Source organism: Actinophytocola oryzae (assembly GCF_004364325.1).
Lineage (GTDB): Bacteria > Actinomycetota > Actinomycetes > Mycobacteriales > Pseudonocardiaceae > Actinophytocola > Actinophytocola oryzae.
The window spans coordinates 113,905-219,520 of record NZ_SOCP01000019.1 but is presented as its reverse complement, the minus strand read 5'-3'; the positions used below and the strand labels follow the sequence as shown (position 1 = coordinate 219,520).

Below are 105,616 nucleotides of genomic sequence, written 5' to 3'. Positions count from 1 at the left end.
AGGCGGCGTTCGCGGGTCTTCGTCTCGAGGGTGACGAGGCCACTGGTGCGCAGATCGTCAAGGTCGCCGTCGAGGCGCCCCTGAAGCAGATCGCCATCAACGCTGGCCACGAGGGTGGTGTCGTGGTGGAGAAGGTCAAGGGCCTGCCGCAGGGCCACGGCCTGAACGCCGCGACCGGTGCCTACGAGGACCTGCTCGCCGCGGGCGTGCCGGACCCGACCAAGGTCACCCGCTCGGCGCTGCAGAACGCCGCGTCGATCGCCGCGCTGTTCCTGACGACCGAGGCCGTCGTCGCCGACAAGCCGGAGAAGGCCGCTGCCCCCGCTGGTGGTGGCGACCCGACCGGTGGCATGGACTTCTGAGTCCTGGCTTCCAACGGAACGGCCCCGGGTTCTCCCGGGGCCGTTCCGCGTTCAGGTGGGTTTCGCCTCCAGACGGCGGTCCACCACACACGTCAGGGCGCCGAGCAGGACCACGATCGCCGTCGCGGCCGGGAGACCTCGTGGGCCCAGGAACGTTGCCACGCCGGTGAGAGCGCTGCCCGCCGCCGCGGTCGCCACCTTCAGCGAGGACATCGAGACGAAGACCTGCGCTCGGGCGTCCGGCGGGGCGTACGTGGATCGGGCCGCGAAGGTGGCGGTCACGAACGGCGCGTTCGCGACACCGACCAGCGCGAAGGCCACCAGTGCCAGCGGATAGTTCGGTGCCAGCGCACACAGCGCGGCGGCCACGCCCAGCAGTGCGACATGGCGGGTCGTGAGGATGTCGGGACTTCCGTGTAGCGGGAACGCTGTCACCGCCAGTGAACCGGCGAGGCTGCCGACACCGAAGGCCGCGACCAGGGTCGCGCCTGCGCCTGCCTGGTCGGTCAGGTGTCCGGCCAACACCACCGCCACCACGGGCATACCGCCGAGGCTGAACGACGTCGCCAGTGTGCCCACGTTGACCCTCCGCAGAGGACCGTGCCGGACGAGCAGACGGAGGACTTCGCGTACTGACACGACTTCCCGCCGTTCGCGGCTCGCTTCACGAGGCAGGGTGAGAGTGATCGCGGCAGCCAGAACCGCCGCGGCAGCGAGTGCCAGTACCGCCGCCAGTGCACTCGTCACCGCGGCGAAACCCGCCACCGCGGCCGGGCCCAGCGTGCCGGACAGGCCGTAGCTGACCGAGTCCCACCCTTCCGCTCGCCGCTGCTCTCGCTCGCCCGGCCCCGCTATGCCTGCCACCCGGCTGGACAGGCCGCCCGTCAGCAGCGGCCCACACGCACCCGCGACGACCACCAGGAGCAGGACCACCGGTATGCCGACCCTGCCGACGGCCAGCCCCGCGGCGGCCAGTGCGACGCCGTAGCCGACGAACGAGGCGGCCAGGAACAGCCTGCCGTCGCGGGACTTGTCCAGGTGACGGGCCACCCACGGACCCAGTGCGTGCGGTGCGGTCAGACCGGCGGCGAGCAGGCCGCCGATCGCGATCGCGTGCGGACCGCGGATGGTTTCCGTGGCCAGCAGCAGGAGACCGATCGCGGCACCGCTGTTGGCGCCGCGCGCGAGGGTTGCTGCCAGCACGTACCGCGCCATCGCCGCCATGCGGCTGTGGTTGGTCAGTCCTCGGGATCGAGGCACGTCCGGTGGAAGTCCTCGCCGAACGGGGTCAGGTGGATGCTTCTGCGGATCGTCTTCGGGGCCCTGCCCGCCTTCGCCATGGCCTCCTGCACCTCCGGCTGGACCTCCACCACCTGGTAGCGCGACGGCTCGACCTCCTCGTGCGAGAACCAGATCAGGCCGAGGCGGAACAGGTTGTTCAGGTATGCGTTCGTCCGCCCCTGGTTGCGCACCCCGGCCTGTCGCCCGATCATCGACAGCCCCGCCTCGATCAGCTCCGAACCGATCCCCAGTGGACGGTTCGTCCGCACGTCCACTGTGGGCTGCGGCCCTTCGTCGTGCAGGAAGCGGATGATGCGGGCCTCGTCCGGGGTCAGCTCCTCCAGAATCCTTTCGTACGCCGGATGCGTGTCCTCCACGAAGCGTACGTCCGACGACTGGCGCAGCAGTTCCGCGCCTCGTGCCTTCAGCTCCGACACCGACGCATGACGCACAGGCGCCGGTGGCGCGGGCACACCCAACACCGACTGCGCGGCGGAACGCAGCTCCGCCCCGAGATCGCCGACGATCGACGCGGGGGACTCGCCTGCCGCCAGGCTCCTCGTCACCCTGGTTCCGGTTCGGACGGACGTGTCCACGATCCACTGAACCGTCGACAGGCCCGCGTTCGCGGCAATGCGCAGCAGGCCAAGGGAGTTCGAGGGCATGTCACACTCCGAAGATCGCCAGGTGGATCAGGCCGGCCCCGATGCCGAGGATCCCGCCGTGGACGAACAGCAGCCACTCGTCCTGCTTGATGGCCGACCTCAGCAGCTCGTTGAACTCGTCCGGTCGCAGCTGTCGCATCTGGCGGGCCACGAAGTCCCTGATCTTCACCGACTGCCTGCGGCCGAACTCCTGGTCACCGAACACCGTCGCGAACTCCACCGCCTCGTGCGCGACCGCGTCCCGGATCCGGTCGTACCGCTGCGGCCCCATGCCCACCCGCACCGCGCCGCGGACGAAGCCGACCGCGTCGTCGACCGCCGGGCGCAGCGAGGTCTCCAGCATGTGACGGGTCCTGTCCGAGCGCGGCCCGAACAGCAGCTCGTCACCGATGTTCTTCATGGTGATCACGTCCTCGGCGATGATCTTGGCCAACACGTCGCTCACCTCGGGCTGCCGCTTCAGGAACAGCCCCTGGACCACGAACGGTCCCACCTGGCGGGGGAACACCGGCTCGAAGATCAGTTTGATGCCGATCCAGTTGGCCACCCAGCCGATCACCGCGCCACCGAGCGGCAGCACCCACCACTGCGGGAACGCCTCCAGCACGAACACCAGCAGGATGCCCGCCGGGAAACCGAAGTAGAAGCCGAAGTTCCGCATGAACCGCAGCTCCTTGCGGCCCACCTCGCGGAGCATGTCGTTCATCAGCTCCGGGTGCTCCTCGAAGTGGCGGATCACGAGCAGCTTCGCGTCGATCAGCTGTTCTATGTACTCGCCGAGCTGGTCGGTCAGCCCCCGGACGATCACCGGCAGCCGCTGCTCGACCCGCGCGTGGACCGCCGACTTCAGCACCGGGGGCAGGTCGTGCCACAGCTTGGGGTGCTCGCGCGCCATGATCCGCTCGACGACCCCGCGGATCTCCGTCCTGGCGGTCGCCGCGATGTGGTCCGCGATCCGGTCCGGCTCGAACTCCCGGTAGAAGTCGCCGATGCTGCCCACCTTCAGCAGGGCCTTGTCCACCGAGATCGACGCCATCTTGGACACGCGCGAGGGGATGATGCCCTGCCAGCCGAACCTGCCGCCGTGCGTCAGCGCCGGGACGACCTGCACCCGGCGCGGCAGGTACGCGTACAGGAACCGCAGGCCGGGCACCCGCACCCCGTGGAACCGCATCGGCTGGAACAGCATGATCACGCCGGTCCAGTTGGTCACGAAGCCGATCACGCCGGTGAACAGCGGCACGGAGATCAGGTGCGTCAGGAGACGCGGGTCCGACCAGTCCATGCCCGCCCCCTCGCCAGCAGCCGAGAGTCCATCGTCAACTGTTGGCGATCTTCGCGCAATCCCCGCTAACCGGCGCCGAGCAGGATGAACGGGCGGCGCAGGGGGTCCTCCGCGGTCGCCTCGGCAAGGGCCCGCGCGGGGCTGACGCCGGAGGCCACCCTGCGGTGGTAGTCCGTCATGGTCTCGGCCAGATCCGCCGCGAGGTCGGCCACGGGCTGGTTCACGAGCCTGCGGTGGTAGTCGGTCATGGTCAGCGCCGCCGAGCGGTGCCCGACCCGGTTCACGGCCGCGACGACGGTCCGCGAGCCGCTCGCCAGCATCGCGCCCGCGAACCCCAACGGCTCGTCACCCGGCCGGATGTGGGACAGCGCCAGCTCACACGCCGCGAGCACGATGTGGGTCGGCGGGTTCCGCAGCCGGGCCACCTCGTGCGCCAGCAGCCCGCCGTCGTACAGCTCCAGCCGCGAGAACATCGCGTTGGCCGACTCGTGCGTGCCGTGCGCGGCGATGTGCACCAGCTTCGCGCCGTCCATCGCCGTCAGCACCGCGTCCGTGGTGGCCAGCGGCCCGTCCAGCACGACCGCGCCCGGGTACACCTCACGCAGCTGGTCCAGCTCGGTCGCCGACGCGGGCAGGTCCGGACCCCGCACCAGCACGACGCGGCCGTCGTTCTCCGGCACCTCCCCGGCACTCACCCACGCGGTCGCCGACGGCGCCACCGACACCGCCCGCCCACGCAGCGACGGCAGCGTCTCCCACGGCACCGAGTACAGCTCACCGAACGGCACCACGATCAGCTCCCGGTCACCGAGCAGCGCGGCGGGAATCCCGTTCGGGCCGAACAGCATGTCGTCGAGCGCCTGGATGCGCCGCCGCGCCGACTGCGACACGGCCGTCACCAGCTGCGCGATCAGCTCGTCGGGCGCGAGCGCGTCCAGGTCCGCGTGCAGCTGGCGTGCCGTCTCGAGCACGTCGTGCTTCGCCCCGAGGCGCACCAGCTTCGTCCGCCCGCCTGCCACGACCACCGCGGCCAGCTCGTTCTCCGGACCGGAGAAGCTGATCAGCGCGCGGTCGCCGAGGTGCTCGACCACCTCCTCCGGCGAGGACACCGGCCGCGGCTTGCCCCACTGCGACGTGTACCAGCCCAGCCGGTTGACCTCCCGCTGCAGCGTGACCGACCGCTGTTCGAGCTGGGTGACCGACCGGCCCTCCAGCCGGGCGTGCTGCATGGTCCGCAACACCGTGCGCAGCTCGGCGACCCGGCTGGCCAGCTCGGGGTCGTCGATCGCGGGCATCGGCTCGTACCGGTACACCTGCGCACGCGTGCGTTCCTGCCAGGCGAGCAGCCGCCGCGCGTCGGCATCGGTCCTCGCGTCGTCGAGCACGATCCCGACCGCGAGCCTGGCCAGCTCGAGACCGTGCACGGCCGTGCCGCACACGAGGTCCAGCCCACCCATCCGGTCGCGGGCCGCGCCGAGCTCGTCGAAGCCGGACTTGGCCTGCGCGAGCGCCGAACGGGTCTGGCCACGCGCCACCGCGAGCTCCGCACGGCACAGCCGCAGCATCATCCTGTGGTCGATCGGCGCGATCTTGCCCGGCACGGGCACCTGACTGAGCAGCGTCTCCGCGACGTCGACGGCACCACGCCGCAGTGCGAGCCGGACACCCAGCATCCTGGCCATCGCGGCCTCGTCGGTGAGCCCGGCCGCGGCGAGCCGCTCGGCGAGAACGGTCGCCTTCCTGCTGGTCGCGGACGTCGTCAGGCCCGCGAGGGTGGCGACGGCCTCGGTACGCAGCTTGGTCAGCGCGGCGACCTCGGCCCACGCCATGCTGCCGCGTCGGACGAACCTGCGGTGCGCGGATCCCGCGGACTGTTTGGCCAGCTCCCGGTCGCCGGCCAACAGAGCCGCGGCGGCTCTGGTGATCTCGGCCTCGGCGAGGTCCTGGCTGATCCGCTGGGCACGCAGGACGGGCAGCGCCTCGTCGAGCAGCCGGGCCGCCTCGTCGGCGAGCCCCGCGGTCAACAGCGCCCTGGCCTGGTCGACCTGGGTACGGGCGACCAGGTGCGGAGCCAGCGTGCGGAACAGGCGCACGGCCTCCGCGAAGTGCGCCAGCGCACCAGGGACGTCGCCGAGCAGCAGTTCCTGGTCACCGAGGGTGCTGATGGCCTTGGCCTTCATGATCGGTAGGTCGTGCTCGGTGGAGAGTTCGATGCAGCGGCGCAGGTCCTCCTCCGCCGGACCTGGCCGACCGACCAGTGTGTACGTGGTGCCGCGGTTGAGGAATGCCCTTGCGAGCATCTCGGGATCCCCGGCAGGGCTGTCCAGTGCCTTTTCCAGCAGCGGGATGGCTCGGCTGAACAGCTCGATGCCCTCCGGCGTGCGGCCGGCCCTGGTCAGCACGAGTGCGTGCTGCTGCTCGGCGAAGCCGAGGAGCGCGAGGCGGTCCGAGCCCTCGGGCAGGCCGGTGATCAGGTCGCGGGCCGTGCCGAGATGGGAGAGCCCGTCGGCGAGAGTGCTGGTCTCGGCCTGTACCCAGCCGAGGGAGAGAAGGACCCGTGCGCGAACGGCGACGACCTCCGCCGAGCCGGAAGCCACCGGCAGCATGTGCAGCGCCCGCTGCAGCATCTTGATGGCCTCGGCGGGCCGACCTGCCGAAGCCGCCGCCACCGCCCGCCGTCGCTGTTCGGCGGCCGCTCTGGAAGTGGCCTGAAATGCGTCATCGCGCCCCGATGCCCTGCCGGCCCCCACGATCACGGCAGTTGAGCGACATCGGGACGCGAATCATTTACAACGCACAATTTTCTCATCACGATCCGCGACGGCTGGAGGTGCTTTCTGTAATGCACCCTACCAACTCCCGCTCCAGGGGGACCGTGACGCGTGTCCTGTCCTGCCGGCTACACCGGTGCGCTACCGCCGTCGAAGTGGCCCGCCGGCATGGCGCCGCCGTCGAAGTGACCATCGGTCTTGACGGGGCTCCCGCCGTCGAAGTGGCCACTGGTGGTGTGGTCGTTCGACCTGCACACCGTGCATGGCTTCGTGTCGTCCCCAGGCTTCACGTCGGTGGTCGTGGTGTCGGTCATGACGCTTTGCTCCCCTCTTCGGCAGATTTCCGCATGCTCACCCAGACAAGAGAGGCGAGGCCACGGTGAGATACAACAATATCTGCCGAAAGAGTGACTTGGGAGCTATTCAGGCTACAAATCCACCGTAGGAGTGACCACGGTACGTGATTGTTCGGCATTCATCCGTACTAATAGCTGCGTAGTGCCCCTGGGCACCTCGGTCAGTACGAACCTGCCACCCTCGTCCGCGGTGGTAACAGTTGAGCCATGGTCGGCCACGCGGACCTCGACGCCGTGCGCACCCGCCGGTACGAGCCAGCCGTCGATGCGTTGGCGTTCGCCCGTACGGGTGACGTTGACCATCACGGTCAGGTCGCCGACGAAGAACGTGATCGTGCCGGGAAGTCCGCCGCGCACGCCGGCGAGTGGTTGCGTGTGCTTCCACTGCGCGACCTCGAGCTCGACCTCGCGGTCGATGTCCTCGAGCGCGACGGCGAACTGGGTTCTCTCCACCAGCCCTGGCGGCGGCGGGTCGAGCTCGTGCACAAGCCGTGCTACCTCGGCCATCAGCTCGTCGTCAGCCTGGTTCGTTCTCATGATCCACTGTCCCCGTTGTACAGCGAGCGCAGGCTGTTCAGGCAGCGCCCTCGTGTTGGTCCGATACTCCCGTGCGGCATGTGCAGGGCTTCGGCCACCGCACGGTATTCCGCACGCCCGGCCAGCACGGTCAACCGCAGCAGCTCCTGACAGCGCTGCGAAAGCTTGTGGAACGCGGACCACAGTGCGCGGTCGCGTTCGGTGCGGAGCACCTCGTGCTCCGGGGACGGATCGGTCGTCGGGGTCTGTTCGGCCACCTCGGGTGACAGCTCTATGTGCGCCGAGGCCCGGTGCTGTACCCGGTTGGCCTCCCGACGGGTGGTCGTGATCAGCCAGCCGGCGAGTGCCCTCGGCTCGGTGAGCCGGTGCAGGTGGCGTAACAGGGCGAGCCACACGGTCTGGACCACGTCCTCCGCCGTGGTTCGGTCCAGTCCGCTGCCGCGTGCGACGTGCCACACGAGGGGAGCGAGGTCGGCGATCAATACGTCGAACGCCTCCTTGTCGCCGTCCCGTGCGGCCAGCATGCACGCGGCGTGCCGGTCTCGTCCCTCGAGCGCCGCCCAGGGTCTGACCACACCCGCGGTCTGCAGTTCCGTCACCGCTTCACACCCCGCTTCGAGGGTTGTCGTCCTGCTCCTGGCACGGGTCCATCGTGCCAATCCGTCGAGTTCACGTCACCCCGAGCAGGGGTCTTACAGTCAAGAGCGCCGGTACGTGCCCCAGATACCGACCATTCGGGTGGTTCACGTCGGGTTGCCCGCGAGCTTCGAGATCAGCAGCAGCATGATCCCCAGGCCGACGACGACCCCGACGAGCAGTATCCCGCAACCGAGACCCACGACACCTCGAACGGAGCGCGCCCTGACGGTCAGCAGCGTGGCCACCACGGCGCTGACCAGCACGAAGGCCGCGAAGGTCGCCGTGGCGGGTGCGATCCTGGCGAAGAGGAAGACGCTGAGCAGGCAGAGGAGCAGCGCGCCTGCCGCCGCGAGCGCGGCGGCGAGCAGGACGAGCGCGCGTGCCGTGCCGGTTCGCGAGTAGTTCTGCCTGTCTCCCACATCGGTCGATGTTATTCCTCCGGCACGACCGCCCAGGCGATCACGTAGATGACGGCGCCGGCGCCGAAGCCGAGCACCGTCGCCGCGACCAGGAGGATCCTGACCAGGGCGGCGTCCATGTCGAGCATTCTGGCGAGGCCCCCGCACACCCCGGCGACCATGCGGTCGGAGCGGCTGCGGCGGAGCTTGATGGTGTCTGTGTTCATGCCTCCAGCCTCGCCTCGCGCCTCGCGTGTGCCATCGGGGAACACCCTGGCGTTTACCCTCGGGTTGTGCTGACTTCCCCTGAGGAACTGGCCCGGGCGCTCGAGTCGGTCGGCTACCTGCCGGACGAGGGCATCGCGACGGCCGCGTTCCTCGCCAACCGGATGGGCCGCCCGCTGTTCTGCGAGGGCGAGCCCGGCACGGGCAAGACGTCGCTGGCCGTCGCTCTGTCCCGGGCGCTGTCCGTGCCGCTGATCAAGCTGCAGTGCCACGAGGGCATCGACTTCTCGCAGGCGCTGTACGACTGGGACTTCCCGAGACAGCTGCTGCACCTGCGTGCGCTCGAGGCGGCCTCCGGTGGCGCGCTCGACTCGGATCTGGCGGAGAAGTCCTTGTACAGCAGGCGGTTCCTGCTCGCACGGCCACTGCTGCGGGCACTGGAGGAGTCGCCGTGCGTGCTGCTCGTCGACGAGGTGGACCGCGCCGACGACGAGTTCGAGGCGTTCCTGCTGGAGATGCTCGGCGAGAACGCCGTGACGGTGCCCGAGCTGGGTGAGGTGCGGGCGACCGTGCCGCCGCTCGTGGTCCTGACGTCGAACCGGACACGCGAGGTGCACGACGCGCTCAAGCGCCGGTGCCTCTACCACTGGCTCTCGCACCCGGACCTGCCACGCGAGGTGGAGATCCTGCGGCGCACACTGCCCGACCTGCCAGAACGACTGGCCACCCAGGTGGCCTCGGCCGTGCGCAGGCTCCGGGAGCTGGAGCTGATCAAGCCGCCAGGCGTCGCGGAGTCGCTGGACTGGGCGCAGGCGCTGACCGCGCTGGGCAGGACGGAGCTGGACGCCGCCGCCGCGGCGGCCACCCTCGGCGCGGTGCTGAAGTACCGGGAGGACACCCAGCGCGTGGTCGCGGCCGGCCTCGAACGGCTGCTCGCCGGCTGAATAAATCGGATGCGTCCGCCGTCGCCGTCGGCGATAGTTGTCTCCGGCGCGCCAAGCCGGAGGAGGACGACATGGGTACCGAACGCAGGGGGAGCGAGCGGTAGTCGTGTCACCTCCTTCCGGGTGGCCGCCCAGCGCGGTGTGAGCCAGTCGCGGTGCTCACACCGGACGCGGGCGGCCTGAGGTCCGGGCGGCCGTCCCCATCCGTTCCCACTGTCCGATGTGGACGGCCGCCCCTTCGAGCAAGTCCGGGTTCCCTGCGCCCGGCCCGCTACCTGGCCATGGTCGCGGCGGGGAACCACCTGGCGCCGGCCGTGCTCCGGCCGGCGCCAGGCACTCACGTGGCAGGCCGCTCCCGTGCCGCCGTGCCCTACGTCAGCACCGCCGTTTCGGGTCGGCGGCCGCCACGTGGGTACACAATGGCTTGGTGGACCCGGTACCAGGGCTGGTCGGTTTCGCCGCCGCGTTGCGGGCGGCGGGACTGCCTTGTGACGTCCAGCGCGTCCAGGCCTACCTCGGGGCGGTCGCGGAGCTCGACGTCGCCGAGCCGACCCAGCTGTACTGGGCCGGCCGTCTCACGCTGTGTGCCGAGCCGGACGACCTGCCGCGCTACGACGACGCGTTCGCGGCGTGGTTCGCGGCGAAACCTCCGCAGGCGCGGCAGAAAACCACGCAGCGGCCACGTGCGACGGTCACCATGGCCGCGCTCACCGAGGTCGGGTCGTCCTCCGGGGAGCGCGAGACCACCGAGTTGAAGGTCGCCGCCAGCGACACGGAGGTGTTGCGCCACCGGGACATCTCGCAGCTCACCGCCGCGGAGCGGGAGCAGCTGCGGGAGATGATGGCCACACTGCACCTCGCGCCGCCGCTGCGCCGGTCCATGCGCCTTCGCCCGCACCGCGCCGGGCGCCTCGACCCGGGCAGGATCCTGCGTGCCATGCGTGCCGCCGGTGGCGAGCCGGTGCGACTGGCCTACCGGGACCGCAGACAGCGGCCACGCCGGGTGGTCCTGCTGATCGACGTCTCCGGGTCGATGAGCCCCTACGCCGACGCGTTGCTGCGGTTCGGGCATGCCCTCGTGCGGTCGGCACCCGCCTCGACCGAGGTGTTCACCATCGGCACCAGGCTGACCCGGCTGTCCCGCCAGCTGCGGGCGCGGGACCCGAGGGAGGCACTCGTCGCGGCGTCACGCGCTGTGCCCGACTTCGCTGGCGGCACCCGTCTGGGAGAGACCATTCGGGTGTTTCTCGATCGCTGGGGGCAGCGCGGGCTCGCGCGCCGGGCGGTTGTCGTGTTGTTCTCCGACGGTTGGGAACGTGGCGACGCGTCCCTGCTCGGCGAGCAGCTCGCCCGGCTGTCGCGGTTGGCGCACCGCGTGCTGTGGGTGAACCCGCACGCAGGGCGGGACGGGTACGCGCCGGTGCAGTCGGGAATCGCGGCGGCACTGCCGCACGTTGACGCTTTGTTGGCCGGGCACAGCCTGGCCACGCTGGAGGACCTGATGCGGGAGGTACGCCGTGCGTGATGTGCTCGACGAGCTGATGCGCCGGTACTCGGCAGGGGAGAAGGTCGCGCTCGGCACGGTCGTGGCGACGTTCTCGTCGGCGCCGCGCGCGCCGGGTGCCGCGATGCTGGTCGCCGAGGACGGGACCGTGTCCGGCAGCGTGTCCGGCGGGTGCGTCGAGGGTGCCGTGTACGAGCTGGCACAGCAGGTCCTCGCCGACGGCATCCCGGTGCTGGAACGTTATGGCGTGAGCGACGACGACGCGTTCGCGGTGGGCCTGACCTGCGGCGGGATCATCGACATCTACACGGAGTCGTTCTCGGCCGCCGACTTCCCGGAGTTCGCCGAGCTGGCGAAGTCCGTCGAGACCGAGGAGCCGGTGGCGCTGGCCACGGTCGTCGCCCATCCCGACCAGTCCCGGATCGGGCGACACCTGGTGGTGTGGCCGACGAAGACAGCGGGCGACCTGGGCTCGCCCCGCGCGGAGGCCGCCATCGCCGACGACGCCAGGGGCCTGCTCGCGACCGGCCGCTCGGGGACGCTGCACTACGGCGAGGAGGGCCAGCGCCGGGGCGAGGGCATGTCGGTGTTCGTGAACGCGTTCGAGCCGCCGCCCCGGATGCTGGTCTTCGGCGCCATCGACTTCGCGACGGCCATGGCCCGCCTCGGGTCGTTCCTCGGCTACCGCGTGACCGTGTGCGACGCCAGGCCGATCTTCGCCACGAAGAGCCGCTTCCCCGACGCGGACGAGGTGGTCGTCAACTGGCCGCACCGGTACCTGGCCGCGGAGGTGGAGGCGGGCCGCGTCGACCGGCGCACGGTGATCGCGGTCCTCACCCACGACCCGAAGTTCGACGTGCCGGTCCTGGAGGTGGCCCTGCGCTGCGACGCGGGCTACATCGGCGCGATGGGCTCCCGCCGCACCCACGACGACCGCATGGCCCGGCTCCGCGAGGCAGGCATGAGCGAGGTGGAGCTGGACCGCCTGTCCTCCCCGATCGGCCTGGACCTGGGTGCCCGCACCCCGGAGGAGACGGCGGTCTCGATCGCCGCGGAGATCATCTCCATGCGCTGGGGCGGCGAGGGCAAACGCCTCACCGAGGTGGGCGGCCGAATCCACCGGGAGCCATAGCATCACCTGTATGAGCAATCGCCTGACCGACCAGGCCCTTGAGCAACGCTGCCAGCAGCTGGCGGCGATCTACGACGAGGTCCATGACGCCGAGGAGGCGTCCGCTCGGCGCCGCCGCTACGCGGCGCGAGTCGATCGACTGGTGCCCGAGTGACCGTCCTGGTGACGGGCATGTCCGGCACCGGAAAGTCGGCCGTGTTGGAGTGCCTCGCCCGCGAGGGGTTTCGTGTCGTGGACACCGATGCCGGCGGGTGGATCGAGGACGTGCCGCAACCCGGCGGGACGGTCGAGCCGCTCTGGCGGGAGGACCGGATCGACGCCCTGCTGGCCGAGCACGAGGCGTCCGGCGAGCCCTTGTTCATCGCGGGGACGGTGCGTAACCAGGGCCGGTTCTACCCGAGGTTCGCCGAGGTCGTGCTGCTCAGCGCGCCGATCGCCACCATGCTCGACCGTGTCGCGACCCGCGTGGACAACCACTTCGGCAGGTCGGCGGCGGAACAGGCGAAGATCATCGCCGATACCGAGGCGGTCGTCCCGCTTCTGCGCGCGGGCGCGACCGTGGAGATCGACACAGGTCGGCATGCCCTCACTGAGGTAGCGGCTCGGCTGCGGGCGCTCGCCTGCGGGTCGCGTCGAACGTCAGGATGACCAGGGCCAGCCACACGATCGCGAAGCCGAGCCAGCGCTGCGGCGGCATGTGCTCGTGGAACACCACCAGGCCGAACACGAACTGCAGGCTCGGCGTCATGTACTGCAGCAGCCCGATCGTCGCCAGTGGGATGCGCACGGCCGCCGCCGCGAACGCCAGCAGTGGCACCGTCGTCACGATCCCGCCGCCCACCAGCAGCAGGGTGTGGCCCGCCCCGAGCGACGTGAACGTGCCGGAGCCGCTCGCCTCCAGGAACACGACGTAGGCCACCGCGGGCAGCAGCGTCACCCCCGTCTCGACGGCCATCGACTCGACCGCTCCGACGCCTGCGAGCTTCTTGACCAGGCCGTACGTGGAGAAGCTGAACGCGAGCAGCAGCGCGATCCACGGGACCTGGCCGTAGCCGATCACCAGCACCACGATCGCCACGGCGCCCAGCGCCACCGCCGCCCACTGCGCGCGTCGCAGCCGCTCGCCGAGGCCGAACACGCCGAGCAGCACCGAGACCAGCGGCCCGATGAAGTACCCGAGCGCGGTCTCCACCACGTGCCCGTGCGTGACACCCCAGATGTAGCCGCCCCAGTTCAGCGAGATCAGCACCGCGGCACACGCCAGCAGCCCGAACCGGCGGCGGTCGCGCAGCACGGCACGGAACGACGCGACCCGCCGCGTCGCGAACAACACGCCGACGACCACGACCAGGGACCAGATCATCCGGTGCGCGAGCGTCTCCAGCGCCCCCGCCGACGAGAGCAGCGCCCAGTACAGCGGGAAGAGCCCCCACATCCCGTACGCGGTGACCCCGAACATCACCCCTCGGCGGCTCTCCGGGTACTGATCAACGCGTTGACCTGCCAGGGAGGGGGATGTCACCCACCGATCCTATGCATCGCGAACGACCCGATTCGAACGATTGAATGAGCATCACACCGCCTTTTTTCGCGAAAGGATCCACTCACGGGGCTCTGGACTTGTCCGATCGGGATGGCCGGGGTTGACTCGTGCTCTGTGAGGGCGCTCACGTGTTCCCGAGCCGGCAGGAGGCCCAATGCGCATCACCGTGACTGTTGACGGCACCAAGTTCGCCGATGACGTCGAACCTCGTCAGCTTCTCGTGCACTACCTGCGCGAACGGCTGGGCAAGGTCGGCACCGTCGTGGGCTGCGACACGAGCAACTGCGGCGCCTGCACCGTCCATCTCGACGGTCACAGCGTGAAGTCGTGCTCGGTGCTCGCCGTGCAGGCCGACGGCAGCGAGGTCACCACCGTCGAGGGCCTGGCCCGTGACGGCAAGCTGCACCCCGTGCAGCAGGCCTTCCACGACAACCACGCCCTCCAGTGCGGCTTCTGCACGCCGGGCATGATCATGCAGTCGATCGACCTCCTCGCCGACAACCCCGACCCCGACGAGCAGGCGGTACGTCACGGGTTAGAGGGCAACCTCTGCCGATGCACGGGCTACCAGAACATCGTCCGTGCGGTCCGCGACGCCGCCGCGCGCATGCAGGGCGGGGCGGGCCCCGAGGCCGAACGGGTCGCGGGCGCCGAGCTGGGTGCAGGAGGCGGGCAGTGACCGCGACCATCGAGCCGGAGGTCGGCAGGTCCCGCCTCCGCAAGGAGGACGCACGCCTGATCACCGGGCGCACCCGCTGGACCGACAACCTGACGCTGCCCGGCCTGCTGCACATGGCCGTCCTGCGCAGCCCCATGGCCCACGCGCGGATCACGTCGATCGACGCCTCCGGGGCCAGGGAGATGCCCGGCGTCATGGCCGTGTTCACGGGCGCCGACCTGGCCGACGTGCAGGGCAGCCTGCCGTGCGCGTGGCCGATCACCGACGACATGAAGTCGCCGAACGCGCCGTCCATCGCCGTCGACACGGTCAACTTCGCGGGCGAGATCGTCGCGATCGTCGTCGCGCGTTCCGCCTACGAGGCCGCCGACGCACTCGAGCGGATCGACGTCGACTACGACGAGCTGCCGGTCGTGCTCGACATGGCGGCCGCCGTCGAGGACGGTGCCGACCTCGTGCACGCCGACCTCGGCACGAACAAGAGCGCCACGTGGATCTTCGACTCCGGTGAGGCGGGCACGGGCGGCGACGTCGAGGCCGCCATCGGCGACGCCGAGGTCGTCATCGAGCGCACCTACCGCCAGCAGCGGCTGATCCCGGCCTTCATGGAGCCCCGCTCGGTCATGTGCGACCCGACCGGCGAGCAGACCACCCTGTGGTCGGCCACCCAGGTCCCGCACATCCTGCGGTTCCTGATCGCCGCGCAGCTGGGCGTGCCCGAGCACAAGGTGCGGGTGATCGCGCCGGACGTCGGCGGCGGGTTCGGCGGCAAGCTGCAGGTCACGCCGGAGGAGTTCCTGGTCTTCATCGTCGCGCGGCAGCTCGGCAGGCCGGTGAAGTACACCGAGTCCCGCAGCGAGAGCCTGCAGTCCGCCCACCACGGGCGCGACCAGATCCAGAAGCTGACGCTCTCCGCCCGCCGTGACGGCACCGTCACCGGCCTCAAGGTCGAGCTGCTCGCCGACATGGGCGCCTACCTGCGGCTCGTCACGCCGGGCGTGCCGATCCTCGGCGCGTTCATGTTTAACGCCATCTACAAGTTCCCGGCCTACCGGTTCGTGTGCACGAACGTGTTCACCAACAAGGTGCCGACCGACGCCTACCGGGGTGCCGGCCGGCCCGAGGCCACGTTCGCCATCGAGCGCCTGATGGACGAGCTGGCCGTCGAGGTCGGCATGGACCCCATGGCGGTCCGCGAGAAGAACTGGATCAGGCACGAGGAGTTCCCGTTCACCACGGTCTGCGGCCTGACCTACGACTCCGGCAACTACGAGGCCGCGACCGACAAGGCGAAGGAGCTGTTCGGCTACGACGCGCTGCGTGCCGAGCAGAAGGAGCGCCGCGACCGAGGTGACAGCGTGCAGCTCGGCATCGGCATCTCGACGTTCACCGAGATGTGCGGCCTCGCGCCGTCCCGCGTGCTCGGCTCGCTGTCCTACGGCGCGGGTGGCTGGGAGCACGCGGCCATCCGCATGCTGCCGACCGGCAAGGTCGAGGTCGTCACCGGCTCGTCGGCACACGGCCAGGGCCACGAGACGGCGTGGAGCCAGATCGTGGCCGACCAGCTCGGCGTGCCGTTCGAGGACATCGAGGTCCTCCACGGTGACACGCAGTCGTCGCACAAGGGCATGGACACCTACGGGTCGCGGTCGCTGACCGTCGGCGCCATGGCCGTGGTCAAGGCGACGGACAAGGTGAAGGAGAAGGCAGCGAAGGTCGCCGCCCACATGCTCGAGGCGGGCGAGGGCGACGTGGAGTTCTCGTCGGGCACCTTCCGGGTCCGAGGGGCTGGTGCCGACGCCAAGTCGGTCTCCATCCAGGACGTCGCGCTCGCCGTGTTCGCGGCGCACGACCTCCCGGACGGCGTGGAGCCGAACCTGGACTCCGAGGCCACGTTCGACCCGGAGAACTTCTCGTTCCCGCACGGCACCCACCTGTGCGCCACGGAGGTCGACACGGAGACCGGCCGGGTCACCATCCGCTCGTACGTGTGCGTCGACGACATCGGCAAGGTGGTCAACCCGCTGATCGTCGAGGGCCAGGTGCACGGCGGGCTCGCGCAGGGCATCGCGCAGGCGTTGTTCGAGGAGGCGGTGTACGACGAGAGCGGCACGCTCAGCACGGGCACCCTCGCCGACTACCTGGTGCCCTCCGCTGTCGACCTGCCCTCGTTCGTCACCGACCGGACCGAGACGCCCGCGACCTCGAACGTGCTGGGTGTCAAGGGCGTCGGCGAGGCGGGCACCATCGCGTCGACCCCGGCCGTGGTCAACGCGGTCGTGGACGCGGTGCGCCACCTCGGTGTCACGGACATCCAGATGCCGTGCACGCCGATGCGGGTGTGGCAGGCGATACAGACCGGCCAGCCCGACGCGGGTGGCCTCGGCAACGAGGCGGGCGGCGGCCTCGGCTCGATCGACGGAGGTGCCAAGTGATCCCCTCGGCATTCGACTACGTCGCGCCGACCACGCTGGACGACGCGGTGCGTGCGCTGTCCGAGGCAGGCGAGGACGCGAAGGTGATCGCGGGCGGCCAGAGCCTGCTGCCCGTGCTGCGCATGCGGCTCGCGGCGCCGTCCAAGCTGATCGACCTCGGCAGGGTGGCCGGGCTGTGCGGCGTCCGCGAGGAGGGCGACGTGCTGGTGATCGGCGCGATGACCACGCACTACGACGTGCAGCGGGACCCGCTCGTGGCCGAACACGCGGCGTTGCTGGCGGCGGCCACGAACACGGTCGCCGACCCGCAGGTCCGCCACCGCGGCACGTTCGGCGGCTCCATCGCCCACGCCGACCCGGCAGGCGACATCCTGGCGCCCGCACTGGCGCTCGACGCGGAGATGGTGATCCGGGGTGTCGACGGCACCCGGACCGTGCCCTCGGCCGAGTTCTTCACCGACTTCTTCACGACCACGCTGCTCCCCACGGAGATCCTCGTCGAGGTCAGGGTGCCGAAGAAGACCGGTTGGAGCGCCCACTACGAGAAGTTCAACCGGGTCGCCCAGGCGTGGTCGATGGTCGCCGTGGCGGCCGCGGTGCGCGTCGAGGGTGGCGCGATCGCCGAAGCAAGAGTTGGCTTGACGAACATGGCGACTGTTCCGGTCCGTGCGAGCGCGGTCGAGGAGGCACTGGTTGGCAGGCCGGCGACGGCCGAGACCATCCGTGCCGCCGCCGAACACGCGGCCGAGGGCACGTCGCCACCGTCGGACGGGAACGCGGACGCCGCCTACCGTCAGCACCTGGCCAGGGTGCTGACGTCACGGGCGGTGGCCGCCGCTGCCGGCGCCTAGTGTCCGTCCGGGCGGCGCCCCCTCGCGGGGCGCCGCCCGCTCTTGTATGGAGGAACCGTGAAGCTGGAGCACTCGTTCACCGTGCCGGCCGACCTCGACACCGTCTGGCAGGCGGTGCTCGACCCCGAGCGGGTGGCCCCGTGCATGCCGGGTGCGACGCTCACGGAAGTGGACGGGGACGCCTTCAAGGGTTCGGTGAAGGTGAAGCTCGGCCCGATCTCGCTGCTGTACAAGGGCTCCGGCGAGTTCCTGTCGAAGGACGAGGACACGAGGACCGTCGTGATCAAGGCCTCCGGCAAGGACGCCAGGGGCAACGGCACCGCGGCGGCGACCGTCACGGTGACGCTCACCGGCGAGGGCGACTCGACGGCGGGCACCGTGGTGACCGACCTGTCCATCACCGGGAAGCCCGCCCAGTTCGGCCGCGGCATGATCTCCGAGGTCGGCGGCAAGATCCTGGACACGTTCGCGACCTGCCTTGCGACCAAGCTCGCACCGGAGGAGGAGTCGCCCGCCCCCGCGCTCTCGGTGGTCAAGGAGGACAAACCGGTCGAGACGGCGGCGGCCCCGGTCGGGTCCGTTGCGGCGGCGCGTGCCGAGGCGGCGGAGACCGGCCGCCACGCCGCCAACGAGATGACCCGGACCGACCGCAAGCTCAGCGCGGCACCGACGCCTGCCGAACCGGAGACCGAGGCGATCGACCTGCTGGCCTACGCGGGGCCCTCGGTCGTGAAACGAGCGGTCCCCCTCCTGGCGGTGGTGGCCGCGGTCCTGGCGTTCATCACGCTGCGCCGCCGCAACCGCTGACCCGCACGGTAAGCAAGATCATCAACGAAGGCATTGCGGTCGGGGGAGGCGGCCGTGCAGGATGCTGCGGATGCGCCGGTTGCTGGGTCTGTGCTGCGTGGCCGTACTCGTGGCCGGCTGTTCGGGGGAGGACGGCTCGAACGGCGAGCCGGTGCCGCCGTTCCACCCGCGCACGGTCAGCACCCGGCCCTCGGACCCCGGCAAGCCCGCGGACAGCTTCACGGTCGTCGCGACCGGGGACGTGCTGATCCACCCCGCGCTCACCGAGCAGGCCGAGGAGGACGGCGGCGGCAAGCGTGACTACGCGCCGCTCCTGGCCGGGATCAAGCCCGTCATCGAGGCCGCCGACCTGGCCATCTGTCACATGGAGACCCCGCTCGCCACGGCCGACGGGCCGTTCGAGGGGTACCCGCTGTTCTACGCACCGCCGGAAGTGGCCACGGCCGTGGCGCAGACCGGCTACGACACCTGCTCCACCGCCTCCAACCACACCCTCGACCACGGCGCCGACGGCGTGCGCACCACCCTCGACACGCTCGACGCCGCGAAGATCGCCCACACCGGGTCGGCACGCACCGAGCAGGAGGCGGACACGCCGCTGGTCCGCGACGTCAGGGGCGTCAAGGTCGGCCAGGTGTCGTTCACGTTCGGGCTCAACCAGGGCACCGAGGCGCCGGAGCCGTGGATGGTCAACGAGCTGTCCGTGGACGCGGTGCTCGACGCGGCACGCAAGGCCCGCGCGGCAGGCGCGCAGGTCGTGATCGCCAGCATCCACTGGGGCATCGAGGACCAGCACGAGCCCACCGCCGACCAACGCGAGATGGCCCGGCAGATCCTCGCCGACCCGGCCGTCGACCTGATCGTCGGTCATCACGCGCACGTGGTGCAGCCGTTCGAGAAGATCGGCGACAAGTGGGTGGCCTACGGCCTGGGCAACTCGGTCGCGAAGCACGAGGAGCCACGCGGCACCACGGAGGAGGGCGTGATCGGCCGCTTCACCTTCATCAGGGAGGGAAACGGTTGGCACGTCGGCAAGGCCGAGTACGTCCCGACGCTCGTCGACCTCGGCCCGCCCATCCGGTTGAAGGACCTGACCACGGACGACACCGTCGACGCGGGCCGCAGGCAGGAGGCGTTGGACCGCACGGACGGTGTCGTCATGTCACTCGACGCGCCCGGACTCACCCGCCCGTGACCCCGTCGGTACGGTCGGTGCCATGGAGAGTGTGCGTGCGGTGTCCGACTGGCCGGTCGACAACGCGGCGGTGGCGGTCGTGTCGGCGAGCGGCGAGGTACTCGGTGAGGCAGGCCCGCAGGCACGCGAGTTCAGGCTCGCCTCGGTGACCAAGCTCCTCACGGCGTACGCGACGCTGATCGCCGTCGAGGAGGGCGCCGTCGAGTGGGACCAGCCCGCCGGACCGGAGGGCTCGACCGTGCGGCACCTGGTCGCGCACGTCTCCGGGCTCGCGTTCGACGAGCACAAGGTGATGGCCGCGCCCGGAACGCGCCGTATGTACTCGAACGCCGGTTTCGAGGTGCTGGCCGACGCGGTCCACGAGGCGTCCGGCATCCCGTTCGCCGAGTACCTGACCGAGGCCGTGCTCGCGCCGCTGGAGATGGAGTCCACGAGGCTCGCGGGCACCGCGGGCGCGGGCGCGGTGTCGACGTGCGCGGACCTGGCCCGCTTCGCCGCCGAGCTCCAGGCGCCGACCCTGGTCTCACCGTCCACTCTGGACGAGGCGACCTCGGTGGCGTTCCCGGGGATGTCCGGCGTGCTGCCGGGTTACGGCTACCAGGAGAACAACGACTGGGGCCTCGGCTTCGAGATCCGCGACCACAAGAGTCCACACTGGACGGGCGAGGCCAGCTCGCCGAGGACGTTCGGCCACTTCGGACAGTCCGGCACGTTCCTGTGGGTCGACCCGGACGCGGGCGCGGCGTGTGTCGCGCTGGCCGACCGGAACTTCGGCCAGTGGGCCGTCGAGACGTGGCCGGTGTTCACGGACGCGGTGCTCGCCGAACTCTGAGCGTGTCACCGGCCCGTGGGGCAGGATGGCGGCATGCACTTCATGGAGCGGGACGAGTGGCTCGCGTTCGCCATGCACGGCACGAGGACCGGCAAGCTGGCCACGGTGCGCAAGGACGGGTCGCCGCACGTGGCGCCGATCTGGTTCCTGATCGACACCGACGAGGCAGGCGACCACATCGTGTTCACGACCGGCGCCACCACGGTCAAGGGCCACGCCATCCGGCGTGACCCACGGCTGTCGATGTCCGTCGACCTCCAGGAGCCGAACTACTCGTTCGTCCAGTTCACCGCCGAGGCCACCGTCTCCGAGGACCTCGACGCGATGCTCGACTGGGCGGTCCGGCTCGGCACCCGGTACATGGGCCCCGAAGCCGGCCCGGCCTACGGCAGGCGCAACGCCGTAGCCGGCGAGCTGCTGGTCCGCGCCCGCATCACGAAGGTCTTCGCCCAGGCCGACCTCGCGGACTAGCTGATCGACGGCAGCTCGGGGCCGAGGAAGTCGTCCGCATCCCTGATCGTGTACGCGTAGCCCTGTTCGGCGAGGAAGCGCTGGCGGTGCGCGGCGTACTCGGTGTCCAGGGTGTCGCGGGAGACCACCGAGTAGAAGTGGGCCTGGCGGCCGTCCTCCTTGGGGCGCAACAACCTCCCCAGCCGCTGGGCCTCCTCCTGGCGGGAGCCGAACGTGCCGGACACCTGCACGGCGATCGACGCCTCCGGCAGGTCGATGGAGAAGTTGGCCACCTTCGACACCACGAGCGTGCGCAGCTCGCCGCGGCGGAACAGGTCGAACAGCCGCTCCCGTTCGGCGTTCCTCGTCGAGCCCTGGATGATCGGCGCCTCCAGCTCGGCACCCAGGATCTCCAGCTGGTCGAGGTAGGCCCCGATCACGAGCGTCGGCTCACCGGGGTGCTTCTGGAGGATCTTGCGCACCACCGGGATCTTGCTGTCCACTGTGGAGCAGAGCTTGTACCGCTCCTCCGGCTCGGCCGTCGCGTAGGAGAGGCGTTCCGCGTCCGTGAGCGTCACGCGGACCTCGACGCACTCGGCGGGCGCGATCCAGCCCTGTGCCTCGATGTCCCGCCACGGCACGTCGTACCGCTTCGGTCCGATCAGCGAGAACACGTCACCCTCGCGGCCGTCCTCGCGGACGAGCGTCGCGGTCAGGCCGAGGCGCCGCCTCGACTGCAGGTCCGCGGTCATGCGGAACACCGGCGCGGGCAGCAGGTGCACCTCGTCGTACACGACCAGGCCCCAGTCCCTGGAGTCGAACAGGTCCAGGTGCCGGTACTCGCCCTTCGACTTGCGGGTCATCACCTGGTAGGTCGCGATCGTGACCGGCCGGATCTCCTTGCGCTCGCCGGAGTACTCGCCGATCTCCTCCTCGGTCAGCGACGTGCGCGCGATCAGCTCACGCTTCCACTGCCGTCCGGCGACCGTGTTCGTCACCAGGATCAGCGTCGTGGCCTTGGCGTGTGCCATCGCGGCGGCGCCGACCAGCGTCTTGCCGGCACCACACGGCAGCACGACCACGCCGGAACCGCCCGCCCAGAACGTCTCCGCCGCCATGCGCTGGTAGTCGCGCAGGTGCCAGCCCTCCTCCACCAGCTCGATCGGGTGGGCCTCGCCGTCGACGTACCCGGCCAGGTCCTCGGCGGGCCAGCCCACCTTGAGCAGCGCCTGCTTGAGCCTGCCGCGCTCCGAGGGGTGCACGACGACCGTGTCGTCGTCGATGCGCGCACCGAGCATCGGCGAGATCTTCTTGTGCCGCAGCACTTCCTCGAGCACGGCGCGGTCGGTGGTGGTCATCACCAGGCCGTGCGCCGGGTGGTTGGCGAGCTGCAGGCGGCCGAACCGGCCCATGGTGTCGACGATGTCGATCAGCAGTGGCTGGGGGACCGGGTACCGGCTGAACACGGTGAGTGCGTCCACCACCTGCTCGGCGTCGTGACCGGCGGCGCGGGCGTTCCACAGCGCGAGCGGCGTGATCCGGTAGGTGTGCACGTGCTCCGGCGCGCGTTCCAACTCCGCGAACGGCGCGATCGCGATCCGTGCGTCGCCCGAACGCGGGTGGTCGACCTCGAGCAGCAGCGTTTTGTCAGACTGGACGATCAGTGGTCCATCAGTCACTTCTTGGCGTTCCCCTCGGCTTTGACATCGCAAATGTCACAACAACCGGTTGGTCCTGCACAATCCCGCAGCGCTAGATTGCGATTATGACGACGCCTCCCCACCAACCGGGACCGTACGGGCAGCCCAACCAGGAACCCTGGGGCCCGCAGTCGGGAGGCGGCTACGGCCAGTATGGCCAACCCAGACCGCCGGAGCAGCCCCAGTACGGCGGTCAGTGGGGCAACGACCAGACCCAGCAACTCGGTCCGCAGCCCCCGCTGCCCCCGCCGGGCCAGCAGCAGTACGGCGGTCAGTACGGGCAGACCCCACAGTACGGCGCGACGCAGCAGTTCGGGCAACAACCTCAGTACGGCCAGTTCGGCGGCGGTTTTCCGCCGGAACCGCCCAGGAGGCAGACCGGCAAGATCATCGCGATCGTCGTCGTCGCGCTGCTCGTCCTCGGCGGCGCCGGGTTCGGGATCTACCTCGCCACCAAAGGCGACGACAACAACACGGCCGGTGGTGGTACGACCACCAGCAGCACACCGGACAAGACGTCCACTTCGGACGAGGAGACCACGACCGAGGAGGACACGACCACAGCGGACCCGGGCGGGGGCGACGCCGTGGACGCCCAGCCCGGTGACTGCATCAAGGTCAACGTGGCCAGTTCGACCGACGCGGACATCGAGACGGTCGACTGCTCGACGCCCGAGGCCATCTACAAGGTCGCGACGCGCGAGGAGACCAGCACCGGCGACTGCCCGAACGACCAGTACGTCTCCTACACCGAGGAAGGCACGCTCCTGCTGTGCCTGCAGCTCAACGTGAAGGAAGGCGACTGTCTCGAGGTGTCCGACAGCGAGGACAAGCGCGCGGAGTGCACGGCACCGACCGCGACACACCGCGTGGTCGGCGTCTTCGACGGGGTCGACGACGAGACGAAGTGTGGTGACGAGGCCACCGAGGTCATCACCTATCCGCAGCCGCCGCTCACGATTTGCCTTGTGGCACCGGCGAGTTAGGGCGCCGTCCGCGTTCGTCCGGTGACTTTCCGTTGTCCACAAACGGTTACGGCGAGTATTTTGCCGGGTCCGCACATGAGTGTCAGTCCAGTCGCGTACATTGCTGCTCTCCGAACCAAACCAGAGCTTCGTCATGTTGTGCGAGGGGTGCACATGAACTCTCCGAACTATCCGCCGCCGGGCGGACAAGGCCCGTACGGGCCGCCGCAGGGCGGCCAGCCGTACGGGCAGCAGCGCCCGCCGCAGACACCGCCCGGTGGCCAGCCGTACGGCGCCCCGCCGCCGCAGGGCCAGCAGTTCAACGGCCCGCCGCCCCAGGGGCAGCCTTTCGGCAACGGCCAGGGTGGCCCCGGTGGCCCGGCCGGGGGCGGCTTCGGCCCGCCCGGTGGCCCCGGTGGCGCGCCGCCCGCGTCCTACCCGACGCCGCCTCCGCCCCCGCCGTCCGCCAAGCCGAACAAGACCGCGTTGTACATCAAGATCGGCATCGCGGTCGTGGTCGTCGCCATCGCCGGCTTCTTCGTCATCAAGAACTGGGGCACCGCGCCGTCCAGCTCGAACGTCGGCGACTGCATCAAGGTCAACGAGGCGAGCATCTCCAACGCGGACGTGGACAAGGTCGACTGTGGCGACCCCGGCGCGAGCTACAAGGTGGGCGCCACCTTCGACGACGCGTCGAAGGACTGCCCGGGCGGTGACAAGTCGGCGTACGTCGGCTACACCGAGACCGGCGGCCGCGGTTCCGACCTGCTGCTGTGCCTGATCCTGAACGCGAAGGTCGGCGACTGCTACGTGGCGGGCGACCAGGTCGACACCAAGGTCGACTGCGCGGACGCGAAGGCCACGTTCAAGGTCACGCAGCTGCTGCAGACCGCGGACGAGAGCGGCTGTCCGCAGGACTCGCTGAGCGCCTACGTCTACCCGGAGCCCAAGCCCGGTCTGGTGCAGTGCCTCGGTGATCCGAAGGGCGCCGCGGCAGGTAGCTGACGCTCGACACGGAAAACGGGGCTCCCAGAACATCGGGAGCCCCGTTTCGTGTCTGTCGTTCAGCCCGCCACGCCGGAGCTCCTCCGGTCGCTCGTGGACGATGCCGGTGCGGCCCGCTCGGCGCGCTCCGCCGCCGTCCACTTGTCCACGACGGACTGTTCCGGCGCCCCGGGCTCCGGCACGTCGATGTCCAGGCCGTCGATCGAGTGCTCCTTCCAGCGGACGCGCTCGTAGGAGTACGTCTTCGGGAACGGGAACGTGGCGTTGAAACCGATCTTCGCGCCGAAGTACTCGGGGAAGGTCGGGTTCAGGCCGTGACCGAAGACCGCCGGCACGGTGATCACGCCGGTGGTCGGGTCCATCCGGGTGGTCATGGCCCACTCCACGTCGGACGCGTCGCGGATGTCCACGTCCTCGTCGACGACCGTGACCATCTTCAGCGGCGGGAAGGCCGCCATCGCGGACAGCACCGCGAGCTGGGCGAACCCGGCCCGCTTCTGCTCGATCTGCACCACCGCGTGGTAGAAGCCGCAGCCGCCGTGCGGGAAGTACACGTCCTTGATGCCCGGCACCTGCTTGCTCACCGAGGCGAGCACGCTGGCCTCACCGAGCACGCCTGCCGAGTTCCAGACCTCCTTGCCGCACAGGATCGTCTGGAAGATCGGGTCGCGCCGGTGGTGGACGGCACGCACGTGCACGACCGGCCGGGGCGCGACCTTCGCGTAGTACCCGGTGACCTCGGCGAACGGGCCCTCGTCGGCCACCTCGCCAGGCTCGATCTCGCACTCGAGCGAGTACATGGCGTGCGCGACCAGCTCGACACCGGGCAGGTCGCCGCGCAGCAGCTCCATCGGGTCACCGTGGAACACCGACGCGATGCCGAGCTCGTCGGTGTCCGGCGGAGCCGCCTCGGCCGGGGTCGCGGCGGCGAAGTGCACGCCCGGCCCGACGCCGATGTTCAGCGAGAACTTCAGCGTCTCGCCACGCCGTTTCGCGTGGTCGAGCGCCATCTGCAGGTGGCGACCCGCGTCGATGTTGATGTGCAGGCGGTCCCGGTCGACCAGCTGGAACCGCTGGATCGACGCGTTGCGGACGTTCGTCTCCGGGTCGCTCACGACCACCACGCCCGCGTCGATGTACGGGCCGCCGTCACGCTCGGCGTGCGTGGGGATCGGCAGCTTGAACAGGTCGACGACGGGCTGGGTGTACTCGCGTACCGGTCCCGTCTCGACGACCTGTGGCTCGACGGCCTTGTGGTGCGGGTCGTTCTGCCACTGCGCGACCTTGCCCGCGATGTGCGAGGCGAGCTTCTTCTCCTCGGCGCCGATCAGCTCGGCGAGTAGGGAGCGGGACCAGTACAGGCCGGTGAACACGGGGTGTTCGTGGCCACGCACGTTCTCGAACAGCACGGCCTGCGCGCGTCCCTCGAAGTGGGACGCGACGCTGGCCAGCTGGTGCACCGGGTCTATCTCGGACTTGACCCTGATCAACTGCCCGGCCTTGTCCAGCGCCTCGATGATGCCGCTGAGGTCGTGCAGTGGTGGATGGGGCGCTCCGCTCATCCGCGGCCGCCTCCTTCGCGTCGCTCCCGTGGTGCGACCAGCATGTTGTTAATCCTCTCCCCACCGACGGACCAGGTCCGTCTCGATGTCGAAGTAGTCGAGGACTCGACCGACCGTGTGGTCGATGATGTCCTCCAGCGACTCGGGTCGCGTGTAGAACGCCGGCACGGGCGGCATGATCAGCGCACCGTCCTCGGCAGCGGCCTGCATCGCCTTGAGGTGGGTCAGGCGCAGCGGCGTCTCCCGCAGCATCAGGACCACCTTGCGGCGCTCCTTCAGTGCCACGTCACAGGCCCGCGTGAGCAGGCTCGTGGTGTTGCCGTACGCGATCTCCGACAGGGAGCGGATGGAGCACGGCGCGACGACCATGCCCATCGTTCGGAACGAGCCGGACGAGATGGCCGCGCCGATGTCCTCGCTCGGGTAGTAGGCGTCCGCGAGGGTACGGACGTCCTCGATCTTGAGGTTGGTCTCGTGGAAGATCGTCCGCTTGCCGCTGCGGGTGATCACCAGATGGGTCTCGACGTCGACCTTCCGCAGCGCCTCGAGCAGTCGTATGCCGTAGACCGCACCGGACGCCCCGGAGATGCCGACGACCATGCGTCTTGAGGAGAGGGACATGGTCTACTCCGCGACTGCTCGAGCAGGTACACCAAGTCGATCGTTCTCGTCCACGTGCCCGTAACGAAGCAGACGGGCCACTTCGCCGCGCAGGTGGACGAACTCGTCGGTCTCCTTGGTGGTGATCTGGTCCCGCATGGGACCGAGCGGGGTCACGTCGATGGTGGCGACGATCGTGCTCGGTGCCTTCGACAGCACGAGCACCCGGTCGGAAAGGTAGACGCTCTCGTCGATGTCGTGCGTGACGAGTAACACGGTGGTGTTGTAGTCGGCGCGGACCCGGAGGAGCAGGTCCTCCAGCTCGGCCCTGGTCTGCGCGTCGACCGAGGCGAAGGGCTCGTCCATCAGCAGCAGAGCCGGCTCGCACACCAGCGCGCGGGCGATCGCCACGCGCTGCTGCATGCCGCCGGAGAGCTGCCAGGGGTACTTGTCGACGGCCGCGGCGAGCCCGACGGAGGCGAGTGCCTCCTCGACGGCTCTGTTACGCCGTTTGCGCGACATGCCGCGTGCCTTCAGCGGGAAGGCCACGTTTCCCCGTACGGTGAGCCAGGGGAAGAGGGACTTGCTGTACTCCTGGAAGACGAACGCGAGGTCCTCGGGCACCGACTTGATCGGGGTGTCCATGAACCGCGACGCGCCCGCTGTAGGCGGCATCAGGCCAGAGATCGCACGCAGCAGCGTCGACTTGCCACAGCCTGACGGCCCGACGATGCAGACGATCTCACCCTTCTCCACGGTGAAGGTGATGTTCCCGAGCGCGGTGTGGGTCTTCGCGCCCGACCCGTAGGTGTGACTGATTCCGGTCACGTCCAGCATGGGACGGTCTACCTCCCGGTGAGACTCTTAGACCTGGTGTGCCAGCCGATCACCCGGTTCTGCACGGCGAGCAGCAGTGCGTTCAGGACATATCCGAGTATGCCAAGCAGAACGATTCCAGCCCACATGGCGGGCAGGTCGAAGTTCCGCTGGGCCAAGATCATCTGGGCGCCCAAACCGTCGTCGCCGCCCTTCAGCTCGGAGATGACCATCAGGATCAGCGCGAGCGAGAGGCTCACCCGCAGGCCGGCGAAGATTTTCGGCAGGGCTGCCGGGAACACGACGGTCGCGAGGAACCGGAGCTTCGAGAGTCGCATGCTCCTGGTCGTCTCGACAACCGTTTCGTCCAGCGTATGGGCACCGTCGATGGTGTTGAGCAAGATCGGCCAGATGACCCCGAAGATGATCATCGCAAGCTGCATCGGCGTGCCGAGGGGGAACAGCACGAAGAACACCGGCAGCAGCGCGGGCGGGGGTATCGACCTGAGGAAGTTGAGCGTGGGGGACAGGTAGTCGTAGGCCTTGTCAGACCTGCCGAGCACCAGACCCAATGTGATGCCAATCACACTCGCGGCGGCCCAGCCGCCGAGGATTCGCAGCACGCTGGGCAGTACGTCGACGGCGACCTGGTCGGTGAGGAACAGGTGCGCCGGGGGACCCGACAGCCACAGGTCGACCATCTTCGACCCGATGACCTGAGGGGTGGGGAAGTACGGCTCGTCCGCGGACACCGTGGCGAGCTGCCACAGCACGACGCACACGGCGAACACGAGCCACTTGCCGACGAACCCGGCGACGCGCCTGCCGAACGACCGACGGGTGTCGCTCGTCCGTCGGGGTGCCGCCGCTGTGCGGGGCGCCCGCTCCTGGTCGATCGTCGTCATCGGTTGCGGTCTCCGTCCGACCAGTTGATCCAGCGTCGCTGGATCTGCGAGAAGATCGTGTTGATCACCACGCCGATGACGCCTGCGACGAACGTGCCCGCGATGGCGAGGTCCACTCTGGCCCCACCCGCGGCGACGGTCTCGATGTAGGTGCCGAGGCCGCCACGCTCCCACAGCTCGTCGGAGTCGTTGCCGCCGCCCGCGAGGATCTCCGTCGAGATGATCAGGATCAGCGCGACGGACGCGGAGATCCGGACCCCGGTGAACACGAACGGCGTGATGCTCGGCAGCTTCACCGAGAGAAGGGTGCGGAAACGGCTCAGGTTGAACGCCCGCGCGGTATTGATCTGCACCGGCTCGATGTCGCTCATCGCGTGCATCGTGTTGAACAGGATCGGCCAGAACGCGCCGAACACGGCCAGCGAGATCTTCATCTCGGGGTTGGTCTGGATCGCGATGATGGCCAGGGGGATGAGGGCCACCGACGGGATCGGTCGTAGGAACTCGACGACGACGCTGAACGCCGAGCGGACCAGCGGCATGCTGCCGAAGATGATGCCGACCGGCACCGCGAGCGCCACGGCGATGGCGAGTGCCATCGCCCAGGAGAGGACCGACTGCACGACGTCGAGGGAGAAGCCCCTGTCGTTGAGCAGTTCGGTGAGCCGCGCACCGATGATCGTCGGTGGGGGCAGGAACTCCGGGTTCACCAAGCCGGAACGGCCGACGAGCTCGCAGACCGCGAGCACGCCGACCGTTCCGACGATGTTCCGTACGAGTCGGGACATCAAAGTGGGTTGCCGACTAGCTGCTGGACGTCGGCATGGGGATCACCAACGGCTTGACGTCGAGCTTCTTCGGCAGCATCTGGTAGGTCTGCAGCAGGTCCGCGATCCGCTGGAGGCGCTTGCTGTCGATCGTCGTCGGGAACTGACCGATCTTGACGATGGCCGCGGTCTCCGGGTCGAGCTTCGCGAACTTCGGCAGCGCCTCTTCGACGTTCTTGCGGTCACCGGCGAGCTGCTGGCCCTTGAGCAGCACCCGCTGGAACGCCGCGACGGTGTTCGGGTTGTCCTTGGCGAACTTCGCGGTCGTGGCGAAACCGGCCGTCGGGAAGTTCTCCGTGGAGCCCTTGCCCGTGAGGTCGACCACGATCTTCGCGCCGATCTTCTGCTGCGCGAGTGCGACGAACGGGTCGATCAGCGAGGCGACGTCCACCGTCTTGGCCTGCAGCGCGCCGGTCATGTCGGGGAAGCCCATCTCGACCAGGTTGATGCTGTTGAAGTCGATGTCGTTGGCTTCCATCACCGCGCGGATGAGCAGCTCGTTGATGTTGCCCTTCGCGTTGACCGCGACCGTCTTGCCGACCAGGTCCTTCACGCTGCTGATGCCCGAGTCGGGGCCCGTGATGAGCGCGAAGTTGGTGTTCGGCGTGGCGATGTACGACTCGCTGACGAACCTCATGTCGACGGCGCCCGCGGCCTGAGCCTTCAGGAAGGAGACCCAGTTGCCGAAGGTGAAGTCGAGCCCACCACTGGCGAGCTTCGGAATGGCGACCGCGCCACTCTGCACGGTCTCCGGCTTGATGGTGAGGCCCTCCTCCTTGAAGAGGTCCCGCAACAGCGCCATCTGCGCGCCGGAGCAGTCGATGCCCACCATGACCCCGACGTTGAGCGTGGACTTCTCCAGCGGGCCGGCAGTCTTCGCGGTCGTGTCCGACGATGCGGCGTCGCTCCCGGAGTCGTCACCACCGAAGAGCCCACAGCCCGCCGTGAGAAGGGCGGCCATGGTGACCGCCATAAGTCCGACCGCACGGACGGACCCGCGCCTGGCCCGACCGTCTCTGCCTGGACGATTCATTGTCTTGCCGTCTCCTGCCTTGTTATGTGCGGCGATCAGCGTTGGGAAATGTCCCTCGCACACGGGCTGCCCCTGCACCGTGTGAAAGAGGAGCAGTTGTATACCCGACCGGAGGTATAGCCACACGATCGGGTACTGTCAACAGTCTGCAATCACAGTAAGTGACTACCTGGTCGCAGACGTGCTCTACGGGCCGGTAGTCTAGGAGCAGCGGCGAACATCCGGTGTAAGTGTGTCGTCCGCCACTTTCCAGGCGTCAAGAGTTACCAGTGGTTCAGTCCACCGGGGGCGCGGTGTGGATCTTGGGCGGGCTGGCGACTAGTTGAAGATCCGGAGCTACCACCTGCAGGTTCCAGGGATCAGCAGGTGGTGCGGTATGGCGGCGAGCAGTCGGGGGCCGTCACACCGGGTTGAACGGCCTCCCGTGGTCCGTTCCATCCGTTTGTGGTGGTACTCGTCCTCTTGACCGTAGGTGTCTATACGGGAAAGCTGTGCGCCGCAGTGTCAGCCACACGGGTGAGATTGCTACATGAAGTGTTGCGATTGACTCGACGGCGTCTTGGGAGTGAGTCCTCCAGTGGCCAGGGACAGTGCGTTGGACGGTGACAGCGCGACCGACAGCGCCGTGCGGCGAGCCAACGCCGCTATTCGCGCCGAGCAGGCAGGTCGGCCGGGTAAGCGCAGGCGTTTTCGGCTGAGCGAATGGCGGCTGCCGACCAAACTGATGGTCGTGCTGCTCGTGCCTACGCTCGCGGCGCTCGCGTTCGCGGGTCTGCGTGTGTACACACAGATCAAACAGGCGAACGACCTCGACTACCTGCTCCAGCAGGTCGACCTTCACGCGAAGGTCTACGCGGCTGCCGACGAGCTGGAGAAGGAGGGAATAGTCACCGCGCGGTACGCGGCGGACCGCTCCCTCGACCGGAACCCGGTCAACCAGCAGCAGGCCGCGACGGACCGGGCGGTCGCCGGTGTGCGTACCGCCGCGGAGGCGTTCTACGACGACTCCGACCCGGTAGTGCGTGAGGACTACGAACGGATCTTCTTCCGCCTGTCCGGACTCGGGGCCATGCGTTCGGCCGTGACCGAGGGCGGCTCGCAGCTCGACGGCTTCACGATCGCGGGTATCTACGCCGACGCGATCAGCGCGATCCTGCAGGTCAGCGGCCTCGCGCGGTCGGACGTCGGTGGTGGTGTGCTGACCTCCCGCCTGAACGTGCTCAACGCGATCTCCAACGCGAAGGCGCAGATCGCACAGCAGATCGCGATCATGGCGGCGGCGGTCCAGTCCGGCGGTATCCGCCCGAACGAGCTCGACGAGCTGCAGGCGACGGTCGCGCGGCACGACTCCGCGATCGCGACCTTCAACTCGATCGCCACCCAGCAGGAACTGCAGCGGTTCAACGACACCCTGGTGGGCAAGTCGGTCGACGACCTGAAGAAGGCCCGTCAGCAGATCGTGGTCCGCGGCCAGAGCAACGAGAACCTGGGCGGCGACGTCGAGGCGAACGTCATGCAGCCGGGCGCCACGACGCTCAACCTCTACCGGGGCATCGAACAGGGCGAGCTCTCCGACCTGCGTGACGAGATCGCCGGCCTGCGCAACGACCAGCAGGAAGCGACCCTGCGCGACGCGGCCATCGTGCTCGCCGTGCTGCTGCTCGCCGTCCTCCTGGCCCTCCTGGTGGCGCGCTCGCTGCTCAAGCCGCTGCGCGTGCTGCGGTCCAACGCGCTGGACGTCGCGTACTCGCGTCTGCCGCAGACGGTCCGCCGGATCCTGGCCGACCCGGACCCGGTCGCCGCGTCGAAGAACGCGGTCGAGCCGGTGCCGGTGTTCACCCGCGAGGAAACAGGCCAGCTGGCCCGCTCCTTCGACGCGGTGCAGGAGCAGGCAGTCCTGATGGCGACCGAGCAGGCGCTCCTGCGCGACAACATCAACTCGATCTTCGTCAACCTCTCCCGCCGGTCGCAGGCGCTGGTCGAACGCCAGCTGTCCCTGATCGACCGTCTCGAGCAGGACGAGCAGGACCCGGACCAGCTGGCCTCGCTGTTCGAGCTGGACCACCTCGCCACCCGGATGCGGCGGAACTCGGAAAGCCTCCTGGTGCTCTCGGGCACCGGCCTCTCCCGGCAGCTGTCGCGTCCGGTCCCCGCGTCCGACGTGGTCGGTGCCGCGGTGTCCGAGGTGGAGCACTACGCACGCATCGAGGTGGCCTCCGCACCGGACATCGCGGTGCAGGGCCGCGCGGTCTCCGACCTCGTGCACGTGATCGCCGAGCTGCTCGACAACGCGACCTTCTTCTCCCCCGCGGACAAGAAGGTGATCGTCCGGATGGCGATGACCCGCAAGAAGGAGCTCGCCATCCAGATCACCGACCAGGGTGTCGGTATGTCCGAGGAGGAGATCGCGGCAACCAACGCGCGCCTCGCGGACCCGCCGGACCTGGACGTCGCGGTGACCAGGCGAATGGGCCTCTACGTGGTCGCGCGCCTGGCCAAGCGGCACAACATCACCGTGCGGCTGCGGGACAACGAGGACATCGAGGGCGGCCTGATCGCACGTATCAACGTGCCTGCCGACCTGGTCCAGCCGCTCGGCTCCGCGCCGCGCTCGATGAGCGCGCCGTCCACCGGCTCGCTCGGCATGGGCAGCATGGGCAACATGCCCGGTATCTCGGACCAGACGAGCACCGACTCCAAGCTCAGCGCGCCGATGGGCAACACCAACGCCCCGACGCGCAACAGCGGGATCGCGGGTGCCTTCACCGGCAACATGCCGAGGGTCCGGCCGGACAACGGCCCGCTCGGGCTGCCCGCAGGCCAGGACACCTCGCAGGACCGCACACCCGCCGAGGTCGCGAGCTACCCGCCCTACCAGCCGACCGGCTACGACGGCGGCCCCGGCACGCACACCAACGGGGTTCCGGCGCAGCCCGCGCCGCCGGCGCTGGAGCAGAACGGCCGCCACGACACCGGACCGGGACCGTCCATCGGCGACACCGGCACCGCGCTGTTCGGCGCGCCGCTGCCGGAGCCGGCGAACTACGACCAGCCGACCGGGTTCCAGTCCTACGCAGGCACGACTTCGTCCGCTGCTGGGGAGGCAGAGCTGAACGTCGACGCACCAACCGAGCGGCTGCCGATCTACGAAGCAGTGCTGTCGCAGTGGTTCGAGGCGGCCGACACCGGCTCCGCACAGCAGGCGAGGGCGGATGCCGCCCCGGTTGACGCCGGTACGAACGGCAACAGTCACAATGGGAACGGAAATGGGCATGCCCCGACCGAGCAGGTCGAGGTGGTGCCTGAGCCGACGCCGTGGACCTCACCGGGTGACGACGGTTGGCTCGCCGCTCGCGCGTTGCTGGATGACAAGGCGCCGGACACCACCACGGGTGCCGGCCTGCCGAAGCGTGTCCCGAAGGCACACCTCGTGCCGGGTTCGGCCGCGCCGAGGCATGAGGCAAAGGAGCCACGACCGGGCAGCGGTGGCGACAACACGCTGATCGCACCGCCGCTTCCGCCACGTACGGCGGACGCGGTCCGGGGTCGCATGTCAAGCTTCCAGCAGGGCGTACGGCGAGGCCGCCACGCGCTCATCGACGCATTCGCTGGTGACCCGTCCGGTTCGGATCAGAGTCGTAAAGACGAGGAGCAGGAGTGACGACCGCGTCCGCACAGCAGCCCGGTAGTTTCGGGTGGCTAATCACTGATTTCGTCCGTCAGGTCCCTGGCGTGGCGCACGCCGTCGTCGTGTCGGCGGACGGCCTGCTTCTGGCCGGCTCCCAGGGACTCCCCAGGGACCGCGCGGAGCAGTTGTCCGCCGTGTCGTCCGGTCTCGTCAGCCTCACCCAGGGCGCCGCACGGTGCTTCGAGGCCGGCGGGGTCAACCAGACGGTGGTCGAGATGGATCGGGGCTACCTGTTCCTGATGTCCATCTCGGACGGTTCGTGTCTCGCGGTGCTCGCCGCGCCGAACTGTGACATCGGCCTGGTGGCGTACGAGATGACGTTGCTGGTCGAGCGCGTCGGCCAGCAGATGACTCCGGAGCTGCGAGCTCAGCTTCAGGGCGCACAGCGCAGGTAAGCAGAGCATGCTCACTGCTGCGCGAAGTGGAGGTCCGCGCTCATGCGTCCCACGAGGACTCATCTGCACACGAGGCTTCCGCGCGCCGAAGAGCCAGAGCGGAGGCGAGTAGAAGAGATGCCGGAGAAGGGTTGGGAGGACCTCCCCGAGCACGACGTCGCCGAGGCACCGAACCGGTTCGACGTCGATGGGTTCCGGGCCAGGCTGTTCGGCGGGCCGGGAGCGACGCTGTACGGGGACTCCGGAATACCGGCACAGTCGACGTGGGACAGCAAGGAGATCCCCACTGTCGGCAGGGACGGGATCTCGGACAGCGGGGTACGCCACAGCGGAGCGCACAGTGGTGTGTACTCCAGTGGAGCGTGGGGTGCCGAGGAGTTCCTCGGCACCGACCAGGGTCGTGGCGGCGGTCATTCCGCCGCCGAGACCGGGTCGCTCGTCCGTCCGTACACCAGGACGGGCGGCCGAACCCGCTCCGATTATGATCTTGCGATCGAAGCGCTGGTCTCCACCAGCGAGAGGGGGAAGGCCCCGGACGCGGCGGTGCTGCCGGAGCACAGGTCGATCTGTGGCCTGTGCCTGGACACCAGGTCCGTCGCCGAGGTGGCCGCACACCTTCGGCTTCCGCTCGGCGTGGCCCGGGTACTGATTGGAGACATGGCCGGTATGGGACTGGTCCTGATCCATCAGAGCGGCATGGTCGTCGGCGACCGGCCGTCGATCGAATTCATGGAAAGGGTGCTCAGTGGTCTCCGCAGGCTCTAGTCCCCTCGGCCCGCGCGGCGCGTCCTCACCTCAGCCGACGACCTCGGCGAAGATCGTGGTCGCCGGCGGGTTCGGGGTCGGCAAGACGACTCTGGTCGGTTCGGTGTCGGAAATCGTGCCGCTCACGACCGAGGCCGTGATGACCGAGGCCAGCGTGGACGTGGACGACCTGTCGAACACCCCGAACAAGGTCACCACCACGGTCGCGATGGACTTCGGACGCGTGTCGCTCGACAGCGACCTGATCCTGTACCTCTTCGGTACGCCGGGTCAGCACCGCTTCTGGTTCATGTGGGACGACCTGGTCCGCGGCGCCATCGGCGCCGTCGTGCTGGTCGACACCCGCCGTCTGGCCGACGCGTTCGCCTCGATCGACTTCTTCGAGGACCGCGGCCTCCCGTACATCGTCGCGCTCAACTGCTTCGACCGGGTTCTCCACCACCGGATCGACGACGTGCGCGACGCTCTCACCGTCGAACAGACGGTCCCGATCGTCACCTGCGACGCCCGTGACCGCGAGTCGACGAAGGAAACGCTCATCACGCTGGTGGAGCACGCGATGCACCAGCGCATGAGCGCCCGCGCAGGCTGACACGGCTCGGATCGAGCACCCCACGGACCCGCTGGTCCGCGGGGTGCTCATCTATGTCCCGAGATGTTGCCCGGCCAGGTTGGCCAGCTCGGTCCGGTTGGTCACGCCGAGCTTGGCGTACACGTGGGACAGGTGCGTCTTCACCGTGCTGCGGCTCATGAACAGGCGCGTCCCGATATCCGGGTTGCTCAGGCCGTCGGCCGCCAGCCGCACCACGCTCTCCTCGGTCGGGGTCAGGCTCGCCCACCCGCTCGACGGGCGCCCGCGCCTGCCCCGTGCCCTGCGTGCGTACTCGACCACCTCGCGTACGTCCTGACCCGGCGCCACCCGCAACCGAGGGTCGTCCGTCAGGTCGGCGAGCGCGGTCAGACTGTCCGCACAGGACAGCCACAGCCCGTGCTCCGCCCGGATCGCCAGTGCCGAGTGGTGCAGCTCCACGGCTCTGGCCGGGTCGAGCAGTGCCAGCTCCGACAACGCGTCGGCCTCCACGCGGGGCATCCCGATCCTGCGTGCCAGTGCGAGTGCCCGTTCGCCTGCCTCGACGGCCTCCGACACCGACCCGACCGCCCGCAGTGCCGCCGCGAGGCCCGTCAGCGTCTGCGGCGCCAGGTACACGTCCTCGGTGCCGCCGAGCAGCGCCGTCTCCCGGTTGAACCACGTCACGGCCTCCTCGGGGGAGCCGGCCAGCAACCGCAGCTGCCCCGTCGCCCGCGCGAGCCCCGGTACGAACGGCGGGTGCTCGGCGCCCGCCACGAGCCGGATCACCGGGTCGAGCGCCTCGGTTGCCGCGTCGAGCCTGCCCGCGGCCATCTCCACGGTGGCCAGCACGGCCGCGGCCGACCCGACGCGGTGGTAGTCCGCGAGCGGGCGTGCCATCCGCACGCCTTCCTCGGCCAGCTCCCGTGCCCCGGCCACGTCGCCGCCGTACAGCACGCTCGACGCCAGGAACCCCAGCGCCGTCGACGCCACGCCGCGGTCGCCTCGTGCGGCGAGCCCGTCGATCGCGGTCCGCAGCAGGACCTCGGCCTCGTCGTGGGCGTCCCGCAGGTGCCTGATCATGCCCTGGAGCGCGACGGCCCCGTCGACGACGAAACCCGTCCCGGCCGCGCGTGCCTCCTCGGCGAGCGACCAGGCGGTGTCGAAGTCCAGGTAGAACACGCCGACCGCGCTCAGCAACCGCGCCAGCTGCGCGGTCCCGGTGTCGCCTGCCTCGGTCGCGATCTCGTAGGCGGCCTGCGCGGCGTCGTACTCCAGCCCGAGCGGCCGCGCGGTGTCGGCGACCAGCGCGAGGCCGGCCAGCAACCGCGCCTGCAGCGCGTCACGGGCGTCCGGGCGCAGGTCGATGGCCGCCCGGAGCAGCGACAACCCTTCCGGGCCGTGCCGGTTGAGGTGCCACAGCCACGGCAGGCCCGCCGCGAGCCGCCGCACCGGCTCGGGGTCACCCGGCCGCCACGACAGCGCGGCCCGCAGGTTGTCCTGCTCGACCTCGACGGCCGCGCGCCAGGCGTCCTTGTCCCGGTCCAGCAGCGGTGCGAGGTCCTCGACGAGCCCCAGCATCGTGGCCAGGTGCCGGTCACGGATGGTCTCCTGCTCGTCCGACGCCGCCAGCCGTGCCGCCGCGTAGTGGCGGATCGTCTCCAGCATCCGGTAGCGCGTGACCGCGTCCCGCGTGTCGGCCACGACCAGTGACTTGTCCACCAGCCTGCGCAGCCCGCCGAGCATGTCGCCGCCGCACACGGCCCGCGCGGTCTCGCGGGTGAACCCGCCGGCGAACACGCCGAGCCGCCGGAACAGCACGCGGTCGGCGTCGTCGAGCAGGTCGTGGCTCCACGCCATCGACGCGACGAGCGTCGCCTGCCTGGCCGCCACCCCGCGCGGCCCGCTGACCAGCAACGCGAACCGGTCGTCGAGGCCACGCAGGATCTCCGGCACCGACAGCGTGCTCGACCAGGCCGCGGCCAGCTCGATCGCGAGGGGGATGCCGTCGAGGCGCGCACACGCCGTGCGCACCGGGTCCAGTGCCCCCGTGTCCTGCACGGCACGTTCGCGGAACAGCTCGACGGCGTCCTGCGCGGACAGCGGCGGCACCCGCCACACGGTCTCACCGACGACACCGAGCGGCTCCCGGCTCGTCGCGAGCACCGTAACGCCGGGGCACGCCCGCACCAGTTCGACCACCACGTCGGCGGCCGAGGACAGGACGTGCTCTGCTGGAGGGCGTGACGGTGGACCTGGTGCCGGTCCTGCTCGGCGAGGGCGTCCGCTGGTTCGACGACCTGGCCAAGGCGCCGGTCCGGCTGTCGACCCCGAAGGTGATCGAGGGCGACGGCGTGACCCACCTGGCCTACGACGTGATCCCCAGGTGAGGCCCTGGGGGGTCAGCTCTCGACCAGGGAGGCGGACGTGATGCGGTGCAGCGGGTACTGGCGGACCGCGCCCTGGGTGACGTCCCGTCCCTCCAGCACGCCGCCGCCCACCCGGAAAGGGTCGACCACCCGCTGGCTGGCCACCCCGCGTGAGTCGACGAAGTCGATCCACACCTGGTTGTTGCGCTCGATGGCCTCCCGCAGCAGGGCCAGCGTCGCCGCGGTGTCCGCCGCGCCGGTGCCGCCGGTCAGGGAGACGGTCCGCCCGCGGCGCGTCCCGGCCGCCACGTCACCCGCCCGCAGCTGCTCCACCATCGCGAGCGCGCGTTCCGGTGCCAGGGCGCTCACCGTGGCCCGCCTCGGCCTGGCCGGGGCGGGCAGGCGCAGGCCGGTCGGCCGCAGGTCGAGCACCTGCCCGAGCGAGTCCTCCGCGGCCGGCGCGAAACCGGCGCCACGCAGCTCTTCGAGGACGTCGGCGAGCGGCACCGGGCTGACGAGCACCGTCGGCGCGATCTTGCGCAGTTCCAGCCGCGCGGCGGCGGGGTGGGCGGCCACCTCGGACAGCAGCACCGGGTCGTCGCACCGCAGGAACGACGTCGCCGTGCCGCCACGCAGCCGCCCGTGCCGCCGCGCCACGTCGTCGATCAGGTACGTCAGGCCCTGCGGCACCGGCGTCCGCGACCGCGTGCGGAACAGGTCGTGCAACTCCTCGGCCGTCCGGCCGACGTCCAGCGCCCGCCGCACCGACGACTCCGTGACGCGGTAGACGGTCGCGCTGCCCGCGGACTCGACGTCGGCCACCGCGGCCATGTCCGCGGCCAGCCCCGGCTCCAGTGGGCCGGGAGCCACGACCGTCAGGTCCGCCTGCACCAGCACGTGGTCGAGCGGCTCCGGCATCGAGTCGGCCATCCGCTTGGCCGCGGCGGCCGGGCCGTCCTCCAGCAGCGCGCGGCCCGCGCCGGTCGACGCACCGAGCGCGACGAGCCCCAGCGCCGTCGCCTCGGCCAGCGTCCAGCGGACGATCTCGTCCCGCAGCCGGCCACCCCGGCGCGGTGCCCGCCACGCCATGAGCGCCGCCAGGTCGTCGGGCGACACGCCGGTCCCACCCCGCAGCTCCGCGAGGGTCGACAGGATGCGCCTGCGCTCTGTGGGGGCGGGCGGTCGGCGCAGGTCGTCGGAGAGCGGGGCCAGCACCTTGTCCTTGGCGTCGCGCGCACCCGCGAGCCCCGGCAGGCGGGGCAGGTCCAGCCACGCGGACGCCAGCGTCGCCCACTGGGTGGCGGGCGTCGAGACCAGCCACGGGTCGACGAGCGTGGTCGGCAACCACTCCGGCGAGGTGGCCGCCGAGCTGTCGGCGACCATCCCGGCGCCGAACAGCGTCTCCACGACCAGCCCCGCGCCGCGCTCGTCGGTGTCCAGCTCCCGCGCCACCCTGCGCAGGTCCCGAACCCCGAGCCCGCCCGACTTCAGCACCGGCGGCGGTTCCGTCGACCACGCCTTGACCAGTGACTCGGCCCGCCGCAGGAACTCGAGTGCCTCGCCGGCTCCCGTCGCGTCCACAGTGGACACCTTGTGCTGCCTGGTGTTCATCGTCGGCTCGGTCAACCGGACTGTCCCAAGTGGACTGTTGCCCCGGATCGCGAGCGCCACCTGGCGCGGCAGCTCGACGGTCTCCGCGTCCCTGCGCAGCAGCAGGCCCATGGCGAGCAGGCGTTGCACCGGTGTGCGTGCCTGCTCGAGCGGCACCGAGACGCCCGCGTCCTTGGTCCGGCCCAGCGGGGAGCCGTGTGCGAGCGTGGTCAGCATCCGCCGCTCGGCCTCCGGCAGGTCCGCGAGCATGCCGGGCAGGTCGACGTCGTCCAGCGGGGGTGAGGAGCGCCCGAGACCGGCGGGGAACAGCCCGCCCGCCTCACGGGCGGCGGGCACCACCGAGAGTTCGTCGGTGCCCCACGCGAGTGCGAGCCGCACCAGTACGTCGAGTCCGTCGCGTACCCGCGCCTCGCCCGCGTCCGCCCCGACGACCTCCACGACACGCGCGACCGACACCGGCTCCTTGTCCGCGTCCGCGACGACCAGCGCGTCGAGCACCGCGAGCGTGAACGTGTCGAGACCTTCGGCGGCTCTGGTCACCGACGCCCTGGTCGCGGCCCGCGCCGCCAGCACGGTCGTGTCCGGCGGCGGTGGCGTGGCGAGATCGGGCCGCGCGACGAGCAGGACCGCCAGGGTCTGGTCGTCCTGAGCACGCAGCCAGTCGATGAGCGTGGGGCCGGGCACCCGTACCACGGTATACGCGACAGAGCGTGGACCGCGCTCCGGTAATCTCACCTCGCTGAGCTCGCCGTGCGTGAGCCGGCGGCAGAACCCGAGCAGAAGGAGGTCCCGTGGCCAAGAAGGGCGGCAACACCGGCCGCATCGACCCGCACTGGCCCGCCGACGACGACCACGGGCAGCACCCGGTCAGCGAGCTGGCGGCCGACCGCCAGGGTGCGCTGTCCCCGTACGGCGACCTGGTCTTCCCGCTCGAGGCCGTGCCGTACGAACATCCGGTCACCGAGATCAACAAGTAGGTTCGAAAGCGATGCCGGTTCCAGGCCCTGGCTATTCCATCACCGTCCGCGTCGAGGCACCGCCGTCGGCGAGTGCGGCGGGCGACCTCGCCGGTGCCGCCGGCCGGGCCGGGGCGGTGATCACCGCCTTCGACGTCGTCGAGTCGCACACCGACCGGATCGTCGTCGACCTCACCGCGAACACGCTCTCCGCGGCCCACGCCCGCGACATCACCGCGGCGCTCGAGGAGCTGCCGGGGGTGACGGTCCGCAAGGTCTCGGACCGGACGTTCCTGATCCACCTCGGCGGCAAGATCGAGGTGGCCTCGAAGGTCCAGCTCCGCAACCGTGACGACCTGTCGCGTGCCTACACCCCTGGTGTGGCCCGCATCAGCCAGGCCATCGCCGAGAACCCCGACGACGCCAGGCGCCTGACCATCAAGCGCAACACGGTCGCGGTGGTCACGGACGGGTCGGCCGTCCTCGGCCTCGGCAACATCGGCCCCGCCGCCGCGCTCCCGGTGATGGAGGGCAAGGCGGCGCTGTTCAAGAAGTTCGCGGGCGTCGACGCGTGGCCGGTCTGCCTGGACACCCAGGACACCGAGGAGATCATCCGCACGGTCCAGCTGATCGCCCCGGTCTACGGCGGCATCAACCTGGAGGACATCGCCGCGCCCCGCTGCTTCGAGATCGAGGCGCGCCTGCGTGAGCTGCTGGACATCCCGGTGTTCCACGACGACCAGCACGGCACCGCCATCGTGGTGGTCGGCGCCCTGCGCAACGCGCTGCGCGTGGTCGGCAAGGAGCTGGCCGACTGCAAGATCGTGGTCTGCGGTGCGGGCGCCGCGGGCTCGGCGATCATCCGCCTGCTGCTGCAGAAGGGCCCCGGCGACGTCCTCGCGGTCGACGTCAACGGCATCGTCCACCCCGACCGGGACGACCTCGACTCGAACCTGAGGTGGCTGGCGCAGAACACGAACCGGAACCTGGTCAGGGGTTCGGTCACCGACGCGCTCGTCGACGCGGACGTCTTCATCGGGGTGTCCGCGCCCAACCTGTTCGGCGCGGAGGCCGTGGCCACGATGGCCAAGGACTCGATCGTGTTCGCCCTGGCCAACCCGGACCCGGAGATCGACCCGCTCGAGGCGCAGAAGCACGCCGCGGTGGTGGCGACGGGCCGCAGCGACTACCCGAACCAGATCAACAACGTGCTGGCGTTCCCCGGCGTGTTCCGCGGCCTGCTCGACGCGCAGGCCAGGGGCATCACCGACTCGATGCTCCTCGCCGCGGCCGACGCCATCGCGGACATCGTGGACGGCGACCGCATCAACGCGTCGTTCATCGTGCCGAGCGTCTTCGACTCGGCGGTCGCCCCCGCGGTGGCCGAAGCGGTGGCGAAGGCGGCGCACCCGTAGCATCGGTTCGTGGACCTGACCCACGTAGACGCCCATGGCGCGGCCCGCATGGTGGACGTGACGGAGAAGTCGGAGACGTCGAGAGTCGCGGTGGCCACGGGTCGCGTGCTCACGACGCCGGAGGTCGTCGAGCTGCTGAGGTCGAACGGCCTCAAGAAGGGCGACGCCCTGGCCGTGGCGCGGGTGGCAGGCATCATGGGGGCGAAACGCACCCCGGACCTCATCCCGCTGTGCCATCCCCTCCCGCTGACCGGTGTGACGGTGGACCTCGTCATCGAGGTGTCCGCCGTGCGCATCGAGGCGTCGGTCCGCACGGCGGGCAAGACGGGCGTGGAGATGGAGGCCCTCACCGCGGTGACGGTCGCCGGTCTGACCCTGCACGACATGATCAAGGCGGTCGACCCGGCCGCGGTGCTCTCCGAGGTGCGCGTGGAGCGCAAGGAGGGCGGCAAGACCGGCACGTGGACCCGCCCGGAGGACAGATGAGCACGGCACGGGTGATCGCGGCGTCGAACCGCGCGGCGGCTGGCGTCTACGAGGACACGACCGGCCCTGTCATCGTCGAGTGGCTGCGTGCCAGGGGCTTCTCGGTGGACGACCCGGTGGTGGTCCCCGACGGTGAGCCGGTGCTGGCCGCACTGCGTGAGGCGGCGGGCGTGGACGTGGTCATCACGACCGGCGGCACCGGCATCAGCCCGACGGACCACACGCCGGAGATGACCAGGCGCCTGCTGGACTACGAGATCCCGGGCCTCGCGGACGCGATCCGCGCGGCCGGCCTCCCCAAGGTCCCGACCGCGGTGCTGTCCCGTGCGATGGCCGGCGTCATGGGCAGGACCCTGGTGGTGAACCTCCCCGGTTCGAAGGGCGGGGTGAAGGACGGCCTCGGCGTGCTGGAGGACGTCCTGACCCACGCCCTCGACCAGCTCCGGGGCGGCGACCACGGCACCAGCCCGGCCACCACCACCGCACCCGAGGCCGAGGTCCGCCGTGCCGAGGTGACCGAGGCGCCGCTGTCGGTGGACGACCACGCGGCCCTGGTCGCTGGTGACGCCTCTGGCGCGATCGTGACCTTCGCGGGCGCGGTCCGCGACCACGACGGCGGCAAGGGCGTGACCACCCTGGAGTACGAGGGCCACCCGAGCGCGAAGGCGGTCATCGAGGAGGTGGCGTCGGCCGTGGCGACCCGTCATGCCGGCGTCCGGGCACTGGCCGTGAGCCACCGGATCGGCCCGCTCGCCATCGGCGACGTGGCCCTGGCCTGCGCGGTGGCCGCCGAGCACCGCAAGGAGGCGTTCGCGGCCTGCGCGGACCTCGTGGACGAGGTGAAGGCCCGCCTACCCATCTGGAAGCACCAGGTCTTCACCGACGGCACCGACGAGTGGGTCAACTGCCCGTAGCCTGCCCGTGCGCCTCTGGTTCGAGGGCACGGGCAGTGGGCGTTCTCAGCCCGCGGGTGGGGTGAAGACGCCGAAGTGGTTGCCGGACGGGTCCCGCAGGTCGGCGAAGGTCAGACCGTTCGGCGTGGTCTTCGGTGGGTTCACCACCGTCCCGCCGAGTCGCTCCGCCTCCGCCACCGCCTTGACCACGTCGTCGACCACGATCACGAACGTCGCCCGGTTCTGGGACTCGCCCCCGGTGTCGAGCAGTCCGCCGTGGGGCTGGTCCGCGCCGGTGCGCGTCATCAGCTGGTAGGCGTCGCTGTTGGGGTCGGCGGCGAACGTCCAGTCGAACAGCTCGCCGTAGAAGCGCCGCGCGCCCTCGGGGTCGTCGGTGTCCACCTGGATCCAGCCGACCGTGCCGTGTGCCATGTCCGGTTCCTCCTTCGTCGGTGTGCCGGTACCCAGCCTCGTGGCGGTCCGCGACAACCCCCTGTCGGTGTTTGCTACGCCGACACAGTGATGCGGGTCACGCTGCACGGCAACGGGAGTTCCCGGTGCTCGCGAACAGGTGCCGAATGGCCCGTGTCGTGGCTCGCGAGGATGCGGTCGAGGCGGAACACCCGTAGGTCCTCGCGCAGGCGGCACCACGCGACCAGGTACCAGGCGTCGTCGCCCGCGAGGAACATCACCGGCTCCACCTCGCGCTCGGACGGGCTGCCGTGCTTGTCGACGTAGCTCAGGCGAAGGACGTGCCTGGTCGCCAGCGCGTTCTCGATGATCAGCGGGATGGCCGCAGGCCGGGTGATCGACGACAGGAAGCCGACCCGCTCGGCCAGCTCGCTCGCCGCGAGTGCGTCGGTGGAGGGCATGGCGGCCATGATCTTGCGCAGGGCGCTGTCGGCCGCGCGGGCGAACGGCGAGCCCGTCGCCTGCCGCAGCGCCACCGAGACGGCGACCGCCTCGGCCGGGGTGAAGTTGAGGGGCGGCAGCGTCCGCGACGGGTCGATGGCGTAGCCGCCCCTGCGTCCGGGTTCGGCGTAGATGGGCACGCCGACCTGCTGTAACGCGCTGATGTCGCGCTCGATCGTGCGCACGCTGACCTCGTAGCGTGCCGCGATCTGCCGTGCGCTTCGCCGCAGCGGCGCGGCGGCCCGCAGGTCCTCGACGATGCCGTACAGCCGGTCGGTTCGGTTCATGCGCCGAACCTAGGACAACCCACCGACAGGACCCGGAGGACGAGAAGAAGGGCTCCACCGCCGGGGGACCGCGGTGGAGCCCTTCTCACGGGGACCGGCTAGCTCACTTGGTGACGAGCTTCTGACCAGGAACGATCAGGTTGGGGTCGCCGATGTACTGCTTGTTCTTCTCGTAGATCGCCTGCCAGCCGCCCGGCACGTTCAGCGCCGTCGCGATCTTGGACAGGGAGTCGCCCGCCACGACGGTGTAGTCGCCCGCCGGGTTCGACGCCGCGAGGACGATCGGCGCCGGGGCGCTGCGGACCGGGGCCTTCTTGCCGCTGGTCGGTGCCTTGGCCTTGACGGGGGCCTTGACAGGGGCCTTCGCGGGAGCGGCAGAACCGCCGCCGGACCCACCACGCTTGCCGCACACCGGCCAAGCGCCCATGCCCTGCGACTGCCGCACGTTCTCCGCGACCCGGATCTGCTCCGCCTTCGAGGCGTTCGCAGCGTTGCCGGTACCGCCGTTGGCCTCCCAGGTGCTCTGGCTGAACTGGAGTCCACCGTGGTAGCCGTTGCCGGTGTCGATGCTCCAGTTACCGCCGCTCTCGCACTCGGCGACCGCGTCCCAGTTGACGGGGTCGGCCGACGCGAAGGCAGGCGCCACGGCCAGCGGCGCACCCACCGCGACGCCGGTGAGGGCGATGCGGGCGATGGTGCGGCGAAGCGCGGTGGACGGCTTACGTTGATCGGCTCGATACGCCATTTCTGTCTCTGCCTCAGCGCCTGGAAATGCCCTCTGATCAGGCATCTTTCCCGTTCCGGAGACTCTCTTTCAGTCGGGGGTTAACTCCCTCGTGCCCGCCGGAACGGTTTGGCGCTCTGGGCACTCGGGCCATGCAGTCGGTCGGGGCCGACCCGACGGAACGCTACGTAGCGAAAAGCCCAATGCAAAATTATCCGGTGCGTGACGGTGGTCACAGTAACGATATCGAAAGAGTGACGATCGAAGTTATTATCGCAGGTCGGAGCGGTGTCGAGGACGCGTTATATTCCCGTGATATCACGTGATCAATTCAGTATCGCTGAGTGCTGCATCACGTTGGGTACAACATCCGCTTGACACCTTCAGAAGCACGCTGAAATCAGGCGGTTACATGCGGCAAAGCTGCATGCAATTCGCGGTGACCCAAACGCGGAAATTGATCTCCAAAGTGGCCGAGGTCTAGCCGCCGGCGAACGGGGGAAGGACGTCGAGGCCGGCGTCGGCGGGCAGCGCGGTCGACCGGTCCCGCACGGCGACACCGTCGAGGAGGAAGCTGCACGCGGTCAGCACCCGGGTGAGCTTCTCGCCGTGCCTGGTGCCCAGGTCGGCGAGCAGGTCACCGACGGTCGCACCGGAGGGCATGGACACGGTCTCCTCCGCGAGGCCGACGGCCCCGCGCGCGCCCGCGAAGTAGCGGACCCGGACTGTCGTGGTCACGTGTCACAGGCTAGTCGCGCGGCGCCTGCGACCATGGACGCATGGCCGAACAGCGCAAATGGACCTACCTGATGGACATGGACGGGGTGCTGGTGCACGAGGAGCACCTCATCCCGGGCGCCGACAAGCTCATCGAGGAGCTGCGGGCCAAGGAGATGGAGTTCCTCGTCCTGACGAACAACTCCATCTACACCCAGCGTGACCTGCGGGCACGCCTCCACCGGACCGGCCTGGACGTGCCGGAGGACCGCATCTGGACCTCGGCGCTCGCGACCGCCAGGTTCCTCGACACGCAGCGGCCGAACGGCACGGCCTTCGTCATCGGCGAGGCAGGGCTGACGACCGCGCTGCACGAGATCGGCTACGTGCTCACCGACCGTGACCCGGACTACGTCGTGCTCGGCGAGACCCGCACGTACAGCTTCACCGCCATCACGAACGCGATCCGGCTGGTCGAGGGTGGTGCCCGGTTCATAGCGACGAACCCCGACGCGACCGGCCCATCCCGTGAGGGCTCACTGCCGGCCACGGGCTCGGTCGCGGCACTGATCGAGCGGGCGACGGGCCGTGCGCCGTACTTCGTCGGCAAGCCCAACCCCCTGATGATGCGGTCCGCGCTCAACTCCCTCGGCGCGCACTCCGAGACGACGCTCATGATCGGCGACCGCATGGACACCGACGTCAGGTCCGGTCTGGAGGCCGGTCTGCACACGATTCTGGTGCTCTCGGGCATTTCGTCGGCGGACACGGCGGAGCTGTTTCCCTACCGGCCGAACCGGGTGATCGACTCGGTCGGTGACCTGGTCGGGTCGGCTGACGACCCCTTTCCGGGATAGTTCCTGCCGAAGGCCGGTACGGACGTATTAGGACCTGGCATATTGTCGAGTCGTGCAGCAAGAAGGACCGTCGACCTATGTCGTCGGCGACGTGCACGGGCATCTTGACGAACTGCTCGCCGCACTCGCCGAGGCGGGGCTGGTCGACGAGGAGGCGACCTGGTGCGGCGAGGACACCCACCTGTGGTTCCTCGGTGACTTCGTGGACCGCGGTCCGGACGGCATCGGCGTGATCGACCTGGTCATGCGCCTGTCCGAGGAGGCGGCGGACGCGGGTGGCCAGGTGGAGGCACTGCTGGGCAACCACGAGATCCTGCTGCTCGGCATGCACAGGTTCGGCGACACGGAGGTCCCCTCCGACTTCGGCCCGCGCAGCTTCGCCCGCAGCTGGGAGATGAACGGCGGCCAGCCCACCGACCAGGAGGCGGTCACCGACGAGCACATCGAGTGGCTGGTCACCCGGCCGGCCGTCGAGCTGGTCGGCAGGCACCTGCTGATGCACTCGGACACCCTCGAGTACCTCGTGTGGGGCTCTGAGATCGACGAGATCAACGAGAACATCCAGGACGTCCTCGACTCGGACGACCTGGTCGAGTGGTGGGAGGTCTGGCGACGGCTGACGACCCGCCACGCCTTCCGCGGCCCGAACGGCGCCGACGTCGCCACCCAGCTGCTGACCGTGCTCGGCGGTGAGCAGGTCGTCCACGGACACTCGGTGATCGCCGACCAGCTGGGCATCGCGCCCGCCATGGTGGACAGCCCGTACGAGTACGCGGGCGGCAAGGCCCTCGGCGTCGACGGCGGCGTCTTCGTCGGCGGCCCGTGCCTGGTGGTCGAGCTGCCCTGGCACCCGTCATAGCGGTATCCGCCGCAAGCGTTTGCGCGGCCCACGGCCCCCTCGATCCGAGCGCCGGGCGTCACCAGATCCCCCGGGAATCCACCTGTTGTCGCGCCGGAGGGTCGACAGCCGTTAGATGTACAGGGTGACTACCGACGTGCCACCGGCGCGCACCGTGTGCCACGGGTGCCGGCAGACGACCCAGTTCCGCGCGGACAGCGGCGAGGTGCGACCCATGATCATCCCTGGTTCGGGCATGGTGATCAGGGAGAAGTCGCCAGGCGTGCTCGTCGAGGAGTCCTGCCCGGTCTGCGGCGAGTCCGACGACCCGGGTTGGGTCCCCGGCTTCGTGCCACCCGCCTAGGCGATGTGCAGTACCGCGTCCAGGCCGGTGATGCTCAGGGTGCGCTCGACGTGGCGGGGAACCGCGGCCAGCACGAGCACCACGTCCTGCGCCGCCGCGAGCTTGTGCGCCTCGAGCAGCACGGACAGGCCGTTGGAGTCCAGCAGCGTCACGTCGCCGAGGTCCAGTCTCAGCCGGGTGCCCGGGCCTGCCGCGTTGATCAGCTCGACCAGTTCGGCTTGCAGCGCAGGCGCTGTCTGCACGTCGACCGCGCCGTTCAGCTCCACGTGAGAGCCGATCACGGTGATCGCGAGGCTCATGTGTACATCCTCGCTGATGGCGGGGGCACGGTGTTGACGAACGAGGTTACCGTGGACCAATGACGACGCCTGCGGTGCCGAGCTACGTGTCGGGTACGTCCGAGAAGCCGCTGCTCGGGGACACGATCGGTGACAACTTCGACCGCACGGTGGCCGCGTTCGGCGACCGCGAGGCCCTTGTCGAGTTCGCGACGGGCAGGCGGTGGACCTACCGCCAGCTGGCCGAGGAGGTCAACGCCGTGGCCAAGGGCCTGGTGGACCTCGGCGTCGGCAAGGGCGACAGGGTGGGCATCTGGGCGCCGAACTGTGCCGAGTGGACGTTCACGCAGTACGCGACCGCGAAGATCGGCGCGATCCTCGTGAACATCAATCCGGCCTACCGGGTGCACGAGCTGAAGTACGTGCTGAACCAGGCAGGCGTCCGGACCCTGGTCGCCGCGCCGAGCTTCAGGACGTCGGACTACGCGGGCATGATCGAGGAGGTCCGCCCCGAGTGCCCGGCGCTCGAGGACGTGATCCTCATCGGCCAGGAGGAGTGGACGTCCCTGGTCGCCATCGGCCGGGGCGGTTCGGCGGCGCTGCTTGACGAGTTGCAGGCCGAGCTGTCGGCGGACGACCCGATCAACCTGCAGTACACGTCCGGCACCACGGGCTTCCCGAAGGGCGCCACCCTCTCGCACCACAACATCCTCAACAACGGGTTCTTCGTCGGCGAGATGTGCACCTACACCGAAGCCGACCGGATCTGCATTCCGGTGCCTTTCTACCACTGCTTCGGAATGGTGATGGGAAACCTGGCAGCGACGTCCCACGGCGCGTGCATGGTGATTCCCGCGCCGGGTTTCGAGCCAGCCACGACACTGGCGGCGGTGGCGGCCGAGAAATGCACGTCCCTGTACGGCGTCCCGACGATGTTCATCGCCGAGCTGGCCGACCCGAGCTTCGCGTCGCACGACCTGTCCACCCTGCGCACGGGGATCATGGCCGGTTCACCGTGCCCGGTCGAGGTCATGAAGCAGGTGATCGACCGCATGGGCATGGCCGAGGTGACCATCGCGTACGGCATGACCGAGACCTCGCCGGTGTCCACCCAGACCCGCGCCGACGACTCGCTGGACCGTCGCGTCTCCACGGTCGGCCGGGTGATGCCGCACCTGGAGGTCAAGGTGGTGGACCCGGAGACGGGCCTGACGGCGCCCCGCGGCACGCCGGGAGAGCTCTGCACCCGCGGCTACTCGGTGATGCTCGGCTACTGGGAGCAGAAGGACAAGACGGCCGAGGCCATCGACGCGGCACGCTGGATGCACACCGGCGACCTCGCGGTGATGGACGACGACGGCTACCTCAACATCACCGGACGCATCAAGGACATGGTGATCCGCGGTGGTGAGAACGTGTATCCGCGTGAGATAGAGGAGTTCCTTTACACGCATCCCGACATCCTCGACGCACAGGTCGTCGGCGTGCCGGACGAGCGGTTCGGCGAGGAGCTGATGGTCTGGATCCGCATGCGGGAGGGCGCGACCCCGCTGACCGCCGAGACCGTCCGCGAGTTCTGCCAGGGCAAGCTGGCCCACTACAAGGTTCCCCGCTACGTGCACGTCGTCGACGAGTTCCCGATGACCGTCACGGGCAAGATCCGCAAGGTCGAGATGCGCGAGAAGTCGGTGGAGCTACTGGGCCTCGAAAAGGTGGCGGCGACCCGACACGCCTGAGTCGTGTACAGGGCACCAAGCCGGAACTCCGCTGTGCGCTGGAAATGCCAACCGAAATCGGATACGCGGTGGGACGCGACACCCCGTCGCGGGGAGTCCGGCTTCAGGCCAGGCGATTCCGCACGCGGCCCAGTACCCGCTGCCGCCGAAGTCCAGCGCCGAACCCACCACACGCTCGAAGCCCAGCTCGTGCCCTGCGAAACAGGGATCCGGGGCCGCCACCGCACAACCTCGTCCGTGTCGCGCACCTGATCGGTCCGCCAGTCGGCGATATGCACGAACCCATCATCCCCAGCGGCCAGAAAACTGGGTCACCTTTCCGCGACGCCGTCCCTACACTGCCCCCCGTGAGCCTGATCAACGTCGTCGACGTGGAGGCGACCTGCTGGGACGGGCAACCCCCACCAGGCCAGGTCAACGAGATCATCGAGATCGGCCTCACCGTCGTCGACCTCGCCGCGCGCACCCGCGTCGCGAAGCACCGCATCCTGGTGCGGCCGCGGCGTTCCCGGGTCAGCGCCTTCTGCACCGAGCTGACGGGCCTCACCCAGGACGAGGTCGATCAGGGCGTCCCCTTCGCCGAGGCGTGCCGGATCCTCGCCAGGGACCACCACACCAACACGACACCGTGGGCGAGCTGGGGCGACTACGACCGCAAGCAGTTCACGCGGCAGTGCGAGCACACCAACGTCGAGTACCCGTTCACCAACGACCACACCAACGCCAAGCTCAGGTTCACCGAGGCGCACGAGCTGCGCAAAAGGCCTGGCATGGCCCAGGCTCTCGCGCTGGCCGGCCTCCCACTGGAGGGCCGCCACCACCGCGGCGACGACGACTCCTGGAACATCGCCGCGCTGGTCCTTCACCTGCGGGCGATGGACGCATGGTGAGATAACCGGCTACCCCCCGCACCGAGAAGTGGCCTAGGCTGGAAGGACGCGTCCTGGGTACGCCCTGGGGCGCGTTCATTTGTGTGTGGAGGTGACCGTTGTGCCGACCGGAAAGGTCAAGTGGTACGACTCGGAGAAGGGCTTCGGGTTCGTCACACAGGACGGGGGCGAAGACGTCTACGTCCGTTCTTCCGCCCTGCCGGCCGGGGTTCCCGGCCTGAAAGCCGGTCAACGCATCGAGTTCGGCGTCGCCGACGGTCGTCGAGGGCCGCAGGCCCTGTCCGTGCGGTTGCTCGACCCGCCGCCGTCGGTCGCCGAGGCGCGGCGTCGCCCTGCCGAGGAGCTGCACGGCCTGATCGAGGACATGATCAAGCTGCTTGAGGCGAAGGTCCAGCCGGACCTGCGCCGCGGCCGCTATCCCGACCGCAAGGCCACCAAGCGTGTCGCCGACGTGGTCCGCGCGGTCGCCAGGGAGCTCGATCCCTGAGCGGTTCCGGTCGACGCGGAGTTCCTACCGCGCAACACGATCACCAGCGTCCGCCCGTGCCGCCGTGGTACTGGGGGAACGGCTCGGCAGCGCGCCGAGTCTGTTCCCCGGTGACCACGGCGGCTTCAGCGGTGGGACACCCGCGTGCGGTCAGGCGACCGCTGCCGCGACCACCGTCGCCATGCCCGCCATCCCCGTCGCGTTCGGGTGCAGCGGCGCGGCGATGTTGGCCGGGATGAACGGCTCGGTCCAGCGCACGAGCGACGACTTGCAGACGTCCTTGCCGATCCCCGGCGTCCGGATGTCGACGTAGGTCGCGCCGTGCGCGGCCGCCGCGTCCGCGAGGACCTGGTTCAGCTGGTCGATCTTCGCCTGGACGTAGTCCGCGTCCCTCGGCCACACCTGCACCCTCGGGTAGCAGCCGCCTGGCGGCAGGTACGTCGTGTAGCCGACGACGAACACCCGTGCCCCGGGTGCCCGCTCGTGGATGCCGTCGAGCACCGAGCCGACCTTCGGGCCGACGCCGTTGACGCGGTCGCCGTAGACGTCACCGCCGCCCGCGGTGTTGGTGTCCTTACAGGACGTGCCGCCGAAGATCTCCGGCAGCAGGTTCAGGCACGACTCGGCGAGCCCTACGAGCCCGGCGTCGTTGCCGCCGATCTGCAGCGTGACCAGCGTGGTGTCGGCGCCGAGCGCGTCGAGCTGTGGTGGCACGTCACCGAAGTCGGTGCTCTGCGAGGCGGTCATGTCGCCCGTGTCCGCGCCGGAGCACGTCACGTCCGTGATCGGCACGCCGAGCTGCCGGGCGACCAGTTTCGGGTAGTTGTTGGTGGAGCGGAAGCACCCGACCGCCGTCAGGTCGGGCGCCGGGATCAGGGGACCGGACGCCGCGGAGTCGCCGAGCGCGACGTACCGGGGCGCGGCGGCGTTGGCGGTGCCCGTCACGAGGAACGTGGCGAACAGGGCGATGAGCAGGGAAAGCCGAGCGGTCTTCATCGACACACCTCCAGCCGGACTGAACGTGAACAAGTGTCACGTCAGGCGTGGAACGTGTCCATCCTCCACTAGGCGGTAACTTGCAGGGACCACGCCGCGCGGGTCACCGGCTCCGGCCCGTTGTCGCCCTGCACGAGCACGCCGCCCGCCTGCTTGACCTCGACCGTCTGCAGCTGCGCACCCGGTTCGGTGGGGAGCGCCTCGAACGACGTCTGCTTGCCCGGCCCGAAGGTCGCGACGGTGACGGGCGCCTTCTGCTCCCCGGTCGCGGTCCTGTACTGGATGACCACCGACCACGGCGTGTCGGCGACCTCCTTGGGCACGGTGATCTTCACCGACGTGCCGGGCGGCACCGGGCGCTTGATCATCGCGGCGTTGTCGCGGCGGCAGTCCTCGACCTTGACATCGCAGTACAGGAACGGCTTCGCGGTCACCTTCTGCTCCGCGATCGTGAAGTCGATCCTGGGTCGCGGCACGGCAGCCGGCGGTTCGTTCGACGAGCACCCGGCCAGCACCAACACCACGACGACGAGCAGCTTGCGCACGGCGACGAGCCTACGTGCGGTCCTCGGGCCCCTCGGGTGCCCCCTCGTGGAAGGCGGCCACCTGCGGCCCGGTCGGTGTCCGCCACGGCCGCACCGGCCGCTCGCCGCCGAACCACGGCAGGAGCGACTGGCCCTTGCGAGTCAAGAGGGTCTGCGCCAACCCGACCCCCAGCAGGACGGAGACCACGAGGAACCCGAGCCAGAACGTCGGCGGCAGCAGCACACCCAGCGCGCCGCCGAACACCCAGGCCAGCTGCAGGACCGTCTCCGACCGCCCGAACGCGGAGGCGCGTGACTCCTCCGGCAGGTCGTCCTGGATCGCGGCGTCGAGGCTGTTCTTCGCGAGCGCGCTGGCCGTGGCACCGACGAGACCGACGATCGCGGCCGTCGTGATGCCCGGCATGACCATCGCGACGACCGTCGACGCGATACAGCCGATGATGCAGCTCAGCACGATCTGGTCGGTGCGCCCCAGGTGCACACGTGCGCCGATGCCGTTGCCGACGAAGCTGCCGGCGCCCGCCGCTCCCGCGATGACGCCGAGCAGCAGCAGCTGTTGGAACGCGTGTCCCTCGGTCTGCGCCCGCACCGCGAACGCGGAGAACATCATCAGGAAGCCGGTGAGCACACGGATGGTGCCGTTGCCCGCCAGTGCGACGACGACGTTCTTACCCATGGGTTGTCGGCGCGGCTTCTCGGGGTGCGCGGCGAGCGAGGCCGGGACCTCACCCTCGGTGACCTCGACCCACGCCGGGATCCGCATGGCCTGCGCGGCGCCGATCCCGCAGATGAGCGCGGTGAACCACAGCGCGCCCGCCGAGTCGAAGATCTGCAGCACGAGCGTGGCGACCGCGCCGAACGCCGCGCCGCCGACCAGGCCGAACGTGGTGAGCCGCGCGTTGGTCTTGCTGAGCGTGATGTCCGGTGGCACGACCCTCGGTGTCACCGCGGCCTTGAGCACCGTGAAGGACTTGGACAGCACCATCTTCGCGAGTGCCGCGGGATAGAGCAGCCAGCCGTCGAAGTTGGTGGCCATCACGACGCACGCGAGCAGCTGCCCGATCGACGTCACGCACATCGCGAGCCGCCTGCCGCGCTGGATGCGGTCCAGCATCGGGCCGATGACCGGCGCGACCAGCGCGAACGGCGCGATGGTGATCAGCAGGTAGAGCGCGACCTTGCCCTTGGACGAGTCCGCGGACGCGGCGGAGAAGAAGAGCGTGTTCGCGAGCGCGACGGCCATCGCCGCGTCGCTCGCGTAGTTGAGCATCGTCGCGTAGGTGAGCGCGGTGAGCCCGGACTTGTCGGCGCCGTCGGCGTTCACGGCCCGCTTGAACGCGGCGGCCGCCTTGCCGCTCAGCTCCCTGGAACGGATCGCGGCGACCCGGGTGACCGTCAGCTTCTTCGGGAAGCCGGGACCCGGCGGCGGCGCGACCGTGGTCGGCGGCGGCTGCCGAGGCTCGGCCGGCGGCTGCTCACGGCGACTCTGCTGGTCGCGGGGCCCCTGGTGGTCGGGGGCGTAGCCGTCGGAGCCGTAGGTCTCGGGCGGGGCGCCGTCGTAGGAGTAGTCCATCGGCCGGGTCGGCGGCACGGGCGGCAGCTGGCGACGGGGCGGTGGCACCTCACGCCAGTTCCTCGGCTGTGCCGGAGGGGGCGGCTCGCGACGGACGGGGCGCGTCCTGCGCTGGTCGTCCTGCGGGTAGCGGCTCGGCGCGGGGATCGCGCCGGTCAGCGGCTCCTCACGCGGCTGCTCGTACGCGCGGGTGGGGTTCGCCGGAGGCTGCTGCCGGGGTGGCTGCCAGCTGGGTGCGGCCTGTTTCGTCCAGCTACGGCGACGCTTCTTGCCGGAGCGGCGGCCACCGCGCTCCTCAGCGTCCTCATCGCCGGAACCGGAACGAATCACGCTGTCCATCCTGCCCTAGGTGATGGGCCTGTGAGAGATGTACGGCTCACTCGGTAAGGGGATCTCGACCGCCCGCCTACGAGCCCGACGTGACGAACCTCACTCGGAACATCTTGGGCCAGAGCTTTCCGGTGACGAGGAACTCCTCGGTACCCGGGATGTGGGCGATCCCGTTGAGGACGTCCGCGCCGGCCTGGTCCTTCTCCGGCAGCAGGCCGGACAGGTCGATGGTGGTCGTGACGCGCCCGCTCGCGGGGTCGATGCCGACGATCTCGTCGGTCTGCCAGACGTTGGCCAGTACGTACACGTGGCCGTCCTGATCAGGCACGCACTCCAGCTCGTTGATGTTCAACAGGGGGTCGCCGTGCTCGTCGCGGACGTCGACGCCACCCTCGGCGCGGAACGTGTCGACGTCCCGGAAGGTGAGGTGGTCCGAGCCGTCGCTCATGATCAGCCGGTCGGCGCCGGGGTCGTGGCACAGGCCCCAACCCTCGCCGTCGTAGTCGACCCGCCCCTTCTCGGCGAGCGTCGTCCGGTCGCGTTTGATGGCGATCCCGTTCTGCCACGTGATCTGCCAGATCGTGTCGCCCGCGACCGTGATGCCCTCGCCGAACAGGTCGGCGGGCAGGTCGACCTTCTTCCTGACGGCGCCGGTGTCGGGGTCGACGGTCCGGATGCTGGACTTGCCCTCGAGGCCCGTTCCCTCGTAGAGCACCCCGTCGACCAGCTCGAATCCCTGCGTGAAGGCCTCGGGATCATGCGGAATCGACCGCAGCACGTCGACCTTGAGCGTCCCGGACGGTCGGGTGGTTGGCGGGTTGCCGGTGGAGGCGGCGGAACAACCGGCCAGCAGAAGGATGATCGCGACAACGAGAGGAGCCCTCACGAATCCCAGCCTTGCACGACCGCATGCCGGGCCGCGCGCCCGGTGGGGCACAATCGGGCGTGATGAACGTGCAGCAGTCTGACCTGACCGACCCCGCCCTTGTGACGGAGGTCGACCTGGCGCGTGCCGCCGCGCAGGACGAGGCGGGCGAGGAGCGCGTGGGCGAGTACGTCGCGTACCACATAGAGGACGAGGCGGCGGTAACTCACCTGTTCGAGGCCGACAAGGCCGGCTACCGGGGCTGGCGCTGGGCGGTGACCATCACCTCTGCCGGCCCCACCACGGACATCACGGTGAGCGAGGTAGTCCTCCTGCCTGGTTCGTCGGCACTGGTGGCCCCGGACTGGATCCCGTGGCAGGAACGCGTGCAGGCCGGCGACCTTGGCGTCGGCGACCTGCTCCCCACCGCGCCCGACGACCCCCGCCTGGTGCCCGCCTACGCGGCGTCGGACGATCCGGCGGTCGAGGACGTGGCGGTGGAGGTGGGCCTCGGCAGGACGCGAGTGATGTCCCGCCCCGCCCGGCTGGAGGCCGCGGACCGCTGGTACTCGAGCGAGTTCGGCCCGGCTTCCGACATGGCGAGAGGCGCCCCGGCCCACTGCGGCACCTGCGGCTTCTACCTGCCGCTGGCAGGGTCGCTCCGCGCAGCCTTCGGCACCTGCGGCAACGAACTGTCCCCGGCGGACGCCCACGTGGTCCACGCCGAGTACGGCTGCGGCGCCCACTCCGAGGCAGAGGTGGAACAGGTCTCCCCGGTCCTGGTAGCAGACCTCATCTACGACGACGCCCAACTGGACGTGGAGCCCTTCACCGCGGACGAGCCTGCGTCGGCACCTGCTTCGCTGGTTTCGGCGGAGCTGGACACGGCGCAGCCGGAGCCACCCGTCGACTCGGAGCCGGACGCGGCGGTCGGGGCCGATGTGGCAGCGGAGTCCGAGCCGGCGGCCGAGGAAGCCGAGCCGGAACTGATCCTCGCGCCGGAGGCCCAGAGCCTGGTTTCGGCGGTGGAGCCGGATTCGGAGCCAATGAGGCAGGAGGAGCCATCCGCAGACTCGGCCACAGAGTCCGCTGCGCCGGCTGAGTCCGTTGTTGAGGACGAGTCGGTTGTGCTGGCTGGATCGGCTGTAGAGGCCGAGCCCGTTGTGGAGGTCGCGCCCCCTGCGGTGGGTGAGTCTCATGCGGTGGGCGAGCGTGCGGCGGAGGCCGAGCCTGTTGCGGAGGGTGAGCCTCCCGTAATAGGCACGTCTGCTGTGGTGGCCGGTTCTTCCGTGACGGACGAGGCTCCTGCGGAGGTCGGTCCTGCGGTGACTGGGTCTCCTGCCTTGGATGAGTCTTCTGCGCAGGCCAGTTCTGCCGCGGTGGGCGAGCCCGCTGGGGCGGGTGAGTCTCCTGCGGTTGGCAGCCCTGCTGTGGACGGCGAGTCCGTTGCGGTTGCCGAGTCTGTTGCGGAGAGCGAGTCTCCTGCCGTGGGCGGGCCCGTTGTCGTCGGCGAGTCTGCTGGGGAAGAGGCATCAGGCCCGGAGGCCAGGCCTGCCGAGGCCGAGGCCGACGCGACAGGGGTGTCCGCTTCGCTGGTGGAGGAAGGCGAGTCGGAGCGGCTGCGCGGGTCGGAGGACCAGACTCTGGTTTCGGAGGTGGCGCCGGATTCGGAGCCTCTGCGCCCCGAGGAAGCACCTGCCGACTCGACTGCGGAGCCCGTTTCGTCGGTCGAGCCCGCGGCGGAGGCCGAGTCAGTCGAGCAGGCGACGTCCGCATCGGCCCTCGCGCCGGAGGTTTCGGCGGCGGAACCGTTGAGGCCGGAAGAGGCGGCCACAGACTCGACCCCTGGCTCTACCGACTCGATCACAGAGCCCGTCTCACCGGTCGAACCCACTGCGCCGGCCGAGGCCGATGCGGCACAGGCGTCCTCCCCGACCGTCGAGGAAGCCGAGTCGGCATCACCGGTGTCGGCGGACCAGGAAGCACCCGCCGACTCGAGCCCCGAGACCACCGCGGAAACGGAGTCCGGACCCGCCGAGTCGCAGGCAGCCGAGCAGGCGACGCCCACCCAGCCTGATCCGGAGACCATCCCGGCCGTGCCCACGATCCCGGAGATCCTCTCGGCCCCCGAAATCCTGTCCACCCCGGACACCAAGCCCACCTCGGACGAACCGCCGGCCGTGAACGGTCCGTCGGACGAGCAGGAGTCGCGCGGGTGAACGACCCGTTCGGCACGGCCGCCCTTCGGGAGTCGGTCCTCATCTCCTGGCGTTCCTCACCCACCCGGCTCCGGGAGGACGTCAACGCGGAGGAAGACCTCGTCCTCGGCGGGTACCGGGACCGCCTCTTCATCGAGCTGGCCCAGAACGCCTCCGACGCGGCCGGGGGCGACGGCTCCCTCCGTGTGTCCATTGTGGACAACGAACTGAGGGTCGCCAACACCGGCGAACCACTCACCCGCCAAGGGGTCGAGTCGCTCGCCTCCCTGCGCGCCTCCGCCAAGCAACAGGGCGTCGGACGCTTCGGCGTCGGGTTCGCCGCCGTTCTGACGGTTTCCGACGCCCCCCGCATCGTCTCCACCACCGGCGGCGTCGGCTTCGACATCGCGCGCACTCGCGACGAGGCCGGGGTCACCGACCGCGTCCCCGTCCTCCGTCTCGTCTGGCCCACCGACGAGACACCGCCCGACGGCTTCACCACCGAGGTCCGCCTCCCCCTCCGGGACGGCGTCGACGGGCTCCTCGACGAGTTCGCCGGCCAGGTCGTCGACATCATGCTCGCCCTCGACGGCCTCCACCGCGTCGAGATCGGCGCCCAGACCTGGTGGCGCGACGGCAACACCATCCACACGCCCACCGGCCCCACCCACTGGGTCATCGTCCGCGACGACGGCGACCTGCCGCACGACGTCGGTCTCGGCGCCGAGGCCAGGCCACAGTGGACGGTCTGCTGGGCCCTCGCTGTCGACGAGCACGGCGAACCCCTGCCCCACGACACCGACGTCCTCCACGCGCCGACGCCGACCGACGAGCGGCTCTCCCTCCCCGCCAGGCTCATCGCCACGCTGCCGGTCGAGCCGTCCCGCCGCCACGTCCGGCCAGGACCCGCCACCGACCACGTCCTCGCCGCCGCGGCCCGCGCCTACCCTCGGCTCCTCGATGCCCTCGACCCGCTTTCGCGGCCCAGGATCGTGCCGCTGCCCGGGTTCCCGCTCTCCGAGATCGACGAACGCCTCCGCCAGGCCATCGTCGCCGAGCTGCGTACCGCCCGCTGGCTCGCCCCCGCCCGTGACGGCAGGCTTCTGTCTCCGGCAGAGGCGCGGCTGCTTCCCGTCCCCAGCAAGGAGCTTGCCGACTCCGTCGCCGAGTACCTCCCCGGGCTGGTGAAGGCGCAGCTCGTCGAGGACGCCGCCGCGCTCGCCGCGGTCGACGTGGTCCGGCTCCGGCTTTCCGACGTGGTCGACCAGCTCACCGGGATCACCCGCCCTCCAGAGGAGTGGCGGCGGTTGTACGAGGCGCTCGCCAGGATCGCCGACAACGACCCGTCCGCGCTCGACGACCTCGGCGGCCTGCCTGTCCCGCTCATCGACGGGCGCACCGTCCCCGGTCCGCGCGGCACCCTCGTCTCCGACCTCGATCTGTCCAGTATGGACGGTGTGAACGTCGTCCACCCCGACGCCGTACACCCCCTGCTCGAACGTCTCGGCGCGCAACACGCGGGGCCTGCGGAGCTGCTCGCCTCCATGGCGGCTCACGTCGAGCACAGCATCGAGGACGCCGAGTCCGGTTTGGACACCGAAGGACTCGCGAACACCGTGCTACGGCTGGTTTCCGAGGCAGGGGTCCGGCCGGGGGAGGAGCCCTGGCTCGGTGCGCTCGCCCTGCGTGCCGTCGACGGCGACTGGCGTCGCGCCGACGAGCTGGCGCTGCCCGGCTCACGCTTCCTCGCCGTGCTCGACAAGGAGTCCCCGCTGGGCGTCCTCGGTGACGCCGTCGCCGAGCAGTGGCCGCCACACGTGCTCGCCGCGGTCGGCGTGCTCGGCGGGTTCACCATCGTCGTCGACGAGGCACCCACCGGGCCCGACCACGACCTCGCCGACGAGGCCGACTGGTGGGACGACCAGCCGGAACCACCCGTCCGGCTCGAGGCGGTCCGCGACCTCGACCTCGTCGCCGACGACGCCTGGCCTGCCGCGATCCGCCTGCTGGCGAGCGAACCCGACACCTGGCGCGTCATGCGCACCGGCTACACCGCCTGGTGGATCGCCCACCACGCCCTGCTGGCCGGCGAGCCGCCGTCCTACTGGCGCCTCCACGACGCCGACGAGCTGGCCGGCCTGTACGACGTGGCACCGACCGACCTCGAACCGGAACACCAGGCGCTGCTCGGCGTTCGCGCCGAGCTGGCCGTCGAGTCCACGGAGGACGCCATCGACCTGCTCGACCGGCTGGCGGACCCGGCACGCACCGTCTCGCGTGGCATCACGCACCGCGCGTACACCGTGCTGGCGGAAGCGGTCCGCGACCACGTCGTCGACCCGGCCGACGTGGACCCCCCGCCGGAGGTGCGTACCGCCGACGGCGAGGTCACCGACAACGCCGCGGTGCTCGACGCGCCGTGGCTCGCCCCCGTGACCGACGGGTACGTCGCGGTCGACTTCGACCTCGCCGTGCTGCTCGCCGAGCTGCTCGACATCCCGCTCGCGTCCGAGGCGGCCCCGCCGACGCCGGAAAGCACCGGCGAACCGGTGGGGTGGGCCGACCTCGGCGCGGTCGTCGACGTGTGCGACCTCGCGGACCTCCCGGTGCCGCAGGGCGGCCCGATCGTCCACGAGCGGCTCACGGTCGTCGACCGCAACGTCCCGTGGTGGGTCGACGGTGACGTCATCCACTGCGAGGACTCGACGGAAGGGCTCGCGCGCGCCCTCGCCTGGGCGACCGGCCGCTGGGAGGACCGCCACCTGCTGGCCGCCCTGCTCGACGACCCGGACAACTACGTGTCCTGAGTGGACAAGGACCGGGGGCTGAGTCCCGCCACGGCCAGTCCGAACAGCCGTTGCGCCCTCGCACCCGGATCGGGGTGGTGTTCGGTGGCCAGCACGATGCCGACGGCCAGCGTGATCAGGTCCGCGACGGTGACACCGTCCGCCACCGCACCGTCCGCCGCGGCGCGCCGCAGCAGCGGCTCCCCGGCCTCCTCCAGTGCCGCCGAGCACGAGTTCTCGTGCACCGGGTCCGGCTCCGCGCCGTCGAGGGCAAGCGCGGCGGCCAGTCCCCTCGCCGTGACGCAGTAGGTGACGACCTCGCCAAGCCACTCCAGCAACGCGTCTCGACTGTCGCCGCTGCCGGTCAGCTCGTGGGCTCGGGCGCTCAGTGCCTCGATCCGTGAGCCGGAGACCGCCGTCAGCAGCGCGCGGCGAGTGGGGAAGTGCCTGCGCACGGTCGCGGAACCGACCCCGGCAGTGCGGGCGATCTGTTCCAGCGACGCACCCGCGCCGTGGGCGGCGACCTCCTCCTCGGCCACGGCGAGGAGGCGCGCGTAGTTGCGACGCGCGTCCGCACGCTGGTGCTCGGGCATCGCACCTCCAGGTTTGCTAAGTGGCGGACCCCGCCGTATCGTACCGGAGCGGAAACGGCGGGCCCCGCCACTTAGTCCCGAGGAGCACCATGTCCACACACTCCGCGCCCGTCCTGGACGCTGCTCAAGCCGGGCTTCTTCATGGAGAACTTCCTGCCGTCCATGGCCTTCCTGTTCCCGCGCGGCATCGAGGGCGGCCTGGTGAGCCTCCTGAAACCACGGACCCGGCTGTCGCTGGTCGCCGTCGAGGACATCGGCAGGGCAGCAGCCGCGGCCATCGACGCGCCGGAGCGGTTCGACCGGGTCGAGCTGGAGCTGGCGAGCGACTACCTGTCGATGGCCGAGATCGCCGAGGTCCTCTCCCGCGTCCTGGGCACGGAGCTGTCCGCACCGGACATGACCTTGGCGGAGGCCGTCGCCGCCGGGATGCCGCCGATGGGTGCCTCACACGAATGGCTGAACGCGGTGGGTCAGCCCGGCCGCCCGCGGTACGCGAGGGACCTCGGCATCCCGCTCACCAGCTTCGAGGCCTGGGCGCGGGAGCACCTGCGCGTTCCCTGAGGACGGTCAGAGGTTGCGCTGCGCCCCTCGCGCGCCCCGGCGGGACGCGCGACGCTGCCAGGCCATGATGGGAAGGCCGATCATGCCGAGGCCCGTGCCCGCCGCGGCCGTCCACAGCCAGATCGGCGGGAACGCGTCGAACCCGTACCGGCCCACCGCCAGCACGCACAGCGCCAGGAGCCACAGCCCCGTGCCCACGTAGACGAGGGGCGACAACGCCAGCAGGCGCTCGGGCAGCGGAGGAGGTGACTTCTGTGTTTCGATTCGCGCGTCGGGTTTCCCTGGGTCGGACACATGCGCGAGGCTACCGGGCCATGGCGACAAGGACAGCTGCCCTCGACCGGTTCTTCCGGATCTCGGAGAGGGACTCCACCGTTGGCCGCGAGGTACGCGGCGGGCTGGTCACCTTCGTGACGATGGCCTACATCGTCGTGCTGAACCCGCTCATCATCGGGAGCTTCGCGGACGACCCGGCGCACCAGGACAAGTTCGGCGACTGGCTGCCCACCGACCAGGTGGCGGCCGTCACGGCGCTGGTGGCCGGCGTGATGACGATCCTGTTCGGACTCGTCGCCAACTTCCCCTTCGCGATGGCCACGGGCCTCGGGATCAACGCGTTCGTGGCCGTCAGCATCGTGCCGCAGATGTCGTGGCCCGCGGCCATGGGGCTCGTCCTCGTCAACGGCGTCGTCGTGCTCATCCTCGTCGTCACCGGGGTGCGGACCGCCGTGTTCAACGCGGTGCCCGCCAACCTCAAGGCCGCGATCGCCGTCGGGATCGGCCTGTTCATCACGCTCATCGGACTCGTCGACGCGGGCTTCGTCCGCAGGCTCCCGGACGCGGCGGACACGACGGTCCCCGTCGGACTCGGGATCAACGGCTCGATCGCGTCCTGGCCGACGCTCACGTTCGTCGTCGGGCTCATCCTCACCGGGATCCTCGTCGCCAAGCGCGTCAAGGGCGCCATCCTCATCGGCGTGGTCGCGACCACGATCTTCGCGATCATCCTCGAGGCCATTGTGGACGCCGGGCCGTCCATGGGCACCAACCCCAAGGGCTGGAACCTCGGCTACCCGGCACTCCCGGACAAGGTCGTCGACACGCCCAACCTCAGCCTCATCGGCAACGTGAACTTCGACGCCTGGGTCCAGGTCCCGATCCTGACCGCCGTCCTGATCGTGTTCACGCTCGTGCTCACCGACTTCTTCGACACCATCGGCACCATGACCGGCCTCGGCAAGGAGGCCAACCTGCTCGACGAGGAGGGCAGGCTGCCCAACACCGGCAAGGCGCTGTTCGTCGACGGGCTCGGGGCAGTTGCCGGCGGCGCCGCGAGTTCCAGCTCCAACACGGTCTTCATCGAGTCCGCGTCCGGCATCGCCGAGGGCGCGCGGACGGGGCTCGCGAACATCGTCACCGGCCTGCTGTTCATCGCCGCGATGTTCTTCACGCCGCTGTACAACTCGGTGCCGGTCGAGGCGGCGGCACCGGCGCTGGTGATCGTCGGGGTGCTGATGATGGCGCAGATCAGGGAGATCGACTTCAGCGACTTCTCGATCGCGCTGCCCGCGTTCCTGACCATCGTCGTGATGCCGTTCACATACTCGATCGCCAACGGCATCGGGGCCGGGTTCGTCAGCTATGTGTTGCTGCGTACGGCAACCGGCAAGGCGCGCGGCATCCACCCGCTGATGTGGGTGGTCGCGGTGGCCTTCGCGGTCTACTTCGCAATCGGCCCAATTCGGGCAGCACTTGGCCAGAGTTGAGTGACGGTGCTCAACTCGTGAGGTACGCTAACAATGTGTCGAACGTGGAGCACGACGTAGCCCAGAGCTCCCTGACCAGCCGGTTGCGGCTGGCCACGGTGCGGCTCAACCGCAGGCTCCGGGCCCAACGGACCAGCTCCTCGATCACGCTCACCCAGCTCTCAGCACTGTTCTGCCTTTACAAGTGTGGCCCGCTCACCCCGGGTGAGCTCGCGGCCAAGGAGGTCGTCCAGCCCCCGTCCATGACCAGGGTGATCGCTGCTCTCGAGGAGTACGGCTACGTCAGCCGTCGACCGCATCCAAGTGACGGCCGGCAGGCCATCGTCGAGATCACCGAGGAGGGGAGCGCGCACATCCATGCGGACATCTCCGCGCGCGAGGCATGGCTGGACAAGCGACTCGCGGAACTCACCGGGGAGGAGCGCGAGCTGCTCTCACGCGCGGCGGAGATCATCGACAGGATGGCGAGCCAACAGGATTAGTGGCAGAACAACAGCAGAGAGAACTGACGACAGACCCAACAACCTCTCGAGCCGGGCTGGCTGAGGACTCGAAGCCGGTGGTCAAGCATCGGGGCATGCTGGCCTCCCTTCGGGTACGCAACTACCGGCTCTTCGCGTCCGGGCAGATCGTGTCGAACGTGGGCACCTGGATGCAGCGGATCGCCCAGGACTGGCTGGTCCTGGAGCTCTCCGGCAACAACCCCGTCGCACTCGGCATCGCCGCGGCACTGCAGTTCCTCCCCACGCTCTTCCTGACGCTGTGGGCCGGAGTGCTCGCCGACCGGGTGGACAAGCGCAAGCTCCTCATCCTCGTGCAGTCCGGCATGGCGACGAGTGCGCTCGTGCTGGGCCTGCTGAACGTCACCGGGCTCGTCGAGCTGTGGCAGGTGTACCTGCTCTGCCTGGTGTTCGGCCTGTTCACCGCGTTCGACCCGCCGGTGCGGCAGAGCTTCGTCGCCGAGATGGTGGGGCGCGAGCACCTGGCCAACGCGGTGGCGCTGAACTCCTCGACGTTCAACCTGGCGCGGATCGTCGGCCCCGCCATCGCGGGCGTGATGATCATCTGGACCGACACCGGCTGGGTGTTCCTGGTCAACGCGGTCTCGACGCTCGCCGTGATCATCGGGTTGCTCCGGATGAACCCCGCGGAGCTGCACCGGACTCCGGTGACGGCCTCGCGTCGCGGGCAGCTGCGGGAGGGGCTGCGGTACGTGCGCGGCAGGCCGGACATCATCGCCGTACTGGTGCTGGTGTTCTGCGTGAGCACGTTCGCGTTCACGTTCTTCACCACGCTCGCCATCGCGGCGGCCAACGTCTTCCACCGCGAGGCCGACGGGTACGGGTTGCTCTCGACGCTCCTGGCGGTCGGCAGCTTCTCGGGCGCGCTGCTGGCGGTGCGCAGGAGCACGCGGCGCAAGCCAGGACTCACGCTCCTCGTGGGTGCCGGGTTCGCGTTCGGGGTGGTCGAGGTCGTGGCGGGCGTGATGCCGTCGTACCTGGCGTTCGGGCTCGCCCTGATCCCGTGCGGCCTGGCGATGATGACCTTCATGAACACGGCCAACAGCACGTTGCAGCTGTCGGTGGCGCCGGAGATGCGCGGGCGCGTGATGTCGCTCTACATGCTCGTGTTCATCGGCGGCAACCCGATCGGCGCGCCGATGACCGGCTGGATGGCCGCCGAGTGGGGTGGCCGGTCGCCGTTCGTCATCGGTGGGTTGATCGCGGCCGTGTCGACCGCCGTGTGCGGCCTGGTCCTCGCCCGACGGGGTGGGATCCAGGTCAGGACCCGCCTGCCCTGGGTGCGGCGTGCCGCACCCGTGGTCACGCCGGAGCTTGCGCCCGTAGATTAAGTTAGGCTAACCTTAGCTCGTCGCTTCGTGGTGGGAGCGGCAGTCAGTTCGGGAACAGCGAGTCCCCCCGCTCCGATACGGCAGACGGCACTGCCGGAGCGGGGGGACTCGTGTTCGTTCACGCCATGGCTGGCCACGTGTGCACGGGGGTGTTCTCCTCCGAGAGCTCGCGGTACCTGGCCAGCATGCCGACCAGTGCGGCGTCCCGGTCCATCCCGGTGGACTCGAGGTGGGCGACCGCTTCCCGCTGCCACGTCGAACCCGTTCGCCTCGCCAGGCAGCGCTGCTCGATCACCCCCAGGTACCGCTCACGCACCGAGTCCGCGACCCCGCACTCCCGCAGGCCCTCGTGTGCCAGCGGGAGCAACAGCCGCAGGACCAGCTCGTCCGGGGGAATCCAGCCGGCGCCTGGCCAGTACAGCTGGGCGTCGAACGCGTGCCGTGCACCCGCGTAGAGGTTCTCCTCCGCGGCCTGGAACGACATCCGCGTCCACACCGGACGCTCCGCGGTGGCCAGAGCCCTTTGGGCGCCGTAGAAGAACGCCGCGTTCGCGATGAGGTCCACGACCGTCGGGCCGGCCGGGAGGACCCGGTTCTCCACACGCAGGTGGGGCACACCGTCCATGACGTCGTAGACCGGGCGGTTCCAGCGCCAGATCGTGCCGTTGTGCAGCCGCAGCTCGGCGAGCTTCGGGGTCCGGCCCTCGTCCAGCGCCTCGAACGGGTCCTCCTCGTCCACCTCGGGGAGGAGGCCGGGGAAGAACCTGACGTTCTCCTCGAACAGGTCGAAGACCGACGTGATCCACCGCTCGCCGAACCAGACCCGGGGCCGCACGCCCTGGTTCTTCAGCTCGTCGGGACGGACGTCCGTCGCCTGGAGGAACAGCGGGATCCGCGTCTCGTGCCAGAGTGCCCTGCGCAGCAGGAAAGGCGAGTTCGCCGCGATCGCCACCTGAACCCCGGCAAGGCACTGCGCCGCGTTCCAGTGCGCGGCGAACTCCTCCGGGGGCACCTGCAGGTGCAGCTGTGCCGACGAGCACGCGGCCTCCGGCATGATCGAGTCCATCGACTCGCGCAACCGCTCGCCGCGTTGGCCCGGGATCGCCGGGCCGTCCATCGAGAGCACCATGTCCTCGCCCCTGGCGGCGAAGATCTGCTCGTTCAGCACCGCGTAGCGGTGGTTGTTCGACAGCCAGCGCGCCTTGAGGTGTTCGTCCCGGAGCGTCGGGAGCATGCCGATCATCACGATGCCCGCGCCCGCGTCCTGGGCCTTCGCGTTGGCATCGGCCAGCGACTCGCCCAGCTCCACGTCGAGCTCGAGTGCGTTCACCCCGGTGAGCGGTCGGGGCCGCACGTTTAACTCGATCGTGTGTTGTCCGAGCTCCGTGGTGAACGACGGGTCGTCGAGCTTCTCCAGTACCACCGTGTTGGCCATGGCCGGCTGGAGGCCGTCGTCCACCAGGTTCAGCTCGACCTCGAGGCCGATCTTCGGTGGTGAGGTGGCGAAGCCGCCCTCGGTGAGCATTCTCGCCAGGGCGTCCAGGCAACGCTGGACCTTGAACCGGTACTGCTGGCGATCCGAGCGGTTGAACGTCTCGGTCGCGATGTCCTGACCCATACCGCCCCTCCCGGCCGAACCGAGCTGTTCGGCGTGCGCGCGGAACGTCAACCGTGACATATGCCCGAAGGTCGTTGCTAGGGGCCAAAAAGGTGCATCGATCGCGAGCCGTTGTTACGCAGAGCAAGACATGCGCTTAGGTGACGTAACACCAGCGAGTGAAGTTCTCGTCGTGTGGAAGCATGTCGGGGTGCTCGAGGTGACCGATCCGAACGACCCAAGACTCGACGAGTACCGCTTCCTGCGCACCGCCGACCGCAGGCCCGACCGGCCTGGCGGGCTCGGCCTGGTGATAGCGGAAGGGGTCATCGCCGTCGGTCGCATGCTGGCGTCCCACTATCCCGTGCGGTCGATGCTGGGGGTGCGGCGCAAGCTGGAGACCCTCCCGATCGACGACCTCGACGCGCCCGTGTACGTCACGACGGCCGAGATCATGGCGGAGGTGATTGGTTTTCACCTCAACCGGGGTGTGCTGGCAATGGCCGGTCGCCCGGAACCGCCGGCGGCGATTGACATCGTCGACGGCGCGCGGCGGCTGGTCGTGCTGGAGGGCGTCGGCGACCACGAGAACCTCGGCGCGCTGTTCCGCAACGCCGCCGCGTTCGGCGTGGACGGTGTGCTGCTCGGCACCGGCTGCGCCGACCCGCTGTACCGGCGTAGTGTGCGAGTCTCCATGGGACACGTGCTCTCCGTGCCGTTCACGACACTCACGCCCTGGCCGGACGGGTTGAAATTGTTGCAGGACAACGGCTTCACGGTGATGGCGCTCACGCCGTCCGGTGTGGTCGAACTGTCCTCAGTGGCCATGCCGGACAAGGCGGCCGTGCTGCTCGGCTCGGAAGGCCCTGGCCTGACACCGGAAGCGGTGGCCGCGTCGGACGTCGCGGTGCGGATCCCCATGTCGGGTGGCGTGGACTCACTCAATGTGGCGACCGCCGGCGCGGTCGCCTTCTACGCGCTGGGCGCGGGTCGGTAGTTTCGGAGCGTGTCGATGTCGGGGATCCAGTTGCGTGCGAGCGGCGACCGTGCCGTCCTGGTGGACGAGGACGACGACGGCGAACGCGTCACCGAGCCGGACCGGCTGCCGCTCGGTACCGAGCTGACCGACGCCCTGCACGAGTGGGCGAAGGTCGCTGCCGCCGTCGGCCGCGCCGAACCAGGCGCGGCGGCCGGGTCGGTGGTGTCGCGCCGCGGCCTGCAGCTGGCGGGCAGGGTGGCGCAGTCGCTCGGCGTCTCCGTGGTCTACGTCGACCCGCTGTCGGGCACGGAGTCGACGGTGGAACCGGTCCTGCGGCCGAAGCGGCCGCCCCGCCCGCCACGTCCGGTGGAACCGGTGCCGTGGCTGACGGGGCTGACCGTCACGGCGGCGAGCCTCGCGCTGACCGTCGTGACAGTCGTCACACTGGCCGCCACGCTGGCGGAGACGTACTCGCTGCTCGCCGTGGCGTCGAACCTCGTCGTGACCGCCGGGCTCCTGCCGTCACTGTGGCTGATCAAGCGCCAGCCGATCTGGCGCTGGGTGGCCTACGGCGTGGCGATTGGCCTCGGCCTGGCCTGGGTGGCGCTACCCTTCGTGATCTTCTAGCGCTCAGGCGACGACTCCAGCGGCATGCGTTGCCAGGCGTTCGTCGTCCTCCGCGGGTCGCCGCCCCACTCCTCTCCTGTGGGGTCGACGTGTCTGACATCAAGGTGTCATACCGGAAGTTGGACATCGCCAACCGATTACTTTTACCGTGTGGCCATGTCTGACAAGGCGGTGCTCGGGAGGTCGCTGCGCGCCCGCCTGCCGGTCGTGGCCGTCGTACTGGCCTGTGTGGCCGGCGTGGCCGCGGCGGTTCTCGGTAGCACCAATCCCGTGTCGGCCGTGCAGTTCCTGTTGCCGGGTCACTGGGTGTACAACTCGTCGTTGCAGTCGGTGTTCCACGTGGACGGTTCGACCGGCGATGTGGACGCACGCGGTCGGGTGCCGGGCAACGCCGGTGATCAGGTTTTCCAGGGGGACACCAGCGGTTACGTGGTGGGGGACTCGCGGATCACGGAGTTCGGGAAGTCGAGCCTGTCAGTGGAGGACTCCAGGGTCACGCCGTCCCGGGAGCTACCGGTCGGGGTCGAGACCGCGGGCGGGCCGTACCTGGTGTACCGGGAGACCGGCCAGATCGTCCGGCTCGGCGACGACCATCTGGTCCTGTCGTTGGGCGGGCCGGTCGGCACCCCGGTCGCCACTCGCGACGGCACCGTGTGGTTGCCGCGCGTCAAGGCTGGTCTGCTGTGCCAGCTGCCCGCAGGCGCTGTCCAGGTGTCGTGTCCGGTGCTGTTGCCCAAAGGGCATCCTGGCGGGTTGTCGGTTGTGAGCAGGCGTGTGGTGTTCGTGGACGCCCGCGAGGACACCTTCCAGGTGGTGGAGAAGGACGGTCTCGGTGAGCCGCGTTCGCTCGGGGTGGACGTCGCCGACGACGCACGGTTGGCCAGTACCGAGGTGGGTGGCCGGATCGCGATCCTCGACGGGCAGCGCATGCACCTTGTCGACGCCGGTCTGGGTACCGCGGGCCTCGGCCAGGAGGAGCCGGTGACCGTGGACCTGGACGACGGCGAGTACGCCGGTCCGGTGTCCACCGGATCGGTCGTGGCTGTGGTGAACCTGACCACGAGCACCCTGTCCGTCTACGACAGAGAAGGAAAACACAGGCAGAGCAAGGAGATCCCGGCCGAGAGCGGGGACCCGCGCCTGACCCGGGGTGAGGACGACCGCATCTACGTCGACGGTGCCGAGGGCGGACACGTCGTGGTGGTCGACAAGGACGGCGGCGTCACCGACGTCCCGATCAGCGACGAGGACGGCAAGGACAGGTCTGTCCAGCCGTCCGGTGGTCAGGACCCGGACGCCCCGCTCGCCGCGCCCAAACCGGGGACGGAGTTGACAGAGCCGCCGGTGCGGGACCCGGTGCCACCTCGGAACCCGCAGACCCAGCAGCCGCAGCAGAACGGGCCGCAGCAACAGCAGTCGCCGCCACGGCAGGACCCGCCGCCACCCGTCGAGGAGGAACCCCCGCCGCCACCCGTCGTCGAGGAGGAACCGCCTCCGCCACCCGTGGTGCCGCCGAGCCCTCCTGGCGTGCCCACCGCCGTCAACGCCACCGCCGGTGACGCGTCGGCCACCGTCACCTGGAACCCGGCGCAGGACAACCGGTCCCCGATCACCGGCTACCGCGTCACGTGGGCGGGTGGGGAGACCACCGTGCCCGGCGACGCGCGTACGAGCGTCGTCCCCGGCCTGGCCAACGGCACGACCTACACCTTCACCGTCAACGCCGTGAATGCCGTCGGCGCGGGCCCCGGCGCCGCGTCCAACCCGGTGACCCCGCTCGCGCCGGCGGGCGGACCGCCCGCCGCGCCGACCAACCTCGACCCGGGCTACGACCCGGCCACCGGGCACGCGAGCTTCACCTTCACCCCACCGGACCTGAACGGCAACGCGCTGGTGCACCACGTGGTGACCGTGACCGGTGTGCCGGTGCAGTACACGACGGAGACGGTCGTGGAGTTCGACCAGATCCCGGCGAACGGGCAGGTCACCTTCTCCGTGCGCACCGACAGCAGACTGCCGGACGGCACGATCCTGCACGGGGAGACCGCGTCGGTCACCGTCGACGGCACCCCGCCGCCCGCCGCCGGACACGTGACGCTGACCAGAGGGCCGGACACCCAGGAATGGTGCTCACCCGACCCCGACTGCGCCTGGATGCACGTCGAGCTCGTCGGCATGCAGCCGAACACGCGGTACGACCTGATGCCGCACTCGACCCATCCGGACTACAAGAACCCCGGCGGCACCTGCACGACCGACGAAACCGGCTACTGCGTGACCGACCAGTTCGCCTACCACGAGGCGGGCTACACCGTGTGGGTCACGGTGACGGGTCCCGACGGCGTCGAGACACGTTCGAACGATCTGGTCTGGGAAGGTGAGGGCTGACCAGCTCGACAGCGAGTGTTCGGTGCCGTCGGGCGGGCCGGTCCCGTCGGGCGGGCCGGTCCCGTCGGGTCAGGCGAGCGACTCCAACCACGTGCGGTGCAGCGCGGCGAACCGGCCGCCACGGCCCTCGATCAGCTCTGCCGGTGAGCCGTCCTCCACGATGCGGCCGCCCTCGACCACCAGGACGCGGTCCGCGATCAGGACCGTCGACAGCCGGTGGGCGATGATCAGCGCGGTCCGCTCCGACAGCACCGACTCCAGGGACCGCTGCACCGCCCGTTCCGTCGGCACGTCCAGGCTCGACGTCGCCTCGTCCAGCACGAGGACCGCGGGGTCGGCCAGGAACGCCCGCGAGAACGCCACCATCTGGCGCTGCCCCGCGGACAGCCGGCCGCCACGTTTGCGGACGTCCGTGTCGTACCCGTCCGGCAGGGCCGAGATGAACTCGTCGGCACCGACCGCCGTCGCCGCTGCCTCGATCTCCGCACGGCTCGCCGACGGGCGGCCGAGCGCGATGTTGTCCGCGACCGACCCGGCGAACAGGAAGTTCTCCTGCGTGACCGTGACGACCTCGTGGCGGAGCTCGTCGTCGGCGAGGTCCCGCAGGTTGACGCCGTCCAGCCGCACCGCGCCCGCCGACGGGTCGTAGAAACGGCCGACCAGCTTCGCGATCGTCGACTTGCCCGCACCCGTCGCACCCACCAGCGCCACCGTCTGACCCGCCTGGATACGCAGGTCGAACGTCGGTAACACCACCGGAGTCGTCGCCGAGTACCGGAACTCCACCGCCTCGAAGTCGATCCGGCGGCCGGTGTCCCGGACCGGCAGCGGCAGCGGCGCGGACGGCTCCACCACCGCGGGCTCCTCCTCCAGCACGCCGGAGATCTTCTCCAGCGCCGCGATCGCCGACGTGTACGAGTTCGCGAACATCGCCAGTTCGTCGAGCGGGTCGTAGAACCGCCGCAGGTACAGGGTGAACGCCGTCAGCACGCCAAGCTCGAGACCACCGCCGACCACCCGCACCGCACCGATCGCCAGCACCAGCGCGAGCGACAGGTTGCCGACCAGACGCACGGTCATCGTGAAGCGCGCGACCACGATCAGGGCTTCCTTGTTGGCTGCCCGGAACCGGTCGTTGAGCGCGGCCATGATCTTCTCGTTGCGGTCCTCGCGGCGGAAGGCCTGCACGGCACGCATGCCGTTCATGGTCTCCACGAACTGCACGATGACCTTCGCGATCGCGCCCCGGGTGTCCCGGTAGGCGTTGCGCGAGCTGAGGTAGAACCAGCGCGTCACCCACGCCAGCGGTATCAGGCCGGCCAGCACGACCAGCGCGAGCGGCGTGTCCAGCACCAGCAGCATCACGGCGATGCCCACCACCGACAGGACCGCCGTCAGCAGGCCGTCGAGGCCGTCCTCCAGCAGGTCGTGCAGTGAGTCGATGTCGCTGGTCATCCGGGAGATGACCTTGCCGGAGGTGTACTTCTCGTGGAACGAGATCGACAGCCGCTGCGCGTGGCGGAACACGCGCTCGCGCAGGTCGAGCAGCACGTCCTGGCCGAAGCGGCCCGCGACCTTCAGGAACGCGAACCGCGTGGCCGCCGAACCGAGGCCGGCGAACACGTACGCGCCGACGCACCACGCCAGCACGGTCGTGTCACCCGCGAGCGCGTCGGGGATGCCGGTGTCGATGGCGACCGCGATCACCAGCGGGCCGACCAGCGTCAGCAGGTTCTCCAGCACCACGAGCCCGAGCGCCAGCAGCGCGACAGCGAGGCGGGGCCGCACCAGCGACACGAGGAGGCGACGGGACCGCGTCTGCAGACGGGTGCTGACGAGCGCGTTCAGTTCCTCGTTGTCCTCCGCGGCGACGCCGCGCCAGTCCTCTTCCGTCGGGGTGCTCATGCGACCACCTCGTCGCGCTCTTCATCCATTGTGGACAACATGGCACGGTAGTTCTCGTTGGTGGCAAGGAGATCCGAGTGGTGGCCGATCGCGGTGATCTTCCCGTCGGACAGCATCGCGACGCGGTCGGCCAGCTGGACCGTGCTGGAGCGGTGTGCCACCACCAGGGCGGTGACGTCGGAAAGGACGCTGCGCAGCGCGTGCTCGACCTCCGCCTCGGTGTGGACGTCCAAAGCGGACAGCGGGTCGTCCAACACCAGCACCGACGGCCTGCCGACCACCGCGCGTGCCAGTGCGAGGCGCTGCCGCTGGCCGCCGGACAGGGACAGGCCCTGCTCGCCGATCCGCGTGTCCAGGCCCCACGGCAGGTCATCGACGAAGTCCGCCGCCGCGACCTGGAGTGCCTGTCGCACATCGGCTTCCGTCGCGCCGGTGGCACCGAGCGCCACGTTCTCCCGCACGCTCGCCGAGAACAGCACCGGCTCCTCGAACGCGGTCGCGACCGTGGTGCGCAGGTCCGCGAGGTCGAGGTCCCGCACGTCGACGCCGTCGACCGTGATCCGCCCGCCCGTGACGTCCGCGAGGCGGCCGACCAGCGCGGTCAGCGTGGTCTTGCCGGACCCGGTGGCGCCGACCAGCGCGACGGTCTCGCCCGGCCGGAGGTCGAGGTTGATCCCGCGCAGGACCTCCTCGCCCTCGCTGCCCGGGTAGGCGAAGCGGACGTCGTCGAACCGGACGTGACCGCGGGCCTTCGCGGGCAGCGACTTCGGGTGCGCGGGGCTCGTGATCGTGATCTCGGCGTCGAGCACCTCGAAGTAGCGGGCGGCGGCGGTCGCGGCCTGGTTCGTCTCGGCGAGCAGCCAGCCGATCGAGTCGGTGGGCCAGCGGAGGTAGGTGGCGACCGCGACCCCCGCGACCAGCGTGCCGACGGTCATGGTGCCGTCGACGATCGCGAACGTGCCGAACAGCAGCTGCCCACCGATCGCGAACTCCGGCAGCACGATGATCGCCGCCCAGAGCAGGCCGACAGTGTGGACCTTGCGCAGCTCGGTCCTGCGTAACTCCTTCGCCTCACGCGCGAAGCGGTCGGCGAGGTGCCTGCCCCGGCCGAACGCCTTGAGCACGCGAACGCCGAGCACGGACTCCTCGACGGTCGTGGCGAGGTCGCCGTTCTGGTCCTGCGAGCGGCGGGCGAGGACGGCGTACTTCGACTCGTACAGCGTCGAGATGAGGATGAGCGGCGCGGCGCAGACGAGCGAGATGATCCCGAGCGTCGGCGACAGGACGAACAGGACGACGAGCCCGACCACCAGCACGACGGTATTGGTGATCAGGAAGATCAGCGCGAACGCGATGAAGCGGCGCAGCGTCGACAGGTCGGAGACGGCGCGGGACAGCAGCTGCCCCGACTGCCACCGGTCGTGGAACGCGATCGGCAGGCTCTGCAGGTGGTGGTAGAGGTCGTCGCGAAGACGTGCCTCGACGCTGGTGCTCGGTCCGGCGATCAGTCGGCGGCGGAGGTAGAAGAGAAGGGCCTCGCCGGTGCCGACCACGGCGATGCCGGTGACGAGCAGGGCAAGACCGCCGGTGTCGTGGTGCGCGACGGGGCCGTCCAGGATCCGCTGGATGAGCAGCGGGATGGCGAGCCCGCACAGCATCGAGCAGAAGACGGCGGTGCCGGACCCGAGCATCCGGCCCCGGACTGGTCGCAGGTAAGCGCCGAGTCGTCGCAGTGCGTTGATGTTCGTGCTGCGGGCAGGTTGATGTGACTGAGTTGTGCTCATGATCTCCCCACGGTGCCGTTCTCGACGGTAGGCGAGATGCTGGTTCGCGGCATCTGGTTTTCCCGGCCCTGGCCCGCCGAGGCCAGAGTGCGCCCTCCAGTGCGGTGGAGGTCAACGCTGCGGGATCATTCGGGCATGACTCGACCGGAGGTGGTGCGCTTCCTGCGCACCGAGGCGACGATGGCGTTTCCCGAGGGTCGGTTGCTCGCGCTGCGGGAGGGACAGCTGCACGTGCTGGCCCCGGACGGCTGGACGCGGCTGCGAACCACCCGGCCGCGTGGTTCGACGTGGCTGACCCGCGAGGAGGCGGAGGACTGGTGTGAGCGGGAGGGCTGGCCGCTGCACCTGCTGAACGAGGTTCCGCGGCCCGGTCGGGTCTGACCTACGCGTCGTCCGTCACGCACGGGCGCCCATGGCCCCTGGGTGCCGTACCCGCCGCCTGGTCAGCGACCGCAGGCTGTCTGCGCAACGAGTGGCACCGCGAGCGCGTCGACGAGACGCCCCGTGCTGATCCTGATCCGCAGTGGCACCCTCCGTCCTGCCCCCACCTGGCGGCCCTCGGCTGCGCAACCGCCGACACAAGGCGCCGGCCAAAGCTTGATCATCGCTCGCGCGCGATACCCAGCCCCCACCCGATCCCGGGGGCCTCCCGCCATGCCAGTCTACTAGCAGTGGGTGACGAAAAGGGGGGGTTCTGCCCTGCCTGTGGATAACTCCGAACCTGTGGACAACTTCGGCCGCCATGCCCGCTGAGCTGGCAGAATTGACGTCGGTGGCGGACACGCGAGTGCTCGACTCGCGTGTCCGACCGAGCGATCAGCGGTTACTGCGGGTACCCAGCAGTACGTCTTCCCAGGACGGGACGCTTGGGCGGGCCTTGCGGCCCTTGCCCTTGCGGGCGGGAGGCGTCGCGGCTGGGGGTGGGGTCGGTTCAGCCTTCGCGGCTGGTTCTTGAGAGGTGGTTTCTTCGGTGGGCATGGTGACGGGGATGGCCTGTTGGCCGGGCTCCTCTTCTGCTGCTGGCGCGGCCGGGCTTGCTGCTGGCGAGGCGGTGCTTGCCGCGGCCGGGGTGGAGGCCGGGGATGCCGGCTCCGGGTCGGTGGCTGGTGTGGTCGGGCGCGTTGCGCGCGGTTGGGCGGGTTCCGTTGCCGGTGGGGACGGCTGGGAAGTCGTGGCGGCCGCCGGTTCGGGGGTGGCCGGTGATGGTTGACGGTCTTCGCCCGGCTCGGACGCTTCGGCTCCGGCAGCCGAGGGCTCCGGGGTGCCGGCCGCTGCCGGGCGGTTGGGCTGGGCCGCGGGGTCGGACGCCGCAGGGTCGGACGGTGCGGGATCGGACGCCGCGGGGCTGTCGGCCCGTTCGGGGTCGGACGTCGCTGGGCTGTCGGTCCGCTTGGCGTTGGACGCCGCCGGGCTGTCGGTCCGCTTGGGGTCGGATGCCGCCGGGCTGTCGGGACGGGCCGGGTCGGATGCCGGTTCGCGGTCCTGGCCAGGGGTCTGTGCGGCGGGGCGGTCCTGGTCGGACGTTGCTCGCTCGGCAGGGCGGTCCTGGCCTGAGGCTGTCTCGTGGTCGGGATGACCGAGGCCGGATGCCGCCTTGAGGTCCTGGCTGTCGGAATGGCCTGGTTCGGACGCCGTCTGGTGCGTGGGGCGGGTGGATGCCGTCTCGCTGTCGGGGCGGCGGAGGTCGGCGGGAGCCTGCTGGGTGGAGCGGTTCTGGTCGGGCGCCGTCTGACGGTCGGTGCGGCCCTGGTCGTCGGCAGCCTGGCGGGCCAGACGGTCCCGGTCGGATGCTGCCTGGCTGCCGGGCCGGCCGGACTCGGGCGCTGCCTCGCGGTCGTGCCGGCTTTGGCCCGATGCTGTCTCGTGCTCAGGACCGGCAACGGCGGAAGCCGCCGGGCGCTCCTGGTCGGGCGCCGGCTCGCCGTCGGAGCGGCCCAGGTCGAGCGCTGCCTGGTGGTCGGAACGGTCTCGGGCCGGTGCCGGCTCGCGGCCGAGGCGGTCCTCCTCGGCCGCCGATCGGCGGGTGGGACCGTCCTGGGCCGACGCCGCTTCCCGCGTGAGGCGGTCGGCGGTGACTGTCTCCCGCGCCGGGCGGTCCTCGACCGTTTCGGTCGGGCGGGAGGCACGCTCCTCCGTCGCCTCGGGGCGGTGGGTGCGGTCCTGGTCGGCCGGCAGCCGGCGGTCTCGGCCGACGGCGGCCTGGCGGTCGTCGCGGTCGGGCGTTGTGCGGCGGTTGCCGTCGTCGGGTGCTGCTCGGCGGTCGTCGCGGTCGCGGCGGTCATCGTCGGGTGACTGCTGGCGGTCGCGGTAGTCCAGGTCGGGGCGGGCTCGGCCGACCGAGGGCAGCCGGTCGGTGCGCTCCGGGTCCGACAGCGTGTGGCGGTCCTCGTCGCGGCGGTCGCGGGGTGGGGCGGGGCGGCGCTCGCCGCGGTCCGTGCGCTCGCTGCGGTCGAGGCGGTCACGGTCGAGGCGGTCACGGTCCGTGCGGTCGCGGTCGGAGGCGCGGCGGTCGCGGGGAGCCGGGTCGCCGTAGGGGTCACCGTGGTAGCGGTCCTCGTCCGCGCGCGTGTACGCGCGCGGAGACGGCTCCTCGCGGTAACGCGGCTCCGGGCGGTAGCGGTCGCGGTCCTCGTCGCGGTAGCGCGGCTCGGGGGAGTAGCGGTCCTGCCGCGTGCGTGTGTCCTCGGCACGACGGTCGCGGCGGTCATCCGGGTCGTCGCGGTAGCGGGGAGACTCGTCCTGGTAGTAGCGCTCGGGGATCGGGCGGTAGGGCTCCGGCGGGCGCGAGTAGCGCGACCCGTACGGGTCGTCAACCGGCAGCTCCTGCTGCCCCGCCATCCCGTCCTGCTCGAAGTCCTGGGCGTACTCCTGCTCGTCGCCCCGCCGTGGCGGCTCGCCGCCGTTGACTGCCTGGCGACGTGGCTCGGCCACCTGCAACGCCTGGGCGGCCAGCTCGGTCACGGCGCGGACGGTGCGTAGCTGGCGGTTCGGGTTGGGGTCGAGGAGGTCTAGTGCGTGGTCGTCGAGCGGCGTCACCGTGCCGCCGTGGGCACCGGGGTGAAACGACCAGTGGGCGTGGTTGTTCGAACGACCGGCCGTCCACGTCAGCTGGACGACCCACTTGCCGTCCTCGCCCTTCCACGAGTCCCAGACGGCCGCCAGATAGTCCTGCCCTCGGGCGACGAACGCCTGGGAGACGACCTCGCCAAGTTCCTGCACGTCAGGGCCGTCCTCGCGAACGGGGTGGGCACGCTGCGCCAGCTCGGCGGTACGCGACCGCTCGAGCAGGACGGGGTAGGCGAAGCGCTCCACCTTCTCGGGCGGCACGCCGGCCGCTGCCGCGACCTGCTCTACAGACTCTCCCGCACGGATGCGGGACTGGATCTCACGAGGACGCATCTGGCTCTCCAGCTCGATGGCGATCTGACCGAGTCGGGTGACGTCTCCTCTGGCCGCCGCACGCAGGCGCTCGTCCGCTGGGACCTGGTAACGGTCGCCGCGGTCGGACTCGAGGATAACGATCTTGCCATCCTCCCCGAGTCCCACGACCCGCAGCGCACGCATCGCGGCCTCCTCGAGCGACTGAGACTTCACCTCGCCACAAGCCCACGTTAGATCGGCGAGTCTTCTTGACGCGCGAGGCGCGCCGAGTACCGTTCCAGTGATCTTGCCCTTTTGGGCTCAGCCCCGCCAGGGCAATCCGGTGATCTTCTCGTAGGCCTCTACGTAGCGTGCGCGCGTCGCGTCGACCACGGAGGACGGGATCTCCGGGGCGGGCGGGGTCCTGTCCCACCCGGTGCTCACCGCCCAGTCACGCACGAACTGCTTGTCGTACGCGTGCTGCGCCCGGCCCGGCTCCCACTCCTCGGCGGGCCAGAAGCGTGACGAGTCCGGTGTCAGCACCTCGTCGGCCAGCGTCAGGACGCCCTCACCGTCCACACCGAACTCCAGCTTGGTGTCCGCGACGATGATCCCGTTCTCGGCCGCACGGGAGACGCCCCGCCGGTACACCTCCAGCGTCAGGTCGCGAAGCCGGGTCGCCGTCGACAGGCCGACAGCCGCGGCCACGTCCTCGAACGTGGCCGGGGCGTCGTGCCCGCCGTCGGACACCTTGGTGGTGGGCGTGAAGATCGGTGACGGCAGCCGCGAGCCCTCGACCAGCCCGCGCGGCAGCGCGACACCGGACACGGCACCCGTCGCCTGGTACTCCTTCAACCCCGAACCGACCAGGTAGCCGCGGGCGATGCACTCGAACGGCACCATCTCCAGGCGCCTGCAGCGGATCGCGCGGCCCTCGAACTCGGCGGGCACGTCCGTCGCGGACACCAGGTGGTTGGGCACGATGTCCGCGAGCTGGCCGAACCACCACACGGACAGCTGCGTCAGCAGCGCACCCTTGTCCGGGACGGGTGTCGGGAGCACGACGTCGTACACCGACACCCGGTCCGAGGCCACCAGCAGCAGGTCCTCGCCGTCCGTGTAGATCTCGCGAACCTTGCCGCTGTATACGTGCTGCACCCTAGATCCGCTCCACCAGCCAGTCGACGCACTTCGTCAGCGCGACGACGTCGGCCGGGTCGACGGCCGGGTACATCGCGACGCGCAGCTGGTTGCGGCCGAGCTTGCGGTACGGCTCGACGTCGACGATCCCGTTGGCACGCAGTGCCTTGGCGATCGCGGCGGCGTCGGTGCCCTCGGCGAAGTCGATCGTGCCGACGACGTTCGACCGGTGCGCGGGGTCCGCGACGAACGGCGACGCGAACGGTGCCGCCTCAGCCCACGAGTAGAGCGCCTCGGCCGAGTCGGCGGAGCGCTTGGTGGTCCACGAAAGGCCGCCACCCGCCAGCATCCAGTCAATCTGGTCCGCCATCAGCCACAGCGTCGCGATGGACGGCGTGTTGTACGTCTGGTCCTTGAGCGAGTTCTCCAGCGCCGTCGGCAGCGACAGGAACTCCGGCACCCAGCGGCCGTTCGCGCCGATCTCCGCCACGCGCTCCAGCGCCACCGGGCTCATCAGCGCGAACCACAGGCCGCCGTCGGACGCGAAGCCCTTCTGCGGCGCGAAGTAGTACACGTCGTAGTCCTCGGCGTCGACCGGGAGGCCGGCCGCCGCGGACGTCGCGTCGATGGCGACCAGCGCCGAGTCCGAGCCCGAGGGCCGCACGACCGGCACGGCGACACCCGTCGACGTCTCGTTGTGCGCCCAGCCGACGACGTCCGCGCCGTCGGCGTACTCGATGGCGGGTGCGGTGCCCGGCTCGGCCTTCACGACCACGGGCTCCTTGAGATAGGGCGTGGTCACGGCCTTCGCGAACTTCGACGAGAACTCACCGAACGTGAACGCCTGCGCCTGCTCGCGAACCAGTCCGAACGCCAGCGCGTCCCAGAACGCCGTCGTGCCGCCGTTGCCGAGCACGACCTCGTAGCCCTCCGGCAGCGAGAACAGGTCCCGCAGCCCGGACCGGACCCGTCCGACCAGGGACTTCACCGGCTTCTGGCGGTGGGACGTGCCCATCACGGCCGCGCCGTCGGAGGCGAGCCTGGCCAGCTGCTCGGGGCGGACCTTGGACGGGCCGGAGCCGAAGCGGCCGTCGGCGGGCTTCAGGTCGGCGGGAATCACCAGGTCGGTCGAGGTCTGCGTCATAGGACGGCTTCTCTCCACGTGAAAGGGGGGTGTCTGCGCGGCGCCGTTGCCGCCTTCAGTCTCCCGCACCCGCTCCGAGCATCACTTGGGGGCCGGTGGTGTCGTTCGCCACTGTGCGTGCCTGGACGGGCAGCTTCACCGCGACCGAGCCGCCGCGTTCGTTGTAGTGGATCGCGTTGTGCACGAGGTTGGTGACCAGGCGCTCCAGCAGCACCGGATCGCCTGCGACGGTCCTGCGTGCGGCACGTCTCTCGCCGACCGAGGCCCTGGCATGACAACGCCGGTGGCCGGCAGTGAGCCGGCCACCGGCGCGGGTATCAGGCGTTGCGGCGGCGGCGCAGGAACAGCAGCGCGCCGATGCCCGCGCCCACCAGGACCAGACCGATCACGATCGGCGTGAACACCGACGCACCCGTCTCCGGGAGGCTCGCCTCCGCCACCGGGGCCACGGACGTCGTGGTCGGCGGGACGGTGGTCGTCGGCGGGACGCTCTCGGTCGTCGTGGTGGTGGTCGTGGTCGGCGGGGCGGCGGTCCACGACGCGCCTGCCGACGCCGTCAGGGTCGTCTTCACGGCCGCGGCCACGATCAGTGACTGCGTCGGGTGCTTGGCGTAGTTCTCGCCGACGAACAGCCGGCCCGTGTCGACGCTCGCCGACGCGGTCAGCTCGAACGTCCCGTCACCGTCCTCGGTCCCGGCAGGCACGTCCAGGTACAGCTCCGTGCCGTCGGTGACCGCACCGGCGGCCAGCTCGTTGCCGTCGGCGTCGGTGACCCGGACGCCGTCGGGCAGGTTCGCCGTCAGCTGCTCGACGGTCGCGTTGGTGCTGACCGTGAACGGGCCGATGCGGGTGCCCGCCTGGCCGTCGTCGTCGGTCGGGTCGATCGACAGCGCCGGGATGGGTGCCTCGCCGATGCCCGTGTTCGTCGGGCCGGTCAGGTAGTCGTACAGCGCCAGCGCGTCCTCGGCGTCCTGCGCGTCCGAGGCGTCACCCGACAGCGGGTCGTCGCGGTTGAGGTCGACGCCGTCGCTGAAGTGCCAGACCGCGGCCTGCGTGGCCGCGATGGCCTCGAGGACGTCCAGCCCGTCGTGCGGCGGGGTCGGCAGCTGCGCGGCGATGGCTTCCAGGCCAAGCGCCGGGTAGCCGTGGTGCAGCACCCAGTTGATCTTCGCGCGGTTCGTGTTGAACGGGGAGTCCGCGCTCGGGTAGTCGTCCCACGGCCGCTCGACCATGTCGTGGTCACCGTCGATGTCCGTGTGGATCTCCACGCAGTACATCGACAGCTCGGTGCCGTCGGACAGCTTGAAGCCGAGCAGGTTCGTCGGGAGCGTCCCGAGCCAGTCGTCTCCGACGTTGACCTGGTAGCCGATGACGTTGCCGCCGGCGTCCGTCCGGCCCGTCGCCGGGTCGGCGGCGGCCGGGTTGGCCACCGCGAGCAGGATGGCGGACGCACCCGCCAGGGCGGCGCCGGCACGCGCGAATCGAGGCATGACTCTCCCTTGTGGTCACTTCCCCGACGGCAGACCAGGACGATACATAGGGCTTCCACGTCACTCGAAAGTGGATACCCCGGTTACCCGATCGGCGTAGTACCCCGGAACGTTTCAGTCGATCGGTCGCCATCCGCGACCGTCGAGTCCACCTGGGATCGGCGCCTTCGGGTCGTACGGCGTACGCGTGAAGATGAACGTCGCGAGGTCGAGGTGGCTGACCGTGCCGTCCTCGTGGTGGTGCAGCCGCAGCGTCTCGCCCGCGTAGTAGTTGTCGAGGCCGACCCAGGTGTGCTCGCCGGTCGGCCGGAACCGCGAGCCGCGGCCACCGCCCGCCGCCGGACGCAGCTCGACCCAGCCGCCCGCCGACAGCCGCAGCACGAACGGTGACGGGCCCCAGAACCACTGGCCGGTCAGCGCGAGCAGGTCCTGCGACACGCTGGTCAGCGGGCGCCACTCGGCGGGCGGCGCGGGCTCGTAATCGTCCACCAGCTTGAGGATGTCCAGCGACAGCGCGGACACGCCGACACCCGCGGTCGAGTTCGTGAGCGCGAGCGCGCCGGTCGTCGTCGCCGGGTCGACCACGACGTTCGCCAGGAAGCCCGGCATGGAGCCGCCGTGCCCGACGAGCCGCCTGCCCCCGTCGCGCCACGTCTGGAAACCGAGCCCGTAGGCGCTGGTCCACGCGGCGGCGTCCTCGACGGCCACCGGTGCGCGCATCTCCTCGACCGTGTCCGGGTGCAGCACGGTGCCCGCGTCACCGGCCATGAACCGCAGCCAGCGAGCCAGGTCCGTCACGGTCGACCACAGCTGGCCCGCAGGCGCCATCGCACCCGCGTCCGGGGTCGGCTCCGGCAGCAGCACGTCCGCGTACGGGTGCACGGCCCAGCCGAGCGCGTGCGGCGCCTCGGGCATCGGCGTCGTGCGGCTCATCCCCAGCGGCGCGAGGACCTCCGTGTTCAGCACGTCGAGCCACGAGTTCCCCCGCAACTCGGCGACCAGCTGCCCCAGGATGCCGAAACCGACGTTCGAGTAGTGGAACCGCGCGCCCGCACGGAGTTTGAGCACGTTCTCGTCCATGTGGCCGAGCAGCTCCGGCCAGTCGCCACCGACCGCGCGCTCCCACCAGACGCCCGGCGACTCGGACGTGAGGCCGCCGGTGTGGGACAGCAGCTGCGCGATGGTCAGATGTCCGAAGGACGTTCCGGGCAGGTGCTTGTCGAGCTCGTCGTTCAGGTCGAGCAGGCCCTCGTCACGCAGCCGCATCACCAGCACCGCTATGAACGTCTTGGTGATCGAGCCGATGCGGTACTGGGTGTCGTCGGTCGGCCTCGCGCCGTCGACCTCGCCGCGCGCGCCGGTCCACAGAACGTCACCGCCACGCACGACCGCGGCGACGAGGGAGGGCGCCCGGCTCTCCGCCTGCTCGGCCGCGAGTCGGCGGAGCAGGGCGAACTCGGTGGTTTGCAGCATGGGCGCATTCTTACCGAATATCCCGGGTGATCGCTCGCCGTCACGAGCGTTACCAGTTGCCGGGTCAAGGAAGGAGTCCCGCCGCCATGGCGGTCGTCACGGCGGCGGTTCGGTCGGACACGTCGAGCTTTCCAAAAGTGCGCAGCAAATGCGTCTTCACGGTCGCCTCGGAAATGTGCAGAGCACGTCCGATATCCGCATTCGTCAGACCTTTCGCCACGAGCGCGAGCACTTCCACCTCCCGCGCGGACAACGCGTGCGTGGCCGGTCGGCGCACCCGGTTGACGAGCCTGCCCGCGACCGACGGCGCGAGCACGGTCTCCCCGCGTGCCGCGGCGCGGATGGCGCCCGCGAGGTCCTGGCGTGACGCGTCCTTGAGCAGGTAGCCCGCCGCGCCCGCCTCGACCGCACGCAGGATGTCCGCGTCGGTCTCGTAGGTGGTGAGCACGACCACCTTCGCGCCGGGGTCGTCGGCCATGATCCGCTCGGTGGCGCCGACGCCGTCGAGGCCACGCATCCGCAGGTCCATGAGGATCACGTCCGCGGCGACGACCCGTGCCCGCGCGACGGCCTCCTCGCCGGTCCCCGCCTCGCCGACGACCGTCAGGTCTGGCTCGGACTCCAGCATCCCGCGCAGCCCCTCCCGGACGACGGGGTGGTCGTCGACGAGCATCACCCGGATAGCTCTCATCTCGGCACCTCCAGCTCGACCGCAGTCCCGTCCGGTCCACTGTGCACGGACAGCCGCCCGCCGACCTGCTCGGCCCGGTTTCGCATGCCCCGCAGGCCGAAGCCGTCCCCCGGCCGGTCGGGGTCGAAGCCGACCCCGTTGTCCGCGACGCGCATGGACGCGCAGCTGTCCCCGACCCGCAACGTGATCGTCGCCTCCGTGGCCCGCGAGTGCTTGCGCACGTTGGTGAGCGACTCCTGCACCATCCGCAGCAGCACCACCTCGAGCACGGTCGGCAGCGCGACGCTGTCCTCGTCCGAGTGGTAGGTCACCGTGACCGGGTTCTCCTCGGCGAAGCGTTCCACCTGGCGGTGAATGGCCTGGTCGAGCGAGCCGGTGCCCAGCGCGGTCGGCGTGAGGCCCGCGACGAGCGCCCGTGCCTCGGTCAGGTTCTCCCGCGCGGTGCGGGCCGCGAGCGCGAGGTGCCCGCGTGCCTGCTCGCTGTCCCGGTCGAGCTCGGACTCCGCCGCCTGGACGAGCGTCACCAGGCTGGTGAAGCCCTGCGCGAGCGTGTCGTGGATCTCGGCGGCGAGCCGGGCGCGTTCCGCGGCGACCCCCGCCTCGCGGGAGAGCCGCCCTACCTCCTCGCGGCTGTGCTCCAGCTCCTCGATCAACTCGGCCCGCTCCTGGCTCTGCGTCACGATCTTCGTGATCCACGTGCCCAGCAGGACGGCGAACGCGAGGGTGAACAGCGAGCCCGGGAAGAACTGCAGGAGCGTCGCCTCCCAGCCGTCACCCGCGAGGGTGGCGAGTACCGGGAGCATGTTGATCGGGATGACCACGATGATCCCGTCGCGCAGGGGCAGCGACATGAAGACCAGCGGGCACACCATGAACAACGCGAACGACATGGACGTCACGAAGAGCACACCGGTGACGAGCAGTGCCACGACGCCGAGGATGAACACCCGCCCCCGCCACACCGGCGGGTCGACGTGGGCCGAGACGACCGCCCGGCCGAAGGCGAGATACCAGACCGCCATCGTCACGAGCGCGCCGACCGACACGGTCCGGTCGGTCGGCGTGGCCCACTCGTCGGAGATCAGCAGCAGACCGACCGAGACGAAACCGATCGTGAAGTAGACGTCCCAGAGCCAGAACCAGCGCCGCCAGGCGTTGAACCTCAGTCGCGCTTGTTCGTCCAGCGGAACGTCAGCAGGCACAGCGCCAGTCCCAGCACGCACCAGCCGCCGAGGACCAGTGCCGTCTTCCCGAGCTCCCATGATCCGGCCGCCTCCTTCGCCATCATGCTGTCCGGCAGGAACACCGAGCGGAACCCCTGTGCCGCCCACTTGATCGGGAACAGCGACCCGACGTTCTGCATCCACGTCGGCAGCGAGTCGATCGTGATGTACACACCGGACATGAACTGCAGCGCGATGTAGGGCACGTTCACCACGGCGGCGGCGCTCTGCGCGGACTTGGCGACCGCGCTGATGGCGACGCCGACGAGCGAGCACGAGACGATGCTGAGCACGAACACCCAGACGAAGGTGAACCACCTGTCCGCGCTGGTCGGCAGCGTGACGTCGAACAGGATCATGCCAACGACCACCAGGAACACCAGCTCACCCAGGCTGGCGACGGCGACGAGCACCATCTTGCCCGCGAAGTACGCGCCCGCCGTGACCGGCGTGCCCCGCAGACGTTTCAGCGTCCCGTCCTCCCGGTCGAGCGCGACGCTGATGCCGAGGTTGACGAACGAGGTCGCCACGATGCCCGAGGCGGCCATGCTGGCCGCGAACACCTGCCCGACGGACACCCCGTCGCCGTACCTGCCGTCGAAGATCGACCCGAGCAGCACGAGGATGATCGCGGGGAACGTGAAGGTGAAGATCACCTGTTCCTTGGCGCGGAAGAACTGCCGGACCTCGACGCCGCCCCGCGAGAGCCCCGTCCTGACGGAGGACGGCAACGCGGCGGACGGTAAAGCGGCTGTGGTCATGACGAACGCTCCTGTTGTTCGGGAAGTGGGAGGGGGCGGGTCAGGCCAGGTCCCGTGGCCTGCCGATCAGCTCCAGGTAGGTGTCCTCCAGGCTTGGCCTGGTCACCGTCAGCTCCGCCAGCTCGCGGCCCTGGGACAGCTCGGCGATCAACGCCGTCGGGGTGTCGGTCAGCACGGACCGCGGCCCGGACTCGTCGAGCCAGCTCACGGTGGCCTTCGCCGTGGAGCGGCCGCCCAGCGTCGCCGGGGTGCCCTCCGCCACGATGCGCCCGCCCGCGATCACCGCGACCCGGTCCGCGAGCGCCTCCGCCTCGTCGAGGTAGTGCGTGGTCAGCAGGATGGTCGTGCCGCCTGCCGCGAGGCTCCTGACCAGGTCCCAGAACTGGCGCCGGGCCTCGGGGTCGAAGCCGGTCGTCGGTTCGTCGAGGAACACCAGCTCCGGCCGGCCGATCACGCCGAGTGCCACGTCGAGGCGACGGCGCTGACCCCCGGACAGCGCCTTCACCCGCGTGCCCGCCTTCTCCGTCAGGCCGACCTGCTCGATGACCTCGTCCACGGGCGCCGGTGACGGGTAGTACCCCGCGTAGTGCCGGACGCTCTCCCGGACGGTCAGCTCGGCGGCGTCATTTGCCGTCTGGAGCACGATGCCGATCCGGGCCCGCCACGCGCGGCCCGCGGTGCCGGGGTCCTCGCCGAGGACCGACACGTCGCCCGCGTCGCGGTGGCGGTGCCCCTCCAGGATCTCGACGGTCGTGGTCTTGCCCGCGCCGTTGGGGCCGAGCAGGGCGAACACCTCGCCCTGCCGCACGTCGAGGTCAACGCCGCCCACCGCGGCGACCTCGTTGTAGGACTTGCGAAGCCCACGGATCTGTATGGCGGTCATGGGGAAATCGTGTCGCGACAGCCGCGGGAAGGAAACGTCCGCGCGACTGAATCCCGCTGTCATCCGATCGGTGGACAGTGGCGTCCCGATCGGGTGAAACCTCAGTAGGAGGTGACCGTCTCCCAGCCCTCGACCTCGTCCGGCGTCCGCGGGCCGGGGCCCACGTACTTCGCCGACGGCCGGACCAGGCGGCCGGTCCGCTTCTGCTCTAGCACGTGCGCGCACCAGCCCGCGGTACGGGCACACGTGAACATCGACGGCATCATGTGCGGCGGCACCTGCGCGAAGTCCAGGATCACCGCGGCCCAGAACTCGACGTTCGTCTCGATCGCGCGGTCGGGGCGGCGCTCACGCAGCTCGGTCAGCGCGGCCTGCTCCAGCTCGGCGGCCACCTCGTACCTTGCGGCACCCAACTCCTTGCAGGTGCGGCGAAGTACTCGGGCGCGGGGGTCCTCCGCGCGGTACACGCGGTGCCCGAAACCCATCATCCGCTCGCCCCGGTCGAGGATGCCGGACACGACCTTGTGCGCGTCGCCGACCTTCTCGACCTGCTCGATCATCGGCAGCACCCTGGCGGGCGCGCCGCCGTGCAGCGGACCGGACATGGCGCCGATCGCGCCGGACAGGGCCGCCGCGACGTCCGCGCCGGTCGACGCGATGACACGGGCGGTGAAGGTGGAGGCGTTGAGGCCGTGCTCGGCGGCCGACACCCAGTAGGCGTCGATGGCCTGCACGTGTGCCGGGTCCGGCTCGCCGCGCCAGCGCGTCATGAACCGCTCGGTGATGGTCGAGCACTCGTCGATCCGCCGCTGCGGCACCGCCGCGCGGCCGATGCCCCTGGCGGACTGCGCCACGTACGACAGCGCCATCACCGACGCCCGCGCGAGCTGGTCGCGTGCCTCGGCCTCGGTGATGTCCAGCAGCGGCTTGTAGTCCCAGATGGGGGCGAGCATGGCAAGTGCCGCCTGCACGTCGACCCGCACGTCACCGGTGTGGACCGGGATCGGGAACGGCTCGGCGGGCGGCAGGCTCTTGCCGAAACGGCCGTCGACGAGGAGTGCCCACACGTCGCCGAACGTGACTTTGCCTGCCAGGTCCTCAATGTTCACGCCGCGGTAACGCAGGGCGCCACCGTCGCGGTCCGGTTCCGCGATCTCGGTGCGGAAGGCGACAACGCCCTCCAGTCCGGGTCGAAAGCCGTCGTCGGGCTCGGCCGCCGCCGGTGTGTCTGCCTGCCGCACCGCGCTGTGCATGGTTTTACCAGCCTCTCCGCCAGTCCCCGAGCTTTCATCGCGCGGCATTCGCACCGTTCCCCCGGGCCGCGCGGTCAACCAACCTTCCTCTTCTTTCTACCTCGGTGGCAATTGTCCCGAGCGGTGGTTTCGGTCACGATTTAGGAGATCGATTCAGTTGTGCCGCGTAACACCCGTGTTTCCAGAGCGGAACCAGGGCCGCACGGGGTGGTAGACACCTTCCATGCACCTGACGCCCCAGGAACGGGACAAGCTGCTGGTTCTCTTCGCGGCCGACGTCGCGCGCCGCAGGCTCGACCGGGGCGTGCTGCTCAACTACCCCGAGGCCGTGGCGCTCATCACCGAACACGTGATCGAGGGTGCGCGTGACGGTCGCTCCGTCGGCGAGCTGATGAGCAGCGGCCGTTCGGTGCTGACGCGGGCGCAGGTCATGTCGGGCGTGCCCGAGATGATCGACTCGGTCCAGGTGGAGGCCACCTTCCCGGACGGCACGAAGCTCGTGACCGTCCACAGCCCGATCGTCTAGGAGGGGCTTTCGTGATCCCAGGTGAGATCCTGCCGGCGGCCGAGCCGGTCGAGCTGAACCCCGGGCGCCCGAGGGTGCGGCTCGTCGTGCGCAACACCGGCGACCGGCCGGTGCAGGTCGGTTCGCACTACCACTTCGCGGTGGCGAACCCGGCGCTCGAGTTCGACCGCACCCTCGCGGACGGGCACCGGCTGGACGTCCCGGCGGGCACGTCCGTCCGGTTCGAGCCCGGTGTGGAGCGTGAGGTCTCGCTGGTTCCCCTGGCGGGGCGGCGAGTCGTGCCGGGTCTGCGGTGAGCTCCGTGGAGCGGGCGCGCTACGCATCGTTGCTGGGGCCGACGGTCGGTGACCGGATCCGCCTGGCGGACACGGACCTGCTGATCGAGGTGACGGAGGACCGCGCCATGGGCCCCGGCGGCTCCGGCGACGAGGTGATCTTCGGCGGCGGCAAGGTGATCCGCGAGTCCATGGGCCAGTCGCTCGTGACCCGCGCCGAAGGCGCGCCGGACCTGGTGATCACCGGCGTGGTGGTGCTGGACCACTGGGGCGTCGTGAAAGCGGACGTCGGCGTCCGGGATGGACGGATCGTCGGCATCGGCAAGGCGGGCAACCCGGACACCATGGACGGTGTCGACCCCGCGCTGGTGATCGGGCCGTCGACGGAGGTCATCGGCGGCAACGGCAAGATCCTGACGGCTGGCGGCGTCGACTGCCACGTCCACTTCATCTGTCCACAGCTGACGGACACGGCGCTGGCGTCCGGGGTGACCACGCTGATCGGCGGCGGCATCGGACCCGCGGAGAGCAGCAAGGCGACGACGGTCACCTCCGGCGCGTGGAACCTGGGGCGCATGCTGGCCGCGATGGACGGCCAGCCGGTGAACGTCCTGCTGCTGGGCAAGGGCAACACGGTGTCGCCTGACGGTCTGCGGGAGCAGGTCGCCGCGGGCGCCGGTGGTTTCAAGCTGCACGAGGACTGGGGCACCACCCCCGCCGCGATCGACGCGTGCCTGCGGGTCGCGGAGGAGACGGGCGTCCAGGTGGCCATCCACACGGACACGCTCAACGAGGCGGGCTTCGTCGAGTCCACTGTGGATGCCATCGCGGGCCGGTCCATCAACGCCTACCACACGGAGGGCGCGGGTGGCGGGCACGCGCCGGACATCATCACGGTGGTGGGCCTGCCGAACATCCTGCCGTCGTCGACGAACCCGACGCGCCCGCACACGGTGAACACCATCGACGAGCACCTGGACATGCTCATGGTGTGCCACCACCTCAACCCGTCGGTGCCGGAGGACCTCGCGTTCGCCGAGAGCCGCATCCGCCCGACGACGATCGCGGCGGAGGACGTGCTGCACGACCTCGGCGCGATCTCGATGATCGGCTCGGACGCCCAGGCGATGGGCCGCATCGGCGAGGTGATCATCCGCACCTGGCAGACGGCGCACGTGAACAAGCGCCGCCGTGGTGCGCTGGCGGGAGACGGTGCCGCGGACAACATGCGGGCGCGGCGGTACGTGGCGAAGTACACGATCAACCCGGCCATCGCGCACGGCATCGCACACGAGATCGGGTCTGTCGAGGTGGGCAAGCTGGCCGACCTCGTGCTGTGGGAGCCGAAGTTCTTCGGCGTGAAGCCCTCGGTCGTGTTGAAGGGCGGCTTCATCGCGTGGGCCGCGATGGGTGACGCGAACGCGTCGATCCCGACACCGCAACCCGTGCTGGCACGCCCGATGTACGGCGCGGCCCCCCGCGTGGCGGCCGCGTCGAGCCTGCACTTCGTCGCGCCGTCCGCGCAACACCTCGACCTCGGCACGTCGACCCCGCTCGCCCCGCTGTCGAACGCACGCGGCGTCACCAAGGCCGACATGGTGAACAACGACGACCTGCCGACGGTGACGGTGGACCCGGACAGCTTCGCGGTCCACGTGAACGGCGAGCTGATAGAACCGGCGCCGGTGTCGGAGCTGCCGATGGCACAACGGTACTTCCTGGTCTGATGAACGTACTGGCGTTGCTGCTGGCCGACTCCCGCTTCCCCGGCGGCGGCCATGCGCACTCGGGCGGCCTGGAGGAGGCGGCGTCTCGCGGCATGGTCAGGACGGAGGCGGACCTGCCCTCGTTCCTCCGCGTCCGGCTGCACTCTGCGGGTGCGCTCGCGGCGGTCTTCGCCGCCGCGTCGGCCCACCTGTCCGCCCGGGGCTTCACGGAATGGGCCGAGGTGGACGCCGAGCTGGACGCCCGCACGCCGTCGGCGGCCCAGCGGGCGGCCTCCCGAGCACAGGGCAGGGCGACGGCGAGAGCGGCGAAGATGATGGGTGCGCCGACGGAAGGCCTCCTCGCGGCGGTGCCCCGGCCGCACCACGCGGTGGTTCTCGGCGTCGTCGCCAGTGGGACGCCGGAGGCCGCCGCACTCGCCGCCGCCTACCTGTCCGTCTCGGGCCCGGCCAGCGCGAGCGTGCGGCTGCTCGGGTTGGATCCCCTGCGGGTCAACGGGATCGTCGCGGGACTCGCCGCCGGGATCGAGGCCGTGGCCGCCGATGCCGTCGCCGTCGCGCATCTCGCGCCCGCTCTGCTGCCCGCGCCTGGCGCGCCGGGTCTCGACCTCCTCGCCGAGGAGCACGACCGCCACCATCGGGAAGAGGTGCGTCTCTTTGTCAGCTGAGCACAGCCACGACCACGCCCATCCGGTCAGCTTCGACCCGACCGTGTCCGAACCGGACCCGCATCCCGCACCGCCCGCGGGCGACCGGCCCGTACGGATCGGGATCGGCGGGCCCGTCGGGAGCGGCAAGACCGCGCTCGTCGCCGCACTCTGCCGGTCGCTGGGTCAGGAGATCGAGCTGGCCGTGGTGACCAACGACATCTACACGACGGAGGACGCCGACTTCCTCCGCCGTGCCGGGGTGCTCGACCCTGCCCGCATCGAGGCCGTCCAGACCGGTTGTTGCCCGCACACGGCCATCCGGGACGACATCACCGCCAACCTCGACGCGGTCGACACGCTCACCGAGCGCTTCCCCGCGTTGCGCCTCGTGATCATCGAGAGTGGCGGCGACAACCTCACGGCCGTGTTCAGCCGGGGGCTCGTGGACCGTCAGGTCTTCGTCGTCGACGTCGCCGGTGGGGACAAGGTGCCGCGCAAGGGTGGTCCCGGGGTCACCACCGCCGACCTGCTCGTGATCAACAAGACCGACCTCGCACCGCTGGTCGGGGCCGACCTCGGTGTGATGGCGGGAGACGCCCACCGCATCCGGGGCGGGCTGCCGGTGGTCCAGCAGTCGCTCGTGGTGACGCCGGAGGCACCCGAAGTGTCCGACTGGGTGCGGAAACAGTTGGGGTGAAAGCATCTGCGCGGCTGACCGTCGAGGCGGACGGGGGCCGGTTCGTCGTGCGTGAGCTGCGGTCGGACGCCCCGCTGACGCTCCTGCCCGTGCGGGGGCAGCCGGTCGTGCACCTCGTCGGCTCCGCGGCGGGCCCGCTCGGCGGTGACGAGCTGACCCTGACCGTCCTGGTCGGCCCGCGAGCCTGCCTCACCCTCCGGGGGATCGCGGCCAGTGTCGTGCTTCCCGGTCCCCACAACGCGAAGAGTCACACGAGCGTTCACATCGAACTCGGCGAGGGTGCCTCCGTCGACTACCTCCCCGAGCCGACCGTCGTCACCAGGCGGGCCACGCACGAGGCCACGCTCACGGTCGCACTCGGCGAGGGTGCCCGGTTCCGCACCCGGGAGACGGTTGTCCTGGGGCGATCCGGTGAACAACCCGGAGAGCTGTACACGGCCATGCACGTCACTCGCTGTGGTCGTCCGGTACTCCGGCAGCGCGTCGCGGCCACAGTGGAATCGTTGCTGGGGAAACGAGTCCTCGCCACCGAACTGTCGACCTCCGACACCCGCGAGGCGGCCAGCGGCGAGTGGTGGTCCCGCACCCGTCTGGCGGCGGGCGGCACCCTCACGACCGCCGTCGCCGACGACGCCGTGACCGCCGCACGTGTGCTCGGTTACAGTCATGACGGTCGGTAACCGATTCATGGCTGATCGCTCATGCACGTTGCGCTATGTCATTTGCGCAGGTCACACGATCGGGGGACCCGCCGAAACGGCGCGGTGAGCATTTTCTTTTCAGATGGTGATCACGAACAGGGGTCCCGCGCACCCCGCCACCGGCCTGGGTGTACAACGGTTCGCCTGAAGATGGTCAACACGGCGCGGACAACTCGTGGGAGGATTCCGCCGACCACGTCAGACCACTTACCACTGTACTGGTAATTACCAATTTCAGAATTGCCGGACCTGTTTTACATAGCGCCAAGGAGAGGTTCGATGGCTCAGGGCGCGGGTGCGCACAGCCGGATGTACCGAGGGGTGGACACCGAGCAGCGTCGCGCCGAGCGACGGGAACGACTCCTCGAGGCCGCACTGGACGAGTTCACCACCCGCGGTTATCACAAGACCAAGATCGCCGATCTGTGTGCGCGGGCAGGTGTTTCCACCAGGAATTTCTACGAGAAGTTCGCAAGCAAGGAAGCGCTGCTCCTGGAACTGCACGCGCACATCAACACGATCGCGATGAAGCGCATGCTTCCGGTGCTCGACTCGCTGGCTGATGCGGATGCACTAACTCGAATCACCACTTTGGTGAACGCTTTCGTCGAGGCTGTCACATCCGATCCGCGTTATCCCCGGCTGAACTATGTCGAGGCGCCCGGGATCAGCCAGTCGATGGAGCGCCAGCACCAGGAATGGTTCAAGCGGTACGTCGACTTCATCACGGCCGAGTGCGAGCGGGCCGCGGCGGCCGGGCTCGCGCCGCCGAGGGACTACCGGCTGACGGCCATCGCGCTCGTGGGCGCGGTGACCCAGCTGGTGCGTGCGTGGCAGACGGACGAGCCCGCGGTGCCGGTCGAGGCCGTCGCCGTCGAGATCCGGGAGCTGTTCGTCGCGGCCATCACCCGTCCGGCCTAACGTTCTGCGAACGCAGTGTTTCCAGATCGATTCAAGTGTGCGTCGTCACCCAGCACGCGGTTTCGGTGGACCAGGTTCCCCCGTACTGTCGAAACGTGAGGTAATCCCTACGCGTCGAGGAGACCAAGGATGGCGGACGCCGACATTGCCACGCCGGACATCGCGCTCGCCCTGCCCACGATGCGGGTGTCCTACGAAGTGGGGACGCTGAGCGAGAGCGAGCTGGCCGGCACCTGGCACGAGCAGCTGCAGCAGTGGCTGGACGATGCCATCAACGCGGGGTCGCCCGAGCCGAACGCCATGGTCCTCGCCACGGCGAACGCGGACGGCATCCCGGCATCGCGCACCGTGCTGCTGAAGGGGCTCGACGAGCGCGGTGTCGTCTTCTTCACCAACTACACCTCGGCCAAGAGCCACGACCTCATGGCCACGCGCTTCGCGTCGGCCACCTTCCCCTGGTACACGCTGCACCGCCAGGCCACCGTCCGCGGCACGGTCGAGAAGGTCAGCGCCGCCGAGACCAAGACCTACTGGGCTTCGCGGCCCCGAGGCTCGCAGCTCGGCGCGTGGGCCTCACCGCAGTCGATCGTCGTACGGGACCGGACGGTCCTGGAGAACGCGCTGTCGAACGTCCAGCGCCGCTTCGCGGACTCCGACGAGGTGCCCGTGCCGCCGCACTGGGGTGGCTGGCGCATCCGTCCCGAGGTGGTCGAGTTCTGGCAGGGACGCATGGACCGCATGCACGACCGCCTCCGTTTCCGGCAGGGACGCGACGGCTGGCAGGTCGAGCGCGTAGGCCCGTAAGCAACACGACGAAAGGCGCGTTCCGGACACGGAGCGCGCCTTTCTTGTTGACCAAACTCACGCGCCGTCAGGTCGTTAGCGCGCCTAAGCTCATAGGTTGTGGCCGTTTCCGCAGCTAAGAGTGCCAAACGGGTCCGGGTGGCAATCGACACCCGGCCGTTACGGATTCCGACCTACCGGCGGCTCTGGATCTCGACGGCCATCACCGCGGTCGGCTCGCAGCTCACCACGGTGGCCGTGCCAAAGCAGGTCTTCGACCTCACCGGCTCCTCCGCGTACGTGGGTCTCGCCGGTGCCTTCGGTCTCGTCCCGCTGCTGATCTTCGGGCTCTGGGGCGGCGCGCTGGCCGACGCCTTCGACCGGCGGTCGGTCATCCTCGTCACGAACGTCGGGGTCGCGCTCACCTCGGGCCTGTTCTGGCTCCTCGCCGTCGTCGGCACGAGCGTCTGGGTCGTGCTCGGCCTGTTCGCGGTGCAGCAGGCGTTCGTGGCGGTCAACCTGCCGACCCGCACCGCCGCCGTCGCACGACTCGTGCCCGCGGAGCTGATCGCGCCGGCCACCGCGCTCTCGGCGACCGTCGGGTCGTTCGGCATGGTCTTCGGCCCGCTGCTGGCCGGCGCGCTCATGCCGCTCGCGGGCCTGCCGATCCTGTACCTGATCGACTCGATCGTGCTCGTGATCGCGACCCTCCTGATCGCGGGGCTGCCCAGGCTCGCGCCGCTGGACGGGGTCAAGCGCAAAGCGGGCCTGCGGGACATAGCGGACGGGTTCCGTTATATCGCCGCGAAGAACGTCTTGTTGGCAAGTTTCCTGCTGGACATCATCGCGATGGTCGCGGGCATGCCGAGGGCGCTCTTCCCGGAGATGGCGGAGCGCACCTTCGGCGACCCGCACGGCGGCGGGCTCGCCCTCGGCCTGCTCTACGCGGCGATCCCCATCGGGGCCCTGGTCTTCGGCCTGGTCTCCGGCTGGCTGTCGCACATCACGCGGCACGGCGCCGGCGTCACCATCGCGGTCGTGATCTGGGGCCTCGCGGTCGCCGGGTTCGGCATGTCGAGCAGTCTCTGGCTCGCTGTCACGTTCCTGGCCGTCGCGGGTGCGGCCGACATGGTCAGCATGGTCTACCGCAGCGCCATCCTCCAGACCGCCGCGACCGACGCCATGCGGGGCCGCATGCAGGGCGTGTTCACCGTCGTCGTCGCGGGCGGGCCCCGCATCGCCGACCTCGCGCACGGCTGGGCGGCGGCCGGGGTCGGCACCGCGGCCGCGGCGACGGGGGGCGGCGTGCTCGTCGTGATCGTCGCCGCGATCGCCGTCGCCTGCCTGCCCGCGTTCTGGCGTTACCGTGCCGCAGCCAGATAGTTGGTGAACGAGTAACGTGCGGATCTGGTCATAACCGCCAAGATCGGGCATATTCAACGGTCATGGTGACCGAGAACACATCTCCCGTCGAGGAGAAGACCGAGCTGAACCGGGTCATGGGCCCAAAGCTGCTCTACTTCTTCGTCATCGGCGACGTACTGGGCACCGGGATCTACGCCCTCACCGGCAGCGTCGCGGGCAAGGTCGGCGGCGCGCTCTGGCTGCCGTTCGTCATCGCCTTCGTGGTGGCGTTCCTGACCGCCTTCAGCTACCTGGAGCTCGTCGGCAAGTACCCCAGAGCCGCGGGTGCCGCTCTGTACACCAACCGCGCGTTCCGCAAACCGTTCCTGACCTTCCTCGTCGCGTTCGCGGTCATGTGCTCCGGCATCACCTCGGCGTCCGCCGCCGCGCGGACCTTCGCGGGCACCTACCTGCCCGCCGCGCTCGACATCGAGCTGTCCGACGGGGTCGTCGTCGGTGTCGCGGTCCTGTTCATGGCGCTGCTGGCGGTGATCAACTTCGTGGGCGTCTCGCACTCGGTGAAGGCGAACGTCGTGCTCACCTGCGTCGAGCTGGCCGGACTCGTCATCATCATCGGCGTCGGCATCTACGCGGTCGGCGGCGGCAAGGGCGATGCGAGTAGGCTCACCGAGGTCAACACCGCGGACACGAGCTGGCTGCTGGCGATCACCGCGGCCAGCTCGCTCGCGTTCTTCGCCATGGTCGGGTTCGAGGACTCGGTCAACATGGCCGAGGAGTGTCGCGACCCGCAGCGGATCTTCCCGAAGTCGCTGCTGTCCGGCCTCGCGACGGCCGCGCTGATCTACGTGCTCGTCGCGATCACGTCGTCGCTGCTCATCGCCGCCGACGACCTCGCCGCGGCCGAGTCGGGCGCGCTGCTCGAGGTGATCGGCGTCGGCGCCCCCGGCTTCCCGCGCTGGATCTTCGAGTGGATCGGCCTGTTCGCGGTCATCAACTCCGCGCTCATCAACATGCTGATGGCGAGCCGGTTGCTGTACGGCATGGCGAACGAACGAATCCTGCCGAAAGTTTTCGGTACCGTGCACCCGTTCCGGCGCACGCCGTGGGTGTCGATCGTCATCACGACCCTGATCGCGGCGGCCCTGCTGATCGGCACCACCGGCACCGACGCGGTAACCAAGCTCGGCGGCACGACCGCACTGCTGCTCCTGTGTGTGTTCACCGTGGTCAACATCGCGTTGCTGGTGCTGCGCAAGGAGAAGGTGGCGCACCGGCACTTCCGCGCGCCGACGTGGGCGCCGATCGTGGGCGCCGTGCTGTGCGCGTACCTCGCGGTGCCGTGGCTGTCCGGCAGGCCCGCCACCGACTACTACATCGGGCTGGTGCTGATCGCGGTCGGCATCCTGCTCTGGGTGGTGAACCGGACGGTCATGCGGACTCGTGGCGAGCAGCGCGAGGAACTGGACCCGGGGGCGCTGAAGGACTGATCCCCGTAGGCTCTCCGCTCATGACAGGAGAGCAGCTGGAGATCTCGCACGGCCCCGCGTCGGCGGTTGTCACGATCGTCGGCGCGGGGTTGCGCGCGTTCGAGGTTGGTGGCGTGCCGTACGTCGAAACTTACGACGACGAGCCGCCGATGGGCGCGGGCGGTGTGCTGGTGCCGTGGCCGAACCGGGTGGCGGGTGCGACGTGGTCGCAGAACGGCGAGACGCACACCCTCGAGGCGACGGAAGCCGTGCGGGGCAACGCGATCCACGGCCTCGTGCGCCGCGCCCAGTGGTCGGTGGTGTCGCACGTGGACAGTGCGGTCACCCTGGAGGTGACCGTCGACGAGGCGCCTGGGTGGCCCTTTCCCTTCCGTACCGCCATCTCCTACACGCTCACCGACGACGGCCTCACGATCGAGCACACCGTGGCCAACCGGGGCGAGCGCCCGATGCCGTTCGGTGTCGGCACGCACCCGTACCCGAGGCCCGGCAACGTCGACGTCGACGACTGCAGTCTCACCCTGGCGGCACGCACGGTCCTGCCGGTGGACCTGGACACCATGATTCCCAACGGCTCCCCGATCGAGGTGACGGGCACCGACTACGACTTCGGTGACGGGCGGCCGCTGCGTGACGTCGAGCTGGACACGGCGTTCGGCGGCTGCGCGCCGGGCCAGGACGGGTACGTGCGGCACTCCGTGCGGTCCGGCGACGGCTCGGGTGTCGAGGTGTGGGCCGAGCCCGCGTTCGGCTGGGTGCAGGTGTTCACGCCGGGTGAGTTCCCCGGCAAGGGTGCCCGCGCGGTCGCCATCGAGCCGATGACGTGCCCGCCGGACGCGTTGAACTCCGGTGTCGACCTGCTCTGGCTCGCGCCGGGGGAGACGTGGACCGGTCGTTGGGGCATCTCTCCGCTCGGTGCCTAGGTAGGCTGGCCCAATGCGTATCGCGATTACTGGTGGTTACGTTGTCCCGGTTGACGGCGAGCCCATCGACGGCGGCACCGTGCTGGTCGACGACGGTGTGATCGTCGCGGTCGGCGCAGAGGCCGACGTCGACGTGCCGGACGACGCCGAGATCGTCGACGCCTCCGGCACGTGGGTGCTGCCCGGGTTCGTCGAGGCGCACGGGCACCTGGGGGTCTACGAGGAGGGCGACGGCTGGGCGGGCGTCGACGTCAACGAGATGACCGACCCGAACGGCGCGCGTCTTCGTGCGCTGGACGGCATCAACCCGGACGACGAGGGCTTCCGCGACGCGCTGGCGGGCGGGGTCACCACGGTGGTCGTCAAGCCGGGGTCGGGCAACCCGATCGGCGGCCAGACCGTCGCGGTGAAGTCGTGGGGCCAGACCGTCGACGACATGCTGGTGCGCCAGCCGGTGAGCGTGAAGAGCGCACTCGGCGAGAACCCCAAGCGGGTGTACGGCGAGAAGGACAAGCTCCCCTCGACGCGGCTCGGCGTGGCGGCGGTGATCCGCGACGCCCTCACCAAGGCGCAGGACTACAAGGCCGCCCGCGAGCACGCGTCGAGGGAGAACAAGCCGTTCGACCGCGACAACACCCTGGAGGTCCTGGTCAGGGTGCTCGACGGCGAGGTGCCGTGGTGCCAGCACTGCCACCGCGCCGACGACATCGCGACGGCCATCCGCCTGTCCGAGGAGTTCGGCTACCGGCTGGTCGTCAACCACGGCACCGAGGGCCACCTGATCGCGGACCTGTTGGCGGAGAAGGGGATCCCGGTGATCATCGGCCCGCTGATCGTGGGCAGGTCGAAGGTCGAGGTCCGCAACCGCTCGCTGCGCAACCCCGGGATCCTGGCGCGGGCGGGCGTGGAGATCGCGATCACCACCGACCACCCGGTGGTGCCGATCGACTTCCTGGTGCACCAGGCGACCTTCGCGGTGAAGGAGGGCCTCGACTCGGACACGGCACTGCGCTCGATCACCGTGAACCCGGCGCGGATCATGGGCCTCGACGACCGGGTCGGCTCGCTGAAGCCGGGCCTGGACGCGGACATCGTGCTGTGGTCGGGTGACCCGCTCGACGTGATGAGCCGCGCGGTACGGGTGTTCGTCAACGGCAGGCCGGTCTACCACTTCGACGAGGCCGCGAACATCGGCGTCACGAAGAGCCCGTTCTACCAGGAAGAGCGCTGACCCACCGCCCGACCCGCCCGACCCGAACGCACTGAAGGCGTCCTTCGTGACGCTGGGCGTTAGGAAGGCGTCCTTCAGTGCACGGGGTCAGGTCGCTTTGCGTAGCTCGCGGGCGATGACCATGCGCTGGATCTGGTTCGTGCCCTCGAAGATCTGCGGGACCTTCGCCTCCCGCATGTAGCGCTCCACCGGGAAGTCCCGCGTGTAGCCCGCCCCGCCGAGGACCTGGACCGCGTCGGTGGTCACCTTCATGGCCGCGTCCGTCGCCATCAGCTTCGCGATCGACGCCTGGCGGGTGAAGGGCAGCCCCCGGTCGCGTCGCCGTGCCGCGTCCAGGTACATGGCCCTGGCCGTCTCGACCGCGGCGGCCATGTCGGCCAGCAGGAACTCCATGCCCTGGAACTCGATGACCGGACGGCCGAACTGGGACCGGCCCCGCGCGTACGTCACGGCCTCGTCCAGCGCGGCCTGCGCGAGGCCCACCGAGCACGCGGCGATGCCGAGGCGGCCGGAGCTGAGCGCCGACAGCGCGATCCGCAGGCCCTCACCCTCGGCGCCGAGCAGGCGGTCGGCGGGCACGGCCGCGTCCTCGAAGAGCATCTGGGTGGTCGTCGAGCCGGTCATGCCCATCTTGCGCTCCGGGGCGGCGGCGGACAGGCCGGGTGTCGCGGCGTCGACCAGCAGGCAGGAGATGCCGTGACCACCATCGGGTGACGTGCGCACCATCGTGGTGTAGAAGTCGGCCTCCCCGCCATGGGTTATCCACGCCTTCACACCGTTGACCACATACTTGTCACCCGTGAGTACCGCGCGACACGTCAGCGCCGCCGCGTCGGACCCGGCCTGGGGCTCCGACAGGGCGTACGCGCCGAGCAGCTCACCGCCCAGCATGTCGGGGAGCCACCGCTCGCGCTGGGCGGGCGTCCCGTGCGTGGCGAGGGCGAAACAGGACATCACGTGCACCGACAGCCCGACGCCGATCGTCATCCACGCGGTCGCCAGCTCCTCGAGGACCTGCAGGTACACCTCGTACGGCAGCGCGCCGCCGCCCCACTCCTCCGGGTACGGCAGTCCGAGCAGGCCGCTGCGGCCGAGCAGCCTGAACTGCTCCCTCGGGAAGCGGTGCTCCTCCTCGTACCCCGACGCGAGTGGCGCGAGCTCGTCCCTGGCGATCTCCCTCGCCAGCTTGACGAGGTCCTCGGCCTCGACGCTCGGCAGCAAACGTTCAGCCGGCATGCCGTTCCTTCCGCAAGACCTTTTGAGTCCAACGCCAAATAGTATGACTTCCTACTGTTGGGTAGGTGAGGAAAAGCCATGATCCTTGTCGGCGGCGAGGCCCTCGTCGATCTCGTGCCAGGACCTGGGACTCGGCCTGGTGAGCTCGGCCCGCTCCGGCCGCTGCCCGGCGGCGGCCCCTACAACGTCGCGATCACCGTCGGCAGGCTCGGGACGCCCGTCCGGTTCCTCTCGCGACTGTCGACGGATGCCTTCGGGGACTCGCTCCTCGCGCGCCTGACGCTGTCCGGAGTGGACGTGTCGCTGGTCCAACGAGGACCGGAGCCGACGACGCTCGCCATCGCGGGCATCGGACCGGACGGCTCGGCGCGCTACTCGTTCTACGTCCAGGGCACGGCCGACCGTGAGGTAGATCACCCCGGCGTCCTGCCCCCGGACGTGGCGATCCTGTCCCTCGGCACCCTCTCGCTCGTCCTCGAACCGGGGGCCTCGCGGTACGAGCGGCTGCTGCGCGAGCACACCGGGCTGACCGTCGTCGACCCCAACATCCGCCCGGTGCTGATCGGGGATCCCGACGCCTACCGGCGGCGGTTCACCTCCTGGCTGCCCGACATCGGCCTGCTCAAGCTGTCCGTCGAGGACGCGGCCTGGCTCGCAGACGGCGACCCGGACCAGGCCGTGCGGAGCTGGCTCGCCCACGGCCCGGTCGCGGTCGTGCTGACCAGGGGTGCGGACGGGATCACGGTGCGCACGGCGGCCGGTGCCGAGGTGACGGTGCCCACGCCGGCCGCCGCCGTGGTGGACACCATCGGCGCGGGCGACACCGTGCACGGAGCGTTGCTGTCGTGGCTGCACAATGCGGGTATCGGCACGCCGGACGCCTTACACGCGGTGGGTGCCGACGAGTGGCGAAAAGCACTCCATTTCGCCGCGCGCGCCGCCGCGGTCACGGTTTCCAGGGCGGGAGCGGAGCCGCCGTACGCTGCTGAGCTGGACGTTCAGCCGTAAAGTGCGGTGGCCCACACCCTTTGCCCTTACCGCCCAAGCGCCGGGCGCACTAGCGTTAAGAACACAAGACGATTTTGTTGAGAGGGAAAACGCATGCCTGACGGGCAGAACACAGAAGGGGCGGCGGGATCCGTCGCCCTGCGCTATCCGGGCGGCGACTTCGACATGACCGTCGCGCGCGCCGCGGAGGGCTCCGACGGGATCAACGTCAGCAAGCTGCTGTCGACCACCGGGCTCGTCACACTCGACCCCGGGTTCGTCAACACCGCCTCGTGCTCGTCGGCCATCTGCTACATCGACGGGGACAACGGCATCCTGCGCTACCGCGGTTACCCGATCGAGCAGCTGGCGGAGAAGTCCACCTTCATCGAGGTCAGCTACCTGTTGATCTACGGAGAGCTGCCGGACCAGGCCCAGCTCGACGACTTCACGTCCAAGATCAACCGGCACACGCTGCTGCACGAGGACCTCAAGCGCTTCTTCGACGGCTTCCCCCGTGACGCGCACCCGATGCCGGTGCTGTCGTCCGCGGTGTCCGCGCTGTCCACCTTCTACCAGGACAGCCTGTGGCCGTTCGACGAGGACCACGTGGAGATCTCCACGATAAGGCTCCTCGCGAAGCTACCGACCATCGCCGCGTACGCGTACAAGAAGTCGGTCGGACAGCCGTTCCTGTACCCGGACAACTCGCTCGGGCTGGTCGAGAACTTCCTGCGCATGACCTTCGGCTTCCCGGCGGAGCCCTACGAGGTCGACCCGGACCTGGCGCGGGCGCTCGACCTGCTGTTCATCCTGCACGCCGACCACGAGCAGAACTGCTCGACGTCGACGGTCCGGCTCGTCGGCTCGTCGGAGGCCAACCTGTTCGCGAGCATCTCGGCGGGCATCAACGCGTTGTTCGGCCCCCTGCACGGCGGCGCGAACAGCGCGGTGCTGGAGATGCTCGAGCGGATCCGCGACGACGGCGGTGACGTCGACGCCTTCGTGAAGCGGGTCAAGAACAAGGAGCCGGGCGTCAAGCTGATGGGCTTCGGCCACCGGGTCTACAAGAACTACGACCCCCGCGCCGCGATCATCAAGAAGACGGCCGACGACATCCTGAACCGCCTCGGCGGCGACGACAGCCTGCTCGACCTCGCGAAACAGCTGGAGGAGCACGCGCTGGCCGACGACTACTTCGTCGAGCGCAAGCTGTACCCGAACGTCGACTTCTACACCGGGCTGATCTACCGCGCGATGGGCTTCCCGACGAAGTTCTTCACCGTCCTGTTCGCACTCGGCCGCCTGCCGGGCTGGATCGCCCACTGGCGCGAGATGATGAACGACCCGGCCACGAAGATCGGCCGCCCGCGCCAGGTCTACACCGGCCACACCGAGCGCGACTACGTGGCGCTCGGCGACCGCTGACGACGCTGTCGCGGCCGGGCTCGCTCCTGCGGGCCCGGCCGCTTCTCGTTGTGCGTGGCGATCACCGCGCCCAGCTGACGTAGTCCACGTCGAGCTGGACCGCCCCGGCCGACGGCACGGCCCGCAGGGTGAGCACGCTGTAGTTGCCCTGGTCGGTCCGCACACAGATCCGGTCGCCGACCCGCATCTCGTACAGACCGGTCAGCGGCGTGACCCAGGAGCCGTCCGGCACGGAGTCACACAGCGTCGGGCCTGTCGGCTCCGCTGTGGACACCCGCGCCATCTTCGGCCTCCCGTGGGTCATCCCGTTGATCTGCTGCCCACTCGAGCTGGGGCTGATGTCCATGCCCGCCTCGTTCTGGTCACCCTGGCGGCCCGTGTCGAGATCGTGGCCGTCGACCGGGTCGAGCACCACGTGTCCCTGCGCGAGAACCCCCGGTGGGGGCGGTGTGACCGTCGGCGCGTCGGGCTGGGTGACCACCGAGGAGGCGGCCGACGACGGCGGCTGGGTGAGGATCGACGGCGAGTCCGGCTCCGGCCGGCCGGTGGCCGAGGGAGGCACGTGCTCGACGGCCGGGCTGGCGCCCGCTTCGTCGGCGCCCGTGAACCAGCTGTACTCCATGCCCAGGCCGACCAGGGCGGCGATCACGCTGGGGACGACCGGCAGCAGGATGATGGCGAGCACGGGATGGCGCGAGACCCAGCTCTTGTCCTCGGCAGGGGATCGACGAGACCACTTCATCAGCCCAGTCTGGCGAGCGGTCCGTCGCCGTCCGGGGTTTTGCCGGACGGATACGCGGTCGGGTGTATTGGTTTCACCCGTTCGTGGGTCAGGGTCGTTCGCGTAGTGCCTGGCGTAGCGTGGTGCGGGAGTCCTTGCGCAGCAACGAGTTCCGGTAGACCCGGTCGCCGAGGCGGCCCAGCAGCACGATCGTCGCGGCCGTGAGTGCCAGGGCCAGCGCCACCTGCCAGAACGGGGCCGCCGCCAGGGCGAGGCGTCCGGGCATCAGGATCGGGGACAGCAGCGGGACGAGGGAGAGCACCGTGGTCGTCACGCCGGTCGGGTCGCGGGACAGCACGGCGAACCCCAGTACGAACGCCACCACCAGGACCGCGGCCGCGGGCATCAGGACCGACAGCACGTCCTCCTGGCGCGACACCAGCGCGCCGACCGCCGCGAACACCGTGGCGTACAACAGGAAGCCGAGCGAGTACCACACCAGGCCCCACGTGAGTGCCGCCAACGCGGCAACGAAGGACGGCAGGACCGACGCCAGCCAGCCGACCAGCAGGCCGACGACGCCGACGATCGCCAGCTGCGCCAGGCCGACCAGACCGAGGCCGAGCACCTTTCCCGCCAGCAGCGTGCGCGGACGCACCGCCGCGAGCAGGAACTCCACCACCCGGCTCGACTTCTCCTCGACGACCCCCTGCGCCACCAGCGCCCCGTAGAACAGCAACGCCAGGTACAGCAACGCCACCACGACCAGGGCCATCGCCAGGCGCGACGGGTCCATGGTCGCCGGAGCGGACAGCGTACGCACCGTGACATGGGCCTCCGACACCGACGTCAGGACGCCGTCCACGTCGAGGCCGGTCGGGTCCTCCAGCGCCGCCAGCTGTCCGCGCAGCACCTGCTGGCGTACCAGTCCATTCAGGACACCGCGCAGCTCGTCGTCGAGGCCGGTGTTCACCAACGCGGTCAGGGCAGCTGGCGCGCCGCTCACCAACGCGTCCAGCGAGCCGTTCGCCACCCTGGTGCGGCCGTCCGCCAGGTCGGTCACCACCACCGTGCGTACCGTGCGACCGACGAGCCGCGCCTCGTCGGCCAGCTGGTCCGCGACCGAGATCGCCTGGCCGTTCAGGCCGATCACGCTCGGCTCGTCACGTTCGAAGACCGAGCTGCGCATCAGCACGAAACCCGCCAGCACCAGTGCCGAGACGATGGTGCAGACCACGAAGGTCCTGGTGCGCAACCGGCTGTTCACCTCACGCCGTGCCACCAGCCACAGCACGCCCCTCACACCGCCACCTCGTCCACGCGGGCTCCGCTCACGGGGCGCCCACCACGTCGCGGAACAGCTCGGCGAGACCGGTGCGCACCACCGTGAACGACCGCACGGGTCCGGCGGCCATGGCCGCCGCCAGTACCGCCTGGTCGTCGGCGCCGTCGGTCAGCGCGAGGCGAAAGTGTCCATTGTGGACGGACAGGATCGAGACGCCGGGCAGGCCGTCGGCCCAGTCCGGCGGGGCCGACGGTGCGGACACCTCCAGCTCCACCCGCGCCGCCGCGCGCAGCTCCGACACCGCCCCTTCAGTCACCACACGTCCATTGTGGAGGAGGGTGGCCCGGTCGCAAAGCCCCTCGACCACCGACGG

Annotated in this window: 102 protein-coding genes (1 of these 102 cut by a window edge); 54 read left to right on the top strand and 48 right to left on the bottom strand. The window is 70.1% G+C overall.

The annotated features are described in order from the left end of the window. Positions 1-362: TCP-1/cpn60 chaperonin family protein (locus CLV71_RS37585; protein WP_279588783.1), on the top strand; the 362-nt coding region annotated here is incomplete at its 5' end. A 51-nt stretch (positions 363-413) separates the two neighbouring features. Here CLV71_RS37585 and CLV71_RS37580 read toward each other — a convergent pair. The 9 genes from CLV71_RS37580 to CLV71_RS37540 all read right to left on the bottom strand — a co-directional run bounded on the left by CLV71_RS37580 (position 414) and on the right by CLV71_RS37540 (position 8,521). After that, positions 414-1,622 (bottom strand): MFS transporter, encoded by a 1,209-nt coding sequence (locus CLV71_RS37580; protein ID WP_133907664.1) that lies wholly within the window; start codon positions 1,620-1,622, stop codon positions 414-416. Beyond that, positions 1,601-2,308, bottom strand: coding sequence for an Abi-alpha family protein (locus CLV71_RS37575; RefSeq protein WP_133907663.1), 708 nt, complete (start codon positions 2,306-2,308; stop codon positions 1,601-1,603). The genes CLV71_RS37580 and CLV71_RS37575 overlap by 22 nt, the downstream gene beginning before the upstream one ends. 1 nt (position 2,309) lies before the next feature. Then, a complete protein-coding gene (locus CLV71_RS37570; RefSeq protein ID WP_133907662.1) occupies positions 2,310-3,593 on the bottom strand; it encodes a DUF445 domain-containing protein in 1,284 nt (427 codons plus the stop codon). 65 nt (positions 3,594-3,658) lie between these two features. Further along, positions 3,659-6,262 carry a CHAT domain-containing protein gene (locus tag CLV71_RS37565; protein WP_341771703.1) on the bottom strand — a complete coding sequence of 868 codons (2,604 nt, stop codon included), beginning with the start codon at positions 6,260-6,262 and terminating at the stop codon, positions 3,659-3,661. Positions 6,263-6,492: 230 nt separating this feature from the next. Then, on the bottom strand, positions 6,493-6,678 hold the full coding sequence (locus tag CLV71_RS37560; RefSeq protein WP_133907661.1) for a hypothetical protein: 186 nt from the start codon (positions 6,676-6,678) through the stop codon (positions 6,493-6,495). A 114-nt stretch (positions 6,679-6,792) separates the two neighbouring features. Further along, the gene (locus CLV71_RS37555) at positions 6,793-7,257 is read right to left on the bottom strand and encodes a carboxypeptidase regulatory-like domain-containing protein (RefSeq protein WP_133907660.1); all 465 of its coding nucleotides are present in this window, start codon (positions 7,255-7,257) and stop codon (positions 6,793-6,795) included. Next, positions 7,254-7,856 (bottom strand): RNA polymerase sigma factor, encoded by a 603-nt coding sequence (locus CLV71_RS37550; protein WP_133907659.1) that lies wholly within the window; start codon positions 7,854-7,856, stop codon positions 7,254-7,256. The genes CLV71_RS37555 and CLV71_RS37550 overlap by 4 nt, the downstream gene beginning before the upstream one ends. A 144-nt stretch (positions 7,857-8,000) precedes the next feature. Further along, positions 8,001-8,315: a hypothetical protein gene (locus CLV71_RS37545; RefSeq protein WP_133907658.1), complete on the bottom strand. Its 315-nt coding sequence runs from the start codon at positions 8,313-8,315 to the stop codon at positions 8,001-8,003. 11 nt (positions 8,316-8,326) lie between these two features. Then, positions 8,327-8,521 carry a PspC domain-containing protein gene (locus CLV71_RS37540; protein ID WP_133907686.1) on the bottom strand — a complete coding sequence of 65 codons (195 nt, stop codon included), beginning with the start codon at positions 8,519-8,521 and terminating at the stop codon, positions 8,327-8,329. 66 nt (positions 8,522-8,587) lie between these two features. On the opposite strand from CLV71_RS37540, the gene CLV71_RS37535 reads away from it, so the two are divergent. The 5 genes from CLV71_RS37535 to CLV71_RS37520 all read left to right on the top strand — a co-directional run bounded on the left by CLV71_RS37535 (position 8,588) and on the right by CLV71_RS37520 (position 12,747). Next, on the top strand, positions 8,588-9,463 hold the full coding sequence (locus CLV71_RS37535) for an AAA family ATPase (protein ID WP_243867136.1): 876 nt from the start codon (positions 8,588-8,590) through the stop codon (positions 9,461-9,463). Between the two features lie 424 nt (positions 9,464-9,887). Then, positions 9,888-10,988: a vWA domain-containing protein gene (locus tag CLV71_RS37530; protein WP_243867134.1), complete on the top strand. Its 1,101-nt coding sequence runs from the start codon at positions 9,888-9,890 to the stop codon at positions 10,986-10,988. Beyond that, entirely contained in the window at positions 10,981-12,099 is a 1,119-nt protein-coding gene (locus CLV71_RS37525) for an XdhC family protein (RefSeq protein WP_133907656.1), read from the top strand. Before CLV71_RS37530 ends, CLV71_RS37525 begins: the two co-directional genes overlap by 8 nt. A gap of 10 nt (positions 12,100-12,109) precedes the next feature. Beyond that, entirely contained in the window at positions 12,110-12,253 is a 144-nt protein-coding gene (locus CLV71_RS48145) for a hypothetical protein (RefSeq protein ID WP_166664414.1), read from the top strand. Further along, positions 12,250-12,747, top strand: a complete 498-nt coding sequence (locus CLV71_RS37520) for an AAA family ATPase (RefSeq protein ID WP_243867132.1) — start codon at positions 12,250-12,252, stop codon at positions 12,745-12,747. Before CLV71_RS48145 ends, CLV71_RS37520 begins: the two co-directional genes overlap by 4 nt. Here CLV71_RS37520 and rarD read toward each other — a convergent pair. Next, positions 12,686-13,621: an EamA family transporter RarD gene (gene rarD, locus CLV71_RS37515; protein WP_243867131.1), complete on the bottom strand. Its 936-nt coding sequence runs from the start codon at positions 13,619-13,621 to the stop codon at positions 12,686-12,688. The genes CLV71_RS37520 and rarD overlap by 62 nt on opposite strands. 175 nt (positions 13,622-13,796) lie before the next feature. Here rarD and CLV71_RS37510 point away from each other — a divergent pair, with 175 nt between their 5' ends. The 7 genes from CLV71_RS37510 to CLV71_RS37480 all read left to right on the top strand — a co-directional run bounded on the left by CLV71_RS37510 (position 13,797) and on the right by CLV71_RS37480 (position 20,912). Then, the gene (locus CLV71_RS37510) at positions 13,797-14,321 is read left to right on the top strand and encodes a (2Fe-2S)-binding protein (protein ID WP_133907655.1); all 525 of its coding nucleotides are present in this window, start codon (positions 13,797-13,799) and stop codon (positions 14,319-14,321) included. Then, positions 14,318-16,756, top strand: a complete 2,439-nt coding sequence (locus tag CLV71_RS37505; protein WP_133907654.1) for a xanthine dehydrogenase family protein molybdopterin-binding subunit — start codon at positions 14,318-14,320, stop codon at positions 16,754-16,756. Before CLV71_RS37510 ends, CLV71_RS37505 begins: the two co-directional genes overlap by 4 nt. Beyond that, positions 16,753-17,607 carry an FAD binding domain-containing protein gene (locus CLV71_RS37500; RefSeq protein ID WP_133907653.1) on the top strand — a complete coding sequence of 285 codons (855 nt, stop codon included), beginning with the start codon at positions 16,753-16,755 and terminating at the stop codon, positions 17,605-17,607. The genes CLV71_RS37505 and CLV71_RS37500 overlap by 4 nt, the downstream gene beginning before the upstream one ends. A gap of 57 nt (positions 17,608-17,664) precedes the next feature. After that, entirely contained in the window at positions 17,665-18,414 is a 750-nt protein-coding gene (locus CLV71_RS37495; RefSeq protein ID WP_133907652.1) for an SRPBCC family protein, read from the top strand. Between the two features lie 64 nt (positions 18,415-18,478). Beyond that, positions 18,479-19,609, top strand: a complete 1,131-nt coding sequence (locus tag CLV71_RS37490) for a CapA family protein (RefSeq protein ID WP_424923938.1) — start codon at positions 18,479-18,481, stop codon at positions 19,607-19,609. A 22-nt stretch (positions 19,610-19,631) separates the two neighbouring features. Continuing rightward, a complete protein-coding gene (locus CLV71_RS37485; RefSeq protein ID WP_133907650.1) occupies positions 19,632-20,441 on the top strand; it encodes a serine hydrolase domain-containing protein in 810 nt (269 codons plus the stop codon). 33 nt (positions 20,442-20,474) lie between these two features. Next, positions 20,475-20,912, top strand: a complete 438-nt coding sequence (locus tag CLV71_RS37480) for a PPOX class F420-dependent oxidoreductase (RefSeq protein ID WP_133907649.1) — start codon at positions 20,475-20,477, stop codon at positions 20,910-20,912. Here CLV71_RS37480 and CLV71_RS37475 read toward each other — a convergent pair. Then, positions 20,909-22,570 carry a DNA repair helicase XPB gene (locus CLV71_RS37475; protein WP_133907648.1) on the bottom strand — a complete coding sequence of 554 codons (1,662 nt, stop codon included), beginning with the start codon at positions 22,568-22,570 and terminating at the stop codon, positions 20,909-20,911. The genes CLV71_RS37480 and CLV71_RS37475 overlap by 4 nt on opposite strands. Before the next feature lie 86 nt (positions 22,571-22,656). Between CLV71_RS37475 and CLV71_RS37470 the strand changes: the two genes are divergently transcribed. Beyond that, entirely contained in the window at positions 22,657-23,577 is a 921-nt protein-coding gene (locus CLV71_RS37470; RefSeq protein ID WP_133907647.1) for an LppU/SCO3897 family protein, read from the top strand. Between the two features lie 153 nt (positions 23,578-23,730). After that, positions 23,731-24,561 carry an LppU/SCO3897 family protein gene (locus CLV71_RS37465; RefSeq protein ID WP_133907646.1) on the top strand — a complete coding sequence of 277 codons (831 nt, stop codon included), beginning with the start codon at positions 23,731-23,733 and terminating at the stop codon, positions 24,559-24,561. 59 nt (positions 24,562-24,620) lie between these two features. On the opposite strand, the gene CLV71_RS37460 is transcribed toward CLV71_RS37465, so the two are convergent. Genes CLV71_RS37460 through CLV71_RS37435 form a run of 6 tightly spaced genes read right to left on the bottom strand, consistent with a single transcriptional unit; the run spans position 24,621 to position 30,232 of the window. Continuing rightward, complete coding sequence (locus CLV71_RS37460; RefSeq protein WP_133907645.1) at positions 24,621-26,123, bottom strand: UbiD family decarboxylase; 1,503 nt, start codon at positions 26,121-26,123, stop codon at positions 24,621-24,623. A 48-nt stretch (positions 26,124-26,171) separates the two neighbouring features. Further along, the gene (locus CLV71_RS37455) at positions 26,172-26,744 is read right to left on the bottom strand and encodes a UbiX family flavin prenyltransferase (RefSeq protein ID WP_133907644.1); all 573 of its coding nucleotides are present in this window, start codon (positions 26,742-26,744) and stop codon (positions 26,172-26,174) included. 3 nt (positions 26,745-26,747) lie between these two features. After that, complete coding sequence (locus tag CLV71_RS37450) at positions 26,748-27,560, bottom strand: ABC transporter ATP-binding protein (protein ID WP_133907643.1); 813 nt, start codon at positions 27,558-27,560, stop codon at positions 26,748-26,750. 8 nt (positions 27,561-27,568) lie between these two features. Then, entirely contained in the window at positions 27,569-28,444 is an 876-nt protein-coding gene (locus CLV71_RS37445) for an ABC transporter permease (RefSeq protein ID WP_133907642.1), read from the bottom strand. Then, the gene (locus CLV71_RS37440) at positions 28,441-29,232 is read right to left on the bottom strand and encodes an ABC transporter permease (protein WP_133907641.1); all 792 of its coding nucleotides are present in this window, start codon (positions 29,230-29,232) and stop codon (positions 28,441-28,443) included. Before CLV71_RS37440 ends, CLV71_RS37445 begins: the two co-directional genes overlap by 4 nt. 16 nt (positions 29,233-29,248) lie before the next feature. Continuing rightward, entirely contained in the window at positions 29,249-30,232 is a 984-nt protein-coding gene (locus CLV71_RS37435) for an ABC transporter substrate-binding protein (RefSeq protein ID WP_243867129.1), read from the bottom strand. 649 nt (positions 30,233-30,881) lie between these two features. On the opposite strand from CLV71_RS37435, the gene CLV71_RS37430 reads away from it, so the two are divergent. The 4 genes from CLV71_RS37430 to CLV71_RS37410 all read left to right on the top strand — a co-directional run bounded on the left by CLV71_RS37430 (position 30,882) and on the right by CLV71_RS37410 (position 35,744). Next, complete coding sequence (locus CLV71_RS37430) at positions 30,882-33,965, top strand: sensor histidine kinase (RefSeq protein WP_133907639.1); 3,084 nt, start codon at positions 30,882-30,884, stop codon at positions 33,963-33,965. Then, positions 33,962-34,387: a roadblock/LC7 domain-containing protein gene (locus CLV71_RS37425; RefSeq protein ID WP_133907638.1), complete on the top strand. Its 426-nt coding sequence runs from the start codon at positions 33,962-33,964 to the stop codon at positions 34,385-34,387. Before CLV71_RS37430 ends, CLV71_RS37425 begins: the two co-directional genes overlap by 4 nt. Before the next feature lie 117 nt (positions 34,388-34,504). Beyond that, positions 34,505-35,152 carry a DUF742 domain-containing protein gene (locus CLV71_RS49790; protein ID WP_341771702.1) on the top strand — a complete coding sequence of 216 codons (648 nt, stop codon included), beginning with the start codon at positions 34,505-34,507 and terminating at the stop codon, positions 35,150-35,152. Then, positions 35,133-35,744 (top strand): GTP-binding protein, encoded by a 612-nt coding sequence (locus tag CLV71_RS37410; protein WP_133907637.1) that lies wholly within the window; start codon positions 35,133-35,135, stop codon positions 35,742-35,744. Before CLV71_RS49790 ends, CLV71_RS37410 begins: the two co-directional genes overlap by 20 nt. A 51-nt stretch (positions 35,745-35,795) precedes the next feature. Here CLV71_RS37410 and CLV71_RS50270 read toward each other — a convergent pair whose 3' ends face one another. After that, the gene (locus CLV71_RS50270; protein ID WP_133907636.1) at positions 35,796-37,925 is read right to left on the bottom strand and encodes a helix-turn-helix transcriptional regulator; all 2,130 of its coding nucleotides are present in this window, start codon (positions 37,923-37,925) and stop codon (positions 35,796-35,798) included. 38 nt (positions 37,926-37,963) lie between these two features. On the opposite strand from CLV71_RS50270, the gene CLV71_RS37400 reads away from it, so the two are divergent. Further along, positions 37,964-38,110: a dihydrofolate reductase family protein gene (locus CLV71_RS37400; protein ID WP_208297945.1), complete on the top strand. Its 147-nt coding sequence runs from the start codon at positions 37,964-37,966 to the stop codon at positions 38,108-38,110. A gap of 12 nt (positions 38,111-38,122) precedes the next feature. Here CLV71_RS37400 and CLV71_RS37395 read toward each other — a convergent pair whose 3' ends face one another. Next, a complete protein-coding gene (locus tag CLV71_RS37395) occupies positions 38,123-40,384 on the bottom strand; it encodes a helicase-associated domain-containing protein (RefSeq protein WP_133907635.1) in 2,262 nt (753 codons plus the stop codon). Between the two features lie 107 nt (positions 40,385-40,491). Between CLV71_RS37395 and CLV71_RS37390 the strand changes: the two genes are divergently transcribed. The 4 genes from CLV71_RS37390 to CLV71_RS37375 are packed head-to-tail and all read left to right on the top strand — an operon-like array spanning position 40,492 to position 43,471. Then, on the top strand, positions 40,492-40,677 hold the full coding sequence (locus tag CLV71_RS37390) for a hypothetical protein (protein ID WP_133907634.1): 186 nt from the start codon (positions 40,492-40,494) through the stop codon (positions 40,675-40,677). 11 nt (positions 40,678-40,688) lie between these two features. Continuing rightward, complete coding sequence (locus CLV71_RS49780; protein WP_133907633.1) at positions 40,689-42,071, top strand: NAD-dependent malic enzyme; 1,383 nt, start codon at positions 40,689-40,691, stop codon at positions 42,069-42,071. A gap of 9 nt (positions 42,072-42,080) precedes the next feature. Beyond that, the gene (gene moaC / locus CLV71_RS49775) at positions 42,081-42,557 is read left to right on the top strand and encodes a cyclic pyranopterin monophosphate synthase MoaC (protein WP_133907632.1); all 477 of its coding nucleotides are present in this window, start codon (positions 42,081-42,083) and stop codon (positions 42,555-42,557) included. Next, positions 42,554-43,471: a molybdenum cofactor biosynthesis protein MoaE gene (locus tag CLV71_RS37375; protein ID WP_133907631.1), complete on the top strand. Its 918-nt coding sequence runs from the start codon at positions 42,554-42,556 to the stop codon at positions 43,469-43,471. The genes moaC and CLV71_RS37375 overlap by 4 nt, the downstream gene beginning before the upstream one ends. A 45-nt stretch (positions 43,472-43,516) precedes the next feature. Here CLV71_RS37375 and CLV71_RS37370 read toward each other — a convergent pair whose 3' ends face one another. From CLV71_RS37370 to CLV71_RS37355, 4 genes are all read right to left on the bottom strand, one after another. Next, the gene (locus CLV71_RS37370; protein WP_133907630.1) at positions 43,517-43,882 is read right to left on the bottom strand and encodes a VOC family protein; all 366 of its coding nucleotides are present in this window, start codon (positions 43,880-43,882) and stop codon (positions 43,517-43,519) included. Between the two features lie 74 nt (positions 43,883-43,956). Next, positions 43,957-44,649 carry a helix-turn-helix transcriptional regulator gene (locus tag CLV71_RS37365; RefSeq protein WP_133907629.1) on the bottom strand — a complete coding sequence of 231 codons (693 nt, stop codon included), beginning with the start codon at positions 44,647-44,649 and terminating at the stop codon, positions 43,957-43,959. 103 nt (positions 44,650-44,752) lie between these two features. Then, on the bottom strand, positions 44,753-45,394 hold the full coding sequence (locus CLV71_RS37360; RefSeq protein WP_133907628.1) for a LysM peptidoglycan-binding domain-containing protein: 642 nt from the start codon (positions 45,392-45,394) through the stop codon (positions 44,753-44,755). A 459-nt stretch (positions 45,395-45,853) separates the two neighbouring features. Further along, positions 45,854-46,111 carry a MoaD/ThiS family protein gene (locus CLV71_RS37355; protein WP_133907627.1) on the bottom strand — a complete coding sequence of 86 codons (258 nt, stop codon included), beginning with the start codon at positions 46,109-46,111 and terminating at the stop codon, positions 45,854-45,856. A gap of 41 nt (positions 46,112-46,152) precedes the next feature. Here CLV71_RS37355 and CLV71_RS37350 point away from each other — a divergent pair, with 41 nt between their 5' ends. The 3 genes from CLV71_RS37350 (at position 46,153) to CLV71_RS50265 (ending at position 48,149) form a co-directional block, all read left to right on the top strand. Continuing rightward, on the top strand, positions 46,153-46,947 hold the full coding sequence (locus CLV71_RS37350) for an HAD-IIA family hydrolase (RefSeq protein ID WP_133907626.1): 795 nt from the start codon (positions 46,153-46,155) through the stop codon (positions 46,945-46,947). A gap of 52 nt (positions 46,948-46,999) precedes the next feature. Next, positions 47,000-47,806, top strand: a complete 807-nt coding sequence (locus CLV71_RS37345; RefSeq protein ID WP_133907625.1) for a metallophosphoesterase — start codon at positions 47,000-47,002, stop codon at positions 47,804-47,806. A 214-nt stretch (positions 47,807-48,020) separates the two neighbouring features. Continuing rightward, on the top strand, positions 48,021-48,149 hold the full coding sequence (locus tag CLV71_RS50265; RefSeq protein WP_279588782.1) for a hypothetical protein: 129 nt from the start codon (positions 48,021-48,023) through the stop codon (positions 48,147-48,149). On the opposite strand, the gene CLV71_RS37340 is transcribed toward CLV71_RS50265, so the two are convergent. Beyond that, entirely contained in the window at positions 48,146-48,448 is a 303-nt protein-coding gene (locus tag CLV71_RS37340) for an STAS domain-containing protein (protein WP_133907624.1), read from the bottom strand. The two genes, CLV71_RS50265 and CLV71_RS37340, sit on opposite strands and share 4 nt — an antisense overlap. Positions 48,449-48,507: 59 nt before the next feature. On the opposite strand from CLV71_RS37340, the gene CLV71_RS37335 reads away from it, so the two are divergent. The 3 genes from CLV71_RS37335 to CLV71_RS37325 all read left to right on the top strand — a co-directional run bounded on the left by CLV71_RS37335 (position 48,508) and on the right by CLV71_RS37325 (position 51,540). After that, on the top strand, positions 48,508-50,163 hold the full coding sequence (locus CLV71_RS37335; RefSeq protein ID WP_133907623.1) for an AMP-binding protein: 1,656 nt from the start codon (positions 48,508-48,510) through the stop codon (positions 50,161-50,163). 347 nt (positions 50,164-50,510) lie between these two features. Further along, the gene (locus CLV71_RS37330; RefSeq protein ID WP_243867125.1) at positions 50,511-51,053 is read left to right on the top strand and encodes a 3'-5' exonuclease; all 543 of its coding nucleotides are present in this window, start codon (positions 50,511-50,513) and stop codon (positions 51,051-51,053) included. Between the two features lie 100 nt (positions 51,054-51,153). Continuing rightward, on the top strand, positions 51,154-51,540 hold the full coding sequence (locus CLV71_RS37325; RefSeq protein ID WP_075134324.1) for a cold-shock protein: 387 nt from the start codon (positions 51,154-51,156) through the stop codon (positions 51,538-51,540). A 150-nt stretch (positions 51,541-51,690) separates the two neighbouring features. Here the strand turns inward: CLV71_RS37325 and CLV71_RS37320 are convergent, their stop codons facing one another. From CLV71_RS37320 to CLV71_RS37305, 4 genes are all read right to left on the bottom strand, one after another. Then, positions 51,691-52,536: an SGNH/GDSL hydrolase family protein gene (locus tag CLV71_RS37320; protein WP_133907621.1), complete on the bottom strand. Its 846-nt coding sequence runs from the start codon at positions 52,534-52,536 to the stop codon at positions 51,691-51,693. A gap of 68 nt (positions 52,537-52,604) precedes the next feature. Continuing rightward, entirely contained in the window at positions 52,605-53,081 is a 477-nt protein-coding gene (locus tag CLV71_RS37315) for a DUF2771 family protein (RefSeq protein WP_133907620.1), read from the bottom strand. A gap of 10 nt (positions 53,082-53,091) precedes the next feature. Then, positions 53,092-54,993 (bottom strand): MFS transporter, encoded by a 1,902-nt coding sequence (locus CLV71_RS37310; RefSeq protein WP_133907619.1) that lies wholly within the window; start codon positions 54,991-54,993, stop codon positions 53,092-53,094. A gap of 67 nt (positions 54,994-55,060) precedes the next feature. Beyond that, positions 55,061-55,870, bottom strand: a complete 810-nt coding sequence (locus tag CLV71_RS37305) for a glutaminyl-peptide cyclotransferase (RefSeq protein ID WP_133907618.1) — start codon at positions 55,868-55,870, stop codon at positions 55,061-55,063. A 62-nt stretch (positions 55,871-55,932) separates the two neighbouring features. Between CLV71_RS37305 and CLV71_RS50520 the strand changes: the two genes are divergently transcribed. Then, the gene (locus CLV71_RS50520) at positions 55,933-58,068 is read left to right on the top strand and encodes a DUF3027 domain-containing protein (RefSeq protein ID WP_133907617.1); all 2,136 of its coding nucleotides are present in this window, start codon (positions 55,933-55,935) and stop codon (positions 58,066-58,068) included. Continuing rightward, positions 58,065-60,854: an ATP-binding protein gene (locus tag CLV71_RS37295; protein ID WP_133907616.1), complete on the top strand. Its 2,790-nt coding sequence runs from the start codon at positions 58,065-58,067 to the stop codon at positions 60,852-60,854. Before CLV71_RS50520 ends, CLV71_RS37295 begins: the two co-directional genes overlap by 4 nt. On the opposite strand, the gene CLV71_RS37290 is transcribed toward CLV71_RS37295, so the two are convergent. Beyond that, a complete protein-coding gene (locus tag CLV71_RS37290) occupies positions 60,842-61,426 on the bottom strand; it encodes a TetR/AcrR family transcriptional regulator (RefSeq protein WP_133907615.1) in 585 nt (194 codons plus the stop codon). The two genes, CLV71_RS37295 and CLV71_RS37290, sit on opposite strands and share 13 nt — an antisense overlap. A 120-nt stretch (positions 61,427-61,546) precedes the next feature. Here CLV71_RS37290 and CLV71_RS37285 point away from each other — a divergent pair, with 120 nt between their 5' ends. Beyond that, positions 61,547-61,987 carry an NmrA family NAD(P)-binding protein gene (locus CLV71_RS37285; RefSeq protein ID WP_341771704.1) on the top strand — a complete coding sequence of 147 codons (441 nt, stop codon included), beginning with the start codon at positions 61,547-61,549 and terminating at the stop codon, positions 61,985-61,987. 6 nt (positions 61,988-61,993) lie between these two features. On the opposite strand, the gene CLV71_RS37280 is transcribed toward CLV71_RS37285, so the two are convergent. Continuing rightward, positions 61,994-62,281, bottom strand: a complete 288-nt coding sequence (locus tag CLV71_RS37280) for a DUF2530 domain-containing protein (RefSeq protein WP_243867121.1) — start codon at positions 62,279-62,281, stop codon at positions 61,994-61,996. Between the two features lie 20 nt (positions 62,282-62,301). On the opposite strand from CLV71_RS37280, the gene CLV71_RS37275 reads away from it, so the two are divergent. From CLV71_RS37275 to CLV71_RS37265, 3 genes are all read left to right on the top strand, one after another. After that, positions 62,302-63,753: an NCS2 family permease gene (locus CLV71_RS37275; protein ID WP_133907614.1), complete on the top strand. Its 1,452-nt coding sequence runs from the start codon at positions 62,302-62,304 to the stop codon at positions 63,751-63,753. 44 nt (positions 63,754-63,797) lie between these two features. Beyond that, positions 63,798-64,235, top strand: a complete 438-nt coding sequence (locus CLV71_RS37270) for a MarR family winged helix-turn-helix transcriptional regulator (protein WP_133907613.1) — start codon at positions 63,798-63,800, stop codon at positions 64,233-64,235. A 95-nt stretch (positions 64,236-64,330) separates the two neighbouring features. Beyond that, positions 64,331-65,605: an MFS transporter gene (locus CLV71_RS37265; RefSeq protein ID WP_133907612.1), complete on the top strand. Its 1,275-nt coding sequence runs from the start codon at positions 64,331-64,333 to the stop codon at positions 65,603-65,605. A 118-nt stretch (positions 65,606-65,723) separates the two neighbouring features. On the opposite strand, the gene CLV71_RS37260 is transcribed toward CLV71_RS37265, so the two are convergent. After that, positions 65,724-67,223 carry a glutamate-cysteine ligase family protein gene (locus CLV71_RS37260; RefSeq protein WP_133907681.1) on the bottom strand — a complete coding sequence of 500 codons (1,500 nt, stop codon included), beginning with the start codon at positions 67,221-67,223 and terminating at the stop codon, positions 65,724-65,726. Between the two features lie 130 nt (positions 67,224-67,353). Between CLV71_RS37260 and CLV71_RS37255 the strand changes: the two genes are divergently transcribed. The 3 genes from CLV71_RS37255 (at position 67,354) to CLV71_RS37245 (ending at position 71,196) form a co-directional block, all read left to right on the top strand. Continuing rightward, positions 67,354-68,199: a TrmH family RNA methyltransferase gene (locus tag CLV71_RS37255; RefSeq protein WP_133907611.1), complete on the top strand. Its 846-nt coding sequence runs from the start codon at positions 67,354-67,356 to the stop codon at positions 68,197-68,199. A 15-nt stretch (positions 68,200-68,214) separates the two neighbouring features. Then, positions 68,215-68,808, top strand: coding sequence for a DUF2537 domain-containing protein (locus tag CLV71_RS37250; protein ID WP_243867119.1), 594 nt, complete (start codon positions 68,215-68,217; stop codon positions 68,806-68,808). 156 nt (positions 68,809-68,964) lie between these two features. Further along, positions 68,965-71,196, top strand: coding sequence for a fibronectin type III domain-containing protein (locus tag CLV71_RS37245; RefSeq protein WP_166664413.1), 2,232 nt, complete (start codon positions 68,965-68,967; stop codon positions 71,194-71,196). A 69-nt stretch (positions 71,197-71,265) separates the two neighbouring features. Here the strand turns inward: CLV71_RS37245 and CLV71_RS37240 are convergent, their stop codons facing one another. Together CLV71_RS37240 and CLV71_RS37235 are read right to left on the bottom strand one after the other, a co-directional pair. Beyond that, positions 71,266-73,101, bottom strand: a complete 1,836-nt coding sequence (locus CLV71_RS37240; RefSeq protein WP_133907609.1) for an ABC transporter ATP-binding protein — start codon at positions 73,099-73,101, stop codon at positions 71,266-71,268. Beyond that, a complete protein-coding gene (locus CLV71_RS37235) occupies positions 73,098-74,885 on the bottom strand; it encodes an ABC transporter ATP-binding protein (RefSeq protein ID WP_133907608.1) in 1,788 nt (595 codons plus the stop codon). Before CLV71_RS37235 ends, CLV71_RS37240 begins: the two co-directional genes overlap by 4 nt. A gap of 135 nt (positions 74,886-75,020) precedes the next feature. Between CLV71_RS37235 and CLV71_RS37230 the strand changes: the two genes are divergently transcribed. Further along, a complete protein-coding gene (locus tag CLV71_RS37230) occupies positions 75,021-75,266 on the top strand; it encodes a hypothetical protein (protein WP_243867117.1) in 246 nt (81 codons plus the stop codon). A 435-nt stretch (positions 75,267-75,701) separates the two neighbouring features. Here CLV71_RS37230 and sepH read toward each other — a convergent pair whose 3' ends face one another. The 11 genes from sepH to CLV71_RS37175 all read right to left on the bottom strand — a co-directional run bounded on the left by sepH (position 75,702) and on the right by CLV71_RS37175 (position 88,303). After that, positions 75,702-78,449, bottom strand: coding sequence for a septation protein SepH (gene sepH, locus CLV71_RS49770; RefSeq protein WP_243867144.1), 2,748 nt, complete (start codon positions 78,447-78,449; stop codon positions 75,702-75,704). A gap of 117 nt (positions 78,450-78,566) precedes the next feature. Beyond that, the gene (locus CLV71_RS37215) at positions 78,567-79,403 is read right to left on the bottom strand and encodes a phosphoribosylaminoimidazolesuccinocarboxamide synthase (protein WP_133907607.1); all 837 of its coding nucleotides are present in this window, start codon (positions 79,401-79,403) and stop codon (positions 78,567-78,569) included. Position 79,404: 1 nt separating this feature from the next. Then, positions 79,405-80,529, bottom strand: a complete 1,125-nt coding sequence (gene serC, locus CLV71_RS37210; RefSeq protein ID WP_133907606.1) for a phosphoserine transaminase — start codon at positions 80,527-80,529, stop codon at positions 79,405-79,407. Between the two features lie 55 nt (positions 80,530-80,584). Further along, positions 80,585-80,743 (bottom strand): hypothetical protein, encoded by a 159-nt coding sequence (locus tag CLV71_RS50795; protein ID WP_166664412.1) that lies wholly within the window; start codon positions 80,741-80,743, stop codon positions 80,585-80,587. Positions 80,744-80,846: 103 nt separating this feature from the next. Beyond that, positions 80,847-82,019 carry a thioester domain-containing protein gene (locus CLV71_RS37205; protein ID WP_133907605.1) on the bottom strand — a complete coding sequence of 391 codons (1,173 nt, stop codon included), beginning with the start codon at positions 82,017-82,019 and terminating at the stop codon, positions 80,847-80,849. 114 nt (positions 82,020-82,133) lie between these two features. After that, positions 82,134-83,492, bottom strand: coding sequence for a serine hydrolase domain-containing protein (locus tag CLV71_RS37200; protein WP_133907604.1), 1,359 nt, complete (start codon positions 83,490-83,492; stop codon positions 82,134-82,136). Positions 83,493-83,556: 64 nt separating this feature from the next. Next, positions 83,557-84,183 carry a response regulator transcription factor gene (locus CLV71_RS37195; protein WP_133907603.1) on the bottom strand — a complete coding sequence of 209 codons (627 nt, stop codon included), beginning with the start codon at positions 84,181-84,183 and terminating at the stop codon, positions 83,557-83,559. Next, positions 84,180-85,385 (bottom strand): sensor histidine kinase, encoded by a 1,206-nt coding sequence (locus CLV71_RS37190; protein WP_208297944.1) that lies wholly within the window; start codon positions 85,383-85,385, stop codon positions 84,180-84,182. Before CLV71_RS37190 ends, CLV71_RS37195 begins: the two co-directional genes overlap by 4 nt. Beyond that, positions 85,346-86,167 (bottom strand): ABC transporter permease, encoded by an 822-nt coding sequence (locus CLV71_RS37185; protein ID WP_133907601.1) that lies wholly within the window; start codon positions 86,165-86,167, stop codon positions 85,346-85,348. Before CLV71_RS37185 ends, CLV71_RS37190 begins: the two co-directional genes overlap by 40 nt. Before the next feature lie 40 nt (positions 86,168-86,207). Then, positions 86,208-87,050: an ABC transporter ATP-binding protein gene (locus tag CLV71_RS37180; protein ID WP_208297943.1), complete on the bottom strand. Its 843-nt coding sequence runs from the start codon at positions 87,048-87,050 to the stop codon at positions 86,208-86,210. A 101-nt stretch (positions 87,051-87,151) separates the two neighbouring features. Next, positions 87,152-88,303 (bottom strand): citrate synthase 2, encoded by a 1,152-nt coding sequence (locus tag CLV71_RS37175; RefSeq protein ID WP_133907600.1) that lies wholly within the window; start codon positions 88,301-88,303, stop codon positions 87,152-87,154. 223 nt (positions 88,304-88,526) lie between these two features. Here CLV71_RS37175 and CLV71_RS37170 point away from each other — a divergent pair, with 223 nt between their 5' ends. The 12 genes from CLV71_RS37170 (at position 88,527) to CLV71_RS37115 (ending at position 99,586) form a co-directional block, all read left to right on the top strand. Continuing rightward, entirely contained in the window at positions 88,527-88,829 is a 303-nt protein-coding gene (locus tag CLV71_RS37170) for an urease subunit gamma (protein ID WP_133907599.1), read from the top strand. Between the two features lie 11 nt (positions 88,830-88,840). After that, the gene (locus CLV71_RS37165) at positions 88,841-89,125 is read left to right on the top strand and encodes an urease subunit beta (protein WP_133907598.1); all 285 of its coding nucleotides are present in this window, start codon (positions 88,841-88,843) and stop codon (positions 89,123-89,125) included. Beyond that, on the top strand, positions 89,122-90,831 hold the full coding sequence (locus tag CLV71_RS37160) for an urease subunit alpha (RefSeq protein ID WP_133907597.1): 1,710 nt from the start codon (positions 89,122-89,124) through the stop codon (positions 90,829-90,831). Before CLV71_RS37165 ends, CLV71_RS37160 begins: the two co-directional genes overlap by 4 nt. Continuing rightward, positions 90,831-91,496, top strand: coding sequence for an urease accessory protein UreF (locus tag CLV71_RS49765; RefSeq protein WP_133907596.1), 666 nt, complete (start codon positions 90,831-90,833; stop codon positions 91,494-91,496). Before CLV71_RS37160 ends, CLV71_RS49765 begins: the two co-directional genes overlap by 1 nt. Continuing rightward, complete coding sequence (gene ureG / locus CLV71_RS37150; RefSeq protein WP_133907595.1) at positions 91,486-92,175, top strand: urease accessory protein UreG; 690 nt, start codon at positions 91,486-91,488, stop codon at positions 92,173-92,175. The genes CLV71_RS49765 and ureG overlap by 11 nt, the downstream gene beginning before the upstream one ends. Then, entirely contained in the window at positions 92,172-92,855 is a 684-nt protein-coding gene (locus CLV71_RS37145) for an urease accessory protein UreD (protein WP_133907594.1), read from the top strand. The genes ureG and CLV71_RS37145 overlap by 4 nt, the downstream gene beginning before the upstream one ends. Before the next feature lie 300 nt (positions 92,856-93,155). Continuing rightward, a complete protein-coding gene (locus tag CLV71_RS37140; RefSeq protein WP_133907593.1) occupies positions 93,156-93,797 on the top strand; it encodes a TetR/AcrR family transcriptional regulator in 642 nt (213 codons plus the stop codon). Positions 93,798-93,926: 129 nt separating this feature from the next. Further along, positions 93,927-94,601 (top strand): pyridoxamine 5'-phosphate oxidase, encoded by a 675-nt coding sequence (gene pdxH / locus CLV71_RS37135; protein ID WP_133907592.1) that lies wholly within the window; start codon positions 93,927-93,929, stop codon positions 94,599-94,601. A 144-nt stretch (positions 94,602-94,745) separates the two neighbouring features. Continuing rightward, complete coding sequence (locus CLV71_RS37130; protein ID WP_133907677.1) at positions 94,746-95,963, top strand: MFS transporter; 1,218 nt, start codon at positions 94,746-94,748, stop codon at positions 95,961-95,963. Between the two features lie 62 nt (positions 95,964-96,025). Continuing rightward, positions 96,026-97,432: an APC family permease gene (locus CLV71_RS37125; RefSeq protein ID WP_133907591.1), complete on the top strand. Its 1,407-nt coding sequence runs from the start codon at positions 96,026-96,028 to the stop codon at positions 97,430-97,432. Between the two features lie 20 nt (positions 97,433-97,452). Then, entirely contained in the window at positions 97,453-98,355 is a 903-nt protein-coding gene (locus CLV71_RS37120; protein ID WP_133907590.1) for an aldose 1-epimerase family protein, read from the top strand. 13 nt (positions 98,356-98,368) lie between these two features. Continuing rightward, the gene (locus tag CLV71_RS37115; protein WP_133907589.1) at positions 98,369-99,586 is read left to right on the top strand and encodes an amidohydrolase; all 1,218 of its coding nucleotides are present in this window, start codon (positions 98,369-98,371) and stop codon (positions 99,584-99,586) included. Between the two features lie 87 nt (positions 99,587-99,673). On the opposite strand, the gene CLV71_RS37110 is transcribed toward CLV71_RS37115, so the two are convergent. After that, a complete protein-coding gene (locus tag CLV71_RS37110; RefSeq protein WP_133907588.1) occupies positions 99,674-100,822 on the bottom strand; it encodes an acyl-CoA dehydrogenase family protein in 1,149 nt (382 codons plus the stop codon). 78 nt (positions 100,823-100,900) lie between these two features. Here CLV71_RS37110 and CLV71_RS37105 point away from each other — a divergent pair, with 78 nt between their 5' ends. Together CLV71_RS37105 and CLV71_RS37100 are read left to right on the top strand one after the other, a co-directional pair. Further along, positions 100,901-101,830, top strand: a complete 930-nt coding sequence (locus tag CLV71_RS37105; protein ID WP_133907587.1) for a carbohydrate kinase family protein — start codon at positions 100,901-100,903, stop codon at positions 101,828-101,830. Between the two features lie 93 nt (positions 101,831-101,923). Beyond that, positions 101,924-103,237, top strand: a complete 1,314-nt coding sequence (locus CLV71_RS37100; protein ID WP_133907586.1) for a citrate synthase — start codon at positions 101,924-101,926, stop codon at positions 103,235-103,237. A 61-nt stretch (positions 103,238-103,298) separates the two neighbouring features. Here CLV71_RS37100 and CLV71_RS37095 read toward each other — a convergent pair whose 3' ends face one another. The 3 genes from CLV71_RS37095 to CLV71_RS37085 form a co-directional block, all read right to left on the bottom strand. Further along, on the bottom strand, positions 103,299-103,979 hold the full coding sequence (locus tag CLV71_RS37095) for a hypothetical protein (protein ID WP_133907585.1): 681 nt from the start codon (positions 103,977-103,979) through the stop codon (positions 103,299-103,301). Positions 103,980-104,067: 88 nt separating this feature from the next. Next, positions 104,068-105,261, bottom strand: a complete 1,194-nt coding sequence (locus tag CLV71_RS37090; protein WP_133907584.1) for an ABC transporter permease — start codon at positions 105,259-105,261, stop codon at positions 104,068-104,070. A gap of 28 nt (positions 105,262-105,289) precedes the next feature. After that, positions 105,290-105,616 carry the 3' portion of an ABC transporter ATP-binding protein gene (locus tag CLV71_RS37085; RefSeq protein WP_208297941.1) on the bottom strand. It continues 531 nt past the right edge of the window, so the window shows 327 of its 858 coding nt (coding positions 532-858); the start codon falls outside the window, past its right edge; the stop codon is at positions 105,290-105,292.

Bases quoted from the DNA above. Each gene is read 5' to 3' on its own strand.
- CLV71_RS37440 (WP_133907641.1), bottom strand. From the start codon at position 29,232: ATGTCCCGACTCGTACGGAACATCGTCGGAACGGTCGGCGTGCTCGCG.
- CLV71_RS37455 (WP_133907644.1), bottom strand. From the start codon at position 26,744: ATGTCCCTCTCCTCAAGACGCATGGTCGTCGGCATCTCCGGGGCGTCC.
- CLV71_RS48145 (WP_166664414.1), top strand. From the start codon at position 12,110: ATGAGCAATCGCCTGACCGACCAGGCCCTTGAGCAACGCTGCCAGCAG.
- CLV71_RS37235 (WP_133907608.1), bottom strand. From the start codon at position 74,885: ATGAGCACAACTCAGTCACATCAACCTGCCCGCAGCACGAACATCAAC.
- CLV71_RS37570 (WP_133907662.1), bottom strand. From the start codon at position 3,593: ATGGACTGGTCGGACCCGCGTCTCCTGACGCACCTGATCTCCGTGCCG.
- CLV71_RS37510 (WP_133907655.1), top strand. From the start codon at position 13,797: ATGCGCATCACCGTGACTGTTGACGGCACCAAGTTCGCCGATGACGTC.
- CLV71_RS37100 (WP_133907586.1), top strand. From the start codon at position 101,924: ATGCCTGACGGGCAGAACACAGAAGGGGCGGCGGGATCCGTCGCCCTG.
- CLV71_RS37480 (WP_133907649.1), top strand. From the start codon at position 20,475: ATGCACTTCATGGAGCGGGACGAGTGGCTCGCGTTCGCCATGCACGGC.
- CLV71_RS37350 (WP_133907626.1), top strand. From the start codon at position 46,153: ATGGCCGAACAGCGCAAATGGACCTACCTGATGGACATGGACGGGGTG.
- CLV71_RS37320 (WP_133907621.1), bottom strand. From the start codon at position 52,536: ATGAAGACCGCTCGGCTTTCCCTGCTCATCGCCCTGTTCGCCACGTTC.
- CLV71_RS37120 (WP_133907590.1), top strand. From the start codon at position 97,453: ATGACAGGAGAGCAGCTGGAGATCTCGCACGGCCCCGCGTCGGCGGTT.
- CLV71_RS37560 (WP_133907661.1), bottom strand. From the start codon at position 6,678: ATGACCGACACCACGACCACCGACGTGAAGCCTGGGGACGACACGAAG.
- CLV71_RS37260 (WP_133907681.1), bottom strand. From the start codon at position 67,223: ATGGGTCAGGACATCGCGACCGAGACGTTCAACCGCTCGGATCGCCAG.
- CLV71_RS37360 (WP_133907628.1), bottom strand. From the start codon at position 45,394: ATGGCGTATCGAGCCGATCAACGTAAGCCGTCCACCGCGCTTCGCCGC.
- CLV71_RS37250 (WP_243867119.1), top strand. From the start codon at position 68,215: ATGTCGGGGATCCAGTTGCGTGCGAGCGGCGACCGTGCCGTCCTGGTG.
- CLV71_RS37140 (WP_133907593.1), top strand. From the start codon at position 93,156: ATGGCTCAGGGCGCGGGTGCGCACAGCCGGATGTACCGAGGGGTGGAC.
- CLV71_RS37290 (WP_133907615.1), bottom strand. From the start codon at position 61,426: ATGCCCGAGCACCAGCGTGCGGACGCGCGTCGCAACTACGCGCGCCTC.
- CLV71_RS49790 (WP_341771702.1), top strand. From the start codon at position 34,505: ATGCCGGAGAAGGGTTGGGAGGACCTCCCCGAGCACGACGTCGCCGAG.
- CLV71_RS37375 (WP_133907631.1), top strand. From the start codon at position 42,554: ATGAGCACGGCACGGGTGATCGCGGCGTCGAACCGCGCGGCGGCTGGC.
- CLV71_RS37095 (WP_133907585.1), bottom strand. From the start codon at position 103,979: ATGAAGTGGTCTCGTCGATCCCCTGCCGAGGACAAGAGCTGGGTCTCG.
- CLV71_RS37370 (WP_133907630.1), bottom strand. From the start codon at position 43,882: ATGGCACACGGCACGGTCGGCTGGATCCAGGTGGACACCGACGACCCC.
- CLV71_RS37265 (WP_133907612.1), top strand. From the start codon at position 64,331: ATGCTGGCCTCCCTTCGGGTACGCAACTACCGGCTCTTCGCGTCCGGG.
- serC (WP_133907606.1), bottom strand. From the start codon at position 80,529: ATGACGCAGACCTCGACCGACCTGGTGATTCCCGCCGACCTGAAGCCC.
- CLV71_RS37485 (WP_133907650.1), top strand. From the start codon at position 19,632: ATGGAGAGTGTGCGTGCGGTGTCCGACTGGCCGGTCGACAACGCGGCG.
- CLV71_RS37435 (WP_243867129.1), bottom strand. From the start codon at position 30,232: ATGGCCGCCCTTCTCACGGCGGGCTGTGGGCTCTTCGGTGGTGACGAC.
- CLV71_RS37555 (WP_133907660.1), bottom strand. From the start codon at position 7,257: ATGAGAACGAACCAGGCTGACGACGAGCTGATGGCCGAGGTAGCACGG.
- CLV71_RS37230 (WP_243867117.1), top strand. From the start codon at position 75,021: ATGACTCGACCGGAGGTGGTGCGCTTCCTGCGCACCGAGGCGACGATG.
- CLV71_RS37205 (WP_133907605.1), bottom strand. From the start codon at position 82,019: ATGCCTCGATTCGCGCGTGCCGGCGCCGCCCTGGCGGGTGCGTCCGCC.
- CLV71_RS37335 (WP_133907623.1), top strand. From the start codon at position 48,508: ATGACGACGCCTGCGGTGCCGAGCTACGTGTCGGGTACGTCCGAGAAG.
- CLV71_RS37365 (WP_133907629.1), bottom strand. From the start codon at position 44,649: ATGAACCGAACCGACCGGCTGTACGGCATCGTCGAGGACCTGCGGGCC.
- CLV71_RS37180 (WP_208297943.1), bottom strand. From the start codon at position 87,050: ATGACCGCCATACAGATCCGTGGGCTTCGCAAGTCCTACAACGAGGTC.
- sepH (WP_243867144.1), bottom strand. From the start codon at position 78,449: ATGCGTGCGCTGCGGGTCGTGGGACTCGGGGAGGATGGCAAGATCGTT.
- CLV71_RS37255 (WP_133907611.1), top strand. From the start codon at position 67,354: ATGCGCTTAGGTGACGTAACACCAGCGAGTGAAGTTCTCGTCGTGTGG.
- CLV71_RS37460 (WP_133907645.1), bottom strand. From the start codon at position 26,123: ATGAGCGGAGCGCCCCATCCACCACTGCACGACCTCAGCGGCATCATC.
- CLV71_RS37445 (WP_133907642.1), bottom strand. From the start codon at position 28,444: ATGACGACGATCGACCAGGAGCGGGCGCCCCGCACAGCGGCGGCACCC.
- CLV71_RS37170 (WP_133907599.1), top strand. From the start codon at position 88,527: ATGCACCTGACGCCCCAGGAACGGGACAAGCTGCTGGTTCTCTTCGCG.
- CLV71_RS37340 (WP_133907624.1), bottom strand. From the start codon at position 48,448: ATGAGCCTCGCGATCACCGTGATCGGCTCTCACGTGGAGCTGAACGGC.
- CLV71_RS49765 (WP_133907596.1), top strand. From the start codon at position 90,831: ATGAACGTACTGGCGTTGCTGCTGGCCGACTCCCGCTTCCCCGGCGGC.
- CLV71_RS37185 (WP_133907601.1), bottom strand. From the start codon at position 86,167: ATGACCACAGCCGCTTTACCGTCCGCCGCGTTGCCGTCCTCCGTCAGG.
- CLV71_RS37575 (WP_133907663.1), bottom strand. From the start codon at position 2,308: ATGCCCTCGAACTCCCTTGGCCTGCTGCGCATTGCCGCGAACGCGGGC.
- CLV71_RS50265 (WP_279588782.1), top strand. From the start codon at position 48,021: ATGATCATCCCTGGTTCGGGCATGGTGATCAGGGAGAAGTCGCCAGGC.
- CLV71_RS37195 (WP_133907603.1), bottom strand. From the start codon at position 84,183: ATGAGAGCTATCCGGGTGATGCTCGTCGACGACCACCCCGTCGTCCGG.
- pdxH (WP_133907592.1), top strand. From the start codon at position 93,927: ATGGCGGACGCCGACATTGCCACGCCGGACATCGCGCTCGCCCTGCCC.
- CLV71_RS37175 (WP_133907600.1), bottom strand. From the start codon at position 88,303: ATGCACAGCGCGGTGCGGCAGGCAGACACACCGGCGGCGGCCGAGCCC.
- CLV71_RS37105 (WP_133907587.1), top strand. From the start codon at position 100,901: ATGATCCTTGTCGGCGGCGAGGCCCTCGTCGATCTCGTGCCAGGACCT.
- CLV71_RS37310 (WP_133907619.1), bottom strand. From the start codon at position 54,993: ATGGACAGCGTGATTCGTTCCGGTTCCGGCGATGAGGACGCTGAGGAG.
- CLV71_RS37450 (WP_133907643.1), bottom strand. From the start codon at position 27,560: ATGCTGGACGTGACCGGAATCAGTCACACCTACGGGTCGGGCGCGAAG.
- CLV71_RS37465 (WP_133907646.1), top strand. From the start codon at position 23,731: ATGAACTCTCCGAACTATCCGCCGCCGGGCGGACAAGGCCCGTACGGG.
- CLV71_RS37110 (WP_133907588.1), bottom strand. From the start codon at position 100,822: ATGCCGGCTGAACGTTTGCTGCCGAGCGTCGAGGCCGAGGACCTCGTC.
- CLV71_RS37540 (WP_133907686.1), bottom strand. From the start codon at position 8,521: ATGAACACAGACACCATCAAGCTCCGCCGCAGCCGCTCCGACCGCATG.
- CLV71_RS37470 (WP_133907647.1), top strand. From the start codon at position 22,657: ATGACGACGCCTCCCCACCAACCGGGACCGTACGGGCAGCCCAACCAG.
- CLV71_RS50520 (WP_133907617.1), top strand. From the start codon at position 55,933: ATGAACGTGCAGCAGTCTGACCTGACCGACCCCGCCCTTGTGACGGAG.
- CLV71_RS37240 (WP_133907609.1), bottom strand. From the start codon at position 73,101: ATGAGCACCCCGACGGAAGAGGACTGGCGCGGCGTCGCCGCGGAGGAC.
- CLV71_RS37125 (WP_133907591.1), top strand. From the start codon at position 96,026: ATGGTGACCGAGAACACATCTCCCGTCGAGGAGAAGACCGAGCTGAAC.
- CLV71_RS37115 (WP_133907589.1), top strand. From the start codon at position 98,369: ATGCGTATCGCGATTACTGGTGGTTACGTTGTCCCGGTTGACGGCGAG.
- CLV71_RS37245 (WP_166664413.1), top strand. From the start codon at position 68,965: ATGTCTGACAAGGCGGTGCTCGGGAGGTCGCTGCGCGCCCGCCTGCCG.
- CLV71_RS37275 (WP_133907614.1), top strand. From the start codon at position 62,302: ATGGCGACAAGGACAGCTGCCCTCGACCGGTTCTTCCGGATCTCGGAG.
- CLV71_RS49780 (WP_133907633.1), top strand. From the start codon at position 40,689: ATGCCGGTTCCAGGCCCTGGCTATTCCATCACCGTCCGCGTCGAGGCA.
- CLV71_RS37200 (WP_133907604.1), bottom strand. From the start codon at position 83,492: ATGCTGCAAACCACCGAGTTCGCCCTGCTCCGCCGACTCGCGGCCGAG.